Raw genomic sequence first — 115,343 nt, forward strand, 5'->3', positions numbered from 1 at the left:
TCTAATAAAATGTTTACCCCGAAAATAGGCAAATGTGCCTAGATTCGGGGTATTTTATTTGCCTTTTCCTAAGCTAATTTATTGAAAGTTAATCACCTAGAATTTACAGGGATGGCCTATTTATCACAGAACTTTTTACCAAAAAACGAGCCTTAGACCCGCTCAATAATGGTGGCATATCCCTGTCCCACACCCACGCAAAGGGTGCAAAGTGCGTAGCGTTTATCCTGCTCGTGCAATTCCAGTGCAGCCGTTTGTAGTATCCTCGCTCCGGACATTCCGAGCGGATGGCCGATAGCTATAGCCCCACCGTTCGGGTTGATCCGGGGGTCGTCATCGGCTAATCCCCAGGAGCGGATAACGGCCAGACTCTGGGCCGCGAAAGCTTCGTTCAGTTCAATAATATCGATATCATCAAAAGTAAGTCCGGCTTTTTGTAAAGCTTTATTGGAGGCTTCTACCGGTCCGATCCCCATGATGCGGGGTTCTACGCCCACCACCTGGGAAGCTACTATTTGCGCCAACGGTTGCAGATCGTATTTTTTGACGGCATCCTCCGAAGCAATGAGCAGGACTCCGGCTCCGTCGTTGAGCCCGGAGGCGTTTCCGGCAGTAACGGTGCCGTCCGTTCGGAAGGCCGGGCGAAGCTTAGCCAGTACTTCGGGGGTGGTGTCCGGTCTGATGAATTCATCCTGGGCAAAAATGATGGGATCTGCTTTGCGTTGCGGAATGCTTACCGCTACGATCTCTTTCGCCAGGCGCCCCGATTCCCGGGCCTGTGCAGCCTTCTTTTGACTCAGATAAGCAAACTGATCCTGATCTTCCCGGCTGATGGTGTGCATATCCACCAGATTTTCGGCCGTCTCGCCCATGGCATCCGTTCCGTAAGCTGCTTTCATTTTCGGATTGACGAAGCGCCAGCCGAAGCTGCTGTCGTACATCTTAGCGTCGTTCCCAAAAGGTAGGGCCGATTTGGATACCACCCAGGGGCCACGCGTCATATGCTCCACGCCTCCCGCGATGAAAACCTCCCCGTCACCGGCCTTAATAGCGCGGTTGGCGTGGATCACCGCCGACATACCCGAAGAGCAGAGGCGATTGATGGTTTCACCCGGTACGCTTACCGGCAGGCCGGCCAGTAAGGCGGCCATGCGTGCTACATTCCGGTTATCCTCTCCCGCTTGGTTGGCACAGCCGAGGATCACATCATCCACTACCGCCGGTTCGAGATTGGGGTTTCGTTCCATCAGTGCTTTGATTACCAAAGCCGCCAGATCATCCGTGCGGACGGGGGAGAGACTTCCCCTGAATTTAGCGATAGGCGTACGAATGGCATCTACTATATATGCGTCTTTCACTTCAATCTTTCTTTTGTTCTAACTGTAAACATTTGTACGCCGGTATTGTTGGCGGGTAAGCCTTTGCCGACGGAGCCGGATATTTTCATTGGAAACAGTGCTACGACTGCTGATCGAGTATAGCCTCCAGCTTTTTCACCGTCAGGCAGGTGCCGCGAACCGTATGGTAGAATACCTTCCAGCTGGTGCCCATATAATCCCAGATAGGCTCACCCTCTTCGGCCAGCAAGGCGAACCATTCTCCCTGATCCCAATGGATCATCTTATCGAAAACGAAGTCGTGCACATTTTTGAAGGCGTCAAGGTATTTTTCATCACCGGTAAGCAAGTAGGCATCCGAAAAACCAACCAGCGCTTCGGCCTGCTGCCAGAATTCTTTGGTACGCTCGGTAGCTGCGCCTACTTTTCTGCCTTCAACGTAAAGCCCTCCGTGTTGCCAGTCCACTCCATTTTCATAGGTATGCTCGTAAATTGGCAAGACACGATGTAGACTTTCTTCCCGTGGGATACCCAGAATATCCTGAGCGTGCAGATAAAGCCAGGCCAGTTCAATGTTGTGTCCGTAAGAGGTGATATCGGGTGATTTGCCGTCTTCATCAAAACGGTCACGCCCCCAGACCGTATCCAGCTCTACATTGGCGATCGGTCTCCAGTCTGCCGTAAACATCGAGATGCCCGTACCCGTCTCCGGATCGACCATCTTATCGAAGATCAAATCGATCACTTCTTCCAGCGCGCGGCGGTGTGCCGGATCTCCGGTGAGTTCGTAAAGTGTCGTAAACGCTTCCATGAGGTGCATGTGTACGTCCAGCGACTTGTGAATGCTCACATCCCCTCTGGCTTTTTTGATGTTGAGCTTACGATCGAAGTGTTCGAAATACCCCCCGTGTTCGGGATCTTTGATTTCTTTCTGCAAAAAATCAAAGATCCGTATCGCTTCCGCTTTGGCCGCTTCGTCACCGGTAAGTAACGCGTATTCCGACAAACTGTAGATGAGAAAAGAATGTCCGTAAATGATCTTATTATCATCTTTAGGTGTACCGTCCTCCTCTACGATCCAGTAATACCCGCCGTACTCATCGTCCCGGAAGTGTTCGAAAAGAAAATCAATGCCCTGCTGTACGACTTCTTTGCCGCCGGGCCAGTCGAAACCCAAGCGCATAGCCTGGGAAATGGTGAAGATACAGCGGCACTGCGCCAGAAAGGATTTTTCGCTATTGTCCGTTCGGTTCCCGTCCCGGTCGTAATTAGTCTGGAAACCGCCGTAGACCGGATCTACCGCCCGGGCCACCCAAAAGGGGATCAGTTTTTGATTGAGGTAATTGCTCGTTTGCTCCAGATAAGCTTGCATAGGGCGCTCCATACTCTTTTTAGGCATTAGGTGAAGAAATAGAAATGACCAGGTGTGAGTTATTCGGTTTATCCATAAAATCCGAATCGGCCATTTGTAACTACAGACGTGAAGGAAGGAAAAAAGACGGACAGTGCCGAGCGAAATAGTTTAGAATTCGAACGTTCCCCGCGTTACGTATCAGTTTAGCCGGATCAGGCGGCATCTCCATCACGAACAGTTGTTCGTTCGGGATCGTAACCGTCCGGGAACCGAGCCTCTAACTTCCGGATGTTGTGTTCCATAATTTCTTCCAGCGTAAAACCCAAGTCGGAGCAAAGCGTGGTCAGGTACCATAGGACATCTCCCAGTTCTTTTTTCAGGTGGTCGCGATCCAGTCCCCGTTGGTGAAAGATGCCTTTTTTAACCAGATCGGCTACTTCTCCGGCCTCACCGGCCAGTCCCAGCGCATTCCAGGCAATCATAACCTGGGGATCAGTGATCTCGAAATCGGGCTTTTCTATGCGAGTGCGGGAGGCTGCTTTTTGGTATTCGTTGGCTTGCATGTTTTTTGGTGTGTTGTGGTGTTGAAGTGTTGTGGTGTTGAAGTGTTGAAGTGTTGTGGTGTTGTGGTGGCTTCCCGTTCGTAGAAGAAGGTGGTATAAGCGGTTATCCAAATAGAAACGGAAGAAACCTTTATCAGTATCAGATCATTTTTCTAAAATAGTGATACCGGCCCGCACGGCGGCCATCAGTTCTTCTTTTTTACGGTTGACCTTGGTGAGTACCATTACGCCGTTGTACAAAGTAAAGATAAGAGCGGCAATGGCTTTGAGGTCCTTTTCGGGAGTTATTTCTCCCCGGGCGGATCCGGCCTGGAGATAATCGTAGAATAGTTGTTCAAAATCGAGGCGATTTTCCGTGAGCATGGTGTGCATCGTACAATCAGTGGAAACCATCTCTGTGGTCGCATTCACGACAAAGCAACCTTTGGTATCCGGGTCTCTCAGCGCGCCGTCGATCGCTTTTTCGAACAGCCGCAAAATGCCCCGCTGCACGGGTTGCTGACTAAACAAGAAGGCCCGGATCTTTTCCTGGTTTTCCTGCTGATACAATTTGAATGCCTGATCGAATAGCTCCTCTTTACTACCAAAAGTATCGTAAAGGCTCGCCCGGTTGATGCCCATGCCGTCCACCAGTTCCTGCATAGAGGTAGCGTAGAAACCCTTCTTCCAGAAGACTTCCATGGCTTTCTTCAGTACCTCTTTCTCATCAAACTGCTTGACACGTGGCATAATTGAAAATTTAGGATGGCCGCAAGACCTGGAGCATAGGCTTTGCGGCGATCCCAAAATTACACATATCGGAACATTCGTTCCAAATATTGGTAAAAATTTTTGTCTAGGTCAACACGGCAACCCCACCGTCGATGTTGTATTCTCCTCCGGTAATAAAGGAAGCTTCGTCTGAGGCGAGGAAAGAGACCAGTTTGGCTACTTCTTCCGGTTTACCGAATCTTTTGAGTGGTACCCGGTTCTGCATGTTGGCAGCAAAATCATTGAGTGCTTCTTGGGGCAATCCCGTCTTTTCGAAGATCGGCGTGGTGACCGGGCCGGGATTTACCGCATTTACGCGGATCTTGCGGGCGGCCAGTTCGGTAGCAGCAGTACGGGTGTAAGAGTTCATAGCCGCTTTGGAAGCTGCGTAGACGGCTGTGTTGGGCATACCGGTATACGCATTAACGGAAGACAGGTTGATGATGGATGCCCCATCATTCAGGATGGGCAGGAATTTTTCGATGGTAAATACCGCTCCTTTAAAATTAATTCCCATCTGATGGTCAAACATTTCTTCGGTGATCTGACCGACCGGAGCGGGAGCAAAGATCCCGGCATTGACAAAAAGGATGTCTACCTGGCCGTGATCGGCTTTAATCTGTGCGACCAGATTATCGATAGCGCTGAGATCGCTGACGTCCGCTACGATTCCCTGGACGCCCAGATCGGCCGCAGCCTGCTTAACCTTTTCGGCCGACCGGCCGGTAATGATCACGTGGGCACCTTTCGCTTTAAGATCGCGGGCAGATGCGTACCCAATTCCACTGTTTCCGCCGGTAATGACGGCTACTTTTCCCTGTAGGCTCATGATGAATATTTTTAGCAAGTTAATAACGGAATGATTGTTCCAAATAAATTATAACAGAATGAACGTTCCAGAATGTTTTTGGTTGAGGTGCTGTTGATATTTTTTTGAAATTAATTTATAAAAGGAATGGATACGGGACAAATGTTGCCTTGTATTCTGCTTTCTCTACTGACTCAAAAAGCTTACCTTTAGAGATCAAAACAACGAAGAACCATGACGAAATCACTTACCTGGCTAATGCTGGCCGGCATAGGCCTGCTGAGCAGTAATTTTGCCGGTGCCCAATCCGATAGCATAATTTCGGGCATTACCCAATGGAAAAAACTAAAGGTCGAAAAACAGGATACCCGCAAGACCAGACAGGTTCTGGATGGACCTACCGTTTTTATGGAGCGTTTTGAAATTCACGCTACTACCCTGAAAGCCGGCATGGCTCCCCACCCTCCCCATTCCCACAGTGATGAAGAAGAACTGATCATAGTTAAAGAAGGACAGGTGCAGGTGACCATTGGCAATGAAAGCCGGATATTAGGCCCGGGTAGTGTCGCTTTTGCCGAGATCGGCGATGAACACGGATTTTCCAATTCGGGCGATACGGAAGCAACTTATTATGTGATTAAAATGAAAACCCGGGGAGCCATGGACCTGGAACGGGGGCAGAAAGCCGGTGGGTCCTTTATGATCGACTACGATGAGGTAGCATTCAACGCACACGATCGGGGCGGAGTGCGGCCCTATTTCCGACGCTCCACTGCACTTTTCGATTATTTCGAAATGCACGTCACCACGCTTAATCCGGGCATCCAGAGTCATCCTCCGCACACGCACGCAGCGGCCGAGATCATTCTGGTGATCGAAGGAAAGGTGGAAGAACAGATTGAGGACGAATTCTATAAAGGAAAGGACGGCGATCTGATCTTTCTCGCATCGGAGAGCTCGCACGCCATTCGCAACCGGGGAAAGAAGCCGGCCCGTTATTTTGCTTTTCAATGGAGCGAATAAACGGTCAGAAAATTGGGAGCTTTTACAGTATTGGCTTAAAGCGCCACTTTTTGTAAAAGCTCCCAACATTTCTATCTGTGTTTCCCATATTCAGTTGCTCAGGCATCTATCCGACGACAAAGCTCACCCATTACCCAATTGGTGCGGGCGCCACTGAAACCGGTACTTACGCATTCTCCATTTCCGAGTAGTTCGTCCACGACCTGCTGGATCAGTGGTTGCTGAATATGTAGCGGCATATCAAACGTGAAAACTTTTTCATCTTCACCGTCTACCGCCAGACGCACCCGGTTATCGCCAAAGTAGGCAAAGGTAAGCTGACCTTTACTGCCGATGATGGTGGTCTTGTCCAAGCTGGAAGCATCCGAACTATTAAAGCACCAAAGTCCCTGTCCCATGATGCCATTTTCAAAGCGGAAGGTTCCCATCACCAGATCTTCGGCGGGGTACTGTCCGGCCTGATTAGTAGCCATACCCGTAGCGGCGGAAATGGGTCCAAAGAGATAGTCCAGGAAATCCAGCTGGTGGGAAGCCAGGTCGAAAAAGTACCCTCCTCCGGCCACATCTGGCTGGACGCGCCAGTTGTCCGCACCCTGACCGGCACTGACCACATCGGGTTCCAGAGACTTGATCAATCGAATATCCACTGACCGGACCTCTCCGATAAGCCCCTCATCGATAATCTCTTTTACTTTTAAAAAATTTGGCAGTGCCCGCCGGTAATAGGCAACGAACAAGGGCACCTTGGCCGTCGCACAGGCCTTTACCATTTGCAGGCATTCTTCGTGGGTACGCGCCATCGGTTTTTCCACGTATATAGGCTTGCCGGCCTCCGCTACCCGCAAAGTGTAGTGTTGATGGGTATCCGGGGGCGTAGCGATGTAAACAGCATCTACTTCGGGATCACGAATAAGTGGATCCGCATCGTCGTACCATTTGGGCACACCGTGTCTTTCCGCAAAATCTTTGGCTTTCTCGCCATTTCGACGCATCACTGCGACCAATTCGGAACCATCGATCTTTTGCAGGGCGGGGCCACTTTTAACTTCACAAACATCACCGGCCCCGATGATCCCCCAACGTATTTTCTCCTTGTTTGCCATAATCAATTTTTTATCTTTTGCAGCTATTGGAAACGCCTTTTCCAAAAATTATTAAAATGCGAAGCGGTAGCCGTTAATTTGCAAAAGTGCTCAGGCTTATCACGCTTCCAACTGCTGTATTTCACTTATTTTATCCGGCGATAATAGAACTAATATACCAACAGAGGCAAAAATGACGATTTTTTTGTGGGATATTTGTCCCGTTCAATAGTTTTAATTTCGAAAAAACAACGTAAAACAACTTTAACAAGCATGAAAAACCTTTTTCGTTTAACCATCTTGGCACTAGCCATTTTGCTGGTTTCTTCGGCCAGCGCCCAGAGGGGCGGACAATTTCGGGCCCTGCTCTTCACTAAAACTGCCGGCTTCCACCACGAATCGATCAACGAAGGTGTAACGGCCATTCGCAAACTGGGCGAGCGGCATCATTTCTCAGTAAGCTGGCAGGAAAATGCCAGTGTATTCAACGATCGTCAACTGGAAAATTTTGACGTAGTCATTTTTCTCAATACTACCGGAGACGTACTGAACGACGAACAGCAGGCTGCCTTCGAAAAGTTCATTCAGGCCGGCAAGGGATTTGTGGGCATCCACAGCGCTTCCGATACGGAATACGAGTGGGAATGGTACACCAAAATGGTTGGCCATATGTTCAAGATCCATCCGCAGATCCAAACGGCCAAGCTACAGGTGATTGACCGGAATTTCCCCGGCCTGAGTACGCTCCCCGATGAATTTCTCTGGACGGACGAATGGTACCAGTTTAGCGAAGCAACTATCGATGATCTCAATTATATCATCAAGATCGACGAAAGTTCCTACGACCCCAATGTGAAATGGGGAGACAATGTCGGAGAAGGTATGGGTGATATGCACCCCATGGCCTGGTACCACGAATACGACGGCGGCCGGGCTTTCTATACCGGATTGGGACACGTTCCCGCCGTTTTCGAGGACCCGATGTTCCTGGCTCATCTCTACGGCGGCATCTATTGGGCCGCTAAGGGGATGGGGGTGAAAAAGATGTGATATGTTGATCGGGCTGCAGGTGAAAATTTAAATCCCTACTTTGCCTGCAGTCCCTTCGGATAAATAATAGTCTGTTAACCACAACCTATACCATTAGTTGATGTCAGCCCTCTACTTCACACAGGGAAGTTGTTTCGTGATAATTTATGGCGTGTGATCAAAATAATTTCATCCCAAATGTAATTAGACATTCTACACCTTTAAGATTTTAATTCTCTTGCTATATTTCGGATAAGCCGCCTATTCTATACCGATTATATATGATAAAATTAAGTCACGTTTGCCGGTAGTCATTAAGACCGTTATTCCAATCTGAAATAAAAAATAAAAAAAGACCAGGTTTACCGAACCTCTTCATAAGGAATATTGTTTGCCATTTACCTTTCTTACAGCATTTTATATTCTAAATTTTCCGAAAAAGTAAAATTTATTACTACAAATAGACTATAAAACAAATTAGTCTAAACAAACAAAATCCATTAGGTCTCCAACCATCGTAGATAAGAATAACCATATTATACACATAAATTCTCAGCCTAATGAAAATGAAAAAGTTTACTCCTTTAATCCTATGCATTTTACTGACTACATTCTTCGGAATCTCTTCAGTTAATGCAGCTACGATTACCGTAACCACTGCCATTGATGGCGATCCCGGTTCACTACGAGATGCAGTTTCCACAGCGGTTGCCGGTGACGTTATTGTTTTTGATGTCTCTCTGAATGGAAACGTACAAGTGCTCACTATGGGTGAGATCTTGATTGACAAGTCTCTTACGATCATGGGTAGCGGAAGGGCATTGACAATTATCAGCGGAGGTTCCAGTAGTCGAATTTTCAACATTACTGGCACACCAGTTACCATTTCTAAAGTTACCCTGCAGGACGGCGCAGCCATGGACAATGGAGGTGCTATTTTGATAAGCGGTGCAACCGTTGAGATCAACAACTCCACTGTTAGAAATAGTGTTGCTAGTGGAGCTATGGCTACCCAAGGTGGAGGCGGTATTTTCAACGATGGAGGATCGCTTTTTATCGTTGGCTCGATGATCAGCAACAATAATGCCAATGGTGCCAGTGGTAGTGGTGGCGGTATTTTTAATGGTTCAGGTAGTAGCCTTATTATTGTTAGTAGTACAATAAATAAAAATAGTTCGGTTCGCGCCGGTGGTGGTATTGAAGATAATTCAGGCGCCGGTACTACCCTGTATTTACAAAGTGTAAATTTAAATGATAATAAATCTGAATCAAATCCAGGTAACGGTGGTGGGCTACACATTACGGGTGCTGGAGATGCCGCAATTTTTGGAGGAACAGTATCTGGTAATGTTGCCGCTGCGGAAGGAGGCGGCCTGTGGAATGGTACTGGAATTATGCAGATCCAAAACGTAACCATTAATGGAAATACCGCAAGCGGTACCACCGCCGATCAGGGCGGTGGTGGTGTGTTTAATGCGGGAGGCGATATCAAAATCAAAAGTGGCTCGATCATCAATAACAAAGCAGACGGTGCTAGTGGAAGTGGTGGCGGTATTTTTAACGATATAGGTGGAACAATAACAGTAAGGGGCACCGATATATCCGGTAACAGTTCGATGCGTGCCGGTGGAGGTATCGAGGATAATTCTGGGGCTGGCACCACTGTTACCCTCAGGGAAATTACCTTGAATAATAACATAACCTCTATGTCACCGGGTAATGGAGGTGGTTTCCATATCACCGGTTCGGGTAATGCTACGATCGAAGATGGTACGGTATCTGGTAATACAGCAGCTGCTGAGGGTGGCGGCCTTTGGAATGGTACCGGAACGATGAACGTTGCCCGCATGAACATTAACGGTAATACAGCCAGTGGGGTTGCTGCCGACCAAGGAGGTGGGGGAATTTTCAACGCCGGAGGTACTCTGTTGGTCCGGCAGTCAACTTTAGCCAACAATAAAGCGGACGGTGCCAGCGGAAGTGGTGGTGGTATTTTTAATGATGCAGGAGGTTCGCTTACTGTCTTTGAAAGTATGCTTCTGATGAATACTGCAAACCGAGCCGGTGGTGGTATTGAGGATAATTCAGGTGCTGGTACTACAATTGTTGTACGAGATGTAAACTTGGAAAATAATAGTACAGGAAATGCTCCAGGTAATGGAGGTGGTTTACACATTACTGGCGCTGGTAATGCTCTAATTGATGGTGGCTTAATTAGCGCCAATATTGCCGCTGCGGAAGGCGGTGGACTTTGGAATGGTACTGGATTTATGCAGATCCAAAACGTAACCATTGATGGAAATACCGCAAGCGGCGCTAATGCCGATCAGGGTGGTGGTGGCGTGTTTAATGCCGGAGGTGGTATCAAAATCAAAAGTGGCGCGATCATCAATAATAAAGCAGACGGTGCCAGCGGAAGTGGTGGTGGTATTTTTAATGATGTAGGTGGAACGATAACGGTAAGAGGCACCGATATATCGGGTAACAGTTCGATGCGTGCCGGTGGAGGTATCGAGGATAATTCTGGCTCGGGCACTACTGTTACCCTCAGAGAAATTACCTTAAATAATAATACAACCGCTATGTCACCGGGTAATGGAGGTGGTCTGCATATCACTGGTTCGGGTGATGCTATGATAGCTGATGGCACAGTGTCCGGCAATACAGCGGCGGCCGAAGGCGGCGGCCTTTGGAATGGTACCGGTACGATGAACGTTGTCCGTATGAACATTGATGGCAATACAGCCAGTGGGGCTGCTGCCGATCAAGGAGGTGGGGGAATTTTCAACGCCGGAGGTACTCTGTTGGTCCGGCAGTCAACTATAGCCAATAATGAAGCAGACGGTACCAGTGGAAGTGGTGGCGGAATCCTAAATGATACTAGAGGAAGTTTGCAAATTCGCAGTACAGTGATCACATTGAACTCAGCAATGCGAGCCGGTGGTGGTATTGAGGACAACTCCGGAACTGGAACTACTGTTACACTCCTAGATGTTAACCTCGATAATAACGATACCGGCTCCGCACCCGGTAACGGCGGCGGCCTCCACATCACCGGTGCCGGCGATGCCACTATCACCGGAGGTACCGTCAACGGAAACACCGCAGCAGCTGAAGGCGGTGGCCTCTGGAACGGCTCCGGCACCATGACCGTCGATCGAGTAACGATTGACGACAATACAGCCAGTGGAGCTCTAGTCGACGAAGGTGGTGGTGGTATTTTTAACAATGGTGGACTTCTCGAAGTAATGTCCTCAACGGTCTCGAACAATACGGCCGACGGCGCAGCCGGCGCGGGAGGAGGTATCCATAACAATGGTGGTGAGATCACTCTATCCATGAGTACTATTTCCGGGAATACTTCAGCATCTGGTCTTGGTGGTGGTATCTTTAATAATGGTACTGCGAGCGTTGAGACTTCAACTGTTACCGATAACTCTGCAACTTCCGGTGGAGGTATCGCACAGGATATCGCCGGTTCAATGCTTACGCTTGGTAGTTCTATTATCGCTGGAAATTCAGCGGGAGTACCTCCTGTAGCTGATATTTCCATTGATCTCGGAACCGTAGTTTCTAATGATTATAATATAATTGGTATCGAACAATCGCCGCTTATCACTCCGGCAGCTAATGATCAGACCGGTAACATAGGTTCTCCGGTTGATCCTATGCTTGATGCACTGGCCAACAATGGCGGCCCGACACAAACGCATGCCTTGCTTTGCGATAGTCCGGCCATTGATGCCGGCGATCCAGCCATTTTAGTAGCGGATCAACGCGGGCTAGGCGTATTTGGAGGACAGCGGGATATTGGAGCTTTCGAACTCCAGGTAGCTTGCCCGGTAAGTCCGTTGGCCGGTAATACCGATGAGTTTGAGAACAGTTTCAATGGTTTGAACTCTCAGGTAGAAACAACCGGTTCAGTAGCTATCTTCCCGAACCCGGCGCCAAAATCTAACGTCAGAGTCGATATTCCGTTGCAATTTGGTGAAGATGTAAGTATTAGGATCCTGGATCAATCCGGTCAGGTACTGGTAGAAAAGTGGGGGTCAGCTGGAACCAATCAGTTGAATCTCTCTCATTTGTCAGCTGGAACCTACCTGGTACAGGTTACGTCTGAGACCGAAACCAAGACACTCCGGTTAATTCTGGTCAACTAATCTGAAAATGTATTAATCGCATATACCCTCTTCGGATGACTTTCCGAATCAAAGGGATTAGGACAGGATCGGCGCTGAAACCATTAGGGATCAGCGCCGATTCTCTTTTTTTAAGGCCTTCAGTCATTCTTTAAGAATTCTGTCGGCAACCCAGCAATCCCCCGCAACCGGATATCCCGGTAAAAAATCTCCGCACCTTCCGACTGGATCTCGATCTTCCCTTTGGTCAGCGGTCGCTCCGTTTCCCCGTCCAGTTGCCGGGAGTTGTATAAGATCATATTTACCTGGCCGTTGATGACGTGGATAGCCGTATCTCCGCTGCAGTACAGATCAATAACATTCCATTCTCCGGTACTTTTTTCGGCATCCGGCTGCTTGATGCAATGGCGGCCGACCGGAGTCCGGTCCTTAAAAGTGACTAGCGGAGCACCCGGAGCATAAACGTAATTGCTGTCGGCATTCATCCGGGCCGGAATGTCGAAGATAGCGCCGGACACGCCCCAATAGTCGCCACAATCTCCCTGCTGCACCTGCAACTCCTGGGAACGCATCCAGGAACCATTAGCCGCACCATGGGGTCCTACCGCATGGTACAACACGCCACTGTCCATTTTTGCCTGCTCGCGGGGCGGCCATTTCTGCTTTCCCCACTTGAAAGTCAATTGTAGGTGATAATTATCAAATTCAGCCTGAGTGGAAATCCCTCCAAAGGTCTGTCCGGAAATACGAATCGCCGGCGCTCCTTCTTCCCGGACTACCGAGAAAACTTTTTGGGGATCATTATTAAGACCTATAGGTTGATTGGTTTCACCCTGCGGCTGGGTAAGGTCCGGCCGGTTGAGGTAGGTGTCCCAGCCGGAAAGATCCGTTCCGTTAAATAGTACCTGCCAGTCTGCCGAAGTGGTCTGTTCTGTGGATTTACATCCCGCGATTAAAAAAACTACGCCCCAGGCCAGTATAATTTTTCGGATCATTACCCCATGCTTTACAGTAGGCCGGCGCGAACCGACCTACCCGGTCAAAAACAATTTTATTTACCACTGCCGACTTCCCGATCGTTTTTCATCTGCTTCAGGATCTCAGATATCGCCCGGTCCAGTTGTGGATCTTTTTGGTCCAACCGGTCTTTAAATGTATTCTTGACGAAGATATCCGGGCTGACCCCCGTCTTTTCCAGATTTTTTCCGTCCAATGTATAGCAACCCCAGGAAGGCAACCGATAAAAAGAGCCGTCGACCAGTCCCTTACCGGAGGTAAAGATGATCCACCGGTAGGTTTCCGTACCGATCACGGTGCCCAGTCCCAGTTCTTTAAATCCGGCGGTCGTCATTTCCGCATCGCTCAGACTTTGCTCGTTGATCAGCACGACAATCGGCTTACCTGCAGGTGCAAAATTGGGCTGATTGCTCAGTTTTCCTTCCCGGTATTTCCATTTCAGATAAGGTCGCTGGGACAGGAACTGCAGTACTGCATCGTGCACGTTGCCTCCTGTGTTGTACCGCAGGTCCAGAATAAGCGCATCCCGCTGGTGCCATTCGGAGACCATTTGTTCCAGAAAGCTCTCCAGTTCGCCACCGCCCATATTCTTCATGTGGACGTAAGCCACTTGCTTATCCGTAGCCTTATCCACGATAGCCTGCCGTTCATCCATCCATTCGTCGTACAGTAAGTTGCGCTGCGCTCCGGCTGAGATCGGATGCAACATTACCTGATGTTCTTCTCCTCCGCGCTGGAACGTGAGTACCAGTTCCTGGTCCAGGGAAGGTTGCGCGAAGTAAGCTTCCCGATTTTTGGCGGCATCAATCCGCTGTCCGTTCACGGCCACCAGCACATCGCCTTTTTTAATATCCTTTCCCTTACGGTCGGCGGGGCCATCAGTGATGATAGTAGCTACCTGATAAGGTTTATCTTCTTCAAAAAGCAGGCCGGCGGCTAATGTCCGGGTGCCATAGAAAGCCTCCTCCTCTTTACCGCTGGAATAGAAGCCAAAGTGAGAGGTATTCAATTCTCCAAGCATATCATTGAGCAGACGTCGCAGGTCCGCCCGATTATTCACGAAAGGCAGATAGGGTTCGTAGCGATCGCGGGTGGCGGCCCAGTCTATCCCGTGGAAGGTCTCGTTGTAAAAGTTCTCTTCCATATTGGCCCAGGTTTCCGTAAACATCTGATCGAATTCCGCGCGCAATTCCCGGCGGAAAGTATGATTGATGTCAATTTTATCTACCTTATTCTGGCCAAGATTGAGTGTGTAAATATTACCCCCGAATAATACGTAATGCTTGCCCTTCACTTCTCTGACCTCAAATGATCCGGTGCGGGCACCTTTGATCTCTTCGGTTTTCGTATCCTCAAAAGGTTCTACCTCCGTTTTCCAGATACCGTAGCGGCCTTCGTTGTGGTTGGAAGTATACAGGAGCGTGGTTTTCCCATCTTTCTGATACACGTAGATATTTCGCTGGCTTCCAAAACGCGGCCCCATTCGCTCCAGGCGTTCCATTAAACCATCTTCATCGATACTGACGGTAATTTTTTCAGTTTCTTCTTTCTTCTTGTCCTCCGTAGAATCTTTCTTTTCTTCCTTTTTATCAGCGAATAGTTCATCGAACTTTTCCTGCCGGAAGGGCTCATCGTATTTTTCCAACGGCATGCGATAGATCTTCGCATCGCCCATTCCGCGGGGATAGTTCGGTTGAGTGCGATTGGTGAGAAAATACAGGTATTTTCCATCGGGCGACCAATAGGGGTTGACTTCGGAAACTCCCGTCTGGGTGAGATTGGTAACCGCTCCCGACTCAATGTCTACCACATACATATCCCGCTCAAAATCCTGATAGGCAGTAAATACCACATGCCGGTCGTCCGGACCAAAATAGGGACGATCATTCTGAAAACCCCACAGTTCGGCGCGGGCCAGTACTTTGCTCTCTTTACTTTCCAGGTCCAGTAGACGCACCTCGCTGCGCCCGCTGAGATAGGCCGCTTTGGTTCGGTCACTGTTCATCGTCAGTAAGCGGTTGTTCGCCCCATCATCCGTGAGCTGGGTGGCTTTCCCGGAACCGTCCGCGGCAATCGTAAACCAGTTCTGATAACCCGCCACCGTCTGATTGAATAAAAGGCTCTTGTTATCTTTCAGCCAGTAAACTTCCGATACTCTTCCATCTGGAGCCGTTTGGATCTGACGAATGAACTGTCCCTTGATATCCGAAACAAACACTTCGCCGCGCGACACAAAGGCCATCTTTTTTCCATCGGGCGCCACATCAAAATCGGTTACATTACCCTGCACCTTGAAATCCTGCTCCCGGGCCAGGGTCTGGTTCCGCACGATACGGATGGGAATTGCGGCTGATTTCTTGGTTTTGGTATCGTAGCGCCAGATCTGATAGTCGCGGCGAAACACTACACTGCTGCCGTCCGCACTCACAAATGGCGCAAAAGCCGGTGTATCAAAATTAGTAAGCCGTTTTTTATTCTCTCCATCCAGTTCGTACAGGTTATAGACATCGCGGTGTTCGTCGGACAGAAAGTAGGAGTTTCCATTGCGATCGATAGTTACCGACATGTCTTTTCCTTCGTAATCCGTATACTGTTTATAAGCACCGGTCTTTGGATTGTAGGATTTAATATCCGGATTATAGGCTCCCTTGTAACGCTGCCGGTGGACAAAGCTGCTACTCTCCCAGGTTTCGTTGAAAAATATCTCGCCACTGGAAGGATGCTCCATGACGTTGTGAATATTGTTGAAGTAGTGGCCGAACAAACGTTTCGGCGTACCGCCGTCCATAGCCACTTTGTAAGTGCTGATCCGATTGTAGCGGCTGGAATTAAAATAGATAGTCTTACTGTCCCAGCTCCACTGTTCCACCTGATCGCCGGCTTCATGGAAGGTAAGCTGCTGTATTGCACCTCCGTTCAGCGGCATGATAAATACGTCGGCGTTGCCGTATTGTTCCCCGCTGAAAGCAAGCCATTTGCCATCCGGAGAAACCCGGGGATAACGCTCCTGTCCTTCCATAGCAGTGATCCGGCGGGCTACGCCGCCTTCCACCGGGCTTTGCCATAGATCTCCCTCGTAGGAAAAGATCAAAGTTTTACCATCCGGTGTAAGGCAGGGATCATCAGCGAAATAAGTAACCTGCTCCTGGGCAATCAGAAATGACGTACATGCCAGAAGCAAGAAAAGAACCAAGTGATTTTTTTTCATAATAATATCAGGTGTTATTTGGTAAAATAAATGAGGTAAAGTGTAGCAGACCAGAGGCTACACCTGTTGAATTGTATGCAGTAATCGAAACACTTAAAGGTAGGGGTTTACGAAGTATTTAATGAATGGCAGGTCGGCACATTCCGGGGTTTTGTCTATCCGGAAGTCGAAAAAAACTGTCTAAAGCGCTATTTTGTCCCTGAGTAAGCATTCCTGTTTTCAACTTTTGCCATGAGTCCGGAAGAGATCCAGAAGAATTTACGGCGTTATATCAACATCAGCCTGGAAGAAGCTGAGCAATTTCTTTCCCTCTTCGAAACCGTACGCTATAAAAACCGAAAAGTGGTAGTGGAAAGCGGAGACTACTGCCGGTATTTTTTTCTGGTGGAGGAGGGATGTCTGATGACCTATTACACCGATGGCAACGGTTTTGAACATGTCCTGCAGTTCGCAACCCATATGTGGTGGTCCGGCGACCTGCCCAGTTTGATGAATAACGTTCCTTCCGCTTATTCCATCAAAGCGATCGGAGATACCAGCTTGCTCCAGATCTCCAAACCGAACCTAGATCGTCTTTACCGGGAGCTTCCCAAATTCGAAAGGTACTATCGCATCATTTTTCAAAATGCTCTGGTGGCTCACCAGAGGCGGATCATTCAAAATATCGCCTACACAGCCGAAGAAAGGTACCTGCAGTTTCGCGAAGCTTATCCGCAGGTGGAACTTTTAGTCCCCCAAAAATACATTGCTTCCTACCTGGGTATTACGCCCGAGTTTCTCAGCAAGATCCGCCGGCGTTTATCAAATCGGAAATAATTCATTTTCAATTTGGTTTCGGACAACCTGCGGTGATCCGACAAGAAGGCATCGCACATGAAGGTCAAAAGCCTTCCTTTTTCGGCATCAACTAAATTTTTCCGGTTTGGAAAATCCTCTTTTCTCGCATTTTCCATTTTTTCTTAATCTAGTTCAATGTATATACATCTATTTCACTCTTAACTTTGTTGTATACAAAGCGACTGATGATCAGGTGCGCAAACAAATTCAAAAAATTACTGTTGTTGAAGTAATTACATGTATACACATCGGATTTGGTCGCTTACACCAATTTTTGCTCAATAAAAAACCAAAATATTATGTCTAACGCACAAGCTGTTGCCCAAAAATGGGCCATCGATCCCGCCCACACCGAAGTACAATTTAAAGTGAAACACCTGGTGATCTCTACCGTTACCGGATCTTTCACCAGTTTTAGCGGAGAAGTAGTCTCCGAAAACGAAGATTTTGACGGCGCCAAAGTAAACTTCGCTATTGACGTAGATAGCATTGATACCCGCTCTACCGACAGAGACAATCACCTGAAGTCCGATGACTTTTTCGCAGCCGAAAAGCACCCACAGATCAAATTCGACGGCATTTTGTCTAAATCCGGTGGTGATTACAGTCTGATCGGCGATCTGACCATTCGCGAAACGACCAAAAAAGTAGAGTTCGACGTAGACTATAACGGAACCGTAAAAGATCCCTGGGGAAACAGCAAAGCCGGATTTGAGATCAACGGCAAACTGAACCGCAAAGACTACGGTCTGACCTGGAATACCGTTACCGAAGCCGGTGGAATGCTGGTTGGAGAAGAAGTGAAACTGGATATCAGCGTTCAGCTGACACCAGCCTAATACCTCAAGAAATATTGTCCTCAAAAGGGCTGCATCTCTGTGATGCGGCCCTTTTTGTTTTCCTCCTGGCGGTATCAATACCTACCCGATAAAACTACTGTTTAGATACCGGTTTCCACAGGCAGACCAGTGCTCCGGTTGGTGGAGTCAGCAGGGAAAAATCGCAATATGGTGGTGGTTGTAATTAGGTTAACTGGACAGGAACGCTACTTCTGAAATCGACTGTTTTTTTCTTCGGTAAAGTCTATTTTGCGGCCTAGATTGATGAAGAGATAAATGATTCCGAGAAAGAGCGTGTAGGTAAAGGTGGCAGTCATGTAGTTCCATTTAGTGGCTAATCAAAAGGGATTATTTGTTATAAACGCGATTAGAGGATTAGTTCTTACAAATTACGCTAAAAAACCTTCAGTCTAAAAGCAGGAAGAGGATCAAACATAATAGCACATCTATTTTCCAGAACGACTCCACCAGCTGCTTCACTTCCTTATTCTGATAAAAAAAGGCCATAAATTTCATCAGCGATTTAACGTTCCGCTTAAAATAGATGTAGGCCGCAAGGTAGACCAATAGCACGATCCCAAGGCTTTGCAGGCTAAAGACCCGCCAGATAAAAAACACTTTTTGTAAGGCAATGATATTGAGGCTGAGCACCAGAGACGTGATAAAGAGCGCAAGTTGATTTAGAGATATTTTCAGCGGATTGACCAGAAAACCGAGGTATTTACCACTACGGGTCAAACAGATAAAGAACAGGCCTTTGACCGCAATTATCAGTATTTTCTTTACCAGAGGTACATTTTCTTTTTTGCCGGGATTTTCATCAACTTCGGCCATTCTTATTGTTTTTGCTGACGTAATTTAAGTATTTCCCGGTACTTGTCGGCACCGTCTCCCGGCCAGCCCAGGCTACCGATCAACATCCCGGCGAAACTCGCGATCCCCCCTACCAGAATGGGAGGAATCGGTCCACCGGCCATCTCTGCGATGATCCAGGCCACCATACCCAATACGATCGATAAAATAGCTCCCATATCGGAGGCCCGTTTCCAGTAAAGGCCCATGGTGAGCGGTACGAAAAGAGAAACCAAACTCAGGGTGGAAGACTGCGCTACCAGATCGTAAATATTCGTTTTAAGGGTAGCCATAAAAGCGCTGCAAACGGCCACCCCCACTACTGCCAGACGCATAATTTGCAGCAGGCGGGCATCGTCCATATCTTTAAAATTCGGCCGGATGATATTTTCCCCGATCACGGTCGCCGGAGCCAGGATCGCACCGGAAGTGGTACTCAAAATGGCCGACAACAAGGCTCCGAAAAACAGGATCTGCAGGAGCATATTACCGTGTTGGAGGACCATCTGCGGAATGACCATCTGGGCATCACCTTCCTGAAGTTCCGGATACAGCAACTTACTACAAACACCGATAAATAAGGGGATCAGACCAATGCTCAAATACATAAAGCCCCCCAGATAGGAAGCCCGGACTGCGGTCTTTTCGCTTTTGGCGGCCATTACCCGCTGGAAAACATCCTGCTGGGGAATACTGCCCAGGCCGATAGTGATCCAGGCCGCTACATAGGCCAGTATGGATTCGAGATCACCCTCCGGTAAGAAATGAAAAAAATCATCCGGCATTTGGGCCAGTACGGTCTGTACACCGCCGAGCTGACCGCTAAGTTGAAAGGCCAGGAAGAGCAGGCCGGCTAGGATCATGAAAGTCTGCACAAAATCCGTGATGGATACCGCCCACATACCCCCAATGTAAGTGTAGAATAGAACCACCACCGTACAGATGGCGATCCCGGTGAATACGGAAACGCCGGCGATTACATTCAGTACGATAGCCATCGCCACGAGTTGGGCGGCGATCCAGCCGAAGTAAGAAGGTACAATGATGATGGAAGTGATCAGTTCCGTGCGGCGGCTAAACCGCAGGCGGAAAAAGTCATTAAAGGTGATAATGTTCATCCGGTATAAAGGGCGGGCAAAGAACAAGCCAACCAGGATGAGGCACAGCGCCGCTCCGAAAGGGTCTTCTACCACGCCGATCAAGCCGTGTTCTACAAATTCTGAAGGTGCACCCATGATCGTTTCCGAACCGAACCAGGTCGCGAACAGCGCACTACCCGCCAGCAGTAACGGCAGGTTTTGACCGGCGATCACAAAGTCCCGGGTTGTCTTCACCTTTCTGGAGGCCCACCAGCCGATGGCCAGCGTAAAAAGCAGATATACAACGATGAAAGTGAGTAGCATGAAACTTGGTTTAGTCCAGGTTATACATCATCAGAGAACAGCACCGTTCACAGTTAGCTTGAATCATTCTCCCAACTCTGACACACCGATAACGGGCAGATGGATACCCGGTTTCATTCTCCCGACCGGATACAACTTATAGGTCGGCTCGTAGTAAGGTGAATTTTCGTAGATGAAATTGAGTTGGGCTCGCGCCGAATTTGCGAATTCACTATCCTCCTTTCTTTTGGTATCCAACTTGTTTTTCAGATCCGGGTGCTCATCCAGATAATCCGCAGCCAGATCCTCGAATACATAGGAGGAAAAATGTTCTTTCTGCATCAGGATGCCATCGAAGAAATTCCAGGCAAAATAGGAGTCTGCGCCCTGGGGTTCGAGTACTTCCACCAGAAAGCGATCCGCCGGCTGGCCGGTGAACACCACATAATCTCCGGCGTGGAACTGCCGTTCCAAATGTTCCGTACGCACCTGCACCTGAGAGTGCATGTAATGCCCTTCGTAGGGTGAGCGGGACGTCTGATATTCTTCAATGTAGTAAAACTCCGCATCTACCGCCAGGTCTTCCGTAAGCTGATGGATCCTGACCCCGTTCCAATGCAAACGTTCCAGCACTTCCCGGTAAGCCTGGGGAATGATATAGGCGCTGGGTTTCTCTACCGTCTGGGTCGCTTTGTAATAATTGAAATGAGGGATCTGCTTTTCAAAAGGTTTATTTCGGTCGTAGTACAGGCGATCCAGTCCGGATATGGCACTCTTTTTATAACCCGCCTCGTACCCTTTGAAGGTGATGGTATCACTGCGTTCCTGATCGAGTTGCCAGTTGACGGCAAACTGCTTCTGGGTACGGGCCGCCTGAAAAGCGCGGCCCCGCAGATCCCTGATCTTATTTCCATCCCGGTTCAATACCTGGATCATGGCGTCCATAAAGGCGTAGACACTCGCTACGCGATCCGCGAACGGTTTCAGCATATGCGTTTCCGGCATGAAGGAGATCGTATGGTGCAGTGCTGCGTAACCCGATGAATACCGTGCCAGGTCCAGAAAACCGGCGATCCCTTCGTCCGGGATGGAACGGGCGTAGACATAAGGCGTCATATCCCAACCTCTCTGCGCCACTCCTTCGTAAAGCTGGGGCAGCATATCCTCCTGCAGATATTGGGCCAATACGGGCGACAGCTTATTGTGTTGAGTGGGGATCAGCGTGATGGTATACTGGTAGTCCGCTCCGTTGGAGGTATGATTGTCAATAAATATATCCGGCTGCCAATAATTGAAGATCTGATTGAAAGTACGGGCGTTGCGGGTATCGCATTTGATAAAATCCCGGTTGAGGTCCAGGTTTTTGGCATTACCGCGAAAACCGTGTTCTTCCGGTCCAAGTTGATTGGCCCGACTGTAGGCGCCGCGATTGAGACCGCCGCCGATATTATAGTACGGAATGACCACGATCACCACTTCTTTGAGCAAGTCCGCTTTACTTTGATCGTGCAGATAATCCCGCAGCAATTGCATACTGGCTTCCACGCCACAAGGTTCTCCCGGGTGGATCGCATTGTTTACCAGCAAAATACTTTTACCGGCCTGCTTCAATTGTACTGGATCAAAAATGCCATCTATAGAGAGTACCACCGTATGCAGCGGGTGTCCGCTATCCGTGCTTCCGTGGGGGCTCAGCAGGACCTGTTTTGGAAAGGCAGCAGCCAGCTTCCGGTAAAAATCGATGGTCTCTCCGTAGGTAGCCGTAACATTCTTATTCCGGTCAAAAGGAATACTGAGGTCGGGAGACTGGGCCATGATCGCAGAGGTTGAATAAAGGCTGGAAATACATAACAAACAAAGGAAAAGCTTTCGGTAAACAACAGGGAAAACCGAAAAGCTGCGGAAAATATGGATAGCCATGGATCGCTAGGTTTGGTCAATAGAATCAGACCAACCAAATGTAACTCAGCTTATCCGGATTTCAATATTTTTTAAAAACTATATCCCGGCGCATTTCATCGTCTCCCCTAACTGCTTTGACCCCTAAGAGAAGGAAAATGAGACCAAACCGGCCGATTTAAGAACCTTTTAACGAGAAATCTAAAAATTTAACGCACTGATAACCATTGTCATGTGTTAATATAGTGTCTATCAATTTGAAATTTTTAACCAGGAAATAATAACCGAATGAAACTATTGCGATGGGGACTGGCCATGGCCTGCTTACTGATCCTGGGGGTGAGTAACGTTCAGGCCCAATACTTCGGCCGCAATAAACCCAACTACGAAAACTTCGATTTTAAAGTCTATCAGACCCCCAACTTCGAGATCTACCACTACCTGAAAAATCAGGAGGTGTTGGATCGTCTGGCAAATGATGCTGAACAATGGTATCTGTTACACCAAAACGTACTAAAGGATACTATTGTAAAACGCAATCCACTCCTTTTTTATAACAACCACGCAGATTTTCAGCAAACTAACGCTATCAGCGGCTCCATTGGTGTCGGTACGGGTGGTGTTACGGAAGCCTTCAAAAACCGGGTAGTGATGCCTCTGGCGATGAGTAACCAACAAACGCACCACGTATTGGGGCACGAGATGGTTCACGCTTTCCAGTATAATATGATTATCCGTGGAGATTCTACCAGCCTGCAGAACCTGGGCAACCTACCCCTGTGGATGGTGGAAGGCTTAGCTGAATATATGTCAATCGGTCGCGTCGACCCGCATACCGCCATGTGGATGCGTGATGCCGTGATCAATGATGATATTCCCAGCCTGAAAGATCTCAACAATTTCGGGAAATACTTCCCGTACCGTTACGGTCAGGTATTCTGGTCGTTCCTTACCGGCCTCATGGGAGATGAAATTATCGAACCTTTCTTCCTGGGTGTTGCCCGGGACGGATTTGATCGTACCTCTATCCGCCTGCTGGGTATGAAGGAAAAAGACCTCTCCAAACTTTGGGTCGAATCCTTCAAAAAACACTTCAGTACTTACCTGAATGACGAACAGACCGGTGTGATCGGTAAAGCCGTGATTACGGATGAGAATGGTGGCCGACTGAATATTTCTCCGGAGATCAGTCCTAATGGTCGATACGTGATCTTCCTTTCCGAAAAGGACCTATTCTCAACGGACCTCTTCCTGGCCGATGTGCGCTCCGGAAAGATCATCCGGAAAGTAGCCAGTGCCAGCCGGGACGGCCACATTGATGACTTCAGTTATATTGAGTCTTCCGGTACCTGGTCGCCCAACAGCCGAGAATTTGCTTTCGTCGGTATCAGTAAAGGAGACAACATCCTGATCATTAAGGATGTGGAATCCGGCAAAACGGTGAAAGAAGTACGCCTGAAGGAAGTACCTGCATTTTCTAACCCGGCCTGGAGCCCGGACGGAGACAACATCGTGGTCACCGGACTGGTTGACGGTCAGGTTGACCTGTATGCCTACAATGTAAAAACGAACAAGGTAACCCAGATTACCAATGATAATTATTCGGAAATGCATCCGAGCTGGTCAGCCGACGGAAAGAAGCTGATCTTCTCTACCGACGCCTTGAGTCAGCAACGCGGACGGACCGACGGTAAATGGCATTTTAATATTGCCTCGCTCGATGTAGTTTCCGGAATGGCAACGAATTACGACGTGTTTGCCGGTGCGGATAACCTGAACCCGCTGGAAGATCCCGATGGAAACATCGTTTTCCTTTCCAATCGCGATGGTTTCCGGAACCTCTATCGCCTCGAACCGTCTTCCGGGCAGGTGTACCAACTGACCAACCTGAAAACCGGTGTTAGTGGTATTACTCACTTTGCTCCGGCCATCAGTATTGATCGCAACAGGAATCGCTTGTTGTATACCCACTTCAGTGACGGTAGCTATAAAGTATACGTAGCTCGTCCGGAAGATTTCCTCAACAAGTCAGTAGATCCGGCGGACGTAGACATGACGCCGGCCAAACTGATCACGCTGAATAAACAGGCGCCTCTGCTGGTGAACAAGCAGCTCGCTCAGATCGACCGGATCGAAGATATTCCGGAATCTGAATTCAAGCAGATCGATTACAAACCTAAATTCAAACTGGACTATATCGGCGGTGGTGCCGGTGTAGGGGTGGGTACCAGCAATACTTTTGGTACGAATTCCGGTGCAGCCGGTGGCGTTGATGCCCTTTTCAGTGACATTCTCGGTAATAACCAGTTTTTTACCAGCTTATCGCTGAACGGTGAGATCACCGACTTTGGTGGTGCGGCAGCCTATATCAACCGCAATCATCGGATCACTTACGGTGCTTCTTTGTCGCATCTGCCTTACCGTAGTTTCTTCCTCGGCAATTCCGGTCTCGATGTTCTGGAAGCCAACGGTGGAGACTTCCAGGTCATTGCGGATACTTTTTACATCCGGCGTTTGTTCGAACAGAAGGCCAGTGTATTTGCCGCTTACCCGCTTTCGACTACGATGCGATTTGAGGCTAATGCATCCGCTTCCCGCTACAGTTCCAGACTGGACCAGTACGTAAATTACTACCAGCCTTTTGCCGTGGGTGGCCAGCAATTTGTAAGAGGTAACTACATTAACCAGGAAAGAGAAAAAGTGGACAGTGGCGACGGTTTCGGCCTCTATACGGTTGGTGCCGCCATGGTAGGCGACAATGCCTCCTTTGGTCTGACCGCTCCGCTTAACGGTCAGCGCTACCGTTTAGGATTTGATCGTTATCTAGGTGAGTTTAATTTTACCGGTGTAACTGCCGACTACCGTAAATATCAGTTCCTGAAACCAGTGAGTCTGGCTTTCCGGGCGATGCACTATGGTCGCTACGGCGGCAATAGTGAAGATCTTTTCCCACTTTACCTGGGTAGCCCATGGTACATTCGCGGTCTGAACTCTCAGAATGCAGTTGAGATCTTTGCCCGCAACAACCGTAGTTTTGACGAACTGGTAGGTAGTAAGATCCTCGTGGGTAACTTTGAGGTACGGATGCCGTTTACCGGTCCCGAACAGATCGCCTTGATCAAATCCGGACTGTTGCTTTCGGACCTGAACCTCTTTGTCGACGCCGGTGTAGCCTGGTACGATTTCGATCAGTTCAAGGGTTCCGGTGAGTTACCCGGACGGTTTGTCAACGCCAAACCGATCGTAACGACCGGCGTGTCTCTGAGGGTTAACCTCTTCGGTGCAATGATCGTCGAACCGTATTACGCCCGCCCGCTGATGCAGGATTCCAAATGGGTATTCGGTGTAAACTTTGTACCCGGCTGGTAATCAACAGCTAATATCACTCCATTCCGGGAGTGTTCACATAATGAAAACGGAGATGTCAGGGCTTCTGACATCTCCGTTTTTTTATAAAAAATCCACTTAGCAATATGTAGCCTTGGTAAATTGCGCAGATCAGTTTACATTTGGTTCACATATTCTGACGTAGGAACAAAAAAAAAGTTGTCGCATTTCCATGCGACAACAAAATTGGATTAGTATGAAAAAAACTCTCACTAGTTCCTAAGTTATCTTGACTTCGGACTTATTCATGACTGGATAAGTCCGATTTCTTTTCTACTCCATGCCTTTCCTGCTACGCTTTTCAATACTTCATCAGGCATATAATCTCTCATCTGCTTATGGCTGCAAGATAGTAGCTAATTTGCCTCTCTACAACCACACATCTGGGTAGTTTATTGTTAAAATTTGTTAATTTGTAAAAATCTGAATTTCAAATTATTGAATACAAAAACATCCTCAGACTGCACTTTTGCACTGAGGTCCCAGAGCGATTATCACCGGACGCTTCAGAAGAGAATTACCGGCAGATTTACCGATAATTTTTTCGCTTGTACTCTATGAGACCATCCCCATACGAGTAGCTTTTATTACGGCTTCGTGCCTGGAGTTGACCCGAAGCTTTTTATAAATATTCTTCAAATGAAATCTTACCGTGTTTGGACTAACGAAAAGGGCCCGGGCAATATCCTTGTAATTCTGTCCCTCACACAGGAGGTTCAGCACATCCTTTTCCCGGCGGGAAAGCGAGGACATCGGGCTTTGCTGATCACTAAAATAGGAAACCACTTTACGCGCTACCGGTCGGCTCATCGGAGCTCCACCCCGTTCCACCTCGCGTAATGCATCGAGCAGTTCGGAAGGGAAGATGCTTTTGGTCAGATAACCAAAGGCGCCGGCCTTAAATGCTTGAAAGATGTATCGATCATCCGTAAGATGGGTATGGACGATGATATTGATATCGGGAAGGTCCCGTTTCAGAGCACGGATTACATCGACCCCGTTATCTTCCTGCGGGAAGTCGATATCCATTAATACAACATCGGGCGGTTGTTCGTTGATGGCTGCGAGAGCCGTTGGCATGTCGGCAAAAGTGCCCGTACAAGTGAAACCGTCCGTACTGTCGAGCAAATGCTCCAAACCGTCCCTGATGTCCCTGTGGGCATCAACGATTGCTACGGCGATCATTAATTTTCGATTAGTCGGGTGAAAAAATATTGGCTTCTTGGGTCGGTTTAGTTTTTTATAGAAATCACAGTCTCGTAATACTAAAGACTCGTCTCATTTTAAATAGTTGCACCGCAATATCCTTTTATTTTGAAAAAATCGAAACTTTTACGGCTCAACAATAGACGAATCACAAAAAACAGTCTATCAAATGTAACGTAATTAAATCTCAAATGTCCCCTGAGCATTCACTGGTTCTGGTCTAAAGACAGATAGCCGACAAAATTCCGCCCGAAATCCGGCAACACCTCTTAATAAACCTTAACTTCTTCGGCACAAAAGCCTGCTTCCGATCGCCTGGCGTTAAAAAAATAATAATTCACTGTAGCGAATGCAAACATCCAGTAGGTTTTACGTTTTAATGGTAACCTGCGGTATCGGCCGGGTATTATCTATTGTATTTACATTACCTGACCAGCGGTACTGCTCACCAATTACCGTTTTACTAACACTGAACCCCCAAAGTCTTTATTATGATCAGTAAGCATTTATTTCTACTCATTTCCGGCATATTTCTCGGTTTGGTCCCGGTCGCCTTACAGGCACAGACCCCGGAGCACCTTAAGTATATCGATGAATTCAAGGATATCGCTATCCGCGAGATGGAACGCGCCGGCATACCCGCCAGTATCAAACTGGCTCAGGGAATTCTCGAATCCAATGCCGGGCAGAGCTATCTGGCCCGTCGCGCCAACAACCACTTCGGCATCAAATGCGGTGACAACTGGAATGGGCGCACCATCTACCGCAAGGACGATGACTACAACGCTCAGGGTAAGCTGGTAGAATCCTGCTTCCGCGCTTACCGCACGGTAGAAGCTGGTTATGTAGCGCATTCCGAGTTTCTCCGCGATCCCCGCAAAAACTATCGCTACGGCTTTTTATTTCAACTGGATCCTACGGATTATCGCCGCTGGGCCTACGGTCTGAAAAAAGCCGGCTACGCCACCAGCGCCACTTATCCCGAAAAACTGATCGATATCATCGAACGCTATCAGTTGCACCAGTACGATATGATGTCCACCATTGATCTGGAAAACCCGGGCAGCGAACTGATCGCCGGGGTGATCATGCAGACCAATGACGTAAAATACACCCTGGCCACTCCGGAAGAGACCGTAGCGGATATTGCCGCCCGGACGGATGTTGCCCTGCGTAAGCTGATCGATTATAACGAACACCTGACCAACGGGAACCAACTACTGAACGACGGTGAAAAAATATACCTGCAGAAAAAACGCAAATCCTACCGTGGCCGTCAGCAATACCATACCGTTTCGGCCGGCGAAAGCATGATGGACATTTCGAATCTATACGGTATCCGTCTGGATAAACTTTACGAACGCAACCGGATGGATCCCGGCCAGGAACCGGCCGTAAAAGCAGAGATCAAACTGCGGGGCGGTAAAGTGAAGTCCACTCCGAAACTGCGTCGCCCGGGTGAAGTGATCACGCTTCCGGATCCCGTGATCGTGGATGATGATGACGATTTCCTGGAGCCGGATACGGATGATCCCGTAACCGAAACACCACCGGTAGTAAGACTGAATCCCGACCCGGTGGTAACGCCCACTAAACCGCCGGTGGTATCCGTACCGCCCAAAACGGAGGACAAGAATGATCCTTTTGACGAGCCTTTCGGCAACGGTGAGATCACGCCACCCTCCACCGAAGATCCGGACCCGCTGCCACCGCCGGTAGTGATCACCCGGCCTCCGGTAGTAGATAACCCGGTACCGCCGGTAATAACCGATCCGGCACCGACCCGGCCGGCCCCCGAGCCGACCCCTTCGGCCAGCTACCATACGGTGGTGAAAGGGGATACGCTCTGGAACATTTCACAGCGCTACGGCCTGACCGTTGATCAGCTAAAGCAATTTAATAGCCTCAACTCCAACACCATTAGCGTTGGCCAGCAACTCCGGGTAAACTAGGGAGTGATCGTTGATAGCGTGGTTCTGCCGCTTGAGTGGCAGAACCACGCTATCAACGATCAAAATGCTTATCTTGCGGTGAAACACAATTCACTGTATATGAAAAAGTGCTTTTTACTGATCTTCGGCCTGTTTGCGGTAACCCTCGGTATGAGTCAGAGTTCTGCTTTCGGCCTGAAAGGAGGCCTTACGATCGGGCTGCAGGAGTGGGGAGGATTTGAACAGGACCCGCTTTTGAAATACCACGGTATCGCCTTCATCGAATCTTACAACCCGGACGAACCCTTTGCGGTTTTTGCCCAGGCCGGGTTCCACCGAAAGGGCAGTGCTATTCGCAACCGGAACTATCGCGATCCCAATTCTACCGGTTTTGTCCGCCCACCCGCCCGCGAATTTATTTTCAACAATTTGTCTTTAACGCTGGGCGCCAAACAAAAATTCCTGCTCTCCGGTAATACCCAATGGTACTGGTTGCTGGGCGTCCGGGGTGACTACACCCTCGATACCAATCTCGATGAGTACAACGAGATCAATATGTTCTATCCGATCTATCCGCTAGATAGTGACATATTCATCCGCGATTTCAACTACGGCATCACCTTTGGAGCGGGCCTCGACCTGCCGGTGGCCGACCTGATGGGCATCCTGCTCGAATTTTCCGTCAATCCAGATCTTTCCTATCAATACGTGCAACCGGCCATCGGAAACGTTGTTGATCCTTATACCGGCGGTACCCGTACCATCAACGAACGCCGTATCCGTAACCTGACCTTTGAAGTAACCCTGGGCTTCCGCTTCCTGCGATTGGTAGAGTATATCGATTAATCACTGGAAAGCAAGGTGGGTGCCTGCATTTTAGCCGGCGGATGAAAATTCGTCAACGGCATGCCTCTCCTGCACACCTAATAGTATATAAATAAAAAGCGTTGGAAAACTTGCACAATGCTAACAAAAAATTTATATTTGCTAAACATTTTAACAAAAAGTTGAATCACCTCTTAAATTTCTAAATATGGCAGCGGATAAGGACGCCAAAATGAAAGCGCTTCAACTCACCATCGACCGGCTGGATAAGACCTATGGTAAAGGTACCATCATGCGGTTAGGTGATAAGCAAACTGTAGAAGTAGAAACCATCCCCACTGGTTCTTTAGGCCTGGATATCGCCCTCGGTGTACACGGTTACCCCAAAGGCCGGATTGTAGAGATCTACGGTCCGGAATCTTCCGGTAAAACCACTCTGGCGATCCACGCAATTGCCGAATGTCAGAAAAGAGGAGGGATTGCTGCTTTCGTGGATGCGGAGCACGCTTTTGATCGTTTTTACGCCGAGCATCTCGGTGTAGATACCGCTAATCTGCTGATCTCTCAGCCGGATAACGGTGAGCAGGCCCTGGAAATCGCCGAGAACCTGATCCGTTCCGGCGCAGTAGACATCCTGGTAGTTGACTCTGTCGCCGCACTGGTACCCCGTAGTGAGATCGAAGGCGAGATGGGCGATTCCAAGATGGGATTACAGGCCCGACTGATGTCCCAGGCTATGCGGAAGCTGACTGGTACCATCGGCCGTACGGGTTGCTGCTGTATTTTCATCAACCAGCTACGCGAAAAGATCGGCGTGATGTTTGGTAATCCCGAGACTACCACCGGTGGTAACGCGCTGAAGTTTTACGCTTCTATGCGTTTGGACATTCGTCGCTCCGGCTCTGCTCTTAAGGACAAAGAAGGTAATGTAGTCGGTAACCACGTGAAAGTGAAAGTTGTGAAAAACAAACTGGCTCCTCCTTTCCGGATCGCCGAGTTTGATATCATGTTCGGAGAAGGTATTTCCAAAGTAGGCGAGATCATCGACCTGGGTGTGGATCACGATATTATCCAAAAAAGTGGTGCCTGGTATGCCTACGATGATGCCAAGATCGCGCAGGGGCGTGATGCCGCCAAACAATTCCTGCTCGATAATCCGGAAGTAGCGGATGAGATCGAGAAGAAAGTTAAAGCTAAGATCGCCGGACTCATGAATCCGGAAGAAGAAGATACCAAGAAAAAGGATAAGTCGAAAGCCAATGGAGTGGCTACGGCTGAAAAATAAAGAAGCAATCTGCAACTACGACGATAGTTATAAGTTTAAGCTAACGATCCCGGAATCTTCCTGCGAAGATTTCGGGATTTTTTTTGGTCACACTATTCCCGATACTCTCCTAAGGAACCTTCCCACGCTTCCCATTCCTTCTAGGTTCCACCGTATTTTCCTAGGAGTCGGTCGATAAAAGTGGTCATTTTGTGCTTTTGGATGCAATTTGTGAAGGTATTAGCAATTTTCGCGTCAGTTGGTTATTTCCTATTAAAGTGTTTTAAAATGTGGGATTTCCAGTCTGACCATCCATAAAACCGGAATCTTCCGTATAAATCAAAAATTATGTGTCAGCGCAATCAGGATCGTTACAGTAGAAGAAAACAGGCTTCAGAAAAAATAAAGTTCTATCGTCATCTGCGCTCTTTTATCATTTTTAATATCATCATGGCCGGCCTCTGGGTAGCAGGCAGCGGACTTGCCGGACTTTGGGCCATTGCCCGTATCTGGGGGATCTTTGTCGCCGTTCACTACATTAAGGTAAACGGATTACCCGGTACCAAAGGGTGGCTCAGCAAAGACTGGGAAGACTGGATGGAAGCGAGAGAAAAACGCCGTTGGGATAACGAACCCGAAACCATCGTAGACGAACCTTTCGAAATGAAACAACCCCAGTGGCGGGAAAGAGACCTGGTGTAAGAGTCAGTTAATATCTTAAACATACTCTAAGCGTTCTCAGCTACCGCCTCATCGCCGTATATATGCTGGTGAGAATCGATTGACCTTTTAGCCGGGATCTTGGCCATATTCCGCCAGATAATCATTCGCTGCTCGGTGTCAAAATTTCCGGCTGCCCCACCGCCTGAACGGTATTGCTCCAGTATGTAGACCATTTCGCCGAAGATATCGTCGTTGAAAAGCAGGTCGATGGAAAGACCATCGCCCTGTACTTCACCCAATCCTTCGCGGATGATCCCAACGCATTTGCCACTGTCTTTTTTCGCGATCAATAGATCGCCTTCCGGCACTTTACTTTCATAGTATTTTTGGGGATCTTATCGAGCTCTTTTCACTCAGTCTCTGAGTGACGGGCCAATGATCCTCCTGTTCCAGCAGATTCATATCATACAATGAAGTTCCCATCTCAGTTGCTCCATTTACCCGGATGAGGCTTAGGTTACGATTACAAGTGCATTCGGAGTCTGCTTTTCTCAAGTTAGAAAATATTTAAAAGTTTGCTTTCGTTTTAATTTACCTATCCAAAAGCTCTTTACTGCTTACGATTCGCCCGTCACCATAAAATGGAAAAAACCAGCCGCATAGAAAGCACTTAAGTACCGTTTGCTAGGTTCAAAAAACTGCATTTCAGATGTCGCTCATCCAACAGTAAAGCATTTTTTCCGCTATTCATCATAATTCACCTACATTTGGAATTGTTCTTTAAGTTATACCGGCTACTCTAAACCACTGCTTATGATTAGAAAGACATCCACTTTGATCGGCCTGATCGGGCTCCTTATGGTAAGTTGCAAAACTTACACTCCGAATAATCTACCCGATCACCATTTGCATTTCGGAAAAGGCGGTGGCTTTACCGGCATGACCACCGAATACATGCTACTCAGAAACGGTCAGCTCTTCGTCCGTGAGGGGCGGGCCGGCTCGGGAGAATGGCGGGAAATGGAAAAAGTGGAAAAAGCCGCGGCTAAAGACTTGTACAGAACCTGGGAAAATGATGACCTGTTTAAGGTAGATGTGCGGGAACCCGGAAACCTTTACTATTTCATGACTATGAAAAAAGATACTGCAGAGTTCCGACAAAGCTGGGGAGCCAGTGGTTATCAGCCGGACGAATCGCTTAAATCGTTCTACGGCCGCGCCATGGATCTGATCAGGACCGCAGAGTCGAAACCGGATACGCGAAATTGATCTTTCGGAAACCAATAATTGAAAACCCAATACCATAAAATCGCCTTAATTATCTGCTAATGAAAACTTTCACGCTTCGTTATTTCGCACTGTGTGGTCTGCTGTTCAGTACCGTCCTGCTGGCCGCCCAGATAAAACCCCACCTGGACCTCGTTAAAAAAAATACAGGGCCGGCACACCGTCTGGAAGATATGCGTATTCAGCCTTTTCAGCCGGCAATCCCCACTACGGCCAGACCCTTTGACATTACGGATTTCCAGTACAGAACACTTCCCCACCCTGTGCTACAAAAAAACACCAACGCCAGTATTAAGATCCAATATACCGATCGCAGCGGAACTCCGGCGGCCATTTACGGCGAGACTTCCGAAGCCCGTGCAGTAAGAGATACCGAACAAAAGATCTTTGTGCAGCTAAAAGCACTACGAGAATATCTCCGGATCGAAAACCCGGGACAGGAGTTTCGGATCGTTTCCCGCCAGGAAGGAAAAAATGGATATGTACACTATAAGCTGCAGCAATATCTGGAAGATGTACCCGTCTACGGTGGCGAACTTACGATCCACCTCAGAGATAATGAGATCGAGTTATTAAACGGTTCTTCCTACCCAACGCCAAAAATTTCCCGCGTGGCGCCGGCTTACTCAGTCGAAAAAGCCCAACAAAAAGCCATGCTGGAAGCCCGAAAGATCACACCGGAGCAAAAATTGACCAAATTCCAACAGGAAGTTATGGGTCTACAAACCTTCCAATCAGAGCTTTTCATCCACTACCCGGATGGTCCCCAGGGAGCAGCCAGGTTGGTTTGGCGGGTAGAGGTAGTACCCAATGTATACCACCGTGAGGCTTACTTCATCGACGCCCATACCGGCGATGTGCTCCGCCACCAAAGTCTGCTTTGCAAAGCGCATTCGGCTGAATTGCCTTTTAACGGGCCCGCCGTAGGCACCGCCACGGACCTATTAGGTCAGAACCGGACGATCAATTCCTACGAGATCGGCGGCACCTACCTGATGATCGATGCCAGCCGTCCTATGTTTAATTCCAGCCTACAGTTTGACCCGGCCGACCCACGAGGTGTGATCTGGACCCTGGATGCAGAAGACCAGACCCCAATTGAAAACGATAGCTTCTCAGTTGCCCAGATCCTCGGCAACTCGCCCAATGACTGGGACAGCCCCATTGCGGTTTCGGCTCATTATAATGCCGGGCAGGCTTATGAGTATTTTCGGTCTACTTTTGGGCGGAATTCGATCAACGGCCGGGGTGGTACGATCGTTTCCATCATAAATGTAACCGATGAAGACAGCACCAGTCTGGAAAATGCCTTCTGGAGTGGCTCTGCTATGTTCTACGGCAACGGGGGAGATGTTTTCCAGCCGCTGGCCCGCGCTCTGGACGTAGCCGGGCACGAAATGTCCCACGGTGTGGTACAGACTACGGCCAATCTCGAATACCTCTCCCAATCCGGAGCCTTGAACGAATCTTTTGCGGACATTTTCGGAGCCATGATCGACCGGGACAACTGGCAGATCGGAGAGGACATCGTCAGCACGAATTTTTTTCCCAGCGGCGCGCTACGGGATCTTTCGAATCCACACAACGGCACGAACAATCCCAACCAGCATTTCTGGCAACCCGAACACATGGATGAGTATGTCGATCTGCCCGAAACCGAAGAAGGCGATAACGGCGGCGTTCACATCAACAGCGGAATTCCCAATCGGGCCTACTACCTGTTTGCTACCGCAGTGGGCAAAGATGTTGCCGAGCAGGTTTATTACAATGCACTGGACAATTACCTGACCCGCTTTGCGCAGTTTTCCGACCTCCGCATTTCCGTACTGGCCTCCGCTGGAGAGTTGTACAACAATTCGGTCGTTCAGGCGGCTGCCTCCGCCTTCGACCAGGTTGGCATCACGGAAGAGGAGGCATCCGAAGAACCCGAAGACGTACAGATCAACCCCGGTAACCAGGTAGTACTTTTTGCCTCCGGAAATCGCCAGGCCCTTAACCTATACAACTACAACGGAGAACCTATTTCAGAACCCTTTATAGATGAGAATGTGATCAGCAAGCCCAGTGTTTCGGATGATGGGTCCATTATTTTGTTTGTAGATAATGATCAGAATATTCAGTTGATTGAAATTGACTGGCTGGGCGGTACTTACACTCAATTGGCATTGACCGACGACGGTAGATGGCGCACTGCAGCTATCTCTAAAGACGGACGTTTACTCGCGGCACTGACGGATGATTTTGACGACCAACTGTATATATATCGTTTAGATACGGGAGACGGCAGGGCTTACACGCTGGACAATCCAACTACTGCCGAAGGTATTTCTACGGGAACAGTCGCCTATGCGGACATTCTGGAATGGGGTTTAAACGGTAGTTCGGTCATGTACGACGCAAAATCCACCATCTCCAAAGTAGACGGTACCATTGAATTCTGGGATATCGGTTTTATCGATGTCTGGGACCCCAATACTGATAATTTTGGGAGTGGCTATATTACCAAGTTATTCACCGGTCTTCCCGAAGGTGTAAGTGTTGGCAACCCTACTTTTTCTAAAAACTCCCCTTTCATTATTGCATTAGATTACATTGATGAAACCGAAGGAACTTATTCCATGATCGGGGTAAATGTAGTGACTGGTGAAACCGGGCATATCTTTAATAATAGTGATCTGAGTTTTCCGAATTACTCCGTAGATGATAGCGAAATAATCTTTGATGGATTCAATAGTTCCGGCAACCGGGTACTCGGCCGAATCGCCCTGGCTTCCGACAAGATCAATAGAGATGGCGATGCGTTCATTTTTATAAGCGGTGAATCGGGCGCGCGCTGGGGCATCGTATTTGCCACGGGTGATCGGGAACTGAGTACCGACACGGAAGAACTGGAGATCCAAGCCGCCGGTTTAAAAGCATATCCCAATCCGGTACAAGATCAATTACAGATCGAGCTGGAAAGTCCGGCCGCGGAAATGACCAGTATCCGCCTATTCGATCCACTGGGCCGCAATGTATACTCCCAACAGGAGATGCTGAGTACCGGCTTACAAAAGCTGAGTTTGCCCCTCGGGAATCTTTCTCCCGGAAATTATGTTCTGGATATCCGACAGTCCAATCGCCGCTGGGTAGAACGGATCGTCAAACTAAGATAACTACGGCAGGCAGTCCATAGATCATCGAAGCGTTGAAGGAAGATCCTGCCGGTACACCTAAAACTATTCTGATGATTTTTGAAACTGAACGCCTGATCATTCGCGAGCTTGATCCGGCTGATATCGAAGCTTTTCACGATATGCAGGGCAACCCGAGGGTCATGCGCCACGTCGGTGGCAAGGCCATGAGTCTTGAGGAAAACCAGACCGACCTGAAAGAAGTGATCGACGCCTATTCCAAACCCGACAATGATTTTTGGGTTTGGGCCGTCATCCGAAAAACAGATCACGAATTTTTGGGCACCTGCGCACTGATCGTTAACGACGAACAAGAAAACGAGATCGGCTTCCGCTTCCGGGAAAAATATTGGGGCAACGGTTACGGACAGGAAGTAACCGTTGCTCTTCTCCGGTACGGTCTGCAAGCGCTGGCAAAAGTCTCGATCGTAGCCTACGTAGATAAAGAAAATACCGCTTCGGTGAAGATTCTGGAGCGAAATATGGATTTCGTAAAAGAATTTTTCAACGATGCAGAAAATTGTGTGGACCGAAAGTATGTGCTGCATGCTGTATCCATAAACCAGACCGACCAGTAACCGGAAGCGGTTTGATTCCCGGCTCCGGCAGGGAGTAATTGCAAACAGCTTCCAAAATTTGTTTATTATTGGCGGATCATCATTTATTCGTACTATGAAAGACACGTTTCAGCGTTTACTTTTTTTATTCCTTACCGTCAGTCTGGCCGTGGCTGTCACTGCTTGTGGAGGAGAGGTTCCCAATGAAGCCGCTACGGATACCGAAAGCGCCAGTAAGATACCCGTCACGCCGGAAGAAGTAGTCCGGCAGTATCAGGCTTACGTGGACAGCAACCAGTTTGAGCTGGCCCAAAGCCTGAGCACGTCCCGATCTGCTCCACTGCACGAAATGATGGCCACCATTGTAGCGGATACGCCTTCTGATTCCAGTCTGATCCATACTCAGTTTGTTAGCCTGAATTGCGATGTTCGCCAGGATACGGCTATCTGCAACTGCCTGCTACGCGACGAATATGAAGAATACGACTCCGAATACATTCTGATCAAAACGGATGGCCGCTGGCTCGTTGATCTGCCCGATGAGGAAGGAGATTTTGAACTGTTTGAACAGGAAACTGACGAAGAATGGCCGGAGCAGCAATAAAAAAGAAGATCGGGCTATTTTTCGGTTCCTTTAATCCGGTCCACGTCGGTCACATGATCATCGCGAACTATATGGCCACCCAAACCGATCTGGATCAGGTATGGCTGGTAGTATCGCCACAAAATCCATTGAAGCCCAAGAACAGCCTCGCCCGCGATTATGATCGTTTGCACCTCGTTCGACTGGCGATCGGAGAAAATCCCAATCTACGGGCTTCCGATATCGAATTCAGCCTGCCCAAGCCTTCCTACACGATCGACACCCTCACCTATCTGAAGGAAAAATACCCCGATCATCAGTTTGTCCTGATCATGGGAGGAGACAACCTGGCGAGCCTGCATCGCTGGAAAAACTACGAACTCCTGCTCAGGGATCATGAGATCTTTGTCTACCGACGCCCCGGTTACGATATACCGCAACATTTTGAGGAACATCCGCAGGTGCATTTTTTTGAAGCACCGCTCATGCATATTTCCGCCAGTTATATCCGCCAAGCCATCCAGGAGGGACACTCCGTTCAGTACCTGGTTACAGAGCCCGTTTTTCAGTACCTGGAGAGCAGTGCGCTTTATAAAAGCTGAGGGAACCTCCTCAACTTATAGTGATCGGAGTATCGGATCGCAATCCGGATGACCAAGGTGAGATCACTTCCGCATTAAAAAACAATAAAGGGCAAGGATTGTAGTTATGGATGGGGAGGCAATAGGTAAGGGCGGTACGTATACAGTTGACCCGCTCCTGATAATTCAGGAACCCGTCCCATCCCAATGCTTCTACACTGTACCAAATTAACTTTTATGCTGAAATACATACCCCTCGTATTGATCCTTGGGATATTTGCCGGAAACGGATTTGCACAAAATGCCCTTCCCATCGGTACCTGGCGCAGTCACCTTCCGTACCAATCGGGGGAAAGGGTAACCCAAAGCAACAGTGAGATCTTTTACTCCACGCCTTTTTCCATTATGGCGCTGGATAAGGAAGAACTGTCCACACGCTTCATCACCTCGATCCAGGGGCTGAGTAATACCGGCATCCGGACCATCAAGTACAATCGCGGTAGTGAGACCCTGATCATCGTCTACAACAATTCGGTGATCGATCTCTACCGCAACGAAAACGGCGAGGTGATCACCCTCAACCAGATCAAGAACTTTCTGAATATTCCGGGGGATAAAACGATCAATAACATTTTCGTGCTGAACGATTCAACGGTATATCTGGCCGCCAGTTACGGCATTTCCGCACTGAATGTGCGTTCCGCAGAGTTCTCCTTTTCAACTTTCATGAACACCAATGTCAATGATGTTGCCCAGTTCGGAGGTTATCTATACGCCGCTACGGATGTTGGGATCTATCGCATTGCTTCGAGTGACAATCTGCGGGAAAATTTTGAGCGTTGGGAATATCTGGATGAAGACGAAGGTTTTCCGGCCGATTACAGCAGTCATGCCTTCACCGTTTTTGACGATCGATTATTTCTGGACCTCGATAATGAGATCCACTACCTTGATGAGCAAAATCGTCCCGTATCCTTTTTCCAGGAAGAGGATGCCGGGCTGGAGCTGGTCTACCTCAGTTCCGAAGGCACTTACCACATGCTGGCCGGCTACCGTTGCGATTCCGGTAATTGCGGCAGCCCGAAAGCCTACTTTTTACGACCCGATGGAACCGGTGACCGGTTATCCGGAGGCTGCATAGGTTATCCCTACTACGCGATGGAAGACGAGCAGGGCCGGGTATGGTTTGGAGATGGTTTTCGGTTTTTCCGCCGTACTTTCAGTGCCGGTGATCCCAATTGCGTGCAGTGGACCATCAACTCGCCTTATTCCGAGCAGAATTGGGATATGGAGATCCAGGACGGCAAACTCTGGGTAGCCGCCGGAGCCGTTGACCAAACACTCAGTAACCGCTTTCTGGACCACGGATTCTTTTCTTTTTCCGAAGGCCAGTGGGAAACCTACAATCGCTGGACCCGAGCCGAAATGCGGGGTGAGAATCAGGATCCCAATACGCCCGAAGGCCGCGCCGATGACCTCTTCGACATCCTGTCCATAGCGATCAGTCCGACCAACGGTGCGGTGTACGCCGGATCATTTTTTGAAGGGATCATGGAGGTGAGCCCGGAGGATGAACTCACCCTCTACAACGAAAAGAATACGCCGCTGCAAACCACCAACTCCACCAGTGGTACGGTGCGGATCGGCGGACTGACCTTTGACGATAACGGCACTCTTTGGGTAACCAACCACTCCGCCCAAAACGGACGTTCGCTGCTGAGCCTGGACAGTGAAGGCAACTGGGAATCCTACGGGCAGGTCTGCAACCAGACGGTGCTTTTCGATATTGAGGTGGATATCTTTGGAAATAAATGGGCCGTTATCGGCGACAGCCAGGCAGGAGTTTTGGTTTTCAACGAAAACAATCCGGATGATCCCACGGATGATCAGTGTCGGGCTATCTCCGCTAACAACAGTAATCTGCCCACCAATACGGTGAATTGTCTGGCACCTGATCTGGACGGGAATGTCTGGGTCGGCACCAATGACGGCGTGGTGATCTTTGAATGCGGTAGTATTGTTTTCGATCCGGAACTTTGCACGGGCACCCTGAAGGTGGTGGAGCGGGACGGTAATACAGCCTATCTGCTGGAAACCGAAAACGTTAAAGCGATCGCCGTGGACGGCGCCAACCGGAAATGGGTCGGTACCAGCAACGGGCTGTTCCTGTTATCGCCCGATGGAGAGGAAGAACTGGCCTATTTTACCACCAGTAATTCACCGCTCTTCGATAATGAGATCCAGTCGCTGGCCATTGACCAGGAAACGGGAGAAGTATTCATCGGCACGGCTAAAGGTATTATCAGCTATCAAAGCGATGCGGTGGAAGCCAATCAATTCCACCGTCCAAACATCCTGGTTTATCCCAATCCGGTACGTCCCGAATATCAGGGTCCGATCGCGATCAAAGGGCTGGCGCGGGACGCGGTAGTCAAGATCACGGATATCAACGGAAAGATGGTTTACGAAACCAATGCCAGGGGCGGACAGGCCATTTGGGATGGCCGCGATTACAACGGGCGGCGGGCCAATACGGGCGTTTACCTCGTATTCAGTTCGAGTAATCCTTTCAATATCGGATTTGGGAATCCGGATAGTGCAGTCGCCAAGATCCTGTTCGTGAATTAGCCGCAATATCCGCTAAGTCGGGCCAATCCAAGGTTTTTCAGCTTCTGATGTTTCAAAGCTGCTTTGCGGGAAATACCAATTGATGATGAAAATTTCCGGACTTCCAGCCGGCGAATTACCGCTTGCTAAAAGTCCGGAACAGGGAACAGGGATTATCCCCAAAGTGGGGCCGGATACCGCTCCTCTTCGATCAACTTGCCGAAAGCCTGCTGAACGATGGGTTTATCTTCCCGGTAAGTCACTCCGTACCAGCGGTCGTTACTGACCAGCACTTTCACTTTAGCTTCTCCACTATTGATCTGCTGATCGACAAAGAGTGGGATGAAAAATTCGGCACGGGGTTTATCCTTGTTTTCGTGTACGAACTCGGCAAATTGCTTGCGAATCACATCAAAAATGGCCGGGTGAAAACCCCAGAAATTCATGGAGACCAGATCGTCATCCTGGAGTGGATACCGCTGGTCATCGTCACCCAGATAAGAGATTTCTCCCTCTATGCGCTGGATTTTCAGTCTTTCATTTACTTCGGTAAGATAGTGATCATCGTCCATCGCCGCCACCCCGCGATTAACCGTTCCGTGGTCGGAAAGTGTATTGCTGATCACGTAGCCGACCATACAATGATGATCCGGACGACACTCCTCCTTCAGGAATTTTGCGCAAGTTGCAAAAGCCTCTACTCCGTAGTAGTCATCCGCATTAATGACGGCAAAGGGTTCTTTGATGGCATTTTCGGCCACCAGCATGGCGTGCGCCGTTCCCCAAGGTTTTTCCCGTTCCGGAAATTTATCCACACCGGGTACCGGGTAATCCATATCCTGAAAAACGTATTCGATATCTATTTTACCTTCAAATTTTCCTCCGATCTGTTCCCGGAAAGCATCTTCGATATCGCGACGAATCACAAATACCACTTTACCGAATCCGGCCCGGATGGCATCGTAAATGGAATATTCAATGATGGCTTCTCCATCGGGACCGACGGAATCAACTTGTTTTAATCCTCCATAACGGCTACCCATTCCGGCAGCCAAAATTAATAAGCTAGGCTTCACTTTATGATTGGTGTTTTAGTTTGAAATTCATAATTCGGACACTATGACACTGGGCGGTGAATGTACATAAATGCCAGTATAGTGTAATAAAAATTCCGGATAAGTCTGCATTAAGAGCCTATCCAGAACCCGTTTTTGCTGTCGAAAATGACCAGATTTGGGTGCTCACGAAGTCATCTTCGAGTTTCGTAGCAGCGCTACGGAAGGAGGAAATGACGAAATGAGGTTCCAAAGATGGTTATTTTAAGACCAAAGGATGGTTGTTGGCCAGGCTCTAAGTATCAGATCAAGCGGGGGTATTGTTTTTTCTGGCCTTCACCTGCCGGAGAAAATGACCGGCTTTTTTTCGGCTGCGGTACCAGTGCAACCATTCTCCTCCGGCCATAGCCATGCAGGCAAATATAAAGAGCAGGGTACGTCCCAATTCAAAATACCAAACGTGCATTTCGTAAAAGGGGCGGATCAGTAAGATCTCCACACCAATCACAATGGCGGCCAGAAAAAGCATCCCGATACTGATCGCGCGGCTCCAATGCTGAATACGGTCTCCGGCTACCCGGATACTCTTCTCCAGGTATTTAACACTATCTTCCTCTTCAGGTTTGATCCTGATCAGTTGCTTGAAGATGTTCTCCGCCTTAACGTAATCGTAAGTATGAAGATGGGACAGGCCTTTACAGGTGAGCATTTCAAAAAACAGATCCTGCCCGTTGTAGCTGAAAATGTTGCGCTGAATAGTATACTCGATCACGAGATCCACCATCAACAGGTGTTGCCGGTATTTCCCGATCACAAACAGAGCATTTACATAAGCGACCAACAGATCAAAATATTCTTCAAAATCCAATTTTAGGATAGACTGCTCGTTCTCATCGTAAAAGCGAATGATCTCCCGGTGGGATTCCGGATGGATCGATTTAAACTTTCGATAAGTTCTGGATTGATATGTTGGTCTTAGTAATGACACGCGCAGTTGAAATGAATATTTTATCTTTAAAACCGAGAAACCGGTCTTGTGTTTATCCAAATTTAAGTATTTATGACACACGGGGCCAATTTTTAAAAGTATCCATGATGCGAAATGACTTGGGATTTTCCCAAACCGCTTCGGTCAGTATACGCTGTGCTTAAACTGGTTTGGATTTCCCGAACCAATTTTACGTCAGTATTTATCTTTCACTTCGATCTACCGGTGAAGAAAAATGAATTATTTGAGATGATCAGAACGGTAAGCATGCCCGCATGCACCATTTCTTTGCCGTCTGCCGCGTTATAGCTCAACCCGAACCATTAACAGTATCCTGATTTATGACTATATCCTTTCGTCGATCTTTAGCCTTTATCTCTTCAATTTTTGCATGGCTGCTCATTTCCCCGGTGCTGAGTGCTCAGCATCCAACTTCCGCAATATTGGCGCTGCCCGCGGATCAGGTGGAACCCTACGTGCTACCTACACAGGACAATCAGGCGCTGCTCGATGAGGAAATGGAAAGGAGGCAGAGTGGACAGCCGCCGCGCTTCGCCACGCCCATACCGCTTCGCATCACGCCGGCGCAGCATGGGCGCTGGGATGTGCTCGGCGATCTGGCCATCTGGCGCTTCCGTATCCAGTCGCCCGGAGCCCATTCCCTCAACCTTGGCTTTACCCAATACCAGATGCCCGCAGGAGGGAAACTCTATCTATACGATCCGGTGCGAAACGAGCGGAGGGGCCCTTTTACACCGGCAGACAATGAATCGCACAATCAACTCTGGACTCCCGTGCTGCCCGGTGACGATCTCATCATTGAAATACGGGTGCCGGTGGCCCGGAAAAATAAACTGGCCATAGAGCTCGCTGTGGTCAATCACGATTTCCTCGGTTTCGGCAAACTGAGCAGCGGCTCCTGCAATCTGGATATTGTGTGTGGCCAGGCCGATGGCTGGGGAATCGTGGACCCCTACCGCGATGTAGCCCGGTCGGTGGGTTTGTACAGCGTACAGGGAACTTTGCTTTGCACCGGTTTTCTTGTCAACAATACCCAACAGGATTGCACCCCTTATTTCCTGACGGCTAACCACTGTGAAGTTTCCTCCGGTAACGCGGCTTCTATCGTTGTGTATTGGAACTTTGAGAACAGTACCTGTCGCCAGCCAAACAGCTTCGAAAGCGGCCAGAACGGTGACGGCAAACTGAATGATTTCAATACCGGATCGATCTTCCGGTCGAGCTGGTCCAATTCCGACTTTTGCCTGATCGAACTGGATGACCCCGTTAGTGAGACGGCCAATGCCTACTTTGCCGGCTGGTCCGCGGAGGATGTGCTACCGACCGGGAAGGTCATCAGTGTTCACCATCCGTTTACGGATGAAAAGCGGATCAGCTTTTCCGAGGAAACCACACATCTGGGGTTCTGGGGAAGCAGTGATCAGGTCGAAAACGGCAATCACCTCATCGTCAACTCCTGGACCACCGGCACGACCCAGAGTGGTTCTTCCGGCGGCCCCCTGTTTAATGAACGTGGACAGGCCATAGGACAACTCCACGGCGGTGATGCCGCCTGTGGCAATAGTTCCTACGATGCTTTCGGCCGATTGTTTAACTCCTGGGAAGGCGGCGGCACCCCAGATTCGCGTCTGAAGGACTGGCTCGATCCCATTGGGCTGGGCCGGCTGAGCGTGGAAGGCAAAGAACAGGGCCGTTGTAGTTTCAGTGTGATCGGCACTTTTGCAGCCGGTAACATCTGCGTAGGTGACAACGACACCCTTTTACTGCAATACGGCGAGGCCTATACTATGCCTCCGGAATTCCGGATAGGCGATATCACTCCGGATCTGGACATTACACTGGAAAGTATCCCTTCGGATGAAAACGGATCTGCCCGCTTTGTATGGTTCACCGGCGCCGGCACGCCCGCCGGCCAGCAGACCTTCCCGATCTACACGACCTACGAAGAACAAACGGATACCAGCTACGTTTTTCTCAATATCCTGGCGGAGGCGCCGGAAATACCGATCCTGATCCAGCCGACGGACATGGCGGTAGCACCGGGTCTTAAGATCGGCTTAAGCTGGAACGCCATTGCCATCGCCGAACGATATTATCTGCAGGTATCGACCGATCCGGATTTCGGCACGCTGCTGACTGAACAAGTCATAGAGGAAACTTCTCAGATAGTGATCTCGGACCTCCAGCCCAACTCAGCTTATTTCTGGCGGGTAGCCGCCGAAAATACCTGTGGCTTATCGGCCTGGTCCGATACCAATTCCTTCCTGACTGCCGATGTGCGGTGTGGTATGGAAAACGCTACCGACAGCCCGATCGTTATTTCCAGTACATCCGCCAATACGATCAGTTCCGAAATGGAGCTGGATATCTCCGGCACGGTCGCATCCATCGAAGTGACCAATGTCAACATCCAGCACGACTGGGTGGGTGATCTCAGCCTGGTATTGCGTTCACCGAGCGGCACCGAAGTAGCGTTGGTGGATCGCCCGGGTTTTCCCGCCAGTTTGTTCGGATGCGACGGTACCGGTTTGTACCTCTCTTTTAACGAGGATGTCGGTGCCAGTCATCAGAGTCTGGAAACGACCTGCAGCAGTGGCCAGCCGGCTATTTCGGGCACTTATAAACCGCTGGAATCGCTTGCAAGCCTGATCGGAGAAACGGCCCGGGGCACCTGGACCCTGGTGGTTAAGGACCAGGCCGATGAAGATGGCGGCACTCTGGTGGGTTGGCAACTGGATATCTGCACCATCCCGGAACCAGTTCCGCTCATTTCCGGCGTTCCCGAGTCCTATGTCACTTGCTTTGCAGATTCCTTACAACTGGAGTTAGTGGTGAGTGAAGCATTTTCTGGTCAGGAAGTAACCCTCGGATTGAACTCCGATCTGCCCGATCCGGCTATTTCCTTTTCTAAAAACCCGGCCAATCCGGGAGATACGATCAACTTTCTGCTCCGTAATTTTCCGGCATCCGGCAGCTACGATCTCGAATTGACCGCCAGCGACGGAGCAACTACCGGCTCATTTCCTTTCAGCTTAGAGATCCGCAATATTCCATCAGTTGCCGTGCTGGGGTCTCCGCTTGACGGAAGCTCGGTTTCTACCACCAGCACCACCTTTTCCTGGAATGCAAATGACGCGAACTCTTACCGGTTGGATATTGCTTCCGATATGACATTCACCGAATTGGTGCGATCCGTTGAAGTTGCTTCCAATTTCTACACCCTAGAACTGCCGGAGCAGGATGGAATTTTCTTTTGGCGGGTGATCGCGACTAACGACTGTGGAGAAAGTACCTCTACGGTGTCAAGCTTTATGTTCTCCACCTCCGCTACGTCCGATCTGCAGGATGGGCGGCAGGTCCGGATCTACCCCAATCCGTTTGGCAGCACCGTATTTTTGGAGTTTTCCGCAGCGCCGGAGGTCAGGGTTCCGATCCGGATATTGGATACCAGCGGTCGCCTGTTGTATTCGTCCGAGATCCAGGCCGGAAACTTACAAAAACAACTCCACCTGGAACGCCTCAGCCCGGGCGTTTACCTGCTGGAATTGACCTATCGTGGCCAACGTTACCTGCAGCGGTTGATCAAAAGTCGATGAAAGTAATTTTTGAAAGTTGACTCGTTTTGCAATAAGTGGCTGAGCCTGAATCCACTTTCTACAGATTGGATTTCCGGATCAAAAGGATCAAAAATAATCGCGACGTGTTCGCACACGTTATCATAATTTTTATTAGCTTTGGTTATGCATTTCTAAGTTTTCCCCAAACAAGCCAACAAGATCCTCCCCGAACTGTGTACAGAAAAACTACTTCTGAACAAGTAAACGAAATAAAATTTTTTACTTAAACTCACTAATTATGAGACTATTATTTACCATACTGTCCATACTATGCTTTAGTGTGGGGATTATGGCACAACGTACCGTTTCCGGTACTGTAACTTCCACGGAAGGGGAGCCCCTGATCGGGGTTAACGTCCTGGTAAAAGGTACGACAACCGGTACAGTTACGGATTTTGACGGAAAATATTCCGTTAGTGTGCCAAATCAAGCTACGTTAGAATTCTCCTATACGGGCTACACCCCGCAGGAGGTTAATGTGACGGATCAATCCGTTATTGACATTACACTGGAAGAAGGTATTGCCCTGGGAGAAGTTGTTGTAACGGCCCTGGGTATTGAAAGGGAGAAAAGCTCTCTGACCTTTGCCCAGCAAACGGTCGAAGGTACCGAACTGCTGGAAGCCCGGGACATAAACTTCCTGAATAGTTTATCCGGAAAAGCAGCCGGTGTGGAGATCAAGAAGAGTTCTTCCGGCCCCGGCGGTTCTACCCGCGTGGTTCTGCGTGGCGATAAGTCGCTGAACGGCAATAGCGATCCGCTTTTCGTAATCGACGGTATTCCGATGGCCAACAACCGAAGTGGCCAGCCCGGCATGTGGGGTGGTTTTGACGGAGGTGACGGTATGTCTCAGATCAACCCGGATGATATCGAAAGTATCACCGTATTGAGAGGTTCTAATGCCGCTGCCCTGTACGGTAGCCAGGGTGCGAACGGTGTGGTTTTGATCACGACCAAAGAAGGTAAGGAAGGACCAGCTAAAGTTAGCGTTAGCAGCGGTATCACTGTTGAGAACATCATGCTGAAACCCGACCTGCAGTTCAGATACGGTAGTGAGGGCGGCACCAAGGAAAGCTGGTCGACCACTCGCGGAAATTACGACGGCAGCTATGTTGATGATTTTTTCCAGACCGGTACCAACCAGATCAACTCGATCTCCATCAGTGGCGGTACGGCCAGAACAAAAGCATACTTCTCTTTTGGTAATGTGAATGCCCGCGGTATTACGCCGCAGAACACCTACAACCGGTACAATGTTACGTTCAAGCAGTCTACCAAGATGCTGAACGACAAACTGACGGTCGGCTCCAACATCATCCTGACCAACGAAGTTTCCAGAAACCGCCCTGCTGCGGGATACTACCTGAATCCGCTTACCGGTCTTTATTTCTTCCCGAGAGATCGTGATTTCGCTTCATTCCGGGACAATTATTCCGTAATAGATCCGGATAGAAATGTAATTGGACAAAACTGGTTCGTGATCGATCACCACCAGTCCAACCCATACTGGCTACTCAACGAACAGCCGCGGACGGATCAGACCAACCGGATGATCGGTAGCGTGACCCTCGATTATCAGATCACCGAAAAATTGAGCGTATCCGCCCGGGGTAATTACGACTTTGCTTCCAAACTGCAGGAGCAGCAATTCACCAGCGGCGGTAATACGACCAACATCCACCCGAACGGTAGCTGGGACTACTGGAAATTCACGGATGAGCTGCTTTACACGGATGCCCTTTTGAAATTCAACGACAATTTCGGTGATTTCAGCTTGGGCCTTATCGGTGGAGCCAGCTACCAGAAGACGGTTTTCGGCCTGGGAACCCGGGTAGACGGCGATGCTAACAACGGTCTGTTGTACGCCAATGAATTTTTCTTCCAGAACCTGCCACCGAACGTGCAGGTACAATCTACACTGAACAGCCGACTGGTCAAGCAGGCATTGTTTGCCAATGCTACGATCGGTTTCAAAGAAATGTTATTCCTCGATCTTTCCGGTCGTAATGACTGGGCCTCCACTCTGGCCGGTACCGGAAACGAATCTTACTTCTACCCTTCTTTTGGGGCGACAGCAGTATTGAGCAAAATGTTTGAACTGCCGGAGGCAGTATCTTTTGCCAAGATCCGTTACTCTAACTCCAAGGTTGGTAATGAAGTACCCTACAACGTAGTAAATCCGCAAAACACGATCGCCGCTTCCGGCGGTGTGAACCGGAATACGCAGCAGCCTTTTGAGAACCTGAAACCGGAGATCATCACCAGTAGTGAATTTGGAACCAACTGGCGCTTTTTTGACGACCGGTTTGGTTTTGATCTGACTTACTACAATACCGTAAGTACCGACCAGTTCATCAACCTGCCGGCACCATCCGGTTCCGGTTATACCCGTTACTACGTCAATGCCGGAAAGATTATCAACAAGGGGATTGAACTGGTAGTAGACGTTACACCGATCTATACGCCGAAACTTACCTGGACCACCTCTTTCAACTTCTGGACCAACGATAACGAAGTAGTGGAAATGCACCCGGACCTTGCTTCCATCACCACGGGGCAGTCTGAAGGTTATGGCTCCCGTTTCGAAGCCGGCGGATCCATTGGGGACATTTACGTTTACAAATTCCAGAGAGATGCACAGAACCGCATCATTCTGGACGAAAATGACGGCAGACCTTTGAAAACAGCCATGCAGGAACTGGCCGGTAACCTGAATCCGGATTGGAGCCTGGGCTGGAATAACAACTTCAAGTTTGGAAAATTCGGTCTGAATTTCATCGTCAACGGTAAATTCGGCGGAGTAGCCTTCAGCCAAACTGAGTCCATGCTGGATGGTGCGGGTGTATCCGAAAGAACAGCTGCTGACCGGGATGCCGGAGGAACTACCATCGATGCCGTACAGGGTGATCAACCCGTTTCTACGATCGATCCGGAACTGTACTACCGAGCTATTGGGGACAGAAACGGTATTGGTGAACCATACGTTTACGATCGGACCAACGTGAGACTGACCCAGTTCTCACTTTCCTATCGGACCAGTTTGTTCAACAACACTACCCCCGTAACCTTATCATTGGTAGGTCAAAACCTGTTCTTCCTGTATCTGGAAGCGCCGTTTGATCCGGAGCTGGCGATGAGTACCAACCGTAACGCAGCTTCCCTGGATAACTTCAATACGCCTGCAACCAGAACGATCGGGTTTAATATCAATGTTAATTTTTAAGAACGGAAAACATGAAAAAGTTAAGCATATTAAAATATCTTTTTGTTCTGACCTTGTTTGCCGGTTGTACGGACGATTTTGCCGATCTAAACACGAATCCTTATCAGATCTCGGATGAATCTTTAAGGCAGGACAATAATCACGTAGGTGCTTTTTTCCCGACGATGCTAAACAACATTTTCGGTGATCAGATTGAGCACAACCTGGCGAACGAGTCTTTCGTGCGCCACCTGGGCACGCCCACTCCTTTCGTAGGCGGTGTGAACAACACAACTTATTACATTCGCTGGAACTCTTACTGGGGCCGGGTTTACGGTTCCATCTTTGCTCCGGCCAGACAGGTACTGCAAATCGCGGAAGCGGAGAATAACGAAGTATTCGTTGCCTGGGCAAAACTACTTCGCGTTTTGGCTGCTTCCAGATTATCCGCTTACCACGGCCCGATCATCTACTCCAATTACGGATCTACCGATAAGGTGATCCTCTACGATAGTGAACCGGAACTGTACAATACCTGGTTTGCCGAGTTGGATGAGATCGTAGCCGCCTTCAGCCGCAATACCGAATTTGGCGGTATGGCTAAATTTGATGACAGCTTCCAGGGAGATATCGGTGCCTGGATCAAATTGGCGAACAGCATGCGCCTGCAACTGGCCATGCGTATTTCTAAAGTCAATCCGAGCCTGGCTAAAACACAGGGTGAAAAAGCCATTGCGGATCCGGGAGGATTGATCTCTACCACGGAGGATAACTTCTACATCCGTAACTACGATGGTTTCTTCCGTCCGGCCCGTATCTGTTTCGGATGGGGAGACACCCGTATGAGCGCCACGATGGAATCTGTACTTGGCGGATATAAAGACCCACGGGTTTCGAAGTATTTCGACCCCGCTACGGACAACACACTTTACCCGGATCATCCGGATTTCCCTTACAAAGGGATCAGAAACGGTGCCGAACTGGTTGCTAAGGATGACCGGCTCGCGTACTCTACCATTGCTTCAGCGTTCCAGACCTGGCCGGCGCGGAGATGTTTCACTTCCAGTGAAACCCACTTCCTGCTGGCGGAGGCTGCACTGCGCGACTGGGCCGGAGCCGGTACCGCCATGGATCACTACGAAACGGGCGTTAGAGAAAGTTTCGCCGAATGGGGTGCCGGTGGTGTAGATGCCTATCTGCAGGACGACACCAGTCTGCCGCTCGATTACGATGATCCGAAAGCAAGCGGTGACGTGAACGACTTTGTCAGCCGTATCAAAGTACCGGTAAAATGGGACGAAGGGGAAGACAAAGAAGTGAAGCTCGAAAAGATCATGACCCAAAAATGGCTGGCCGCTGTGCACAACACGATCGAAATTTGGGTAGATCACCGCAGAACGGGTTATCCGAAACTGCCGTACAACTACAAGAACGACAGTAATGCCGACTGGGGCGTTATTCCTGATGATGATTTCCTCAGACGGATGCCGTTCGTGAACGGCGAGCGCAACAACAACCCGGAAGGTGTAGCTGATGCTACTCAGAAACTGGGTGGTCCCGATGAGATCGGAACCCGCCTCTGGTGGGATACCGGTGGACCGAATTTCTAAAAAACTGTTTTTATGTTTAAAAAAATGGCTGATTCTGGAATTTGGATCAGCCATTTTTTTTAAACATAAGTATCTTTGTTATGAAGAAAGATAATTCAAAATTTCAGTTATTTGAAGTCATCAAAAAAAGGTGAAAACTATTTCAAACAATAATATGTTTATTTTGTATAAAAGAACAATTATTAATTTTTACTTGCTAAGTATTGCTCTTTTGATTACTTTTATCTCATGAAATTTATTTCTCTTTTTTCCGGTGCAATGGGACTTGATTTAGGTTTGGAACAGTGTGGTTTCGAACCCGTTATTTGCGTTGAAAATAATAGTTCAGCTGTAGAAACGATTAAAGCAAACAGACCTAAGATAAAGGTGTTTAGTGAAAGTGTCATTGATTTTTCAGTAAATACCCTAGATACTTTAGGTATCAAAAAAGAAGATATTGAGTTGGTAGCGGGTGGACCTCCATGCCAAGCGTTTAGTGTTTTTGGAAAAAGACTTGGATTAAATGATGTAAGAGGCCAAATGACTTTCGAATTTCTAAGAGTCGTTAAGGAAGTTCAGCCCAAAATTTTCCTTATGGAAAATGTAAGAGGACTATTATCGATGCCATTAATACCTAGGAAAAATGCTCCTAAAGAAATTGACAATGAATATTTGAAAAAAGGTTCTCTTTTAAAAACCTTGATTTCGGATTTCAATAAAATTGGTTATTCAGTAGACTGCTATGTTGTGAATTCGGTCAATTATGGTGCCCCACAAGTTAGGGAAAGGGTATTATTGATTGGGAATAAATTTGGACTTGAAAGTAAATTCCCCAAGCCTCGATATAGTAATAGGAAGCAGGATAAACTCCCTTGTTTTAAGACATTAGGTGATATTATCGGACCAGATAGTGGATTTGTAGACCCTTGCCCCGAAGTTTTAAATTTTAGTCCGAGAAAATTAAAATACTTATCAATGATTCCAGAGGGGGGAAATTGGCGTAGCTTACCTGTCGATATCCAAAAGGAATCTATGGGAAAAAGTTGGTACCTTAAAGGAGGTAGAAGTGCTTATTGGAGGAAGCTTTCTTTCGATTTTCCTTCTCCTACTGTGGTTACTATGCCCAATCATGCTGGCACCAGTATGTGTCATCCAACTAAATTAAGAGCAATAACGATTGGAGAGGCAGCGGCAATCCAAGAGTTTCCAAGGGATTGGGAATTCAAAGGGACTACGTCAGAAAAATTTAAACAGATTGGGAATGCGGTCCCAGTCAGATTAGGGGTAGTAGCCGGGGAGGTGATAAAGAATTTGATAAATGATATAAAATCTTTATCTAAAAAAAATGTACCTCCAATTAGGGAAGGTTTTGAGATCATCAAAATTAGACCGCATGTTAGAACCCGGACTTTCTGGAAAAATGGGAAAGCGTTTTCAGGAACTACATCATATTATGATAAAAGTACTAATGGTGAAGAAAAAGAGTCAAGGCAAATGCGACTTCCATTATAATTTAGAACGATCAGAGTACTGAATTCACATGCTTTGACCGTTATTAATTTTTTCAAGAAGAAGCTTCCACTTGTTGGGAGAATCTATCCCTAGAGTATCTTTAAATTGGTTACTTATTGTTTTTTTGAATTTATCCATTAGGATTTTATTATCTTTTTTTATCTGTACTTCTTCAATTGCTGAAGTAATTCCTTCCAAAACTAAATACTGAGTATTCTCTTTACCATTACCTAGCCATGACCAAAAATTTTGGCCTGCATAAATTTTCACATTATGGGTTATGTCTTTCACATGGTGCACTGCACCACGGTTGATTCCCCTTAAGATGTCATACTTATCAGTTAGTTCTTCATTTTTACCATAGTAAACTCCTACAACTATCTTGTTGTAATATGAACTATAATATTTTAATATATCGGAAAAAGATCTATTTAATTGGATAGCCATTGAAAGCTGAATAGTCCATTTACCAGCTTTAAGCGATAATAATTCCGTTTCGCCATCTTCCCTTCGAACTATATGATCTATTTCATTAAAAGCGCTATTCTCAAGTGGAGGATTTAATTGACGATAATTTTTATCGAGCTTAATCGTACCAAAAACTTCGGGTAAAATTTTCTCATCAATTAGTTTTCCAAATCCAGTATTATGCCCTATCATAAGATGGCTTGCTAGAAAAAGATCAACAAACTCTTCAATTGAGTTCAAATTATGGTAATCAAAGAGAAAAGGAACTATAAAAGGATTTAAAGACATGGTTCCTGAAAGTTCGTCAATTAACTTTTTCCTTCTTTGTCTTATCCACCAAGTAGCCCAATGATGTACTCCTTCAATAATTTTGTTATCCTTCATTTATTCAATTTTTCAACTACCTTAAATTGAATGTACGAAATGATCTGCAATTTTTCATTTTAATATTCATTTACAGTTATGTAAATATTTTGCCCCGTGGAAAGGCCATTAAAGAAGAAAGATGAATACAAAATTCTTCAAAGCTCCATATATACACGTACTACTTGCTATTGGTGATGTTGGTGAATTGATTTGTTAAAGGATAATGTTAACAATCCGGCCGGTAAGATTTCCCTACCACCCTCGATAATACGAAACACCTTATTTACCTCAACTGAGGTAAAAATAGAAGATGTCCTGGCTTTATTCGGCCAAATTACTTCGAGCGTGGTTATCGACCCCGCTTTACCCAGGCCAATTTCAGCCATCAGGCTATTCCCTCCAAAACTTGCTCCCGATCCTACGGTGTGATAGATCTTCCGGCAAACTCCGTCTTCTTCAATAGTGGCGATGATCCTGGCGCCAATTGCCGAGCGGTTACTGGTGCTGCCTTCCAGTACGATATTGATCCAGTTGTTTTGATTACCGACCGGATTTTCAAATAAGATATTCTGAAAAGTATCCCCTTCGTAGGCGCCCCCCATCACGGCGTAAATATCCTGATCTCCGTCCATATCCAGATCGCCGAAGCCCACGGCGTGGCCTTTCTGAATGTGCCCGAATCCACCACTAAAGGTGACATCTTCAAAGGTTTTGCCGGCTACATTGCGGTACATTTTGTTGGGTACAATGGAAAAGAAACTCGGATCTCCGGTGGCCACGTAGAAATCCAGATAACCATCGTTGTCGAGGTCACCGAAGTTACAGCCCATCGTAGTCACGGGTTCGGTCAATCCAGCTTCTGATGCAGTATTGATGAAAGTACCGTCTCGATTATTTCGGTACAGCCGGGGATAGCGCTCCATCACCCGCGAATCGCCATCCAGACGTAGATTGGCCATAAAAATATTGGCCGGAGACCTCTCCGCATCCGAATACCCGGATACGAAAATATCTTCCCATCCATCATTGTCGTAATCAAAGATCCAGGTGGAAAAACTTTCGGTGGGCCCGGAAACCCCAGCCTCTTCGGGCGCTAACTCAAAGGCAAGCTCCTGCTCATTACCACTATTGAGATACAGTAGATTTTTGCCGCTAAAATTGGAGATATACAGGTCCGGATATCCATCATTGTTGAGGTCTCCGCAATCCACACCTTTGAAAAAACCGACTTCTGTAAGACCCGCTTCCCGGGCCACTTCCGAGAACGTACCGTCCGTCTTGTTGAGGAAAAGTTCGCTACGATTCGCGCCTTTATCCGTCGATTCATTGGCAATGAAAATATCCAGCCAGCCGTCGAGATTGAAATCCGCCCAGATGGCGGTTTGGGTAGGATGCTCGGAATAGACCCCGGCTTCCAGGGTAACGTCCGTGAAAGTACCATCCCCGTTATTGCGGATCAACGAATTGGGGATCTTTCCGTAATTTTCCAACCAAGCTCCCCGCAGGATGATAAAATCCAGAAAGCCGTCATTGTTAAAATCTGCGTGTTTGAGGTTCAGGCCTCCGGTCACACCGACCAATCCGGAAGATGCAGTTTTATCGGTAAAACCGCCCATCTTATCATTTTCGAAATACCGGATCTGATCTTTAAATCCCCAGGAAGAGACCATAATATCCAGGTAGCCGTCGTTGTTAAAATCATCCAGACAGATCCCGCCGGACATCTCTCCCACATCGACGCCCAGGTCCATGGCAACATCGTGGAATTTTGGGAAATTATTTTGTTCAAAATACTCCACGGGGATCAGGAAATCTGCGGGCACTTCTTCGGGGTACCCTCCCAGCGTCATATAAGCAATGTTCAAAAGGTATTGCAGTTCAAAGTCAAAAGGATTGACCTCCAGGCCCGCCAGAATATACTCGATGGCTTTGGTGGATCCCTCCGTGTTGGTATGCCGGGCTTTTTCGGAAATAGGGATGATACAGGATTCGTTATTGTGGTTGACGATACAGTTATCCTGCTCGGCTTTCCTCAGATAACTGATCGCCAGTTGCTTTTTGAATTCCAGCAGCGTTTTGTCTTTATCCAAAAACAGCTTGTCCTGAAAGAAGCTGTGGAAGTTCTCGAAAACCTCGATAGCCTGTTCCGTTTTGCCCGCCCGCAGCAGTTCGATGCCGTAGTCGTAAACCACCAGATTCCGCTCGGCGCCCACTTCCATTTCCTCCAGCTTTTTTTCGAGCAGGTCGGCCCTTCTATTGTTCAGGACGTATCCCGCCTGTAGCGGATCGATCATCTTATATGACTGATCTACCTTTTTTATCATCTCCCGGGTAGCCGGATCCGGCTCCCGGTAGGACGAATATCCTCCATTTTCCAAGCTGCCATTTTCGTCAGTAGCAGAACAGCCGCCCAGTACCAATATTACCGCCAACGATCCAACTATTTTCCAGTTGCTGCCTCTTGTGAATTTATCACTCATTTACCTTCAGATTAATAAGTATTCAAGAAAAAACAGTTGTATTGAAATTTAAAGAAATTAATGTTCCTCCCCCTTTTCAATGGCCCGGAATATACATCTATTCCGCAAAAATTTTCTACTTTTAGACATCCTCCGAAGACCACCGGCATTCAGCTCAACCTCAGCTTTTTGAGTACATGGGTGGAAGGTTTAAAGTGATACCCACCCGGCAGGGGCGACTTTTATTTCGCCGTAGTTTGTAAACCCACCTTATTCAAAAATTAGTCATGTACAGATATTATACCATCCTGTTAATCACCCTTTTTTCCTTTGGATGCAAAGAACAAACTCAAGATGACGCCGCTCAGGATGCAATGAAGATATCCGAGCCGACGGGCGTCGATAATGTCGCCTACAAATGGGGGCAAATTGCCTTGACCGCTACCGCAAATGATACGGAAAAATTCCGGCCGCGGCCGACGATCACTTCCCGTTTTCTGGGGTTGATCTTTGTTTCCGTATTTGACGCCTGGTCTCGCTACGACGAGCAGGCTACTCCAGTCTATCTGACGGGAGTAGAGCGCAGGCCAACGGACGAACATTCACTGAATAACAAAGAAATTGCCATTAGCTATGCCGCCTTCCGGGCCATGAGCGAATACTTTTATTCCGACAAGGAGTTGTTTGCTAATTTCATGGAGGAGTTGGGCCTCGATCCTAACAATGAATCTATGGATCCGGGTACTCCTGAAGGCATCGGCAACCTGGCGGCAAAAGCAGTTATCGAAGCCCGTAGAGGAGACGGGGCCAATCAGTACGGAGAGGAAGAAGGCTCGAACGGAGAACCCTATTTCAACTATATAGGTTACGAGCCCGTCAATTCCGCCGACGAAAATGTCGATCCCAACCGCTGGCAGCCCAAATATTTTTCGGACGGGAAAGGCGGCCAGTACGCCCCCGGATGTTTAACGCCCTTTTGGGATAAGGTCCGGCCGGTGGCCCTAAAATCCGGTGATCAGTTCCGTCCCGGCCCACCGCCGATGATCGGTTCGGAACAACTGGAAAAAGAAGTGCGGGAAGTCATCGAATTGCAGGCCAATCTGACCGATGAGCAGAAAGCGCTGGTGGAATTCATGCGCGACGGTCCGCAATCGGTGCAGCAGGCAGGCCATTGGCTGACCTTTGCTCAGGATGTTTCGCGCCGGGATAATCACACGCTCGACGAAGACGTAAAGATGTATTTTTATAATCAGGTAGTGGCAATGGATGCCTTCATTGCTTCCTGGGATTCAAAGATGTACTACGATTATGCCCGACCCTACGCGCTGGTTCACCGGTACTACGAAGATCAGAAGATCAAAGCCTGGGGAGGCGAAGGCAAGGGGATGATCGAGATGGACGGTAGCCAGTGGCGGCCGTACTCGCCGGAAACTTTTCTATGCCCCCCATTCCCCAGCTACGTCTCGGGGCACAGTACAATTAGCGGCGGCTGTGCCGAAGCCCTGAAATTGTGGACGGGTAGTGACGAATTTGGAGTGGAAGTGGAAATGGTAGCCGGTGCTATGACCGAACCGGATAATCTGGGTGATACGGTGACCCTGGCGTTTCCGACTTTTACGGAAACCGCTGAGATGGCCGGTATTTCCCGGGTACTGGGAGGATATCATATCCAGTCTGATAATATTGAAGGCCTGGAACTCGGCAGAGACGTTGCCCGGGAGGCCTGGAAATTCTACAAATTACATACCGGAGAAAATTAATGCGGCACCGCCTCCAGATAGCATTCACAAAACGAGAAGGTGCAACCATTGAAAAGACTATTATGAAAAAGATAGAAAAGTTAAGCATCGTTTTTCCTTTATTCTTACTGCTGATCTACAGCAGCTGCCAGGAAAAATTCGATATCAACGAGAATAATGACAAGCTGTTTACGCTGATCCCGGAAAGCCATTCCGGCCTTGATTTCCAGAATGATGTGGTACAGACGCGGGCTAACAACCACATCGTAAACGTCGAATTTATTTCCGGTGGAGGCGTAGCCGTTGGAGACATTAACCAGGACGGATTGCAGGACCTCTTCTTTACCGGCAACCAGGTTCGTGATCGACTCTACCTAAATCAAGGGAACTTTCAATTCAAGGACATTTCCGAGAGTGCCGGCATCCTGTCGGATACCCTCTGGTCGAGCGGCGTTACTTTTATCGACATCGATCAGGACGGTGATCAGGACATTTATGTTTGTCGCAATGTATATCTGGAGGATGAGAACAGCGCTAATCAGCTCTACATCAACAACGGCGATCTTACCTTTACCGAAAGTGCCCAGGCTTTTGGGCTAGCCGATCGGGGATTTTCCATACAGTCTATATTTTTTGATTACGATAAGGACGGTCTGGTGGATATGTACCTGGTCAATCAACCGCCCAGTATCCCCGGAGTCGGTGGACAACTCAACCAGTCCATGGCCGCCAATCCTCTGTTCAGCGATAAGCTATACAAAAATACCGGTGGCGGTAAATTTGTGGACGTTACCGATCAGGCAAATCTCCGGAATTTTGCTTTCGGCCTCTCCGTATCCGTTGGTGATCTCAACGGTGATTCCTGGCTGGACCTCTATGTCTGCAATGACTTTGATGTAGCTGATCATCTTTATTTAAACCAACAGGACGGCACTTTTAAGGATGTGGTACACGAGTCGACCAAACACATTTCCAATTTTAGTATGGGCAGTGATGTGGCGGACTACGATAATGACGGCAATCTGGATATCCTGGTGGTAGACATGGTCGCCGAAGACCACAAACGCCTGAAGACGCACATGGGGGCGATGAAACCGGAAGTATTCTGGGAGCAGGTCAGAACTGGCAAGCACTATCAGTACATGTTCAACACCCTGCAACGGAATAACGGCAATGGCACTTTCAGCGACCTGGCTCAGCTGGCCGGCGTTTCCAATACCGATTGGAGTTGGGCGCCTTTGTTCGCTGATTTCGATAATGATGGTTACAAAGATATTTTCGTTTCGAACGGAGTAAAGAACAACAGCCGGTATAGCGACCTGCAGCGCAAATACGATCATATGCTGGACAGCATCAACGCCTTAGCCCAGAGATCGGGAAGAGATCCGAGCGAACTGACCGATGTAATGGACTTCGTCAAACTGGCTCCCAGCGACGAACTCGCTAACTACATCTACAAGAATAACGGCGATTACACCTTCACAAAAATGGTTGAGGAATGGGGACTGGATTTGCCCACGCTTTCCAATGGTGCAGCCTACGCGGACCTGGATCTCGACGGCGACCTGGACCTGGTGCTCAACAATATGGACCAGAAAGCTCTCCTTTACAAAAATAATGCGGTAGAAAAGCAGGCTGGAAATTATCTGCGCTTCCAACTGAACGCAGAAGGGAATGGGAATATTTACGGTACCAAGGTCTCCCTCTACCAGGACGGACAATTGTGGCAACTGATACAGGTAAACAATGCCCGGGGATATATGTCCAAAAGCGAAGACATCGTCCATTTTGGAGTAGGTGCGAAAAATGCCGTGGAAAAAGCTGTAGTCGAATGGCCCGACGGTTCGGTCTATACCCTGGAAAATATCAACGCCAATCAGGTCGTGCAGGTGGATCAGGCCAACGCGCAGCCGGGAGCTGGTCCCGACCGGCCGGCAGCAACCAGGTTTAAACCGGTATCGGACGTAGTGGCCCTGGATCAAACCATGCACCAGGAGAATATTTACGACGACTATGCCAAAGAAGTACTGCTGCCCCACAAGATGTCCCAATTTGGCCCGTGTATCGGAGTCGGTGACGTCAATGGAGACCAGCGGGAAGACTTTTTTGTCGGTGGAGCCGCCGGTTATTCGGGTACCTTGTATCTGCAAAATTCCAGTGGTGCATTTGATGCCGTTGAAAATGGTGCCTGGTCCGCCGATCGGGCCAGTGAAGATATGGGCATTGCCTTTTTTGATGCCGACGGAGACCAGGACCTGGATCTGTTCATCGTGAGCGGCGGCAACGAATTTGCCGAAGATGCTCCGGAGTTGCAGGACCGCCTGTACCTCAATGACGGGAGCGGCCAATTTGTAAAAAGCCCGAATGGTCTGCCCAGCTATTTAAGCAGCGGTTCCTGCGTGGTTCCCCACGATTTTGATAAAGACGGAGATATAGATCTGTTTATCGGTGGAAGATTGGTTCCCGGGAAATACCCGGTCCCGGCCAGTAGCCAGTTGCTTGAGAACCACGGTGGCAAATTTGTGGATGTCACTTCCGAAAAAGCTCCCGGTCTGAACGATCTGGGATTGGTGACCGCCGCAACCTGGACGGATCAGGACCAGGATGGGCTGGACGATCTGGTGGTAGTTGGCGAATGGATGCCCGTCACCCTGTTCGTACAGACCTCCGATCAGCATTTTGAAAAACAGGAAATGGAAGGGCTGGAAGACTCCAACGGCTGGTACTACTCCGTCAGTGCCGATGATATGGACGGTGATGGGGATCAGGACCTGATCGTCGGTAACCTGGGATTGAATTACAAATACAAAGCCAGTTCCGAAGAGCCCTTTGAGGTCTACAGCTATGATTTTGACAATAACGGTAGCCTGGATATCGTCCTGAGTTATTACGAACACGGAGTGGCCTTTCCGGTAAGAGGTAAGGATTGTTCCACCCAGCAGATCCCTTCCCTGAGTGAAAAGTTCGAGACCTACGAGGAATTCGGAGGCTCCAATCTGAACGAGATCTTTGGTTCAAAGCTCAATACTGCCCAAAACTTCCAGGCGAAGACTTTTGCTTCGGCCTACATTGAAAACCTGGGAGACGGTCAGTTTGAATGGAAGCCCCTGCCAAGTTTGGCCCAGGTATCTTCCATCAACAATATCCTTATCAAAGATTACGATTCCGATGGTTTTAAGGACCTGCTCGTTTCCGGAAATTTACATTCATCGGAAATCGAAACCCCTCGGAATGATGCTGGAACCGGCTTACTACTTAGGGGTAACGGCCGGGGAGATTTTGTGCCGGTACCGGTCAGGGAAAGTGGTTTTTTCGCTTTTCACGATGCAAAGGACATGAAAACCATCAAGGTAGGCAATCGGGAGATCATACTCGTGGCCAACAACAGTTATTACCTGCAGACTTTCGAATATTTGGGAGAGCTGTTGAGCATGAAATGATCGGTTTCACGGCAGCAAAACGCTAGGGATATACACTGAATTTTGCCGGAAGACTCTGGTCGCCGGCAGACACCAACAAAATGAAGCATCTTGGATCTAAGTCATTTAAAAGTGCTGGTCACCGGGGGAGGTGGAGTAGGGGTCGGAGCCGGGGTCTGCGAAGCACTGGATCAGTTTGGTGCCACGCTGATCATCAATGAAAAGGAATCGGAGAAAGCGGAGCAGGCCGTCAAAAAATACCGCAATGCCCTTCCTGTCCAGGCCGACATTACCGACGAGGCCCAGGTGAAACGGATGTTCGGGACCATTGCGGAAAAACTGGGCCCGATCAACGGCCTGGTCAATAATGCCGGCGTGGGTCTAACCAAAGCCGTGCAGGATATTGAAGAATGGGAATTCGACCGGCTGTACAGTGTTAATGTGAAGGGCATGTGGCTGGTCAGTAAATATTTTGTGCGGCAGCTTTTAGCCCATCGGATTCCGGGTAATATCGTCAATGTATCGTCCGTACATGGATTCGCTAGTCAACCGAACTATTCCACCTATGCTTCTTCCAAAGCGGCGGTGGAGGGTTTCACCCGGGCGATCGCCTTTGAGCTGGGCCGGTACGGTATTCGCTGTAATGCGATCGGTCCCGGGTATGTGCACGCCGAGCAAAACTTTGATCTGATCCGTAAATGGGCCGATGATCCGGAAGCGTGGGCCCGGGAATTTAAAGATGATCAACAGGCGCTGCACCACTTTATCGAACCGGTTGATTGTGGTAATACGGCGGCATTTTTGCTTTCGGAGCTCAGCCGGTCCATTACCGGACAAACCATCTATGTGGATGGAGGAAAGACGATTATGTTGTTCAACCGAAACTATGTGGAACCGAAGGTTTAGTAGTTTAGACCCAAAAGATCAGCCGATAACCGCTCCCTAATCATCGCCATTAAAAGTCAAAGACGGTATGCACCATCACCCTATTGCTCATATTTTAGTCAGCATATTGATCCTGTCAATAGCTGCCTGCCAATCCGACAACATGAAACGATACGAGGTCAGAAAAGCAGACCGTCCCGTGCAGTTAAGCGGCATGGGTACCGACCAGATCTGGGAATCAGCCGTTGCGCTCAGCGATTTCACTTTCCCCTGGAGAAGCGAGACGGCGCCGGCTACCACTTTCCGGGCGCTCTGGGATGATAACCACTTCTATTTTCTGTACCGGGCCCTCGATCCGGAGATCATCAGCAAACAGGAAGGTTTAGGTGAACGGGATGTGGTCGATTCCGACCGGGTGGAAATATTTTTCAAAGCGGATGACCGCATGGATCCATACCACGCGCTCGAAATGGATGCGCTGGGCCGGGTACTGGATACAAAAGGGATCTACTACCGGAACGTGGATTACGACTGGGACTGGCCCGATGGGCACCTGCAACTCAAAGCCTCCACCGATGCTGACGGCTACTGGGTGGAAGGTTCGATCAGCCTGGAATCGCTGCGGCAGTTGGGTCTCTATCAGGATGACCATCTGCTGAAGGCCGGCCTGTTTCGGGGAGATTACCGGCGAGTTGACAAGGACGAAACGGAAGTACGCTGGATCAGTTGGGTCATGCCCGATTCGGAAAAACCGGACTTTCATATCCCCTCCTCTTTCGGGGAATTACTATTGGTAGAGTGATCCGCTAAACTTTGCAATAATAAATGCGCTTCAGGCGTCTTGCGGGAAGCGACAGCGCCCAAGCTGTACTTCCTGAGTCAGGTTCCTACCCGGTTCTCTCATCAGATGAAAGCGCTCCCCACATTATCCGACATTAGCAGTTAACGCAATTACCGAATACCCCAAACGCTCCTATAAAAAATACTGTGTACGCACACGCACCCTCTGTAAATTGCTTATCTTAATGAATTCCAATCGCCATCTAAAACCACCTGCGATGCAAGCTCTTAGAATGTTCTTCCTGCTGTCCGTATCCTTAATGCTCCATACCTCTCTGTGGAGTCAACGAGCGACGATCAGCAGTGAACAAACCGCCCTGACCACCTACCCTTTCTCCGATCCCGATCCGGTGCCGATCCTGGTATCGAATCCTAAGATCTATCCCTACTTCAAATACGAGGGCTACACGCCGGGTGGCCAAGACCAGGACTGGAACGTCGTCCATCTCGAAAATGACTATCTGGATGTGTGGGTACTTCCGGAGGTAGGTGGTAAAGTGTGGGGCGCCCGGGAGAAATCAACCGGCGAGGAATTTATCTACCGGAACGAAGTGATGAAATTTCGCAATATTGCCATGCGCGGACCGTGGACTTCCGGGGGTATTGAATTCAACTTCGGCATTATCGGTCACCATCCTTCCACGGCGACACCCGTAGATTACAAAATTGTGCAGGAAGAGGACGGAAGCGTGAGCTGCTGGGTGGGCAATATGGACCTCGCCTCCCGCACGCAGTGGCGCGTGAAGATCAATTTGCCCAAAGACAAAGCCTATTTTGAAACCCGCGCCCTCTGGTACAACCCCACGGCTTTGCACCAGTCCTACTACAATTGGATGACCGGAGCCGCTTTCGCAACCGACGATCTGGAATTCTACTGCCCCGGCGACCAGTACCTCGAACACGGCGGCGATCCGCATCCGTGGCCAACTGAATACGGCCGCCACATTGCCGAATACAAAGAGAACGATTTTTTATCCCACAAGTCCTACCACGTCGTAGGAGAATACAATGATTTTTTCGGCGGATATTACCACGATCAGGGCTACGGCTTCGGCCATTGGTCGCCGTACGACGAGATGCCCGGCCAGAAACTCTGGCTTTGGTCGCTGGCCCGCAACGGAGGTATTTGGGAAGATCTGCTCACCGATACGGATGGCCAGTACATCGAGTTTCAGGCCGGACGGCTGTTCAATCAATATTCGCCCGGGAGTGATGGCAATCCCGTTACCCAGGCGGTTTTCCCACCCCATTCCACCGACCAGTGGCAGGAACGCTGGTTTCCGGTCAAGGCTATCGGGGGACTGACGGATGTATCTCCCAGTGCCGTCCTGCATATCGAACCGGTTGACGGGAAAATGCAGATCGGCATCAACGCCCTGGAACAGGCTGCGGGCACGCTCCGCGTTTTTGCGGGTGACCGGAAAGTTCTGGAAAAAGAGATAGCCCTGCCTCCCATGGGTATTTTCCGGGAAAGCATAGACTGGCCGACTTCGGAGCAGGGTTTCCGGGTCACCGTAGATGGTATGGGGCTGGATTACGACAGTGATCCCCAAAAGTTGAAACTCAAGCGCCCTTTTCAAAAGCCTGCATTACCCGATACGCCGCCGTCGGAGCTCCACTATCGCGCCGGTATGGAATGGATGGACTTCCGGGAATACGATAAGGCGAAAAAAAGCCTGAAAGCCTGTCTGGAAGACAATCCGGCCCACCTGGAAGCGCTGGCCGCACTGGCCGAGCTATACTATCGTCAGGGGCTTTACGACCGTGGATTGGAACCGGCACTGCGGGCGCTTTCCATTGACACCTATCATCCCGGAGCAAATTACGTGGCTGGAATACTCTTTCAGGCCCAGGGAGACTTCATAAATGCCAAAGAAGCGCTGGGCTGGGCCGCCCGCTCGATGGAATACCGTTCGGCCGCCTACGGCATCATGGCCGGGATATTGCTCGCTGAACAACAAGCCGGAGAAGCCATTCGCTACGCCCGACAGGCTCTGGACTTCAACCGTTTTAATATGCAGGCCCGGCAAACCCTCGCGGTAGCCCAGCGGACATCCGGACAAGAAAAGGCAGCCCAGGAAACGGTTATGACTTTACTGGAAATGGATCCGCTTTCTCATTTTAGTTACTTTGAACAATACCTGCTGGACGGTCAGGCCAGTAGTAAGCAACGGTTCACCGGGAACATCCGGAATGAATTGCCGGAGCAGACCTATCTCGAACTCGCACTGCAATACCATCAGTTGGGGCAAAAGGAAGCCGCATTATCCGTTTTGGAGCTGGCGCCTTCCAGCGTTCTGGTTAATATTTGGCAAGCTTTCCTGCAAGATGATCCACAGGCATTGGCTGCAGTAGCCAACCAGTCTCCCGAACTGGTATTCCCCTTTCGCCGGGAGAGCCTGGAAGCCCTGGAATGGGCCCGGACCAATCACCAGGACTGGAAATTCGCCTACTACCTGGCACTGAACTACTGGGGGAAAGGAAGAACCGAAAAGGCCGTCGAATTACTGGAAAACCTCGGCAACACCCCGGATTATCCCTTCTTCTACCTCACCCGCGCTAATGTACGGGAAAGTACCAGTGCCGATAAAGCCCGGGAAGACCTGCTGCGAGCGCGGGAGCTGCAATCGGATAGCTGGCGCACCTGGCACGAGCTGATCCAGTTTTATTTCCGGCAGGGAAAATTTGCGGAAGCGCTATCCGTAAGTACGGACGCCTACGATCAGTTTCCCGATAACTATACCCTGGGCATGGATCACGTTCGGGCACTGCTGGAGAACCAACAATACGAACCCGCCCTAACGATCCTGCAAACCCTGGAGGTACTACCCTTCGAAGGCGCATCCGCAAGTCGCCGCTTGTACGAGTGGGCTCATCTGGGACGGGCGCTGGAGCAACTGGCAGCGAAGCAATACCCGTCGGCCATTCGCACGCTGGAATCATACAAAAAGTGGCCCGAACGGCTGGGCGTTGGCAAACCCTACAATCCCGACGAACGACTGGCGGATCACCTCCTTGCCTACGCTTACGATCAGACCGGGAAACCGGCGGCTGCCCGGGAAGCCCGCAATCGCCTCCTGGAGTATACCCGCCAGTTCCCGCTGCGAAACAGCCTGGAGACAGTCCTGGGTTTTCAGCTCATGTCGGAAAAAGAGCTCAGCGATCTGGCCATCAATCAGTACGATAGTCCAAAGACCGGAACGGCCATTCGCTGGGCGCTGGCCAAAGCGATGCATAACGAAACGGAGGCGGATAAAATACAGCAGCAAAACGCCGGATTATTCACTTCACCCTTTTACCAGATGCTCGAAAAAGCCATTGCGTTGGGTGCCGTTGACTGATCTATTTGTATACCCCCCAAAGGTTTTTTACTGCCGGCCCCAGACAATTCAGTTTTTCCAGCTTGGGCAGGAATAAAGGACACTGCTCCACCAGATTGAAAGCAAACGGGCGGGCATTACAGCGATTGGCGTCGATGTAGATCAACTCACCGAAAGTATTCTGGGCCAGACAGGTATATTCAGCAAAAGCATTGGTATTGCTGAGGTCGGCGTTCAAAAAGGTGAGGATATTGATACTGATCTGGCGGTTGGCCAGGTTGTCCGCCCATTCGCAAATATCGGTATTTCCGATCTTACAGATATTGGCTCCGTCGCTAACCAGAAAAATGGATTTGCTCGTTTCCGGATTGTCCGAGAACAGATCCGGGGAGTCCATCAAAATATTGAGCAGGGGCGTCGTACCGTCCGGCACCAGAAAATCCAGGGCGTAACGAAAGTCCTTCCGACTCAGAGCTCCTACCGGATGCCATAATCGGGGAACCGTACCACAATCCCCCCCGATGGTTCCGATGCCGAGCGCTTTTTCTTCCGGAATTTTCTGAAACATATACATAGCCGTTTCCTTCATCACCCGAAAGCGATCTTCATCCACGCAGGTTACTTTCTCCATGACCATCGAGCCCGAAATATCCAGCAGGAAGACCACTTCGTCGTAGGGCGTAAAGTCCAGTAGGGTATAAATGTTGGCCGGTATATTGCCGTAATTGGCCAGATCCCCACTGCCGGCGGCTGCCGTACGCGGATAATCAACCGGTGTGATATCCAAAGAATCACAAAGCATTTCGTAATTGTAGCGCGCCGCTTCGTTGGAGCCGTCCTGCTGCAGAGCGGCGGCAAAATGATCCAGGTTCCGCTCCATATCCCGGCGGTGAATGTGGATGTGCTCGGGACGGTCTTTGGATTTGTGCGCGTTATTTCCCTGATCCAGCAAAGCCGCATAACCGAGGGTATTGTAAACGATACTCAGCAACTTGGGTTCCTTCATGCTTTCCAGGAGACTGATTGCCGATTTCAGGGAGGAGATCGCCTGGTCGTAATTTTCCGAATAACAGTGAGCCATGCCGCTGACGAAATGCCGCAGAGCGATCTTTTTGAGGTGATCCGGATCGTTGGGGCCCAGGTAGATCGCCCCTTCCTGCAGAACGGAAAGCGCCTGGTCTACCTGCCCGTCCCGGCCGAGCGCCAGAGCCAGTGCCAGAGCAAAGTTATATTCATCCGGTACCGCTGCGTATGCCCGGCGAAAACTCCGGACCGCACTACCGAGCTGCCCTTCCTGAAAATAAAAAGTACCGACGTAATAATTGCGGTAGGCCTCCTTTTTTCCACCCACCGTCGGCCGGAAAGAGGTCGTAAGAAGAATTGCGGCCGGTATTATCAAAAGTAGTAGTATATTTCTCATATTAGCATTTTGCCCGATCCTGGAATCAATATTTGAATTTCTTTTAATGAACTGGAACCTCACACCTGCAGAAGCGATACAACTCCAAAAGGAATTAAAGGAAAAAATAGATATACGCCCTTTCCCGGGTCCCATCCAAAAAATTGCCGGGGCAGATATTTCTTATAACAAAAACGACGATACCATTTATGCGGGGATAATTGTACTCGACTACGAGACCATGGAACCAATTTGCCGATCTACAATAATAGACAAAATGAGATTCCCGTACATCCCCGGCCTACTTTCTTTTCGGGAAATCCCTTCGCTTTACGCCGCCTGGGAGGCCTTGGAAGAAAAACCCGATATCCTGGCCATGGATGGTCATGGGATCAATCACTTCCGCCGTTTGGGGGTTGCCACCCACTTTGGGCTGATCAGTGGCCAAGCCTGCATTGGCATCGCCAAAAATCACCTGACCGGAACTTACGAAGAACCGGGTCCGAAAAGAGGTAGTTTCAGTAATATCATAGATCAGGGCGAAAAAATAGGGTATGTTCTGCGCAGCCGGGATCAGGTAAAACCGGTCTGGGTATCCCCGGGGCATAGGGTCAGCATGGAACAAAGCCTGGAAATTGCGCTGCACTGCAGCCGGGGCCTTCGCATTCCGGAACCTACCCGGCAGGCTCATCTCATGGTAAACGAATTAAGAAGGGGAGAAATTGAAGCCGGGGTCAAAAGTTTTTGATAATGCCCACAACCAAGACCGCCCCCACGGCCGTCCCATTCTAATACAGATTAAGTGAAAGTGCTACAAAGCCAGAGGTTTGACAATGATATCTACCCGTCGGTTTTTCAATTTACCCTCCCAGGTACTGTTATCGTATACCGGATTGAGCTCTCCGAAATCTTCAATGGAAATGTGGTCGGGATTGATCCCGTGATTCATCAGTTTTTCGATAGCCGATTCACTGCGCATCTGGGATAACCAGGCGTTGTATTGTTTGGAACCGATATCATCCGTATGACTGTGTACACTGATCTGGTGGTGCTCCACCCCGGGAATTCCGTTGAGCCATTTGTACAACTCCTGTTCCTGTTCGGAGTCTATGTAGTGGCTGCCCCCACCGAAGTAAATACTAAAGATGTAATAGTCCTGCACCGGTTCTTCCTGCGCCGATAAGGAAAAGGGAAGGATAAAGATCGAACAGATAGTCAATAAGCTTCGCATGGGTGTCGGGGATTAAGGTAAACTGTGATCCGGGCTGCCGCTACTGCCACACCGGGCAAAACTTCGGCAAACCTCACCTTAAGATAAGGATTCTGAAAATCATATGTTTACAAAATCACCGACTAATGTTCCAGATCTTACAAAAACAGAAAGCGCAGGGCCAGGAACTGCGAACAGAAACCCACAATGTAGCCACTGTATAATTCGCGCGGAACGTGGGCAGAAAGGATCAGCCGCGCCGTACCGACCAACCCGGCCAGAAAGATGAAAGCCATTAGTAAGGTGACCAGGCTCAGCTCAAAAGTGCCCAGGATGGTGGAATTGACCACAAAGGTATCATAACGAAAGAGCAGCATAGAGATCACGGCCGTGGCCATCAGTCCGCCCATTCCAACGGCATGTGCACTGATCTTGGTAAAGATATTGAAGAAGAAAGCGATGAACAATCCGATCACAGTACCCAGCATCAGACTGGTAAAGACGGTCGGCACATTGCTGTTATCCCAGAAATTGCGCAACATCCAGAGATAAAATACGCCGGTAATAATATACGGCCCGATCCGCTCTTCCTTGGTCTTCATCTCGATCGAATCGATTAGGCCCAGGAAACGCAGCATGGCGACCGAAAAGGCCGGAATGAAAAAAGTGGAAAGAAAGACGCGAAGGATCAATTCCTTGCTGGTTGGATCGCTGATGCTGTTTACGCCGAATAAATAAGGATTGATCAGCAGCAGGGTTACCAGCATATAGGTAACGATCAGCAGCGGGTGGAAAACCAAAGATATTATCTGAGCGATAGAACGTATCATGTAACTGGCATGCTTGGATTATAGTATCGGGTAATGTACTGATGCTTAGCCGGCACAAAGGTAATTCCTTTTACCGGGCTTTCTTCTACTGAAAACAGAATTAAAAATATTACACTTTGCTCGGTGTAAAGTTCGTACTTTAGCTCACTTCAATGAATACGGATCTGACAGTGGAAAAATATCCGTACTTTCATTTTCGTAAGGCAGTACCGGCACGACGGGACTTCGCAGTGACCAATCTGCTCCGGCGAGTCCATAATGATGACGGTCTGCCCCAAAAGCCGCATGAACATCTATTTGCGCCATGGATTTGAACGGGATTTTACGTTTTGAATTATTCTCCATTTCGGATATTAGTGTCACGGTAGGTAACCTGATCCTGATGATCATCCTGCTTGCCGGTATGGCATTTCTGTACCGTTCCCTGCTCGGAAAATGGCTGCCCATCTATTTCCGGAAAGAAGATGTGCAGGACGCTGAAAAGCAGCGCACCCGCCGCCTGGTACAGCTCTGTTTTTTTCTGCTGGGCCTGATCCTGGTCATGATCACCACCGGGCTGGATTACCGGCTCTACCCGCCGGCGGGCCAGCCGATCCCTGCGGAAGTAACGACCCCATCGGTAAATCAGACTGATAATTCTACCGGTTTACAGGAGGAAGACGGTGGTCCGGAGCAGATCATTGAACGCGACGCCCGCCGCCGGGGTATCTGGATCTCGACGATCCTGTTCACCATATTACTGTTTTCTATTGCCAGATTGCTCGACTGGATACTGCTACACATACTCAACCGGAATTTCCAGAAACGACGAGAGGCCATCCAGCGGATCGCCATCAATTTTGATCAGCCCCGCCTAGTGCGGCCGGCCAAGCGCATTGTGCAGCCGGTGGTCTACACGCTCGCGATCCTGTTCATGGCCTACGTTTTCAATCTGGACAGTTTCCTTTCCGAAAGTTTTCAGGTGGGCTCCGGCGAAAATTCGGATACGATCAATATTGGTGTGACCAAGATCATCTCTGCCATTTTGATCCTGCTGATCGCCCGGCTTTTTGTCCTGATATTTACCGAAGTTTTTCTTTTCCCCTACTACCAGCGAAAAGAGATCAACATCGGTTCCCAGTACGCGATCAATCAGCTGTTCAAGTACTTTTTATACGTCATCGCCATTCTGTATGCCCTGGGAGCGATCGGTATCGATCTGACCATTCTGCTCGGTGGTGCCGCAGCCTTACTTGTGGGTATCGGTCTCGGGCTGCAGCAGACCTTTAACGATCTGATCAGCGGTATCATTCTGTTGTCGGAAAGATCAGTTGAGGTCGGTGATGTGCTGGATGTAGGAGGTACGGTTGGTACCGTGCGGCGGATCGGCGTCAGAACGTCCCTGGTAGAAACCCGCGATAACATGACCATTATCGTGCCCAACTCCAAGCTGATCGGCGACTCGGTGGTCAACTGGAGTCACGATGAAGATAAAGCCCGGTTCAGGATCTCGGTCGGGGTGGCCTACGGATCGGATACTGCACTCGTAAAAAAGATACTGCTGCAGGTCGCGCAGGAACATCCCAAAGCGCTGAAGCGGCCGGCACCCTTTGTCCGGTTTATCAATTTCGGGGATTCTTCGCTTGATTTTGAGCTACTGTTCTGGTCCAAGGAATTCATCCGCATCGAGGATGTCAAAAGTGATATGCGGTTCGAAACGGACCGCTTGTTCCGCGAGAATAACATTACTATCCCATTCCCGCAGCGGGATGTCTGGATGCGTTAGGCCAAGTCGACGGATATAAAAAAAGATGGGATAGTCAATGTGTTGGCTATCCCATCTTTTTTTTTGTCAGACCCGCATCTTATAGATATAAGCGGTAGACGGTATAAATTAGTCGGCCTGTCCGCGGCAATCCAGTTGTGAAGCACGCTGTTGGATCTTTTGTACCCGGTTAGCGGGGTTAGGGTGCGTACTCAGGAATTCGGGCGGGGTAGGCTGATCCTGGGTTTTGATAAAAAATCCGGCGGCACCGTCGGCACGATACTCGGTAGGACAGAGGTAATCTACGGAATACATATCCGCTTCGGTTTCTGCACCACGGCTAAACTTCAGAGAGATCAGACTCAAGGCGATCTGTTCCAGCATGCCGGGATCGGAACTACCCGTTACGATCGACACCAGTGCGCTCAGTCCGTAGGCTTTGGTCATTTGCTGGGTGGAGTGACGGAGGGCGGAGTGAGCGATCTCGTGGCCCAGTACTCCCGCCAACTGATCCTCCGAGTCCAGGAAATTGATCAGGCCGGTATAAACAAAAATATATCCACCGGGGGTCGCGAAAGCGTTAAGCACATCATCGTCTTTGATGATATACACTTCCCAGGCAAATTCATTGCGGTAAGCTACCTGTCCGGAATTGAGGATCTTTGCGGTAATGCCGCGTACATAGTTGTACAATTTCTCATTTCCTCTTTCCGCCAGTACGGGATATTGTTGGGGATCACTGAGGATCTGCTCTTTTACCTGTCTGCCCAGTTCGATGTCCTGCTCGGGTGAAAATAAGTTGATTCCCTGCCCTGTTCCACAGCTACTGTAGGTAAAGACCATAAAAAGAAGGGCAAGCCATCCGGTTTTCAATAAAGGGTTCATATCGTATTAATTTTTTTGCAATTTTTTTATCTGTTTAACCAACCTAACTGCCTCTGTGTTCTGTCTTTAGGGCGAGTTTCGTGTGTCGTTAAAAATTAGCCAGTACATGAGCTTTCCGGAGTTTTGTCGTTAAGGATCTTAAGCTTCCCGTTAAACATTAGTTAAACAGAGGGGGCACCAACAGCGCAAAACCACACGTAAATCGTTCATTATTAAAATGTTACAAGCAAGGCAAATTCTAGAGGTTTTTCATCGGCTGTGACACGAAAAGGCTTCATGAGTCCAAAGAAGTGAACAAGGAATGATAAAACCTTAAATTTGAGCTTGGAAAGCTTTTTCCTCATTTAAAAATCAACTAACATCATGAAGGCTAATCTGAAAAAATTGACTTCTACCCTGGTACTTGTACTATTTGTGTCACTGGCCACCTATGCGCAACGTATCGCGATCGTGGATGTCAATAAAATATTGGAGAGTATTGAAGAATACCAAAATGCTCAGACTCAACTCGATAATCTGGCGGCCCAATGGCGGCAGGAAATCGCCCAGGAATACGATGTCATCAAAGGTATGTACAATAAATACCAGGCTGAACAAGTGCTACTGAGCGACGAGGCCCGCCGTCAGCGGGAAGAGCAGATCATGGATAAAGAGAAGGAAGTACGCGAGTTGCAGAAAGATCGTTTCGGACCGGATGGCGAGCTGTTCAAACGTCGCCAGGGCCTGGTACGTCCAATCCAGGACCGGGTTTACGCTGCAATCGAATCTTACGCTCAGGAAAGAGGCTATGATTTCATCTTCGATAAATCCAGCGCCAGTGGGATGATCTTCTCCAACTCGGAGTACGATAAGACCACTGATATCCTCAACAAACTCAAATAATTTTTTAACCGTATTAAATAAAGGCGCAATATTTCGTGTCTTATTTAATTGAACATACTGTAAATCAAAGAAAAGCTGTAGTTTTGCAGCCGTTTTTGAGACAACTTAAAACAAAAAAGCATTGAAAATGAATAAGATCTTTAAAGTTGGTAGCCTGATCGCTGTTATGTGCTTTGCTGTCATCAGCCTGCAAGCCCAGAAATTCGGTTACGTCAACTCTCAGGCGATACTGGCGGAAATGCCAGATGTTAAACAAGCAGAAGCCAACCTGGAAGCGCTCCAGAAACAACTCGAGAAAAAGCTTCAGGACGGCCTGACCAAACTGCAACAGGATTACGTTGCCATCCAGCAAAAAGTTGAACGCGGTGAACTTTCCCCCAAACAACAGGAGGAAGAAGCTAAAAAGCTGCAGGATCGCCAGACTCAACTGCAACAGGATGAGCAGAACATGGTACAACAGATCCAGAAAAAACGGGCTGACGAACTCAATCCGATCCTGGAAAAAGTAAATAAAGCTATTGCCGACGTAGCTAAAGAAAATGGCTTCCAGTTTATTTTCGAGCAGGGCGTATTGCTTTATTTCGAAGAATCTCAAGATGTAAGCAGCATGGTGAAAGCCAAGTTGAATATGTAATATACCGGTGTAGCTCCGCTACATCTTATATCCATCCAAAGTGTCCTCAACGGAAACAACAATGGATCAAGCTATAGGAGTTTTTGACTCCGGCATTGGCGGCCTCACGGTCGCCAATGCTATTTTAGAACGTCTCCCCCAGGAATCCATCCTCTATTTTGCCGATACGGCGCACATTCCCTACGGTCAAAAATCGCTGAGTAGTATCCGTCAGTATAGTCTCGACATCACGGAACAACTGCTCCAGCTGCAGTGCAAGGCTATTGTAGTGGCCTGCAATACCGCTTCCGGAGCAGCCCTTTCCTACCTGCGGGATTGCTTTCCGGACGTTATTATCGTGGGTATGGAACCCGCAGTTAAACCCGCAGCCGAAGCTACCCACAGTGGCGTGGTGGGTATACTGGCCACCGCCGGCACCTTCAAAAGCGAACGTTACGCCCAGCTAATGGAGCGCTATACCGCCGGCATCCGGGTATTGCAGAATCCCTGTGTCGGCCTGGTAGAATTGATCGAAGCGGGTGAAACCGAATCGCCCGCTACGGAAGCGCTGCTCCGCAGTATTTTGGACCCCATGCTCGAAAGCGGCGCGGATACCTTCGTGCTGGGGTGCACCCATTACCCCTTCGTTCGGCCGCTGATCAGCCGGCTGCTGCCGGAAACCGCCGTGATCATTGATCCGGCTCCCGCCGTGGCCCGCCAGCTGGATCGCCGATTGAGTGATGCCGGGTTGAAAAACCAAAGCTTAGATCCGCCCGAATACCGCTTTCACGCCTCCGGCCCGCAGCTTTCGCTGGAGCGGGCGCTGGCACGGTACTGGCCGGCCGATTTTTCTATTTTCTAAAAAGCTCCGAAGCCACCGAGCTACTTCCGGCAATTTTCGTATTTTTCCGCAAAGAAATAATCACATGAGTAGGCTCAACAAAGCCTTGAAAAAGATCTTAGCGACCGGAGAGACATTAACATTTGATCACATCTATAATGCAATTCCGGATGAGCACAAAGCACAACTCGATCGCGCTCTCCTCGGTCAAACCCTGGAACATTACCTCCTCCAATCGGGTAACACCAATCAGGCCGTAAATCGCCATGCAGAGACCGTTGTCAGCCGGGAAAGCCTTTTTGCGGAATGCTCCTTCCGCGTTCGCCTGACACCGTACGAACTGGAGGACCGACAACTGATCATTGGCCACCGTTTCCTGCCCTATATCCATCCCGGCATACCGATTGAAGAACTGCGGTTTTTTGATGAAAATGACCGCCCGCTGGAAGTAGAACGTCAGGAAATGCAGGTCAACCAGTCGACCAGCATATTTTTCAACCTGCTTCCACCCTACGGCATTTCTCAGTACATAGAGGGAGATGGTACCAGCCAGAACCTCCATATGGCGTTTATCGATCTGGATGACTGGCTGAAAGCCCAACAGTTTGCCGAAGACGACCAATTGTTGATCTCTGCCCGTGATTATGCCAACCTGGAATTCTATATCGAAAAGCTGGACAGCCGGGAGATCGCCAGTCAGAAGCTGGCCGACCGCTATTACAATAAACAGCTTACCGAAGCCATCTACCACGTGTTCAGCCTGATCGGAAAAAGTTTCCTGCCGGTCGATATGCATCTGCTGTGGGCATTTGGGCAACTGGAACCCGGCCTGATCGAAAACGGAGGCACTCCTTTCGGACCCTTTATCAGTCAGCATGAAACCCTGACTTTCTTCCAGGACGGCCCCTACGCATTCCTGCAGGATAAGAACTTCATGGATGAGCTGATGGAAACGGCTATCGAGCAGGCCAAAAATTCCAATACGGAAAAAATGGGCACGGCCACGGGCTTAAACGCCATTTTCCAGGAACTGGGTAATTCCTTTTCCAAATTGCTGCTCAAAGCCTGCATTGTTGAGCACCTCCTGGAATGGGATGATATCAACCGGGACGACCTCTACGAACAGGTATTCGGGGGTAATACCAATCCTTTCTACAACGCCCGGCAAAAAGAGAATTTTGAGAAGGCCTTCGACCGCCTGGTAGAATCGGTGCGGGAAAAATGGAAAGACCGTAAACTGGCCCTGCCGCATTTGCAATTGCTGCGAAAGGCCATTCAGTTCAAGATGGAGATCGTTTACCTGTTGCGGGAACTCAACAAGATCAATGATCCCAACCAGCTGAATATGCAGGCGCTACTACAACTTCAGCCTATTGATCAGTCTCTCGACCAGATCCTGGAAAACCTGCTATCGAAAAAACCGATGCCCTATCAGGAAGCCCAAACGCTGGTTAAACAACTCGAAACCGGCCGGGAAAAATTCCTGCTGTTCCGCGATGATCTGTTGGAAGGTTTCTAGAGCCTATCCAGCAACCGTTTCTGATGTCGAAAATGACCAGATTTGGGTGCTCACAAAGTCATTTTCGATTTGCGTTGCAGCGCTACGGAAGGAGGAAATAACGAAATGAGGTTCCATAGATGGTTTTGGGATAGGCTCTTAATCCGCTGCCTTACCCGAATCGGGTCGGAATCTGAATTGAATATATTTGATGGTATCGCTGTCCGAGATATTCAGGTTTTCGTAGTAGGTTTTCAGTCCCAGCTCCGGCAGATACAACTCCTTTCCGTAAATATCATCATCCGCGTACAGGATCTCTATATCGTCCCGTTCCCGGAGCACTTCCATGGTGTAGTCGTGCAGCTGGATCTCATCCGTTTTGAGGTGGATCAATCCTTTCGGTGAAAGAACCCGTTTGTAGATATCCAGAAAATTAGGTGAGGTCAGCCGGCGGTTGATCTTTTTATTGCCGAGGAAGGGGTCCGGAAAAGTGATCCAGATCTCATCAACTTCCGCTTCGGCAAAAAATGCATCCAGGATCTCGATGCGGGTGCGGAGAAAAGCCACGTTATCCAGCGATTCCGCCAGAGCGATCTTTGCGCCTTTCCAGATACGTGCGCCCTTGATATCCACACCAATGAAATTGCGCTCCGGATACATCCGCCCCAACCCAAGTGAGTATTCTCCCCGGCCACAGGCCAGCTCCAAAGTGATGGGTTGCTCATTTTGAAAATGGTCCTCGTTCCAGCGACCTTTCAGATCGACAATAGCACCGTGCTGGCCCGCCAGTTCCGGGCGCTGCGTATCGAAGTTTTCGTAAACATTCGGAAATGTCAGTAGTTCCGCAAACTTGGCCAGTTTATTCCTCCTACTCATAAGCTAATTGACCGCAAAAAACGTTAATTAATGTGAGGATCGGTGAAAACACCGATCAATCGTACCGCCTGAGACCAGTGGTCATTTCTTCCATGATGACAATCTGCGAAATTCCCAGTATATTGAACTACCGCTTCAAAGATGCATCGTCAGACCGCCAATTGTCCTTAGCCTCACTTCTCGTTTGTAAAATAAAGGCAAAATTAGAAAGCACCGGCTGCATTTCCAAACCGTTGAATTGTCAGATCCGTTACTGCACTTATCCCCAAAGCTCCTATTGAACTTTTTAGAGTTCTTCGTATTTTTACTAAAACGTGAAAACTGAATGCCAATGCGGAATGTAATTATATTCTTCATATTTATACTACCTCTTTTTTCTTCGGCCCAGGATATACTCGTTTCGGAAGATCTGCCTCTGCGAAACGACGTTTCCTATGAATTGGTCGGTGAGATCAAGGGAAATATTCTCCTGTATCACAATCGCTCTACGGAACACGAGATCCAGTGTTTTGATCCGCGGATGCAGCTGGACTGGAGTAAGGAACTGGAATTTGACCGGCGTACCGCCAAAACGCTCGGTATCGTTGCCGACGATGAGTTCTTCTACGTTTTTCATCATTTCCGGCGTAAAGGCAACACCCTGCTCAAGGTGAACAAATACGATGCCGGCGCCAATCTGCGGGATTCGACCCTCGTTTTTGACTACGGCTTTCTTTTCTTTACTCCCGACTTTGAACTCATCCGGTCGGAAGATCGCACCAAGGTCCTGGTATTCTTTGTGGAGAAACAATCCATCATGCGGGCCCTGTCGTTCGACGTGCCCAGTATGCAGCTACTCTGGGAAAAGAGCTTTTCCCCCGAAGATTACAGCTATAGTGAAGATGGGTTGCAGGCTCTGGTGGACAACCAGGGAAACATGCAGCTGATCATTGAAAAAGACAATTACCGATCCCGACGTAAGGAACACTTTTATGAAGTCCACTCCTATTACGGGGCTTCGGATGAATACCGGAAGTTCGATACCCGCTTCCGGGGTATGCTCACTTATGATGCCTACTTTACGTACGATGATCTGAACGATCGACTGGTGGCATCCGGGTTCTACTCCGAAAGAGACCTCGGAAAAGCGACCGGTTTCTTTTACCTGAATGTCGATCCGCGCAAACCGGATAATACCACGCTCAAATTTCAAAAATTCGATCAGGAAACCCTCATGGGCATTCTCGGCAAACGCGGCAAACGCGCCAAAGGGCTGCAGGAGATCAGCGTCCAGGAGATCGTACTGCGCAGGGACGGCGGTGCCATTCTGATCGGCGAACGCAATCGCATGTTTGAAAGAGGCGGTACCAGCCGCACCTATATCGACAATGTCAACCGCTTTATGGTAGATTATTACTTCGATGATCTCCTGATCGCCTCCATTCATCCAAGCGGCGAGGTGCACTGGAAGACCATTCTCCATAAAAAGCAATATTCCCAGGACGACAACGGGATCTACTCCTCCTACTTTCTGTTTAAGACCCCGAGTAGCCTGCGTTTCCTGTTCAACGACGAGATCAAATACGAGAATACTGTCAGTGAATATATTCTCAATGGGTTCGGCAACTACGACCGGAACAGTCTGCTGAGCACGGCCAACCTCGACCTGCGCCTGCGCTTTCGCGATGCACTACAGACCGGCTCCAATGCCCTTATCGTTCCAAGTGAACGCCGGAACCGACTTAAGTTGGTAAAAATGGAGTTTTGACGGCCGGATTTGTTAATTTCGCGCCAAATAAAACGATCCATGGATAACTTGAGAACCACTATAGAGGCAGCCTGGGAAGACCGTTCCCTGCTGCAGGAAAAAGCTACGCAGGAAGCAGTACAGGAAGTACTCGAATTGCTCGACAAGGGTAAGATCCGGGTAGCCGAACCCACTGCCGACGGCAACTGGCAGGTCAACGACTGGGTAAAAAAAGGTGTTGTCCTTTACTTCCCGCTCGCCAAAATGGAGACGATCGAAGTCGGCCCTTTTGAATTTCACGATAAGATCCCGCTGAAAAAGAATTACGCTGACCTCGGTGTCCGGGTTGTACCGCACGCCATTGCCCGCTACGGTTCCTTCCTGGAATCCGGAGCCATCATGATGCCCAGCTACGTCAACCTCGGTGCCTGGGTAGGCAGCGGCACGATGGTGGATACCTGGGCCACGGTCGGTTCCTGCGCCCAGATCGGTCGCAATGTACACCTCAGTGGTGGTGTTGGTATCGGCGGTGTACTGGAGCCGCCTCAGGCCGCACCCACGATTATTGAAGATGACTGCTTCATCGGTTCCCGCTGTATCGTCGTGGAAGGGGTCCGGGTGGAGAAAGAAGCCGTACTGGGCGCCAATGTGGTACTCACCCAAAGTACCCGCATCATCGACGTGAGCGGTAACGAACCCGTCACTTATAAAGGCCGCGTACCGGCCCGTTCCGTAGTGATCCCCGGCAGCTATACCAAGAAATTCCCGGCCGGCGAATACCAGGTGCCCTGCGCCCTGATCATCGGTCAGCGGAAAGAAAGCACCAACAAGAAAACTTCCCTCAACGATGCGCTGCGCGATCATAGCGTAGCCGTGTGATCGTAACGGTAAACTTCCAGACGGCAGACCGTGGTCGGTTTTGAACCATTGTCTGCCGTTGCCCGTTGATATTGATTCACATAGTCTATGAATTGGTTTAAAAGGCTTTTTGCAAAAGAAAAAATAGAACCGGATCCGATGAAGTATTTGATCGTTGGCCTGGGCAATATGGGCGCTGATTACGACGGAACCCGCCACAATATCGGGTTTGACGTAGTGGACGAACTGGCCCGGGAAGCAGAAGTGGAGTTCAAAAATGACCAGTTGGGGGACATTGCCCGCTTCCGACACCGGGGTCGCACCTATATCCTGCTGAAGCCTTCTACCTTTATGAACCGCAGCGGCAAGGCCGTACGTTACTGGCTGCAAAAAGAAAAGATCAATAAAGAAAATCTGCTGGTGATCGTCGATGACCTCAACCTACCGTTCGGCAAACAGCGACTCCGTGGGAAAGGCAGCGACGGCGGCCACAATGGGCTAAAGGACATTGATCAGCTCAACGGCGGTAATAACTACGCCCGCTTACGCATCGGTATCGGCAATGAATTTCATCAGGGGCAACAGGTCAACTACGTGCTGGGAGAATGGAGTGATGAAGAACGGCAGTCCCTGCCGGAGCTCCTGAAATACGCCGCAGAAACGGCGAAAAGTTTCGGAGCGATCGGTCTGGCCCGCACGATGAATGAGTTTAACAAGAAATAAGTCTGGAATATTCGGATAAAAGGATTTCAGCTTGTTGATTGCAGGAGATCCTTCACGATGGCCGGTAATATAGCCGGTCCGGTGGTCTGCGCTGTTCCGAATCCGATGCTTTGCTGAAGAATAGCCTGTAAGGCTTCCCTAATATCCAGTTGCGACTGCGTCCGGACCACCGCCCAATTCTTTTCGCGGCATCGCTGCGCCAGATATTCCTGTTCTGGTTGCCCCGGCGTCGGGATCAGGATCGCCGGCTTGTGCATGGTAGCCAGATCCATCAGACTGCTGTAACCGGATCGACAAAGTACTACGGCCGAAGTCCGAATCGCTTCCTCTAATGCCGCTCCCGCCAGATAACTGACTAATTCCATCCGCTCCCCCAATTGATGAGTTGTTTCCTCATCCGTTTTTCCCTGTACGATCAGCACCTTTAATTCCGGCATCGTTTTCAACTGCCGGAGCACGATCGCTTCCAGCCGGCTACGTTGGGGTTCAGGACCGGACAATAATACCAGCAGGTCCCGTTTCGGAGCGGCAGAGCCGGACGAAAAACGCGAAAGCAGCCCGATATAAACCGACGACTGAAACGGAGTGGGATAGGACAGCGCCCCGCTCAGGCCATCGGGCTGATCCGGGATCCAGATCGTCCGGAACCGCTTCAGCCAGTTTTGGTAAAACCAGTTGACCGTACGGGACAAAAATGCAGGGTGTATCTGTAAATTAAGTTGATGCGTAATGAGCACCGAGGGTACAGCGGCGTGGTAACAACCAAAACGACTATCGGAGATCACCACATCTACCTGTTCTTTCGCTACTATTCGCCGGAGCCAGCGGTGTTCCAGATACACCGCCCGAAAGATCTTGGGTAACTGCCCGAGCATGCTCAGATAGAGGTCACGTCCCTGATAATTCACCTTATAGGCCGGGCATTCATAGTACTTTAAATCCGGGAAGCTTTTTTGCAGTAAACGTCCGGCACGGCCGCTTCCGGCCATAATGACCCGGGCATCCTGCCGCAACAGCTCCGCGATCACCGGTACGCTCCGACTGGCGTGGCCAAGCCCCCAGTCCAGTACGCAGACCAAAACTATCTTTTGCCCGGAAGCAGTCACATTGAATGGCTGAAAGGTTTAAGAAATGGATTGACTCAATTACATCCTGCCTAAATCCGTTATATTTACGGATCGCACGATCTACTCAAGCTATCGCAAAATAAGAAGACTATGTTTCTGAGAAAAGTATTCAACGCTAAAGTACGGTGGGATTGGCTGGGGCTGATCGCCCTGATTCTGCTGATTAGCGCCTGCCGGACGGCCAATTGCGGATGTCCGATGTATTGAGAGCTGACCGGATACAGTGCTACCAGAACGAGTTCTCAGTCCTGGTAGCACTGCCACTCCGTATTAATTCAATCTTATTTCATCGTCGTTTTCGTCGAAGAAGCGATATTCCAACATCCCGAAATCATTATCGGAATAAATTTTCACCCACTTCTGATATTGCCAGTACCACCTCATCTGCTTGTTCGGCAGTCCCTTTTTGAAGAACGCTTCCAGGTAAGGATGTACAAACAATTTAATCTTTGCCTTAGGCCGTGACTGGAAGATAAACATCAGATCCCGCTCGATATCATCGGTCACCAGAATGGAGGCATTGATCTTGCCGGTACCGTTGCAGGTCGGGCAAACCTCGGCCGTATTGATCTTCACTTCCGGTCTTACCCGCTGACGGGTGATCTGCATCAGGCCAAACTTACTCAACGGAAGGATGGTATGCTGGGCCCGGTCTTTTTTCATAGACTGGCGCATAGCTTTCACCAAAACGTTCCGGTGATCCTTATTCCGCATATCGATGAAGTCAATAATGATGATCCCACCGATATCCCGCAGTCGTAACTGCCGCGCAATTTCTTCCGCCGCCTCCAGATTGACGTTCAGTACCGCCTGCTCCTGATTGGCATTTTGCATTTTGTGCCCGCTGTTCACGTCAATGACGTGCATCGCTTCCGTGTGTTCGATCACCAGATAGGCGCCGCTGGGCATGGTAGCCGTTTTCCCGAAGGAGGATTTGATCTGTCGGGTCACCCCGAAGGATTCAAATACCGGCTTCTTGCCCTTATACAGGTTCAGGATCTTCACCTTTTCCGGGGCGATCGACCCCAGGTAGTTCTTGATGTTGGCGTGCATCTGCCGGTCATTGACGACGATCTTATTGAAAGAATCCGTCAGGATATCCCGGAGAATACTGGAAGTTTTGTCCAGTTCGCTCAGCAACTTCGTTGGCGGCTTGGCATTCTGCAACTGCTGGAAAATCTCTTCCCACTTGTTGAGCATGAAGTTGAGCTCCTCGTGCAGGTCCGCTACCTTTTTACCTTCGGCTGCCGTCCGGACGATCACCCCGAAATTTTTGGGGCGAATACTCTCCACCAGCACCTGCAGGCGTTTGCGCTCTTCGTTATTACTGATCTTTTTGGATACCGCTACCACATTGACAAAAGGCGTCAATACCAGGTAACGGCCCGGGATGGTGATCTCACAACTCAGGCGGGGCCCTTTGGTTGAGATCGGCTCTTTGAGCACCTGTACCAAAATAAGGTCCCGCCGGTTCAGTACCTGGTCTACCTTGCCGGTCTTAATGATATCCGGTTCAATGGTAAAATTGTCCAGGCGGTAGGTATTGATCCCACCGGTGGCGACACCGTTCGTATATTTCAGTAAGGATTTGAGCTTGGGTCCCAGATCGGTATAGTGAAGGAAGGCATCTTTCTTATGGCCAATATCTACGAATGCAGCATTGAGGCCGGGCATGAGACGTTTGATCCGTCCCAAAAACACATCACCTACAGTAAAATTGCTGTTGGTTTTTTGATTGTGAAGTTCTACTAACTTGGATTGCTCCAATAATGCAATCTCTACTTCCGTAGGCGTTGCATTAATAATGAGTTCTTTTTCCACCGAAAAGTCGTTTTACTTGGCACTGGACGTATCGTGGTATGTATGGAAGTGGTAAGAACTACTTAGCATAGCTGATATTGCACTCTTTGGCTTTGCTTGCGGGTAGGCTAGCTCTTAATGGTTTCTTTATTACGGTTTAGTAGGGCGATCATGACGTCTGAAGGTCATTTGTATATCATCGTTACCCGGATAAGCGGCCATTCATAGGACTCAAACCAGAATTCAGTCGACACGTTAAATAGATAAATGAGCTATTCTATCGTCTAAAATATGCAATATGCCTAAGTAGATACCCGGACCGGTGCAACACCGATCCGGGGATGATACTACTATCAATATATTTTTCAGACATGAATAGTAAGTGGGTCAGATCATATAACCCATCCACGCACCAATGCCAGGCGTGAAATTATCTATTCTTCTTCTTGTGTCTGTTCTTGCGCAGTCTTTTTTTCCGTTTGTGCGTAGCAATCTTGTGCCTTTTACGCTTTTTTCCACAAGGCATATTCTTCGATTTTGTTTAGTTAAAAAATTAAAACCCGACTGGATAGTAACCTTACTGAGCGTCACACTTTGCAGCTAATGCTGCTGCTCGGGAAGCGTAATCGGGACCTGCATTACCGTAGGCGGTTGCCAAAAGGCAGATCGTGTTTTGATTATCGGGCTCCAACTCAAGCGATCTTTCCAATCGTTGTATAGCCCGGTCAATTTGACCGGTTTTGATGGCCAGTCTGGCCAAAGTATTCATTACTAGAACATTATTTGGCTGCGCATCGTTCAATTCGCGCAACATCAGGATACCCCGCATGGGGTTATCCGGCGGCGGATTCTCGGTGTATACCAGGGCCAGATTCACCTGATGGCTCATCTGATCCGGATTGATCGAGATCGCATTTTCAAAAGAACGAACAGCCCGGCCGCTACAGTAGTCCCTTACCCTGGGTTCTGTGGACTGTTGTACACAGATGGTATAGGTGGTACCCGCGATAGCCCAGCTTTCTTCCGTTCCGGCAAGATCGGCGATCTCCTGGGCGTAGTAGCCGGCAATAGCCGGCTGACCGAGTTCGAACCAGGCGCCGGAGATCTTTTTCAGCTGATCTATCCTCGCACTATCTGCTTCCAGTTGTGCCAGCTCCTGTTCCAATAAAAATATCCGGCCGTTCTGTGAGGAGGAAAGCGATTCCTTGGCGTTCTTTAGTAAAACGCTAATATCGGTGCTTTCCGCCTGCAGGGCTCTTGTTTTTTCAAGCTGCTGCTGCTTTTCGGGCTTCGTATTGCACCCAAAATAAAGCAAAAAAAACAAACCAACGGCCGAAAGGATTACTATCCACTGTAATTTAGTCATAAAAGACTTTCATAACAAAACTAATCATCACTTTCATCGCTAGGCAGGGCAGTAACGTTGTCCTTTACCTGCTCTACGAAAACTTTAGCCGGTTTGAAAGCCGGAATAAAGTGTTCCGGGATCTCAATGGCTTTATTTTTCTTAATATGACGTCCAATTTTTTTAGCTCTCTTTTTAACTATAAACGAACCGAAACCGCGAACGTATACATTTTCGCCTTCAGCTAATGAACCTTTCACTTCCTTGAAGAAGGTCTCCAAAGTCACCAAGACATCTACCTTTGGCACTCCGGTCTTTTCGGAAATGGCCGCAACCAAGTCAGCTTTTCTCATCGTTATTCACTGGTTTATAACAAGTTATAGATCATCTCCCTTTTTGAGAAACGGATGCAAATTTCGGAATTTTTTCCTGAATAGAAAATAAATGCTAACTTAATTTTCACTTTTTTTCCCTAATACTCAACTGATTACGTAATGATTTGCCCGTTAGATATCCACTCCGGTGAAAATCGTAGAATAAAATACCACCGGCGCCCCCAATGAGCGTAAAATATTCTATACTTAAAAGATGATACCGAATTATCAGTCAGCCTCCGGGAAACCCGATATTTACATAGTGTTAGCTATTCTCCCGGCAATGGTTATCTTTGCAGCTTGAAATAATCAATAGCCTGGGGCGGGGGGCACGGTACAGAGCGATCTTCCGCGCATCCTCCTCTCCGCCCCAGGCTTTTCCTTCCTCAAATAAACCATAAAAAAGAGGGTATGCTATTATCCATGACGGGCTACGGCCGCGCAACGAAGTCATTCCGAAACAAAACGATCATGGTCGAGATCCGCTCGCTCAACAGCAAGTATTCCGACCTTCGGATCAAGATCCCGCAACACTACCGCGAACACGAAACGGTACTGCGTCGCATCGTCACCGAAAGTACCCAGAGGGGAAAGGTAGACATGAACATCGAACTAAAGTCTCTGCAGGGCGATGAGGAGTTTGGGCTCAACAAACCGCTCTTTCGCCGGTATTACGAAGAGCTGAGCCAAATGGGCAAAGAGCTGGGCATGGATCATGGTGACCTCTACCAGGCGATACTGCGCATTCCCAATGTAGTTTCCTCCGGTCTGGAATCGATCGACGATGAAGAATGGAAAGCCCTACTCGATACGCTGAATGAAGCTTTGGATAATTTCAAGAAGTTCCGGGAAACCGAAGGGGAAGCCACGGCCAAAGACCTCCATTTGCGCATTACTACTATTATGGATCTGCTCAAGCAGGTCAGCCCCTACGAGATCGAACGGGTAGACAAACTGCGCCAGCGCCTGCACCAGAACCTGGCGGACTATCTGGGTAAGGAAAATATCGATGAGAACCGCTTCGAACAGGAGATCCTTTTTTACCTGGAAAAAATGGATATCAATGAGGAGAAGGTCCGCCTCGAACAGCACTGCCGCTTTTTCCTGGAGGAAATGGAGAAAAAAGCCAAGAGTAAAGGGCGAAAACTGAGCTTTATCGGTCAGGAGATCGGCCGGGAGATCAATACCCTGGGTGCCAAAGCCTACTCTTCGGATATACAGCGCCTGGTAGTAGGCATGAAAGACGAGCTCGAAAAGATCAAAGAGCAGGTCGCCAACATCGTATAATATAGGGTGAAGGCACAAACCGGCAGCTGCCGGCGCACCGGGCAACGAATTACAAGCAATCTGAATTATTAAATGAGTAAATTGATCATTATTACAGCTCCCTCCGGAGCTGGAAAAACGACAATCGTACAACATTTACTTTCTTCTTTTGATGAACTGGCCTTCTCAGTTTCGGCCACCACGCGCGCCCGGCGCCCGCACGAAAAAGACGGGGAGGATTATTACTTTCTTTCCCCGGAAGCCTTTAAGGAACGTATCCGCCACCAGGATTTTATAGAATGGGAAGAGGTCTACGAAGATCAGTTCTATGGCACACTGAAGAGTGAAGTAGAGCGCCTCTGGAATCTCGGCAAACACATCATCTTCGATATCGAGGTCAAAGGAGCGCTCAACATCAAGAAGCATTACCCGGACGACTCGCTTTCCATATTCATCCAGCCCCCTTCTCCGGAAATACTTTTCGAAAGACTGCGCAACCGAAATACCGAATCGGCCGAAAGCCTGCGAAAGCGTATCGAACGGGCGGCATTCGAGCTGAGTTGTGCGGACCTGTTTGATACCATACTGGTTAACGATGTGCTTAGCGACGCGCTCGCCGAGTCGGAATCTATTGTTACGGATTTTATCGGGATCTGAGACTGAATCCCAGTCGCCGATCCCGGTACCAAATCATCCAGCCTCCCGATAAAGCCATTAGTCGGAAATTTTAGCCGCATGGACCAGAAACCTTGCGCAATCAACGGAAAGCCCGTACATTCACTGGCAATGAAGTTGAAATTTTCCCACATGAGATTGCCGCTTGTATTGCTCCTCCTTATAATCAGTCAGATAGCATGGTCCCAATCCGGCCTCCGGGTAGAAGAAGTACCGGACCCCAAAGAAATGGCCGGCCGGGGCTACGTCAGCGATCCGGGCAGCTACCTTTCTCCCAATGCCGTCAATCAGCTGAATAATCTGATCGGTTCTTTGGAGCAGAATTCTACCGCCCAGATCGCGGTAGTTTTACTGCCTTCGATCGGAGACCAGATCCCCAAAGATTTTGCGACCGAGTTGTTTCAGCACTGGGGTATCGGACAGGCCGGTACGGATAATGGACTACTTATACTCGTGGTTATGGATCAGCGGCGGGTAGAGTTCGAAACGGGTTACGGGCTGGAGGGTGTACTGCCCGATGTGATCTGCTATCGGATCATCAACGAAAACTTTGTCCCTCATTTCAAGGAAGGAGATTACGATGCCGGATTGATCAGTTCGGTCAACCGGGTCAAAACCCTGCTGGAAGACCCGGTGGCGCTGGAAGAGATCCGGACGGAAATGCGGCCGAAACGCAAATATGTTTTTAATACGCCGGTACCACCGCTGCTGTTCTACTACGCGATCATCACCATTCTCTTTCACGTGGCAATCTCCGCCTGGGTAGCGCTGACCATGGCCAATAAAGAAACGCTGTACGATAAATACCGGCATATCCGGTATATCCGCGCCTTTATTTTCATCATCCTGTTCCCCGTACCTTATATCGCCTTCTGGTTCATTCTCGGCAGCCTGCTGAAACGGCTCCGCAACCAGCCCCGCTTCAGCAAACTGAACGGTGAGCCTATGCGTAAGCTCACTGAAGAAGAAGAGGATGAGTACCTGAAGAAAGGCCAGATCATTGAGGAGCAGCTCGGGTCGGTGGATTACGATGTCTGGATCACCGAGGACCTGGAGGATGTCATGATCCTGCCTTACGCCAAGCGGATGTCCAAGTATTCTAATTGCCCCAAATGTAAATTCAAGACCTACCACCATATTCATACCAATACCCTGCGGCACGCCACGGAATACACCACCGGTCTGAAAGAACAGATCCACGAATGTGAGAATTGCAATTATTTCAATCGGAAGACGATCGTGATCCCCCGGATCACCCGTTCTTCGGGCGGCAGTGGCTCTTCCGGTGGAGGTGGAAGTTGGGGCGGAGGTTCCAGCGGCGGCGGCGGCGCCGGCGGAAGCTGGTAGGATAGCGTTTAAATTATTTGAGGCTGCAATCCTTTCGAATGCAGCCTCAAATAAAAGAGCTATTCGATTAAAAATTTCTATTCTTCAATCTTCACTTCGATAGCCTCATCGACCGGCATGGAGAGGCAACCCCATCCGGAACTTCCCGAAGAAGGCTTGTAGCTCAGAATGATATACTTCCCGGCGTGGTACGGCTGGGCCTTGAAGGTAAACGCCGGTCCCTGCTGCAATTCGCTGGTGCCCGGAGCGATCACCCACTCGTCCGATCCGGCCGGCTGGTGGTACAGCGTATACCGGTAGCGGTCATCGTCGAAATCGTAACGGATCGTAACTTCATCGCCGGTTTTGGCCGGCTGATCACCTACCAGTTGGGTAGCCCGGCGGTATTTGCACACATCAAATTCGCTGATCGGCATATCCGGGATCACCGGATTCAACAGAACGGCGCTCTCGATCTCTCCGGACTTCAGAGTCGTCTGATTATCTTCCGGAGTTCCCACTATACCTTCCACTCTGGCCGGTGCCGGCGGGTACAGCATATCGTGATAGTCCAGAATTTCCTGAATACCGTACATCGGTCCGGTACCCAGCGCGTAGGCCGCTTTGCGCACCCCGTTGCCGGTCTCTACCACCACTTCGTAATATTTGTCATAGGCGCTGCTGCCCTGCAGTACTTCACTGATCACCGCGCCCGATTTTTTACCTTTCATCAACAGACTGAGTTGCTTGGGGTCAGGCCCCGCCCAAACGGTATAGGTACAGCCTTCCAACTGACAGCAACGCGGATTCAGCCAGGACATGAATAAAGGCTTCGTCGGCTGGTTCGACTCGAAAACGACCCGAAGGTCCTGAATGGGTGTACAGTTCGGATCGGTTGCCGTTACCTGTACTTCAGTAATGGTTGTTTCCATCAGTGCGGGATCGATATACAACTCTTCGTTACCGCCATTACCGGCGGGCGGAGTCGGAGTTGCCGAACGGGCACCGATATCTTCATTAAATCCGGGACGGTTAGTGATCGGGGTATCCTGACCGTAGCTGTTGGGCTGCTCGGGAGCCGGGGGTGTATACTGCGGGCGCCGGGGGCTGGATGGAGCCGCACTGCCCATCGGTTCGTTGCCCAGGCTGGCGGATAGTTCATCCGGAGGCGTCGCCCGCATCCAGAAGGATTCCAGAGGTACTCCGTCGGCGTATTCATTTTCTTTCACAAAGGCAACAACCTGGATGGTATGAATACCGCGACTCATATCCCGGATATCGAGCGGAAACTCGAAAGGCACAGCAGCACCCGGAATGAGCGGCACTTTATCCAGGGTAATATTCCGGTGGCCGGGATGTACGTAGACGATCTCGGCGTAAGGACGCAGATCGGCGCAGGGTGAATACGGAGACAGCGTCAGCGTACCGTTAATCGCCTTGCCGTTCAATACCGCCTGCCCTTCTACAAAACAGGTATCCGGCATTTTGTAGATTTCCATCGTATTGGAATTGCTTTTGGCGGCAGGCGCCTGATTGGATCTTTTTGCGGTCGCCGGTTGCTCCAGATCCGGATGCGGAATGACAATGTTAGTTGGCACCGATTTCACTACCGGGCTGGGGCAGTTTGCCCCCCAGGCCAGTACCTGTACTTCGTAGGTACCCGGCGCCAGCGTACAGAAGGGTTCGGTACGCAGGCCCATACCTACGGCCGGTTGGCGTTTGCCGTCGTAACGCAACGGCATCCAACGTCCCATAGCCGGACGCACTTCTACACTAAACTCCCATTCTTTGCCCTGACAGTTTACACATTGCACCATTACGGCGGGCAGGTTCTGGGGGCCACAATAACCGTTGGGATCCACCCGGACTTCAATGATCGGGTCCTGGCAGATCACCGATGGACGGACCGGTTCGCTGGTAACGGGGCTTTTAGCCATGGCATCCACCACGCGGGCCTTGTTGGGCCGGGTCGGTTCTTCGTAGTTATAGCGGTAGCCCTGCTTGAGGTCCTGGCTGGAAAACTTACCGGACAAAGCCTGGGGCCTTCTGAAATCAGCCCCTATCGTATATACATGTTGATCTTTTAATCCACTGATCAGAATAGTATCCTGCTGGCGGTTGCCCAATTTCTGCAGACCGCTGATCAGTCTTTTATCTCCGTCGGCATTCAAAAGTGTACCATTATCTTTGATCCAGAAGGAGATCTCTAATTCATCCAGTTTGGAATGGGTGAAGTAGATAGCCACCTGGACATTGCCCTTTATATTACCGGGCAGGATTGTCGCGTTAAATTCCGGAGCTTCTTTCTCAAAAATACCTTTCAGGAGGTCATTTTGCGCACCGAGCGTAGTGCTCGTCAACAGGCCGACAAACAGTAAGATGAAGAATGTCGATGATTTAGTCATATTAATTAGTTTTTTGGATATAATTACTGGAGACCGAATAAAAAATGCCACAAATATGATGCCATATTCATCATATAGGTCGTTAATAATCATGAGAGTAGATAATATGAATTGCTATTAGCCGAAGCCGAGGGGTTTTGGTGGGGGTAACGGCCGTCGTATTACAAAATCAGCGCCTTTTTAAAAATAATTCTTTTTCTGTGATAGAGCCTGTTTTGTAATAATTCCAAAAAAAGTGAGGTCGTTTGAATGAGTGCCTGTGTGTGCGGAAAAAAACAAATTTGCTTTCTGATATACAAAGATAAGGCATTTATACACTGAGTACAAATATATTATGATTATAATTATACGGCCTTAACAAATTGCCACCGGACGGGTATAAAACCCGGTGTCGGCAACCATCTACCGCAAAATTAGTGTAGTTGGCCAACTTTGAATATCTTGCTGATTATAAACAGTTCATCCTATGAATTTATTTTTACCGCTCCGTTTTTTTCTTATTCTGGGCGGCTTGATCGTGTGTTTCGGTCTCGGTTTTCCGGTTCCCGTGCTGTTCATCGTTGCACAATTGGGATTTACCGTGTTTATCGGCCTCATACTGGTGGATGCCTTTCTGCTTTTCAATCAGCGAACCCGCCTGAAGATCCGGCGTCGCTTGCCCCGCCTGTTTGGCCTGGGAGACGATAATACCGTCCGCATCGAAGTCACCAATCAAAGTAATATCCCACTCAGTTTTACACTAATCGATGAACTCCCCATTCAACTGCAGATCCGTGATTTTAAAAAAGAAGTACAACTGAAACCCGGTGAAAGGAAAGAGATCCAGTACCAGCTACATCCGGTAGAAAGAGGAGAATATGAATTCGGGAACGTACTGGCTTATCTCCGCACCAAACTCGGTATTCTGGAAAAGCGCTACCGGCACGATTATCCGATGAGCGTTCCCGTATACCCATCCATCGCCCAGATGAAACAGTACGAACTGCGGGCTTTCGACCGGATCAGCCATTTTCAGGGTATAAAAAAGCTACGCCGTATCGGCCACAGTTACGAATTCGAGCAGATCAAAAATTACGTTCGGGGCGATGACTACCGGAGCATCAACTGGAAAGCTACCGGCCGGCGGGGCAACCTCATGGTCAATCAATACGAGGACGAACGCGCCCAGCAGATCTACTCCATAATCGATAAAAGCCGGAATATGCGGATGCCTTTTGCCGGTCTCAGTCTGATGGATTATGCCATCAATACCTGCCTGGCGGTATCCAATATTGCGCTAAAGAAACACGATCGGGCCGGCCTGATCACTTTTTCGGATAAGGTCGGAGCGACCATCAAGGCCGATAGTAAGGCCACTCAGCTCAACAAATTGCTCACCGCATTATACCGGGAAGACCAGCGGCCGCTGGAAGCGAATTATGAATTGCTTTACCACGCTGCCCGCAAGCTGATCAACGGGCGCAGTCTGCTCCTCTTTTTCACCAATTTCGAAAGTGCATACGCCCTGGAACGCGTATTGCCCCTGCTGCGCCGCATCAACAACCTTCATCTGCTGGTGGTCATCTTCTTTGAAAATACGGAGATCCGTGATTTTGCCGACAAGGAAGTGGACAGTCTGGAAGGCATTTACCACCAGACGATCGCCCAGAAATTTTTAACGGAAAAATCGCAGATGGTCCAGAAACTGCAGCAGTACGGCATTCAAAGCGTGCTGACCCGTCCGGAAGAGCTATCCATCAACACCATCAATAAATACCTGGAGCTGAAATCCAAAGGACTGATCTGAAACAAACCAATTCAACTATACTATTTTCAAACCTACTGCATGCGACCTTATATTCTAGCCGAATCCAACTGGAAATACATCAAAGACCAACATTTTGACCTGGCGGTACTCCCCTGGGGGGCAACCGAAGCCCACAATTATCACCTCCCTTACGCAACCGACATCTACGAAGCCGACGCCATCGCCGCCGAATCCGCCCGGATCGCCTGGGACAAGGGCGCAAAATTGACCGTGCTTCCCACCATCCCGTTCGGGGTCAACACCGGCCAGGCCGACATCAAGCTGGACATCAATATGAATCCGAGTACCCAGGCCGCCATCCTCGGAGACGTGATCGAAGTACTCAACCGGCAGGGGATCCGAAAACTGCTGGTGCTCAACAGTCACGGCGGCAATAATTTCCGCACCATGCTCCGCGAACTGGGACTTAAATATCCGGAAATGTTCCTGTCTACCTGCGACTGGTTCAAAGCCATGAATAAAGAACTCTATTTCAAAGAAGCGGGTGATCATGCGGATGAAATGGAAACCAGCCTGATCATGTATCTGCATCCCAAACTGGTGCGGCCACTGGAAGAGGCCGGCGACGGCGGTGAAAGGAAGATCAAGATCCCGGGTATGCGTGAAGGCTGGGCCTGGTCCGAAAGGAGATGGTCCCAGATCAGCGCCGATACCGGAGTGGGGAACCCGAAACTATCCAGCGCCGAAAAAGGGGCACGCTTTTTTGCCGATGTCACCCAGAAAGTAGGTCAGCTGATGTACGATATTGCCCAAGCCGATACAAACGATCTGTATGAGTAAAACTAGCATCCAAGCGGACCTGAAAGGTCGAATAGCCAAGGGGCTTAATTTCGGCATCGAAGCGGTGGAGGAAGTACTGTCGTCCGATTCGCCGATCTACAATGATTTTGTCCTGCTGAAGAGTAAGTACAACGATCTCATGTACCTTTCTTCCCTGAATACCCTTCCGTACGAGCAGATCGAGATCGGCATGGATCGCCTGCGCAATACCCTGCTGGCGATCATCGACCGGATGGACGAAAGCAGCATTGGTAAGGAGGAGATCGATCCCGATCTGAAAATCCAGGCATTGCCCGCCCGTCGGTCCAACTTTTTTAAATTGCTGGATATTCACTTTAAGAACCTGGAGGCAATAGAATACGTGGAAGTATACGCAGAACAGGAAAGCAAGGAAGTGGGCCGGGAAGCAATTTTCCGTTTTTACAATATGCACCGCCGAACCCTGCAACACCAAGAAAAACTGAATGGACCGGAAGGGCCGGATGTACTGCGGGATTACTTTTTCAAATATTTTCAGAACGAGACGGGCGAAATGGAGGTGTATTTTAAAAATATTAAGCACCTACTGCGCTACGCCCTTGCCAGTGAAATAGAACGGCAGTTCTTTCTGGATACCATCAAATCACTCTTTTCCAAGTTCGAGCTGGCCACCATTCATTACTACGCGATGAGCCGGATCGATCCGGAATTTAGCCAATTAGTCGAAAAGAGTGAATTACTGAATGAGGACGGCTTTAAAAAGGTGCTGATCGCCAAAGGGCCACCGCCATATTAGCGCCCTATTTCGAGGCTTTGATCTTGAAATTGATGGTGTAAAAATCCTGAGCTACCTGGATCTTTTCCCCTTCAACGATCTCCCGGTCAAACGGACGGTTCAGGTTGTTGCCCGCCAGGTCCTCCAGATTGCTGTCCACCACAATAGTGAAATCTCCTTCCGGCCAGGGATCACGCGGATAAAAATACCAGCGCGATTCTTCCGCTTCGACGCTTATTGCTCCATCAACCGGCTCACCGGAAGCAACTTGCAGGGATAGCGACCGGCTGGCCAGGGCCTGATCCATGGATTCGCCGAAATCGATCATTACCGGTTCGGTGGTGCCGGCTCCCGGCAACTCGTAGGTCCACCGGGCGGGTTCGGGTTTCCGGTAATCCGGGCCGACCACCCGAAAATCTTTCCGGTAATTTTTGCCGAGCGGCTGCCCAGCGGCATCGGTCCAGTGCTTATCAATGGTCAACGTATAATCTCCTCCCTCCTGGAGGACCACTCCGTGGGTTTCGTGGGATAATAATCCCCGTTTTACCCGACCGGGGTCCAGCCAAAGGGTAAGCCGGGTTCGGTCTTCTGACCAAAGCTCCGGTTGCAGCGGTACAAAGGGTTGGTAGATCGTATCCCCGGCGGCACTGACCAGCTGAAGGTTGTCGTACGCCCGGCCTTCTCCCATCGGTGCGGAAAAATGCAGGTAGACTTTCAACAAATTAGCCGGCAGCTCCCCGCCGGAGGGATATATTTTGGTTAATTCAGTAGGAGGTGTCGTCACGGGGATCGTGAAAATGTAGGCGTGTTTTCCGTCCCAGAAAGCGGTATAAGTAAGCGATTCCCGGAACGGGAACGCGGGCTGGAACAATATCGCCTCTTCTTCCATGGTGTAGGTTCCGAGTATATCCGGCATATTTGCACCCGGCCACGCAGATCGTTCGCCTACGAAAACCTGTAGGGTATTGGCCTCCGTGCCGGCAGACTGGTTCATTCCTTCCAGTTTGAGCACTTTGCTGCCTTCGTGATCCACCAATTGCCAACTCAACTCCTGCGCGGCAATACTTAGACTCAGTAGACAAAGGCACCCAACACAAAAAAAGATTTTCATCCAGTTCATAGGACTGCGTTTTTTGGAACGTGCGAAATCGTTACAATACTCGTAAACAGCCAGACAGGGCGTTGCACCTGCGGCCGGTAGAAAAGGAATTCGTGAAAGTTGAAAAGGAATTTTACGAGTTGCCGGCTCGGTACCGGCAACTCGTAATCAATGTGGCATCTTTTATAAAAGCAATGATCAGAGTCGGCCGGCGCTCTGCATGTGCAGGTTCAGGGAACCGTCGGCAGTACGCTGGAGCATTACGATCTGGTCGTCGCTGATCTTATCCATTTGCAGGACATTCACGTAGGGCAGCGCCACGAAATCAACTCCGGCCGTAGTGGAATTACCTTCCACCGGTTCGGTCAGGTAATCATCAAAACTGGCGATCTCGCTGGGATCAATACGCATCAGTGCCCGGCTGCTATTGGCCAGCAGTAAATAGGGCTTACCGTCCTTTTTAAAGGAAACGATATCCAGCGGAGTGTTGCGGTTGCCCAGTTCGGCAACGGTTTTTCCCTTCGTGTGTTTTCCCGGTTTTAGTTCGTCCATCGGGAAGATCACCAGGGGCGTACAGGTATAACTCGCTACCAGATAACTTTTACCCGCCATCTCGTAGGGCATAAATGTCTTGATCGGTGCGTACGTTTCGTAACGACCGTGGGCCGCGTGGTAGATCTCCAGTGTAGAAAGTTCCTGCTTTTCTTTAAAAGGGAAAGGAATGGCGTGGAATGCGGAACTGAATTCTTCGTTCGCAAGGCCGGAAACCATTACCTGACCGCCGTGAAAAGCCAGATCGGAAATAGCCCACTCGCGCAGGGATCTTCCGCGGCGATCTTTGGCATCTTCTCCTACTGCTTTTTTCAGTACGGATTTGGAATAGCTCACTTTGTCCAGTGGAAAGTGTTCGAGTTTGGTGCCGTTGGTGGTTACCAGCATGGGCAGACCATCCTGACGGTGTACGGCCAGATAGATCTTTTTGGAGATCGGATTAACGGCCATGTCCTGAATGACGATGTCATCCGCGGTAGTTCCGACCATAGCGGCGATCAGTTCGTCCACATTTTTCAGGTCGACGGACTCCGGCGCTTGCATGGATTTGTTGTCTTTGGTATCCACGGCGATAATCGCGGCCTGCCGGGAATCACCGATGAACAGGATTCCTTCGGGGCCGAAAGTCAGTGCGTTAACGGATTTGACCTCCGGGTTACCCTCGATAAAATCTTCGGTTAAACTATTGTTAGGTGTGGTAAATGCGAAGCCCATTCCAGTAAACAGGAGTAGGCTAAGGAATGTGAGAAAGGTTTTCATGATGCCTTGATTTAATTTTTTTTGAAAAATAATCAAAATCTATAACATCATTACCCTTTTTTTGTTCTGGAATTCTGCTTCAGCGAAAAATATACCTTACTGATTTCTAAACACTTAACAGAAATAGTGACGATATAATCGGAAAAGGCCGACCGACGGAGCATTTAGATCACGATCTCAAAGATCAGTTCCTTTTCCACATAGTAATCAAGGTTTTCCTGTACGACAATATCCAGAGGCAGATATTGCAGCGGAGCTACTTCTTTTTTCAGGATGAGATGGTTTGCGATATTCATCAGTCCGAGATAGCCCTGTTTGACCGGATTTTGGTTGATGATAAAATCGATCTTGTTTTCCCGCAGATATCTGACATTGGCATCGATCAGGTCATAGCCGACTATCTTGATCTGCCCCAGGGCGGATTCCGGCAGACTTTCCACCACCTTATAGGCCCGGGAATTGCTCACAAAAATGCCCGAAAGACGCGGATATTGCCGGAGCAGATCTTCCAGAAAAAGAGCCAGTTTCCCGGGTTCATTGAAGGCTTCAAAATCGCGTTTAACGATCTGGATATCGCGGTCTTTGGTCTCATCCCAGTATTTGCGAAAGCCCCTTTCCTTATCGATCAGGTGCTTGGCGTTGGTGATACTTTTATCCAGGTTCAACATCAGGACCGTATCCCCGCGGTTGACCCCAAAATTTAACAGACGCGCCGCCAACACCCCACTCTGCAGGGAATCCTGCCCGATATAGCAAAGCGAATCGCTGTTTTCCACATTGGTGTTGATCATAACGTTGGGAACCCCACGGTTCCGGCATTCTTCCAGTAAGGACTGGGCTTCCTTCAGGAACAGGGGAGCGAATAGTACCGCGTTCGGGGTCGGCTCATCTTCCCAGATACTGGCTGCGGCCTCCGTAAAACCGTCTACCTTCATCGGATCAAAATAATAGCGATCAACGACCAGGCCGTAGTGACGGGTGGCCTGCTGGGCCTTTTCAATACCTCTCCGGGGCTGTTCCCAATAAGGATCCAGTCGGTAATCCGGCAACAATACGGCTACGTGAAACTGACGGTTATAGGCCAGTGTGCTGGCCATCAGATTGGGTTCGTACCCCAATTCCTCCATAACTTCCTGTACCTTCTTCCGGGTTTCCGGCGACACATTTCCCCGATTGTGGATCACTCGGTCGACCGTCCCCGTGGAAACTCCCGCCTTAACTGCAATATCTTTAATCCTTATCCGATCTTTCATCTAATAGTTATAATCTACACGCTTTTAACCACGATTGACAGAATTCAAACAGAAAGATAATCTTTTTCTATTTTTTTTAAGATTTAAAGGAAAATATTTGGCCGTGTACGCACACGGTTCTACGATTTTTATTAATTTTGCACTGAAAATAACAAAATGTGGAAGTTGCAATCGGTATAGACATTGGCGGTACGAGCACTAAAATAGCGCTTGTAGACATCTCCGGGAAGATAATGGCAAAAAAATCTTTTTCTTCCCACGCTCCCGGAGGGGCCGATGCGTTTTTTCCCAATCTTTCGGAAGCTATCGCTGATCTCAGCGGTCAATTCTCCGGTGAGTTCCGACTGGCCGGCATCGGCGTAGGAGCTCCGAGTTGCAACGAACTGGCCGGCACCATTGAAGGCGCCGCAAATTTACCTTTCCAGGAACCCTTCCCCCTGGTGCAGTTGCTGAAAGAAGCCTACAATGTTCCGGTCTGGCTCACCAAAGATAGCAATGCTGCGCTATTGGGCGAAAGCCGCTACGGTTCCGGCCGCGGAATTCAGAATTTCATACTAATTACCTTGGGTACCGGGCTGGGGAGTTCCATCATGGCCAACGGCAAACTGGTGAAGGGCGGTTCGGGCCTGGCCGGAGAAGCCGGGCACATCCGCGTAGCCAACAACAACCGCAAATGCGCCTGTGGGAAAACGGGATGCCTGGAAACCTACGTTTCCGCCCTGGGACTGAAACGCACGGCTATGGCCCTGATGGCCGAAGAAATGACCGAAAGCGACCTGCGGGCCTATTCTTTCGAACAACTGAATGCCCAACTGATCTACGAGGCCGCTTCCGAGGGCGATACGCTGGCCCGACAGGTATTTGAGATCACCGGTAAGGTGCTCGGTGACAAGATGGCCGAGCTGGTCGCCATTTTCGAACCACAGGCCATCGTGCTCGCCGGTGGGGTTTCTGCTGCCGGTCAGTTGCTGATCGACCCGATGCGCAAGCAAATGGAGAGAGAATTACTTGAGTTTCATAAAAATAAAGTTCGTATCTTAAATACGTCCCTGGCTACCAACGAAGCGGCACTTCTGGGGGCCGCCTCCTTAGTCTGGGATCAAAAAAAATCCGTACCGGTCAGTTGATAACGGGAGCGGTCGATATTTTTTTAATCAAACCACCCAGCTAAACTAGCTAACCATGACTCGCAAGACAGTATCACCTGCTGAGGAAGTTTTAAAATATCAATTTAAGAACTTTGAGCGCATCCCCGTAAAGATCTGGGATGATTCCAAAGAAGCTTCCATGCACATTGCCCAGTCTATTGCCCTGGCTATCCGGCAAAAGCAGCAGGATGGTGAACATATAGTACTCGGGCTGGCTACCGGTTCCTCACCCATCAAGGTGTATCAGGAGCTGGTGCGCATGCACAAAAAAGAAGGTCTGAGTTTCAAGAACGTTATTACGTTCAATCTGGATGAATACTATCCGATCACGCCCGAAGCGCAGCAGAGCTATGTGCGCTTCATGAATGAGCACTTATTCGACCATGTGGATATCATCAAGGAGAATGTCCACATCCCGGACGGAACGGTTCCCATCGAATCCGTAAAAAAATACTGTGACCAATACGAAAAACTAATTGATGATTACGGTGGGATCGATATTCAGTTGCTGGGCATCGGCCGGACCGGACATATCGGCTTCAACGAACCCGGCTCCTGGGAAAACTCCCAGACCCGCCTGGTGCGACTGGACAATATGACCCGGACGGACGCCACCAAAGATTTCGGTCGCGAAGAAGATGTGCCTTACCGCGCCATTACGATGGGGATCGCTACCATCATGAAAGCGCGCTCGGTCTATCTTATGGCCTGGGGGCACCACAAGGCGCCTATTGTCCAGAAAGCGGTGGAAGGAGATATCAACTCCAGCATTCCGGCTTCTTATCTACAGCAGCATAAAAACGTTCGCTTCATACTGGATAAGGCCGCAGCACAGGAACTGACCCGCATTAAATCCCCGTGGCTGGTCGGCATCTGCAACTGGACGGAAGATCTGGCCTGCAAGGCCGTAGTGTGGCTCTCCCGCCAGACCGGCAAGCCGATCCTGAAGCTGACCGACGAAGATTACGGAGAGAACAGTTTGAGCGATCTGACGCTGGCCTATACTTCCAGCTACGATCTGAACATCAAGATATTTAACCGCCTGCAGCATACCATCACCGGATGGCCCGGCGGTAAACCCAATGCCGACGATACACACCGCCCCGAGCGGGCCAAGCCGGCCAAAAAACGGGTGATCCTGTTCAGCCCCCACCCGGACGATGATGTGATCTCCATGGGTGGTACCTTCCTGCGCCTCGTAGAACAGGGCCACGAAGTACACGTTGCGTACCAGACTTCCGGAAATATCGCCGTACACGATCACGATGCCCTGCGTTACATCGAATTCCTGCAGGATCTGATGCCCGATACGGAAGAAGGCGAAAAGCTTCGCAAGAAGTACCAAAAGATCGCTAAGAACCTAAAGAATAAGCAGCCGAACCAGGTAGATGTGGCGGAAGTACGCGATATCAAGGGATCTATCCGGAGAGGAGAAGCCCGGGCCGGAGCGCGTTTCTGCGGGCTGGATGATGATCATATCCACTTTCTGAACCTACCGTTCTACGAAACCGGACGTCGTCATAAAAATGACCTTTCTGATAAAGATATTCAGATCGTGGCCAAACTCATCGCCGAAGTAAAACCCCACCAGGTTTACGCAGCCGGCGACCTGGCCGATCCGCACGATACCCACCGGGTATGCCTGGATGCCGTGATCGGCGCCTGCCGTCAGCTCAAAGAACAGTCCTGGATGAAAGACTGCTGGTTGTGGCTTTACCGGGGTGCCTGGCACGAATTTGCCATCCACGAGATCGACATGGCCGTACCTATCAGTCCGCAGGAACTGATCAAGAAACGTAAAGCGATTTTCATGCACCAGTCGCAGAAGGACCGTCCGCCTTTCCCCGGAGAGGACGAGCGCGAATTCTGGCAAAGAGCCGAAGACCGCAACCGGGAAACGGCCCAAACGTACCGCAATCTCGGTCTGGCCGAATACGAAGCCATGGAGGCTTTTGCCCGAATGGAATTTTAGGATTCAGTAGAATACGGCTAAGATAAATTTCGAAGACCACAAAATGTGTTGTGAGCTGCCGATGGGTATTATAAAACGATACCCGGCATTTCACAGCACATTTTTTTATGCCCGCAATACCCGGGTGATCGCCAGTACCAGTACGCCGAAGATCAGAATGATCCCGAATAGATTCACCCAGTCATCGGCCAGGCGTTCCAGGTTATCCCAGGAGCGGTAGAGCAGGTAAATTCCACCGGCAGCTACCAACAGGATCTTAATCGCATTTCTCGTTTTCATGGAGTCCGTACATTTGATAATGTCTGTTTATGAGTATGGAAACATTTCAATATGGTATTCGGATGAAAACCGGTGGCTCCATTTTTCCCAGTTGAGGATTTCGTTGTGGTAATGGTTCGGTGACTCCACCATGAAATGCTCTACCCTTATCCTCGGTGCCCTTTGTGCGTTACCGGTGGGTCCCGCATACGACATAAGTCCTATAAATAGGGCCCAATTCCTCGTTTAGGGCAGTCAATTTCGTCCCCCCTTACATTTGATTCGATTTTTACCTAATTTTGCCGCTTGCGCAAACGACCACCTTAAGAAAAGTAACTCGTTTGCCTGATTTTATCCAGTCTGCACTGCAGATCGGCGGAGAATACGGAAGGGAAAAGCAAGCTCGGGCAATGGGTCCGGTTCAGACTGCCCTCCTGGTCGGTTTTGAGAGCTGTTTAATTTTAAACACTTTACCGAAAATCTGTTCTCTTCAATTTCTTTTCAGGTTATACGGCCTGAACGAATAATTTTTTACAACAAAAACAGCCAGGGTTCATTTACAAAATAGATTGAACCGACACTTTATGGCAACATCCAGCAATAACGGTAAGACGGCAACGAAAGATCCCAATGCTTCCGCTAACGGAAGGCACGAAGATACTGAGCTTTTCGAGCAGGAGTACATCGAGGTGATCGGTGCGCGGGAGCACAACCTCAAAGATGTGGACATCCGGATCCCCCGCAACCAACTGGTGGTGATCACCGGTATCAGCGGTAGCGGGAAATCGTCGCTGGCTTTCGATACGATATACGCAGAGGGGCAAAGGCGCTATATGGAGACCTTTACCTCCTACGCCCGCCAGTTCATCGGCGACATGGAACGGCCCGATGTGGAAAACATCAGTGGGCTCAGTCCGGTAATTTCCATCGAGCAAAAAACCACCGGCCGAAATCCCCGGTCTACCGTCGGTACCATTACCGAGGTATATGATTTTATGCGTTTGCTCTTTGCCCGGGTCGGCGAAGCGTACTCCTACGTTACCGGCGAAAAAATGGTCCGGTACAATGAGGAGCAGATGAAGGACCGGATCGGTGAGCAGTTTGCGGGCAAAAAGATCGTATTGCTGGCTCCGCTGGTACGCGGCCGGAAGGGTCATTACCGCGAACTTTTCGATTCGGTGCGCAAGCAGGGCTACACCAAAGTGCGGGTGGACGGCGTCATGCTCGACCTGGAGCCGGGCATGCAGATCGACCGCTATAAGATTCACGATATCGAACTGGTAGTGGATCGCCTTAAGATGAACGAAGAGCGCCGGGAGCGTCTGGCCGAATCCCTGGGAATTGCCCTGAAAATGGGTAACGGCCTGATCATGATCATGGACCACGACAGCGAAGAGGTCCGTTCCTACAGTAAACACCTGATGGATCCCGATTCCGGTGTATCCTACGAAGAACCGTCGCCCAACTCCTTTTCCTTCAACTCTCCCTACGGTGCCTGCCCGACCTGTAAAGGTCTCGGTCAGGTGAATAAGGTGGACATGGAAAAGGTCATTCCCGACAATACCAAAAGTATCAACGACCAGGGAATTGCGCCATTCGGTGAGGTACGCAGCAATATGACCTTCAAGCAACTGCGGGCCATTGCCAAAAAATTCAAGTTCTCCTTTTCCACGCCTATCAGTGAGATCCCGGAAGAGGCCATGCAGGTGATCCTGCACGGCGGTAGTGAAGCATTTGGTGTAAAGGTCAATTACGGTGATAACGACTTCAACTACAACCTGGCCCAGGAAGGCCTGATCAATATGCTGGAACGCTGGTACGATTCTTCTACCTCCGAAAAGATCCGTTCCTGGGTGGAAGAATTCATGTCGATCGACGACTGTCCCGACTGCCACGGTTACCGGCTGAAAAAAGAATCGCTCCACTTTAAGATCAACGAAAAACACATCGGTGAACTGGCCGAAATGGACCTCACGGACCTGCACCAGTGGATGGATGATGTTTTCGGCGAACTCAGCGATCGCCAGCAGGCCATCGCTAAAGATATTCTGAAGGAGATCCAGTTCCGGCTGAGTTTCTTGCTGCACGTAGGCTTGGACTATCTGACTCTCAACCGCCCTTCCCGTACCCTATCCGGCGGGGAAAGCCAGCGGATACGCCTGGCAACCCAGATCGGATCGCAACTGACCGGTATCACCTACATCCTGGATGAACCCAGTATCGGCCTGCACCAGCGCGACAACCAGAAGCTCATCGAAGCCCTGCGCGAACTGACCGACATCGGTAACACTGTAATGGTGGTAGAACACGATAAGGACATCATGCTCGCCAGCGATTACCTGATCGACCTCGGCCCCGGTGCCGGTGCGCTGGGTGGCGAACTGGTCGCCGAAGGCAAACCCGAGGCCTTCCTGAAAATGGATACCATCACCGCCGATTACCTGACCGAAAGAAGGGCGATCGAAGTACCTAAAGAACGACGCAAAGGAAACGGACACGAACTGGTATTAAAAGGAGCCACCGGACACAATCTAAAAAACGTCACGGCCAAATTCCCGCTCGGCACCTTCATTTGTGTAACGGGAGTTTCCGGTAGCGGCAAGTCCAGCCTCATCAACGAGACGCTGTATCCGATACTGCGTCAGCATTTCTATAAAAGTGTAAAAAAACCGCTTGATTACAAGAGTATCGAGGGGCTCGAACATATTGATAAAGTAATCGAGATTGATCAGTCGCCGATCGGTCGGACGCCCCGGTCCAATCCGGCCACTTACACCGGCGTTTTCACCGATATTCGCAAACTGTATTCGGACCTTCCCGAAGCACGCATCCGGGGCTATAAACCGGGGCGTTTCTCTTTTAACGTAAAGGGAGGGCGCTGTGAAGTGTGCCAAGGATCCGGCATGCGGACCATTGAGATGAATTTCCTGCCGGACGTATACGTGGAGTGCGAGAACTGTCTGGGCCGGCGTTATAACCGGGAAACCCTGGAGGTCCTCTACAAGGGTAAATCCATTAGTGATGTCCTGGATATGCCCGTGAGCGAAGCCGTTCACTTCTTTGAGAATTTCCCCAAGATCTTCCGGAAATTAAAGACGCTGAACAGTGTTGGCCTTGGCTACATTACTCTGGGGCAGCAGGCAACCACGCTTTCGGGTGGGGAAGCCCAGCGGGTAAAACTTTCCGAAGAGCTGTCCAAACGGGATACGGGTAATACCTTCTACATCCTGGACGAACCGACCACCGGACTTCATTTTGAGGATATCCGGCATTTGCTGATCGTCCTGAACCGGCTGGTGGAGAAAGGGAATACCGTGGTGGTGATCGAACACAACCTGGACGTGATCAAAGTAGCGGACCACATTATCGATATTGGTCCGGAAGGCGGACAACGCGGAGGAGAGATTGTGGCTTCCGGCACCCCGGAAGTAGTTGCCAAATCCAAAAAAAGCCATACAGGGGTCTTTTTGCGATCGGAGTTAAAAATGAAATAGGCAGGTTTTTTTGCTTATTTTCAAGTATATTATGGGGGATAAGAGCGTTCCCCCTAAAGAATTTGTTTAAGTAATGACCTTAGGTCGATATTTAAACCAATTCTGAAAACCTACTCCATCAACCCTAACCCTTATGAGGAAATGGATTAATCGCAGCTTTCGTTGGTACTACCAACAAAGATACCGTCGGATCGAGCGATTCAGCCGCCATCCACACGAAATTCAGAGGGCCCTCTGGAAACAGCTGATCGAAGCCGGAAGACATACCGAGTGGGGACTGATCTATGATTACCGCAGCCTCCGGGATCCCATGGCATACGGCAAACGCGTCCCTCTACAGAACTACGACGAGCTGAAACCCTACATCGAACGCATGATGATGGGGGAAAAAGATGTACTGTGGAACGGCACGATCAAATGGTTCTCCAAATCCAGCGGTACCACCAGCGATAAAAGCAAATACATTCCCGTATCCCGCCAGAATCTGTTCCAATGCCACATCCGCGGCACCTGGGATACCATGACTTTACTGTACCACAACCGGCCGGACGCCCGGCAATTCGAATGCAAAAGCATGCTGATGGGCGGTAGCCTGTCGCCTTTCGAGCCCTACCCCAAAACGATGGTGGGGGACGTATCGGCGATCATGATCCACAATATGCCCTTTGTGGGCCGGCCTTTTTTCACACCGGATTTTGAGACTGCGCTACTCGATGATTGGGAAGTGAAACTAGAAAAACTGGCTCAGGCCGGTGCGGCCGAACCGAACATCGTCATGATCGGTGGGGTACCGACCTGGACCGTGGTCCTGATGCGCCGCATCCTTGAGATCACCGGTAAGGAGAATATGCTGGAAGTATGGCCCAATTTCCAGGCCTACATCCACGGAGGCGTCAGTTTCCGCCCCTACCGCGAACAGTTCCGGCAGTTCTTTCCGGACGATAAGGTCAATTATCAGGAGATCTACAATGCCACGGAGGGCTATTTCGCCGCTCAGGATGATTTCACCCGGGATGATATGCTACTCCTGCTCGACAACGGCATTTATTACGAATTCCTCCCCATGGATGCCTGGGATCAGAAAGAACCGCAGGCCATTCCGCTCTGGGAAGTGGAGACCGGTAAACACTACGCACTGGTGATCAGTACCAATGCCGGTCTGTGGCGCTATACCCCCGGCGATACGGTCATGTTCACTTCTACGGACCCCTATCGCGTACGGGTGACGGGCCGTACCAAACATTTCGTCAATGCATTTGGGGAAGAAGTGGTCGTAGAAAATACCGATAAGGCCCTCGCAGAGACCTGTCAGCTACTCAACGCAACTGTGACCGACTATACGGTTGCTCCGGTTTATTTCAAAGGCAACGGCAAAGGGAGTCACGAATGGCTGATCGAATTTGAAAAACCGCCCGTTGATGTGGATGCCTTCGGTCAGTTGCTGGACGCCAATCTGCAAAAGATCAATTCGGACTACGAAGCCAAAAGACATAAGGATATCGCACTGGAGTGCCTGCAGATCAAATCCCTGCCAAAAGGCACCTTCCACAGTTGGCTGCGCTCCAAAGGTAAGATCGGCGGGCAGCACAAAGTGCCGCGCCTGGCTAACCACCGGGAACACGTTGAAGAGATATTGGAATTTTTAGAGAAGTAGTAGTAGCGACGATCGGGATATGTCAGCCTCCATGAATTTCGGCCTATTCTTTCAAAGGGAACCGGCCGAGATCGAGTTGCCCTATTTCTTCCATCAGACCGAAATAACGCGTATAGGCGATGATCATTTCCAGTTCCAGCGCATCCAGCCGGGACTGGAGCGACTCTCGGTCGGCCGGTTCGATCGGGATCATTAATGCCCGCGTAGGATGATTCTCCTCCTGATAAAGAATAGCCTGCTGGAAAACGATCATCCGGTCTTCCGACGAATGATTGAGGTGATCTACCCGCTCCCGGATGCTGGCTTGAATAGCCGCCAGCATTTCCTGTTTATAAACATTTATGGTATCGAGGTAGTAAGTTTCGGCGGCGAGTAGCCCCTGCTGATCCGCCATTACAGAATGCTTTAGAGCATCATCTCGCCCGTCGGGCATATAATTGCGTTCCTGGGTCTTTTGGTAAGCGTTGTATTTTTTCTGTAGCCGTTCCAGCCAACGTTCCATCATGCCCATAAAGACCTGCTCCTGTTCCAGAAACATGATATCCATGGCCAGCCCGTCGGACCAGGCGGTAACATTCGCTTCCAGGTCAACAATTTCTACCTGCGCCTGCGCCCTAGCCGGCTGCATGTTCAAAAGGCATCCCAGAAAAAGCGCAAGGCCGGATCTAATCATATGATTGCAGGATCAAAAAATCATGACAGCAATATTACCATTGTTTCGTCTGGTAGGGATAACGAACTTCGTATTCGTGCTTGACCATTTCCAGGACACGCTCCCGCAATTCGTTGATATTTTCACCCGTTTTGGCCGAAACAAAGATATTTTCCGTGTCAAACATATGGCGCAGGGAGCCTTTCAGGCCTTCCTCTACTTCGCGTTTGCCGTCTTCTTCCAGCAGTGGATCGAAGTATTTTTCCCGGTACAGATCGATCTTGTTAAACACCATGAGGGTGGGTTTATCGATAGCACCCAGTTCCTGCAGGGTTTCGTTTACGGTACGGATCTGATCTTCGTGTTGCGGGTGGGCGATGTCTACCACGTGCAGCAGGATATCGCTTTCGCGCACCTCGTCCAACGTGGATTTGAAGCTCTCCACCAGATGGTGCGGCAGTTTCCGGATAAACCCTACCGTATCCGACAGCAGGAATGGAGTGGCATCCAGTACGACCTTACGGACGGTGGTATCCAGCGTAGCGAAGAGTTTGTCCTCTGCGAATACTTCCGATTTACTGAGGGTATTCATCAGCGTTGATTTACCGACGTTGGTATACCCTACCAGTGCCACCCGGATCAGTTGACCCCGGTTCTTGCGGCGGGTCTGGTTTTGCAGGTCGATCTTGTCCAGCTTCTTTTTCAACAGAGCGATCTGATCGCGTACGATACGACGGTCAGTCTCGATCTCCTTCTCACCGGGTCCGCGCATCCCGATACCACCACGCTGCCGTTCCAGGTGAGTCCACAGACCACGCAGCCGGGGCAGCAGGTACTGCATCTGGGCCAGTTCTACCTGAGTTTTAGCCTGGGCCGTCTGGGCCCGCGAAGCAAATATATCCAGGATGAGACTGGAGCGGTCAACGATCTTGACCTTCAGAAATTCTTCCAGGATCCGAACCTGTTTACCGGAAAGGTCATCGTCAAAAATGACCATATTGACATCTTCGTGATTTTCGATATATTCTCCGATCTCTTCCATTTTACCTTTACCGATGAAAGTCTTCGGATGGGGGTGATCCATTTTCTGGATATAACGCTTGACCGTTTCCGCCCCGGCCGTCATGGCCAGGAATTCCAGCTCATCCAGGTATTCCTGCACCTGCTCTTCGGTCTGGTCGCGTTGAACGAGGCCTACGAGAACGGCATATTCGGTACCTTTTCGTAAACCCAGTTTATCCTTTTCACCTAAATTCCAATCGTTTTGCATATAGTAGTTTAGCGTAAATCATGGGCTCATGAGCCTTGGAAATGTGACTCCTATTTACCCATGAGCGAAATATATTTTTGAAACTATAAAATAGGGATTAAAGTTCCTTGCCACAAGGGCAGAGCTTATAAATTTTCAAACCCATCCTGCCGGCTTATCATTTGAAATGGTCTGCATTTTGGGGGATCGTAGCAGATAGAATTGAATTTGGGAGAGCGCTCATCGTCGCTGTATCCAATGGACGGGATTGAGTTTTTGTTTTTCCCGCCACACCTCGAAATGGAGTTCCGGATCGGATTGCCCCATCCGGCCGACCGTCTGCCCGGCGCTCACCACATCGCCGCGCCCGACCGTAGCTTCATCGAGATTGGAATAAACGGTATAATATGGCCCGTGCTGCAAAATGAGGGTATTCTTATACCCGGGTACGTACTGGACGCCGACTACCTCTCCCGAAAAAATGGCCTGTACTTCCATTCCACTATCGGTACTGATATCGATACCATTATTGGTGATCTCTACACTTTTAATGGTCGGATGGGCCTGGGTACCAAAGTGCCGGGTGATCACCCCGGATTTTACCGGCCAGGGCAGGCGGCCTTTATTCTTTACAAAATTCCCCGCATCTACCACCTTCACGGCGTCCGGAGCGGGTGTGGCGGGCTTTTCATCCGCCTGCAGCGCTTCGGGTTGCCGGGCTTCTTTCCGTTTCCGGGCCATTTCGTTGAAGATGATCTTTTCGATCATATCGTTCAGCTTCTGATGGTCTTCCTGCTGGGACTTCAGTGCCGAAGCGACTTTAGATTCATCCTTTTTCAGGTTGGCGATCAGTTCGTCCATCATGCCGAGTTCGCGCGCCAGCAGGATCTGCTGTTCCTCCGCGCTGAGCAATAATTGTTCTTTTTCTTTGCGCTCGTCTTCCAGCTGCGTGGAACGCGCCACCAGTTCTTCCTGCGTTTCCACGATAAGTTGGGCCTGACGCTTGCGGTAGCGATCGTACTGACGCAGATATTGCCAGCGGCGAAAGGCATCATTAAAACTATTGGCGGAAAACAAAAAGGACAGGAAACTACCGTTTAGGCGGTGGCGGTAGGCGATGCGCAGCATCTGGGCGTATTCGGTTTTCAGGCGGTCAATATCTCCCCCCAATGCGGTGATCACTTCGTCTACCCGAATGATGGCAGCATCGGCGTAATTGAGCTCTTCTTTCAGCGTGCTGACCAGTTGCTGTCGTTTCTGGATCTGCGAGCGAAGGGCAAAATAACGGTTAAGTTTGGTGGCCTTATCCTTCTTGATATTGGCCAGAAGATCATTGTTCTCCTTGATCTCGGTGAGCAGCTGCTTTCGGCGCTCTTCCAGTTCATTGCGCGATTCCTGTGCGGAAACGAGGACGGGAAGCAATAACAGCAGCAGGCCCGTTAGAGTCGTATATAGAACGCCGGAAAAGTTGTTATTTCTAACTGATATGTTCATAAAAAAAGCGTCACCCTCAATCTACACGCGTATAACGAGACGGAATTGAAAATCTGATCTCCTGCGGTACATTGATCTTAACATCCGAAAAGTCGATTTCGATGGCAGCCTCTCCCAGTTCGCTGCTATCTACCTTAATTTGACGAAGATACGAAAAATTCTGCTCCGCATCTAAAGGCTGATAATCTTCCAGCAGCAGGTTTACTTCCCGGCGGTTTCGCAGATCTCCGTAGCGGGTCCGCACCAGCGCCAGGCTGGCCATATCCAGCCAAAAGTGGTTTTCGAGTTGCCCCGAACTGCTGATGAGATGATAGTTGGCTTCCTCCTTGTTCAGGGTCATATCCCGGCTGTTCAGAAAGACCGGATTGCCCAGCAGGATCGCCTGGATCGTCTTGAGGTTGGCCGGAAGATTATAGGAACTCGCCAGGTAATCCAGGCCCTGAATAGTATACTCGTTGCTGAGCCGGTTGATCACGTAAACCGAGTCTTTATCGATCTGCACCCGGGCTACTTCGAATCCCAGTTTACGCACACTCATCCACACCAGACTATCCTTGCGCATGACGATGGAAGCGGAGGCGGATACGCTCTGGTCCTCGCCATCGTAGCTGATCCGGGCTTTGGCCTCCAGCCAGTCGGCTTTCACCTGGTTCTTCACCATATGGTCCAACAGCTTGCCAGCCGTCACATCCTTCACTTTGGTCGTTTCGGGTTTTTTAGCCGATTTGCAGGCCGCAAATGCCAGTAAAATGATCAGTAAAGCCGTAGGTCTCAGCTGGATTAGCATAGTATTTATTTGTCGGATGTAAAATGAATTATAATCGTTTACTGGATGATAACGCAAATTGTTTCCTTCCTGTTTTCCGGGGGGATACGAAAGTCGCGGTACCGGTATTTGAAACAGCACGATTTCGTGTTTGAAATTCAGATTTTAATACCATATCAAAAGTAAATCTCAAAAAATTATTTTGTGTTAATATTTGAACAGCAAATAAAAAACCATACATTTGATTAGATGTACCTACATCAATACTTGAGAAACCCTTACTTTTCTAACCAAACCTATCAGCTATGAATTCCATTTTAGGTATCGGCAAGTATCTGTACGCAGTGCCCTTTGCCATTTTCGGTTTTTTCCACATGACCAATGCCGCCACGTTTAATGAGATGATCGGCCCTCCGGGAGGAGTTGCGATGATCTACATTACCGGTATTTGTTTACTGGCCGCTTCGGTAAGTATGCTTATTGGGAAATTCGATAAACTGGCCGCGGTACTTTTGGCTCTGATGCTGATCCTTTTCGCACTGATCATTCATCTGCCCAATGCCATGAATGGGGATGCCGGTCAGCTACTGAAGGATATTGCGCTGGCGGGCGGTGCACTCATGTACGCCAGTGGCTTTGCGCGGGATAATTCCGTGATTGGATAGCGGGATGAGTTATTAGGAAGTTGGGAAAACCTCCCAACTTCCTAAACGACCTCCCGTCACCGATATTTTCGGTAAGGGACTTAGAAGTTCAAATATCTAGTAAGCTTTGGCAAACAGGACTCTTTGCGACGAAGGTTTGCCCGTGAGAATACATTTTCCTTCCTCTTCTTCCGCATCCAGAGGGATGCAGCGAATGGTAGCTTTGGTAAGTTCCTTGATCTTCAGCTCCGTTTCGGTGGTACCGTCCCAGTGCGCCGAAATGAATCCGGGAATATCCTGATCCAGTACTGCTTTGAAATCATCGAAGGAATCCACTTTGACGGTTTTTTCCGCCCGGAAAGCGGCAGCCCGGTCAAAGAGATTTTGCTGGATATCGGTCAGTAACTGCTGAACGTGGGCCGCGATCCCCTCCAACGGTTGAGATGCTTTTTCCTTGGTATCACGTCTGGCCACTTCCACGACACCTTTTTCCAGGTCTCTCTTGCCGATGCCCAGTCGTACGGGGATTCCCCGCATTTCGTGTTCGGCGAATTTGAAGCCCGGACGTTTCCGCATATCGGTATCGTAGCTTACGGAAATACCAAGGTCTTTCAGTTCCCGCATGATCTTTTCGGCTACTTCGTCGATCTCCGGTGCCGGTTTCGGGATCGGCACGATCACTACTTGGGTCGGCGCCAGTTTGGGTGGCAGTACCAGGCCCTGATCATCCGAATGGGTCATGATCAGACCGCCCATCAGACGGGTGGAAACACCCCATGAAGTAGCCCATACATATTCCTCCTGGTTGTTCTCATTCAGGAATTTTACATCAAAAGCCTTGGCGAAATTCTGGCCCAGGAAGTGAGATGTTCCGGCCTGCAGGGCTTTGCCATCCTGCATCAGTGCTTCGATGCAATAAGTCTCTTCCGCTCCCGCAAAGCGCTCATTCGCCGTTTTGATGCCCTTGATCACCGGCATGGCCATGTACTCCTCGGCAAAGGTCGCATAGACGTCCAGTATCTTCAGGGTCTCCTCTTCGGCTTCCTGCCGCGTGGCGTGGGCTGTATGTCCTTCCTGCCACAGAAATTCTGCGGTACGCAGGAACAGGCGGGTCCGCATTTCCCAGCGCACGACATTGGCCCACTGGTTGATGAGCAGCGGCAGATCGCGGTAGGAGTTGATCCAGTCTTTGTAGGTATGCCAGATGATGGTTTCGGAAGTGGGACGCACGATGAGTTCTTCTTCCAGTTTGGCTTCCGGATCCACTACCACTCCGCTCCCGTCGGGAGCATTCATCAGGCGGTGGTGGGTCACTACCGCACATTCCTTCGCGAAGCCTTCCACGTGTTCCGCTTCGCGGCTGAGGAAGCTCTTGGGAATGAACAAAGGAAAGTAAGCGTTGACGTGCCCGGTATCTTTGAACATACGGTCCAGCTGATCCCGCATATTCTCCCAGATCCCAAAGCCGTAGGGCTTGATCACCATACATCCGCGTACGGCGGAGTTATCCGCCAGGTTGGCCTTTTTCACAATGTCGATATACCACTGCGAGTAATCTTCACTTCTATTGGTAATTTCCTTTGCCATGTCCGATTATGGAATTAGTAGTTTTATTAGTATTTTTGAAATCGCTTCTCGTCATTTAGCAAAAAAAACGACAAAAGAACGGTTTAACAATTTATTAACCACCTAAGCTACTGTTATTCACGTACTTTTGTGTGACTTACAGCCTTCAAATTGCGTCTTAACAATTGTTAAGGCCGGTCTTTCAAGGACTTTAACAGCGACCAGCCCAGATTTAAAAGGTCTTTAACTAAAAAATCGGCACAAAAGTAATAAATTACATGTTGTAAGCTGTATGAGAGTCGCAGTAATTACATTTTTAAAAAACTCAGGCTTTATGAAAAATTATAACTTGTCCGCTTTTCTGATTGCCCTGTTCACGTTAGCATCCGTGAGCATGGCACAGGCTCAGTACGATGACCTGTACTACGATCCGGACACTGATGCCAGCTATTCTTCTTACGACGACTATGACGACGATTACTCATCTGATGACTATTACGAAGAAGATGCTGCTTATGATGATTACGATAACAATACGTACGACTATTACTACACGTCGCGTATCCGTCGTTTCCATCGCCCCTACTACGGATTCAACTATTTCGATCCCGTTTATGTGGATATGGCTTATTACGATCCATTCATCCGTCCGAACGGTGTGACCGTGCTGATCTATGATGATTACTACGGCCGCAACAGCTGGAACAACTGGAGACGTTACAATCGCTGGAACAGCTGGAACCGCTATAGCGCGTTCAACAGCTGGGGTTCACCATACTCTAGCTTTAACCGCTGGAATAGCTGGAACTCCTGGGGTTCTCCCTACGGATTCAACAACTTCGGTGGCTATAATAGCTGGGGAGGTGTAGGTTACGGTGGCTTCAACAACGTATACTCTAATTATTATTGCCCACCTTCTTGGGGAAGCGGTAATACTTACAATACCGTATACAACGTAAACAACTCACGTGGTAACAATGGCACCAGTCAGGGAACTTACTCCGGACCGCGCAGAAGTGGTACTGTAGCAACCCCGCGTTCTACTACCCGCACGGTAGATAACACGCTGAACCAAAGCAACCCGAGAAGTGCTACTTCCCGGAACGGCGACATCAACGCCAGACCGAATCGCACCAACTCCGGTTCACTGGAGCGCCACACGATCCGTTCCGGCCGCAACGTAGGTTCTACGGATTCTCGTACTCGTACGACCGTTACGCCGAACCGCAACGTTGACCGCAACCGAATTAACAATAGTCGTACCCGCAGTACTACGACCCGCCCGAGCATGAACAGCAGAACGCGTTCTACCAGCCCGAGCCGGACGTACAATCGGAGTACTTCTCCTTCCCGGAGCTATAATACTTCTCCTTCTCGTTCTTACAGCCCGAGCAGAAGTACCACTCCTTCTCGTTCTTACAGTCCGAGTAGAAGTACTACGCCTTCTCGTTCCTACAGTCCGAGTTCTAGTCCGAGTCGTTCTTCGTCCGGAAGTAGTATGAATCGCAGTACGCCGAGCCGCTCATCCGGTAGCAGCAGTGGACGTACTCGTTCCGGTGGTGGTGAGAAATAATCAACTATCCTGAATATTTGCTGTTCTACTTAGTATGGAACAGATAAAAAGTGGGTGGGGAGTGAAAGCTGTTCCACCCACTTTTTTTATGACCATGATTGGAGTTACACCGATGATTAGTTAATCGAACGTGATCAGAACTCACGGTTAAAAAAAAGAAAAGATGAATCTAAAGCATTCCAGCATACTTTGCTCCATTTTCTTCCTAATGGGATGCCTAATACCGCTCAGCGCACAGAACCTCAACGATGCATTGCGCTACTCTCAATACGATTATTTCGGCACCGCCCGTTCGGCCGCAGTTGCCGGAAGCCTCGGGCCGCTTGGCGCCGATTTTTCGGTGATCAGTACCAACCCGGCGGGGATCGCCTGGATGCGTCGATCTCAATTCGTGATCACTCCGATGTTTAACCTCTATACGGGTAATACCCAGTTGACGAACGGGAATAACAGCGAGATCAGCGAAACGGCTTCCAGCTTAAGCCTGGCTAGTTTGGGACTGGTTTTTTCCGGAACTTCCCGGAACCCCAACTGGGTTAATGTCAATTTCGCGATGGGCTTTAATCGCCTCGCGGATTTTAATCGCGAAACCGTTTACCGCGGTATGTCTCAGGGCTCCATCGTTAACCGTTTTACCGAACTGGCAAACAGTGATTTCGGGCTCGATGAATTTGAATCCGGCCTGGCCAATGATGCCGGCGCTTTCCTGATCGACAACGGTACCGGATTTTACTTTTCGGATTTTGACGATGCGCCCGGTGCGGTAATTGAACGCGAACAGACCATTACTACCAGTGGCGGCGTGAATGAACTCTCTTTTGCCGTTTCTGGCAATTATGATAACCGTTTATTGATCGGTCTCGGTCTTGGACTTCCCTTCGTCAATTACCTGGAGCAAAAGAGCTACTTTGAGAGTGACGTCAATAACGAGGTACCGGCTTTTGAGGATCTCCAGTACGATGAGAATCTGACCACCACCGGTATCGGGTTCAATGCCAAGCTCGGTATTATCTACCGCGTCAACCAGATGGTTCGCGTGGGGGCGGCCATTCATACCCCCACCTGGTTCAACCTGGAAGATAACTTTAGCACATCCATGCTTTACAGTTATTCTGAGGGCGGACAGGGTAATATCGGATCAGCATCTTCACCCGATGGTAATTTCAGTTATAAACTGGCCACCCCCTGGCGCATGAGTGGCGGCGTTGGTTTTATATTCGGTCGCAACGGATTTATTTCCGGTGAACTGGAATGGGTCAATTTCGCTAATAACAAGCTTGGCTTTTCCAGCTTTTCCGAAGATGAAGATATTGCCAACCGGGATATTTCCGAAGAACTGGCTTCCTCCATCAATCTCAAAGTAGGTGGAGAGTATGCCTTTCGCCAGTTTCGCTTCCGGGGTGGGGTTTCCCTGCGCCAGCCGCCTTACTCCAACACCGATGGCCTGCCGGCGTTCAATACGCAGCTCAGTCTGGGCTTAGGCTATAGTATGGAAAGTTTTTTCCTCGATCTGGCAGCCCGCCGCAGTATGACCGAGGAGATCTACCGTCCCTACCTGACGGCCACCTACCCGGAACAGGTATTCAACAACACAACTAACTATACCCGGATCCTGCTGACGCTCGGATTCCGGTTCTAGATCCTGATCCTCCTTTCCGGATCATAACGGGATGCAGATACGATGGCTATCTGCATCCCGTTTTTATTTCCCCCGCACATACGGGCCGTCTTGCTGATTATTAGAGTGTACTCCTGTTTTTATTTGTAATTTGACGACCTAAAAATTATCAACCGATGGATTCT

General features: G+C 49.4%; 84 protein-coding genes (1 of these 84 running past the window's edge). 48 read left to right on the plus strand and 36 right to left on the minus strand.

Annotation, left to right across the window (positions count from 1 at the left end; genetic code table 11):
- Window positions 1–152: 152 nt before the first annotated feature.
- The 5 genes from pcaF to CRP01_RS21770 form a co-directional block, all read right to left on the minus strand.
- Complete coding sequence (pcaF, locus tag CRP01_RS21750) at window positions 153–1,358, minus strand: 3-oxoadipyl-CoA thiolase (protein WP_099152224.1); 1,206 nt, start codon at window positions 1,356–1,358, stop codon at window positions 153–155.
- Window positions 1,359–1,458: 100 nt separating this feature from the next.
- Window positions 1,459–2,721 carry an AGE family epimerase/isomerase gene (locus CRP01_RS21755; protein ID WP_099152225.1) on the minus strand — a complete coding sequence of 421 codons (1,263 nt, stop codon included), beginning with the start codon at window positions 2,719–2,721 and terminating at the stop codon, window positions 1,459–1,461.
- 182 nt (window positions 2,722–2,903) lie between these two features.
- Complete coding sequence (locus CRP01_RS21760) at window positions 2,904–3,254, minus strand: nucleoside triphosphate pyrophosphohydrolase family protein (protein WP_099152226.1); 351 nt, start codon at window positions 3,252–3,254, stop codon at window positions 2,904–2,906.
- 144 nt (window positions 3,255–3,398) lie between these two features.
- Window positions 3,399–3,983 (minus strand): TetR/AcrR family transcriptional regulator, encoded by a 585-nt coding sequence (locus tag CRP01_RS21765; protein ID WP_099152227.1) that lies wholly within the window; start codon window positions 3,981–3,983, stop codon window positions 3,399–3,401.
- 106 nt (window positions 3,984–4,089) lie between these two features.
- Complete coding sequence (locus CRP01_RS21770; RefSeq protein WP_099152413.1) at window positions 4,090–4,836, minus strand: SDR family oxidoreductase; 747 nt, start codon at window positions 4,834–4,836, stop codon at window positions 4,090–4,092.
- Window positions 4,837–5,046: 210 nt separating this feature from the next.
- On the opposite strand from CRP01_RS21770, the gene CRP01_RS21775 reads away from it, so the two are divergent.
- On the plus strand, window positions 5,047–5,835 hold the full coding sequence (locus CRP01_RS21775) for a cupin domain-containing protein (RefSeq protein ID WP_099152228.1): 789 nt from the start codon (window positions 5,047–5,049) through the stop codon (window positions 5,833–5,835).
- 98 nt (window positions 5,836–5,933) lie between these two features.
- On the opposite strand, the gene CRP01_RS21780 is transcribed toward CRP01_RS21775, so the two are convergent.
- Entirely contained in the window at window positions 5,934–6,938 is a 1,005-nt protein-coding gene (locus tag CRP01_RS21780) for a Gfo/Idh/MocA family protein (protein WP_099152229.1), read from the minus strand.
- A gap of 252 nt (window positions 6,939–7,190) precedes the next feature.
- On the opposite strand from CRP01_RS21780, the gene CRP01_RS21785 reads away from it, so the two are divergent.
- Both CRP01_RS21785 and CRP01_RS21790 read left to right on the plus strand, forming a co-directional pair.
- Window positions 7,191–7,967, plus strand: coding sequence for a ThuA domain-containing protein (locus CRP01_RS21785; RefSeq protein WP_099152230.1), 777 nt, complete (start codon window positions 7,191–7,193; stop codon window positions 7,965–7,967).
- Window positions 7,968–8,506: 539 nt separating this feature from the next.
- Window positions 8,507–12,106: a T9SS type A sorting domain-containing protein gene (locus CRP01_RS21790; protein ID WP_099152231.1), complete on the plus strand. Its 3,600-nt coding sequence runs from the start codon at window positions 8,507–8,509 to the stop codon at window positions 12,104–12,106.
- Window positions 12,107–12,225: 119 nt separating this feature from the next.
- Here the strand turns inward: CRP01_RS21790 and CRP01_RS21795 are convergent, their stop codons facing one another.
- Together CRP01_RS21795 and CRP01_RS21800 are read right to left on the minus strand one after the other, a co-directional pair.
- A complete protein-coding gene (locus CRP01_RS21795; RefSeq protein WP_099152232.1) occupies window positions 12,226–13,080 on the minus strand; it encodes a 3-keto-disaccharide hydrolase in 855 nt (284 codons plus the stop codon).
- Window positions 13,081–13,136: 56 nt separating this feature from the next.
- Entirely contained in the window at window positions 13,137–16,310 is a 3,174-nt protein-coding gene (locus CRP01_RS21800; RefSeq protein WP_099152233.1) for a S41 family peptidase, read from the minus strand.
- 231 nt (window positions 16,311–16,541) lie between these two features.
- On the opposite strand from CRP01_RS21800, the gene CRP01_RS21805 reads away from it, so the two are divergent.
- Window positions 16,542–17,126, plus strand: a complete 585-nt coding sequence (locus tag CRP01_RS21805; protein ID WP_099152234.1) for a Crp/Fnr family transcriptional regulator — start codon at window positions 16,542–16,544, stop codon at window positions 17,124–17,126.
- A gap of 320 nt (window positions 17,127–17,446) precedes the next feature.
- Window positions 17,447–17,986 (plus strand): YceI family protein, encoded by a 540-nt coding sequence (locus CRP01_RS21815; protein WP_099152236.1) that lies wholly within the window; start codon window positions 17,447–17,449, stop codon window positions 17,984–17,986.
- A 405-nt stretch (window positions 17,987–18,391) separates the two neighbouring features.
- On the opposite strand, the gene CRP01_RS21820 is transcribed toward CRP01_RS21815, so the two are convergent.
- The 3 genes from CRP01_RS21820 to CRP01_RS21830 form a co-directional block, all read right to left on the minus strand.
- Window positions 18,392–18,820 carry a hypothetical protein gene (locus CRP01_RS21820; RefSeq protein WP_099152237.1) on the minus strand — a complete coding sequence of 143 codons (429 nt, stop codon included), beginning with the start codon at window positions 18,818–18,820 and terminating at the stop codon, window positions 18,392–18,394.
- Between the two features lie 2 nt (window positions 18,821–18,822).
- Window positions 18,823–20,241, minus strand: coding sequence for a sodium:solute symporter family protein (locus CRP01_RS21825; protein WP_099152238.1), 1,419 nt, complete (start codon window positions 20,239–20,241; stop codon window positions 18,823–18,825).
- A 63-nt stretch (window positions 20,242–20,304) separates the two neighbouring features.
- Window positions 20,305–22,035 (minus strand): M14 family zinc carboxypeptidase, encoded by a 1,731-nt coding sequence (locus CRP01_RS21830; RefSeq protein ID WP_143473482.1) that lies wholly within the window; start codon window positions 22,033–22,035, stop codon window positions 20,305–20,307.
- 372 nt (window positions 22,036–22,407) lie between these two features.
- Here CRP01_RS21830 and CRP01_RS21835 point away from each other — a divergent pair, with 372 nt between their 5' ends.
- Complete coding sequence (locus CRP01_RS21835; protein ID WP_233752731.1) at window positions 22,408–25,488, plus strand: hypothetical protein; 3,081 nt, start codon at window positions 22,408–22,410, stop codon at window positions 25,486–25,488.
- A gap of 573 nt (window positions 25,489–26,061) precedes the next feature.
- Here CRP01_RS21835 and CRP01_RS21840 read toward each other — a convergent pair.
- Window positions 26,062–26,691, minus strand: coding sequence for a response regulator transcription factor (locus tag CRP01_RS21840; protein WP_099152239.1), 630 nt, complete (start codon window positions 26,689–26,691; stop codon window positions 26,062–26,064).
- 512 nt (window positions 26,692–27,203) lie between these two features.
- Between CRP01_RS21840 and CRP01_RS42390 the strand changes: the two genes are divergently transcribed.
- The 4 genes from CRP01_RS42390 (at window position 27,204) to CRP01_RS21860 (ending at window position 31,434) form a co-directional block, all read left to right on the plus strand.
- Window positions 27,204–28,664: a glucosaminidase domain-containing protein gene (locus tag CRP01_RS42390; RefSeq protein ID WP_170110485.1), complete on the plus strand. Its 1,461-nt coding sequence runs from the start codon at window positions 27,204–27,206 to the stop codon at window positions 28,662–28,664.
- 99 nt (window positions 28,665–28,763) lie between these two features.
- Complete coding sequence (locus tag CRP01_RS21850; RefSeq protein WP_143473483.1) at window positions 28,764–29,489, plus strand: outer membrane beta-barrel protein; 726 nt, start codon at window positions 28,764–28,766, stop codon at window positions 29,487–29,489.
- A 187-nt stretch (window positions 29,490–29,676) separates the two neighbouring features.
- Window positions 29,677–30,753: a recombinase RecA gene (gene recA, locus CRP01_RS21855; RefSeq protein WP_099152241.1), complete on the plus strand. Its 1,077-nt coding sequence runs from the start codon at window positions 29,677–29,679 to the stop codon at window positions 30,751–30,753.
- A 327-nt stretch (window positions 30,754–31,080) separates the two neighbouring features.
- Window positions 31,081–31,434, plus strand: coding sequence for a 2TM domain-containing protein (locus CRP01_RS21860; RefSeq protein ID WP_099152242.1), 354 nt, complete (start codon window positions 31,081–31,083; stop codon window positions 31,432–31,434).
- 26 nt (window positions 31,435–31,460) lie between these two features.
- Here CRP01_RS21860 and CRP01_RS21865 read toward each other — a convergent pair whose 3' ends face one another.
- Window positions 31,461–31,763, minus strand: a complete 303-nt coding sequence (locus CRP01_RS21865; RefSeq protein WP_099152243.1) for a cyclic nucleotide-binding domain-containing protein — start codon at window positions 31,761–31,763, stop codon at window positions 31,461–31,463.
- A gap of 445 nt (window positions 31,764–32,208) precedes the next feature.
- Here CRP01_RS21865 and CRP01_RS21870 point away from each other — a divergent pair, with 445 nt between their 5' ends.
- From CRP01_RS21870 to porZ, 6 genes are all read left to right on the plus strand, one after another.
- The gene (locus CRP01_RS21870; protein WP_143473484.1) at window positions 32,209–32,664 is read left to right on the plus strand and encodes a hypothetical protein; all 456 of its coding nucleotides are present in this window, start codon (window positions 32,209–32,211) and stop codon (window positions 32,662–32,664) included.
- Window positions 32,665–32,723: 59 nt separating this feature from the next.
- Entirely contained in the window at window positions 32,724–35,837 is a 3,114-nt protein-coding gene (locus tag CRP01_RS21875; RefSeq protein ID WP_099152245.1) for a M4 family metallopeptidase, read from the plus strand.
- Window positions 35,838–35,908: 71 nt separating this feature from the next.
- Complete coding sequence (locus CRP01_RS21880) at window positions 35,909–36,433, plus strand: GNAT family N-acetyltransferase (protein WP_099152246.1); 525 nt, start codon at window positions 35,909–35,911, stop codon at window positions 36,431–36,433.
- Between the two features lie 94 nt (window positions 36,434–36,527).
- Window positions 36,528–37,016 (plus strand): hypothetical protein, encoded by a 489-nt coding sequence (locus CRP01_RS21885; RefSeq protein WP_143473485.1) that lies wholly within the window; start codon window positions 36,528–36,530, stop codon window positions 37,014–37,016.
- Window positions 36,998–37,597 carry a nicotinate (nicotinamide) nucleotide adenylyltransferase gene (nadD, locus tag CRP01_RS21890; protein ID WP_099152248.1) on the plus strand — a complete coding sequence of 200 codons (600 nt, stop codon included), beginning with the start codon at window positions 36,998–37,000 and terminating at the stop codon, window positions 37,595–37,597. Before CRP01_RS21885 ends, nadD begins: the two co-directional genes overlap by 19 nt.
- A 216-nt stretch (window positions 37,598–37,813) precedes the next feature.
- Entirely contained in the window at window positions 37,814–40,204 is a 2,391-nt protein-coding gene (gene porZ / locus CRP01_RS21895; protein WP_099152249.1) for a type IX secretion system anionic LPS delivery protein PorZ, read from the plus strand.
- A 152-nt stretch (window positions 40,205–40,356) separates the two neighbouring features.
- On the opposite strand, the gene CRP01_RS21900 is transcribed toward porZ, so the two are convergent.
- Both CRP01_RS21900 and CRP01_RS21905 read right to left on the minus strand, forming a co-directional pair.
- Entirely contained in the window at window positions 40,357–41,259 is a 903-nt protein-coding gene (locus CRP01_RS21900; RefSeq protein ID WP_099152250.1) for a nucleotidyltransferase family protein, read from the minus strand.
- Window positions 41,260–41,545: 286 nt separating this feature from the next.
- Entirely contained in the window at window positions 41,546–42,226 is a 681-nt protein-coding gene (locus CRP01_RS21905) for a hypothetical protein (protein ID WP_143473487.1), read from the minus strand.
- A 341-nt stretch (window positions 42,227–42,567) separates the two neighbouring features.
- Here CRP01_RS21905 and CRP01_RS21910 point away from each other — a divergent pair, with 341 nt between their 5' ends.
- From CRP01_RS21910 to CRP01_RS21925, 4 genes are all read left to right on the plus strand, one after another.
- Complete coding sequence (locus CRP01_RS21910; protein ID WP_099152252.1) at window positions 42,568–45,843, plus strand: proprotein convertase P-domain-containing protein; 3,276 nt, start codon at window positions 42,568–42,570, stop codon at window positions 45,841–45,843.
- Window positions 45,844–46,102: 259 nt separating this feature from the next.
- On the plus strand, window positions 46,103–49,087 hold the full coding sequence (locus tag CRP01_RS21915; protein WP_099152253.1) for a SusC/RagA family TonB-linked outer membrane protein: 2,985 nt from the start codon (window positions 46,103–46,105) through the stop codon (window positions 49,085–49,087).
- Between the two features lie 11 nt (window positions 49,088–49,098).
- Window positions 49,099–50,676 carry a SusD/RagB family nutrient-binding outer membrane lipoprotein gene (locus CRP01_RS21920; RefSeq protein ID WP_099152254.1) on the plus strand — a complete coding sequence of 526 codons (1,578 nt, stop codon included), beginning with the start codon at window positions 49,099–49,101 and terminating at the stop codon, window positions 50,674–50,676.
- Window positions 50,677–50,904: 228 nt separating this feature from the next.
- Window positions 50,905–52,167, plus strand: coding sequence for a DNA cytosine methyltransferase (locus CRP01_RS21925; protein ID WP_099152255.1), 1,263 nt, complete (start codon window positions 50,905–50,907; stop codon window positions 52,165–52,167).
- A 24-nt stretch (window positions 52,168–52,191) separates the two neighbouring features.
- Here CRP01_RS21925 and CRP01_RS21930 read toward each other — a convergent pair whose 3' ends face one another.
- Both CRP01_RS21930 and CRP01_RS21935 read right to left on the minus strand, forming a co-directional pair.
- Entirely contained in the window at window positions 52,192–53,019 is an 828-nt protein-coding gene (locus CRP01_RS21930; RefSeq protein WP_099152256.1) for a PmeII family type II restriction endonuclease, read from the minus strand.
- A 167-nt stretch (window positions 53,020–53,186) separates the two neighbouring features.
- A complete protein-coding gene (locus tag CRP01_RS21935; RefSeq protein ID WP_099152257.1) occupies window positions 53,187–55,481 on the minus strand; it encodes a CRTAC1 family protein in 2,295 nt (764 codons plus the stop codon).
- 266 nt (window positions 55,482–55,747) lie between these two features.
- Here CRP01_RS21935 and CRP01_RS21940 point away from each other — a divergent pair, with 266 nt between their 5' ends.
- The 5 genes from CRP01_RS21940 to CRP01_RS21960 all read left to right on the plus strand — a co-directional run bounded on the left by CRP01_RS21940 (window position 55,748) and on the right by CRP01_RS21960 (window position 65,684).
- The gene (locus tag CRP01_RS21940; protein WP_099152258.1) at window positions 55,748–57,220 is read left to right on the plus strand and encodes a vanadium-dependent haloperoxidase; all 1,473 of its coding nucleotides are present in this window, start codon (window positions 55,748–55,750) and stop codon (window positions 57,218–57,220) included.
- Between the two features lie 62 nt (window positions 57,221–57,282).
- The gene (locus CRP01_RS21945) at window positions 57,283–60,639 is read left to right on the plus strand and encodes a VCBS repeat-containing protein (RefSeq protein ID WP_170110486.1); all 3,357 of its coding nucleotides are present in this window, start codon (window positions 57,283–57,285) and stop codon (window positions 60,637–60,639) included.
- A 90-nt stretch (window positions 60,640–60,729) separates the two neighbouring features.
- Entirely contained in the window at window positions 60,730–61,524 is a 795-nt protein-coding gene (locus CRP01_RS21950) for an SDR family NAD(P)-dependent oxidoreductase (RefSeq protein ID WP_170110487.1), read from the plus strand.
- Window positions 61,525–61,666: 142 nt separating this feature from the next.
- Window positions 61,667–62,305 carry a carbohydrate-binding family 9-like protein gene (locus CRP01_RS21955; protein WP_170110488.1) on the plus strand — a complete coding sequence of 213 codons (639 nt, stop codon included), beginning with the start codon at window positions 61,667–61,669 and terminating at the stop codon, window positions 62,303–62,305.
- A 256-nt stretch (window positions 62,306–62,561) separates the two neighbouring features.
- On the plus strand, window positions 62,562–65,684 hold the full coding sequence (locus CRP01_RS21960; protein WP_170110489.1) for a DUF5107 domain-containing protein: 3,123 nt from the start codon (window positions 62,562–62,564) through the stop codon (window positions 65,682–65,684).
- Window position 65,685: 1 nt separating this feature from the next.
- Here the strand turns inward: CRP01_RS21960 and CRP01_RS21965 are convergent, their stop codons facing one another.
- On the minus strand, window positions 65,686–67,083 hold the full coding sequence (locus CRP01_RS21965) for a vWA domain-containing protein (protein ID WP_099152263.1): 1,398 nt from the start codon (window positions 67,081–67,083) through the stop codon (window positions 65,686–65,688).
- Window positions 67,084–67,129: 46 nt separating this feature from the next.
- Between CRP01_RS21965 and nfi the strand changes: the two genes are divergently transcribed.
- Window positions 67,130–67,810, plus strand: coding sequence for a deoxyribonuclease V (gene nfi, locus CRP01_RS21970; RefSeq protein ID WP_099152264.1), 681 nt, complete (start codon window positions 67,130–67,132; stop codon window positions 67,808–67,810).
- A gap of 63 nt (window positions 67,811–67,873) precedes the next feature.
- Here the strand turns inward: nfi and CRP01_RS21975 are convergent, their stop codons facing one another.
- Both CRP01_RS21975 and CRP01_RS21980 read right to left on the minus strand, forming a co-directional pair.
- Entirely contained in the window at window positions 67,874–68,293 is a 420-nt protein-coding gene (locus CRP01_RS21975; protein WP_099152265.1) for an OmpA family protein, read from the minus strand.
- 137 nt (window positions 68,294–68,430) lie between these two features.
- Window positions 68,431–69,102, minus strand: a complete 672-nt coding sequence (locus CRP01_RS21980) for a hypothetical protein (protein WP_099152266.1) — start codon at window positions 69,100–69,102, stop codon at window positions 68,431–68,433.
- Window positions 69,103–69,406: 304 nt separating this feature from the next.
- On the opposite strand from CRP01_RS21980, the gene CRP01_RS21985 reads away from it, so the two are divergent.
- On the plus strand, window positions 69,407–70,867 hold the full coding sequence (locus CRP01_RS21985; RefSeq protein ID WP_099152267.1) for a mechanosensitive ion channel family protein: 1,461 nt from the start codon (window positions 69,407–69,409) through the stop codon (window positions 70,865–70,867).
- A 108-nt stretch (window positions 70,868–70,975) separates the two neighbouring features.
- Here the strand turns inward: CRP01_RS21985 and CRP01_RS21990 are convergent, their stop codons facing one another.
- Entirely contained in the window at window positions 70,976–71,731 is a 756-nt protein-coding gene (locus tag CRP01_RS21990; protein ID WP_099152268.1) for a M48 family metallopeptidase, read from the minus strand.
- Between the two features lie 363 nt (window positions 71,732–72,094).
- Here CRP01_RS21990 and CRP01_RS21995 point away from each other — a divergent pair, with 363 nt between their 5' ends.
- The 4 genes from CRP01_RS21995 to CRP01_RS22010 all read left to right on the plus strand — a co-directional run bounded on the left by CRP01_RS21995 (window position 72,095) and on the right by CRP01_RS22010 (window position 75,586).
- The gene (locus CRP01_RS21995; RefSeq protein WP_099152269.1) at window positions 72,095–72,613 is read left to right on the plus strand and encodes an OmpH family outer membrane protein; all 519 of its coding nucleotides are present in this window, start codon (window positions 72,095–72,097) and stop codon (window positions 72,611–72,613) included.
- Window positions 72,614–72,740: 127 nt separating this feature from the next.
- Complete coding sequence (locus tag CRP01_RS22000; RefSeq protein WP_099152270.1) at window positions 72,741–73,247, plus strand: OmpH family outer membrane protein; 507 nt, start codon at window positions 72,741–72,743, stop codon at window positions 73,245–73,247.
- A 61-nt stretch (window positions 73,248–73,308) separates the two neighbouring features.
- Window positions 73,309–74,088 (plus strand): glutamate racemase, encoded by a 780-nt coding sequence (murI, locus tag CRP01_RS22005; RefSeq protein WP_099152271.1) that lies wholly within the window; start codon window positions 73,309–73,311, stop codon window positions 74,086–74,088.
- 64 nt (window positions 74,089–74,152) lie between these two features.
- Window positions 74,153–75,586 carry a hypothetical protein gene (locus CRP01_RS22010; protein ID WP_099152272.1) on the plus strand — a complete coding sequence of 478 codons (1,434 nt, stop codon included), beginning with the start codon at window positions 74,153–74,155 and terminating at the stop codon, window positions 75,584–75,586.
- 138 nt (window positions 75,587–75,724) lie between these two features.
- Here the strand turns inward: CRP01_RS22010 and trmB are convergent, their stop codons facing one another.
- Window positions 75,725–76,441, minus strand: coding sequence for a tRNA (guanosine(46)-N7)-methyltransferase TrmB (gene trmB / locus CRP01_RS22015; RefSeq protein ID WP_099152273.1), 717 nt, complete (start codon window positions 76,439–76,441; stop codon window positions 75,725–75,727).
- Between the two features lie 331 nt (window positions 76,442–76,772).
- Here trmB and CRP01_RS22020 point away from each other — a divergent pair, with 331 nt between their 5' ends.
- The 3 genes from CRP01_RS22020 (at window position 76,773) to pth (ending at window position 79,748) form a co-directional block, all read left to right on the plus strand.
- Window positions 76,773–78,188, plus strand: coding sequence for a hypothetical protein (locus tag CRP01_RS22020; RefSeq protein ID WP_099152274.1), 1,416 nt, complete (start codon window positions 76,773–76,775; stop codon window positions 78,186–78,188).
- 39 nt (window positions 78,189–78,227) lie between these two features.
- Window positions 78,228–79,046, plus strand: a complete 819-nt coding sequence (locus CRP01_RS22025) for a 2,3,4,5-tetrahydropyridine-2,6-dicarboxylate N-succinyltransferase (protein ID WP_099152275.1) — start codon at window positions 78,228–78,230, stop codon at window positions 79,044–79,046.
- 138 nt (window positions 79,047–79,184) lie between these two features.
- Window positions 79,185–79,748 (plus strand): aminoacyl-tRNA hydrolase, encoded by a 564-nt coding sequence (gene pth / locus CRP01_RS22030; protein WP_099152276.1) that lies wholly within the window; start codon window positions 79,185–79,187, stop codon window positions 79,746–79,748.
- A gap of 26 nt (window positions 79,749–79,774) precedes the next feature.
- Here pth and CRP01_RS22035 read toward each other — a convergent pair whose 3' ends face one another.
- From CRP01_RS22035 to CRP01_RS22050, 4 genes are all read right to left on the minus strand, one after another.
- A complete protein-coding gene (locus CRP01_RS22035) occupies window positions 79,775–80,827 on the minus strand; it encodes a glycosyltransferase (protein ID WP_099152277.1) in 1,053 nt (350 codons plus the stop codon).
- 318 nt (window positions 80,828–81,145) lie between these two features.
- Window positions 81,146–82,696 carry an Rne/Rng family ribonuclease gene (locus tag CRP01_RS22040; RefSeq protein ID WP_099152278.1) on the minus strand — a complete coding sequence of 517 codons (1,551 nt, stop codon included), beginning with the start codon at window positions 82,694–82,696 and terminating at the stop codon, window positions 81,146–81,148.
- Between the two features lie 556 nt (window positions 82,697–83,252).
- Window positions 83,253–84,041: a tetratricopeptide repeat protein gene (locus CRP01_RS22045; RefSeq protein WP_099152279.1), complete on the minus strand. Its 789-nt coding sequence runs from the start codon at window positions 84,039–84,041 to the stop codon at window positions 83,253–83,255.
- A 20-nt stretch (window positions 84,042–84,061) separates the two neighbouring features.
- A complete protein-coding gene (locus CRP01_RS22050) occupies window positions 84,062–84,373 on the minus strand; it encodes an HU family DNA-binding protein (protein WP_099152280.1) in 312 nt (103 codons plus the stop codon).
- A gap of 432 nt (window positions 84,374–84,805) precedes the next feature.
- On the opposite strand from CRP01_RS22050, the gene CRP01_RS22055 reads away from it, so the two are divergent.
- The 3 genes from CRP01_RS22055 to CRP01_RS22065 all read left to right on the plus strand — a co-directional run bounded on the left by CRP01_RS22055 (window position 84,806) and on the right by CRP01_RS22065 (window position 87,682).
- Window positions 84,806–85,681, plus strand: a complete 876-nt coding sequence (locus tag CRP01_RS22055) for a YicC/YloC family endoribonuclease (RefSeq protein WP_233752733.1) — start codon at window positions 84,806–84,808, stop codon at window positions 85,679–85,681.
- A gap of 72 nt (window positions 85,682–85,753) precedes the next feature.
- Window positions 85,754–86,317 (plus strand): guanylate kinase, encoded by a 564-nt coding sequence (gene gmk, locus CRP01_RS22060; protein ID WP_099152282.1) that lies wholly within the window; start codon window positions 85,754–85,756, stop codon window positions 86,315–86,317.
- A 150-nt stretch (window positions 86,318–86,467) separates the two neighbouring features.
- Window positions 86,468–87,682, plus strand: a complete 1,215-nt coding sequence (locus CRP01_RS22065; RefSeq protein ID WP_170110490.1) for a TPM domain-containing protein — start codon at window positions 86,468–86,470, stop codon at window positions 87,680–87,682.
- 77 nt (window positions 87,683–87,759) lie between these two features.
- Here the strand turns inward: CRP01_RS22065 and CRP01_RS22070 are convergent, their stop codons facing one another.
- Window positions 87,760–90,066, minus strand: coding sequence for a hypothetical protein (locus CRP01_RS22070; RefSeq protein WP_099152284.1), 2,307 nt, complete (start codon window positions 90,064–90,066; stop codon window positions 87,760–87,762).
- A gap of 466 nt (window positions 90,067–90,532) precedes the next feature.
- Here CRP01_RS22070 and CRP01_RS22075 point away from each other — a divergent pair, with 466 nt between their 5' ends.
- From CRP01_RS22075 to CRP01_RS22085, 3 genes are read left to right on the plus strand one after another with little or no spacing between them, the layout of a single operon-like run.
- Complete coding sequence (locus CRP01_RS22075) at window positions 90,533–91,852, plus strand: DUF58 domain-containing protein (RefSeq protein WP_099152285.1); 1,320 nt, start codon at window positions 90,533–90,535, stop codon at window positions 91,850–91,852.
- Between the two features lie 39 nt (window positions 91,853–91,891).
- Window positions 91,892–92,653 carry a creatininase family protein gene (locus tag CRP01_RS22080; RefSeq protein ID WP_099152286.1) on the plus strand — a complete coding sequence of 254 codons (762 nt, stop codon included), beginning with the start codon at window positions 91,892–91,894 and terminating at the stop codon, window positions 92,651–92,653.
- Window positions 92,646–93,428, plus strand: coding sequence for a putative phage abortive infection protein (locus CRP01_RS22085; RefSeq protein ID WP_099152287.1), 783 nt, complete (start codon window positions 92,646–92,648; stop codon window positions 93,426–93,428). The genes CRP01_RS22080 and CRP01_RS22085 overlap by 8 nt, the downstream gene beginning before the upstream one ends.
- A gap of 4 nt (window positions 93,429–93,432) precedes the next feature.
- On the opposite strand, the gene CRP01_RS22090 is transcribed toward CRP01_RS22085, so the two are convergent.
- The 3 genes from CRP01_RS22090 to CRP01_RS22100 form a co-directional block, all read right to left on the minus strand.
- Window positions 93,433–94,527 carry an Ig-like domain-containing protein gene (locus CRP01_RS22090; protein WP_099152288.1) on the minus strand — a complete coding sequence of 365 codons (1,095 nt, stop codon included), beginning with the start codon at window positions 94,525–94,527 and terminating at the stop codon, window positions 93,433–93,435.
- A 177-nt stretch (window positions 94,528–94,704) separates the two neighbouring features.
- On the minus strand, window positions 94,705–95,817 hold the full coding sequence (locus CRP01_RS22095; protein ID WP_143473489.1) for a hypothetical protein: 1,113 nt from the start codon (window positions 95,815–95,817) through the stop codon (window positions 94,705–94,707).
- Window positions 95,818–95,981: 164 nt separating this feature from the next.
- Window positions 95,982–97,070, minus strand: a complete 1,089-nt coding sequence (locus CRP01_RS22100; RefSeq protein ID WP_099152290.1) for a LacI family DNA-binding transcriptional regulator — start codon at window positions 97,068–97,070, stop codon at window positions 95,982–95,984.
- Between the two features lie 158 nt (window positions 97,071–97,228).
- On the opposite strand from CRP01_RS22100, the gene CRP01_RS22105 reads away from it, so the two are divergent.
- On the plus strand, window positions 97,229–98,197 hold the full coding sequence (locus CRP01_RS22105) for an ROK family protein (RefSeq protein ID WP_099152291.1): 969 nt from the start codon (window positions 97,229–97,231) through the stop codon (window positions 98,195–98,197).
- Between the two features lie 55 nt (window positions 98,198–98,252).
- Window positions 98,253–100,190, plus strand: coding sequence for a glucosamine-6-phosphate deaminase (gene nagB / locus CRP01_RS22110; RefSeq protein WP_099152292.1), 1,938 nt, complete (start codon window positions 98,253–98,255; stop codon window positions 100,188–100,190).
- 105 nt (window positions 100,191–100,295) lie between these two features.
- Here nagB and CRP01_RS42395 read toward each other — a convergent pair whose 3' ends face one another.
- A complete protein-coding gene (locus CRP01_RS42395; RefSeq protein ID WP_170110491.1) occupies window positions 100,296–100,469 on the minus strand; it encodes a hypothetical protein in 174 nt (57 codons plus the stop codon).
- Between the two features lie 563 nt (window positions 100,470–101,032).
- On the opposite strand from CRP01_RS42395, the gene uvrA reads away from it, so the two are divergent.
- Both uvrA and CRP01_RS22125 read left to right on the plus strand, forming a co-directional pair.
- Window positions 101,033–103,942: an excinuclease ABC subunit UvrA gene (gene uvrA / locus CRP01_RS22120; RefSeq protein WP_099152294.1), complete on the plus strand. Its 2,910-nt coding sequence runs from the start codon at window positions 101,033–101,035 to the stop codon at window positions 103,940–103,942.
- Window positions 103,943–104,075: 133 nt separating this feature from the next.
- Complete coding sequence (locus CRP01_RS22125) at window positions 104,076–105,596, plus strand: GH3 auxin-responsive promoter family protein (protein WP_099152295.1); 1,521 nt, start codon at window positions 104,076–104,078, stop codon at window positions 105,594–105,596.
- Between the two features lie 43 nt (window positions 105,597–105,639).
- On the opposite strand, the gene CRP01_RS22130 is transcribed toward CRP01_RS22125, so the two are convergent.
- The 4 genes from CRP01_RS22130 to CRP01_RS22145 all read right to left on the minus strand — a co-directional run bounded on the left by CRP01_RS22130 (window position 105,640) and on the right by CRP01_RS22145 (window position 109,778).
- Window positions 105,640–106,224, minus strand: coding sequence for a hypothetical protein (locus CRP01_RS22130; protein ID WP_099152296.1), 585 nt, complete (start codon window positions 106,222–106,224; stop codon window positions 105,640–105,642).
- Window positions 106,225–106,303: 79 nt separating this feature from the next.
- Window positions 106,304–107,518: a GTPase HflX gene (hflX, locus tag CRP01_RS22135; protein ID WP_099152297.1), complete on the minus strand. Its 1,215-nt coding sequence runs from the start codon at window positions 107,516–107,518 to the stop codon at window positions 106,304–106,306.
- A gap of 219 nt (window positions 107,519–107,737) precedes the next feature.
- Window positions 107,738–108,991, minus strand: a complete 1,254-nt coding sequence (locus tag CRP01_RS22140; protein ID WP_099152298.1) for a murein hydrolase activator EnvC family protein — start codon at window positions 108,989–108,991, stop codon at window positions 107,738–107,740.
- A 16-nt stretch (window positions 108,992–109,007) separates the two neighbouring features.
- Window positions 109,008–109,778, minus strand: a complete 771-nt coding sequence (locus tag CRP01_RS22145) for a DUF4292 domain-containing protein (RefSeq protein ID WP_099152299.1) — start codon at window positions 109,776–109,778, stop codon at window positions 109,008–109,010.
- Window positions 109,779–110,062: 284 nt separating this feature from the next.
- Between CRP01_RS22145 and CRP01_RS22150 the strand changes: the two genes are divergently transcribed.
- Entirely contained in the window at window positions 110,063–110,422 is a 360-nt protein-coding gene (locus CRP01_RS22150; protein WP_099152300.1) for a DoxX family protein, read from the plus strand.
- A gap of 96 nt (window positions 110,423–110,518) precedes the next feature.
- Here CRP01_RS22150 and proS read toward each other — a convergent pair whose 3' ends face one another.
- Window positions 110,519–111,988 carry a proline--tRNA ligase gene (gene proS, locus CRP01_RS22155; RefSeq protein WP_099152301.1) on the minus strand — a complete coding sequence of 490 codons (1,470 nt, stop codon included), beginning with the start codon at window positions 111,986–111,988 and terminating at the stop codon, window positions 110,519–110,521.
- 313 nt (window positions 111,989–112,301) lie between these two features.
- Here proS and CRP01_RS22160 point away from each other — a divergent pair, with 313 nt between their 5' ends.
- The 3 genes from CRP01_RS22160 to CRP01_RS22170 form a co-directional block, all read left to right on the plus strand.
- Window positions 112,302–113,540: a hypothetical protein gene (locus tag CRP01_RS22160; protein WP_099152302.1), complete on the plus strand. Its 1,239-nt coding sequence runs from the start codon at window positions 112,302–112,304 to the stop codon at window positions 113,538–113,540.
- Window positions 113,541–113,703: 163 nt separating this feature from the next.
- Entirely contained in the window at window positions 113,704–115,179 is a 1,476-nt protein-coding gene (locus tag CRP01_RS22165; RefSeq protein WP_143473490.1) for a hypothetical protein, read from the plus strand.
- 155 nt (window positions 115,180–115,334) lie between these two features.
- Window positions 115,335–115,343: the start of a metal-dependent hydrolase gene (locus tag CRP01_RS22170; RefSeq protein WP_099152304.1), read on the plus strand. Its footprint extends 1,215 nt past the window's final position; the window shows 9 of its 1,224 coding nt (coding positions 1–9); the start codon lies at window positions 115,335–115,337; its stop codon lies off the right edge, out of view.

The sequence above is a fragment of the Flavilitoribacter nigricans DSM 23189 = NBRC 102662 genome, assembly GCF_002646595.1.
GTDB classification, from domain to species: domain Bacteria; phylum Bacteroidota; class Bacteroidia; order Chitinophagales; family Saprospiraceae; genus Flavilitoribacter; species Flavilitoribacter nigricans.

What these genes read in the sequence shown, in the direction of transcription:
- recA (WP_099152241.1), top strand. Translation starts at nt 29,677, where the DNA reads ATGGCAGCGGATAAGGACGCCAAAATGAAAGCGCTTCAACTCACCATC.
- CRP01_RS22055 (WP_233752733.1), top strand. Translation starts at nt 84,806, where the DNA reads ATGCTATTATCCATGACGGGCTACGGCCGCGCAACGAAGTCATTCCGA.
- pth (WP_099152276.1), top strand. Translation starts at nt 79,185, where the DNA reads ATGAAGTATTTGATCGTTGGCCTGGGCAATATGGGCGCTGATTACGAC.
- CRP01_RS22085 (WP_099152287.1), top strand. Translation starts at nt 92,646, where the DNA reads ATGAGTAAAACTAGCATCCAAGCGGACCTGAAAGGTCGAATAGCCAAG.
- proS (WP_099152301.1), bottom strand. Translation starts at nt 111,988, where the DNA reads ATGGCAAAGGAAATTACCAATAGAAGTGAAGATTACTCGCAGTGGTAT.
- CRP01_RS22020 (WP_099152274.1), top strand. Translation starts at nt 76,773, where the DNA reads ATGCGGAATGTAATTATATTCTTCATATTTATACTACCTCTTTTTTCT.
- CRP01_RS21825 (WP_099152238.1), bottom strand. Translation starts at nt 20,241, where the DNA reads ATGCTACTCACTTTCATCGTTGTATATCTGCTTTTTACGCTGGCCATC.
- CRP01_RS21925 (WP_099152255.1), top strand. Translation starts at nt 50,905, where the DNA reads ATGAAATTTATTTCTCTTTTTTCCGGTGCAATGGGACTTGATTTAGGT.
- CRP01_RS21830 (WP_143473482.1), bottom strand. Translation starts at nt 22,035, where the DNA reads ATGGCCCAGTCTCCCGACCTCAGTATTCCTTTTGACCGGAATAAGAAT.
- CRP01_RS22095 (WP_143473489.1), bottom strand. Translation starts at nt 95,817, where the DNA reads ATGAAAACCTTTCTCACATTCCTTAGCCTACTCCTGTTTACTGGAATG.
- CRP01_RS21920 (WP_099152254.1), top strand. Translation starts at nt 49,099, where the DNA reads ATGAAAAAGTTAAGCATATTAAAATATCTTTTTGTTCTGACCTTGTTT.
- CRP01_RS21805 (WP_099152234.1), top strand. Translation starts at nt 16,542, where the DNA reads ATGAGTCCGGAAGAGATCCAGAAGAATTTACGGCGTTATATCAACATC.
- gmk (WP_099152282.1), top strand. Translation starts at nt 85,754, where the DNA reads ATGAGTAAATTGATCATTATTACAGCTCCCTCCGGAGCTGGAAAAACG.
- CRP01_RS22160 (WP_099152302.1), top strand. Translation starts at nt 112,302, where the DNA reads ATGAAAAATTATAACTTGTCCGCTTTTCTGATTGCCCTGTTCACGTTA.
- CRP01_RS22100 (WP_099152290.1), bottom strand. Translation starts at nt 97,070, where the DNA reads ATGAAAGATCGGATAAGGATTAAAGATATTGCAGTTAAGGCGGGAGTT.
- CRP01_RS21835 (WP_233752731.1), top strand. Translation starts at nt 22,408, where the DNA reads ATGAAACTATTGCGATGGGGACTGGCCATGGCCTGCTTACTGATCCTG.
- CRP01_RS22075 (WP_099152285.1), top strand. Translation starts at nt 90,533, where the DNA reads ATGAATTTATTTTTACCGCTCCGTTTTTTTCTTATTCTGGGCGGCTTG.
- CRP01_RS21815 (WP_099152236.1), top strand. Translation starts at nt 17,447, where the DNA reads ATGTCTAACGCACAAGCTGTTGCCCAAAAATGGGCCATCGATCCCGCC.
- uvrA (WP_099152294.1), top strand. Translation starts at nt 101,033, where the DNA reads ATGGCAACATCCAGCAATAACGGTAAGACGGCAACGAAAGATCCCAAT.
- CRP01_RS21820 (WP_099152237.1), bottom strand. Translation starts at nt 18,820, where the DNA reads ATGGCCGAAGTTGATGAAAATCCCGGCAAAAAAGAAAATGTACCTCTG.
- CRP01_RS22165 (WP_143473490.1), top strand. Translation starts at nt 113,704, where the DNA reads ATGAATCTAAAGCATTCCAGCATACTTTGCTCCATTTTCTTCCTAATG.
- CRP01_RS21940 (WP_099152258.1), top strand. Translation starts at nt 55,748, where the DNA reads ATGTACAGATATTATACCATCCTGTTAATCACCCTTTTTTCCTTTGGA.
- nadD (WP_099152248.1), top strand. Translation starts at nt 36,998, where the DNA reads ATGGCCGGAGCAGCAATAAAAAAGAAGATCGGGCTATTTTTCGGTTCC.
- CRP01_RS22000 (WP_099152270.1), top strand. Translation starts at nt 72,741, where the DNA reads ATGAATAAGATCTTTAAAGTTGGTAGCCTGATCGCTGTTATGTGCTTT.
- CRP01_RS22080 (WP_099152286.1), top strand. Translation starts at nt 91,892, where the DNA reads ATGCGACCTTATATTCTAGCCGAATCCAACTGGAAATACATCAAAGAC.
- CRP01_RS21775 (WP_099152228.1), top strand. Translation starts at nt 5,047, where the DNA reads ATGACGAAATCACTTACCTGGCTAATGCTGGCCGGCATAGGCCTGCTG.
- trmB (WP_099152273.1), bottom strand. Translation starts at nt 76,441, where the DNA reads ATGAGTAGGAGGAATAAACTGGCCAAGTTTGCGGAACTACTGACATTT.
- CRP01_RS21785 (WP_099152230.1), top strand. Translation starts at nt 7,191, where the DNA reads ATGAAAAACCTTTTTCGTTTAACCATCTTGGCACTAGCCATTTTGCTG.
- CRP01_RS21790 (WP_099152231.1), top strand. Translation starts at nt 8,507, where the DNA reads ATGAAAATGAAAAAGTTTACTCCTTTAATCCTATGCATTTTACTGACT.
- CRP01_RS21875 (WP_099152245.1), top strand. Translation starts at nt 32,724, where the DNA reads ATGAAAACTTTCACGCTTCGTTATTTCGCACTGTGTGGTCTGCTGTTC.
- CRP01_RS21930 (WP_099152256.1), bottom strand. Translation starts at nt 53,019, where the DNA reads ATGAAGGATAACAAAATTATTGAAGGAGTACATCATTGGGCTACTTGG.
- CRP01_RS21870 (WP_143473484.1), top strand. Translation starts at nt 32,209, where the DNA reads ATGATTAGAAAGACATCCACTTTGATCGGCCTGATCGGGCTCCTTATG.
- CRP01_RS22150 (WP_099152300.1), top strand. Translation starts at nt 110,063, where the DNA reads ATGAATTCCATTTTAGGTATCGGCAAGTATCTGTACGCAGTGCCCTTT.
- CRP01_RS22125 (WP_099152295.1), top strand. Translation starts at nt 104,076, where the DNA reads ATGAGGAAATGGATTAATCGCAGCTTTCGTTGGTACTACCAACAAAGA.
- nagB (WP_099152292.1), top strand. Translation starts at nt 98,253, where the DNA reads ATGACTCGCAAGACAGTATCACCTGCTGAGGAAGTTTTAAAATATCAA.
- CRP01_RS42390 (WP_170110485.1), top strand. Translation starts at nt 27,204, where the DNA reads ATGATCAGTAAGCATTTATTTCTACTCATTTCCGGCATATTTCTCGGT.
- CRP01_RS21860 (WP_099152242.1), top strand. Translation starts at nt 31,081, where the DNA reads ATGTGTCAGCGCAATCAGGATCGTTACAGTAGAAGAAAACAGGCTTCA.
- CRP01_RS21960 (WP_170110489.1), top strand. Translation starts at nt 62,562, where the DNA reads ATGCAAGCTCTTAGAATGTTCTTCCTGCTGTCCGTATCCTTAATGCTC.
- CRP01_RS21995 (WP_099152269.1), top strand. Translation starts at nt 72,095, where the DNA reads ATGAAGGCTAATCTGAAAAAATTGACTTCTACCCTGGTACTTGTACTA.
- CRP01_RS21915 (WP_099152253.1), top strand. Translation starts at nt 46,103, where the DNA reads ATGAGACTATTATTTACCATACTGTCCATACTATGCTTTAGTGTGGGG.
- CRP01_RS21765 (WP_099152227.1), bottom strand. Translation starts at nt 3,983, where the DNA reads ATGCCACGTGTCAAGCAGTTTGATGAGAAAGAGGTACTGAAGAAAGCC.
- CRP01_RS21935 (WP_099152257.1), bottom strand. Translation starts at nt 55,481, where the DNA reads ATGAGTGATAAATTCACAAGAGGCAGCAACTGGAAAATAGTTGGATCG.
- porZ (WP_099152249.1), top strand. Translation starts at nt 37,814, where the DNA reads ATGCTGAAATACATACCCCTCGTATTGATCCTTGGGATATTTGCCGGA.
- murI (WP_099152271.1), top strand. Translation starts at nt 73,309, where the DNA reads ATGGATCAAGCTATAGGAGTTTTTGACTCCGGCATTGGCGGCCTCACG.
- CRP01_RS22145 (WP_099152299.1), bottom strand. Translation starts at nt 109,778, where the DNA reads ATGCTAATCCAGCTGAGACCTACGGCTTTACTGATCATTTTACTGGCA.
- CRP01_RS21945 (WP_170110486.1), top strand. Translation starts at nt 57,283, where the DNA reads ATGAAAAAGATAGAAAAGTTAAGCATCGTTTTTCCTTTATTCTTACTG.
- CRP01_RS21985 (WP_099152267.1), top strand. Translation starts at nt 69,407, where the DNA reads ATGGATTTGAACGGGATTTTACGTTTTGAATTATTCTCCATTTCGGAT.
- CRP01_RS22025 (WP_099152275.1), top strand. Translation starts at nt 78,228, where the DNA reads ATGGATAACTTGAGAACCACTATAGAGGCAGCCTGGGAAGACCGTTCC.
- CRP01_RS42395 (WP_170110491.1), bottom strand. Translation starts at nt 100,469, where the DNA reads ATGAAAACGAGAAATGCGATTAAGATCCTGTTGGTAGCTGCCGGTGGA.
- CRP01_RS22140 (WP_099152298.1), bottom strand. Translation starts at nt 108,991, where the DNA reads ATGAACATATCAGTTAGAAATAACAACTTTTCCGGCGTTCTATATACG.
- CRP01_RS21780 (WP_099152229.1), bottom strand. Translation starts at nt 6,938, where the DNA reads ATGGCAAACAAGGAGAAAATACGTTGGGGGATCATCGGGGCCGGTGAT.
- CRP01_RS22045 (WP_099152279.1), bottom strand. Translation starts at nt 84,041, where the DNA reads ATGACTAAATTACAGTGGATAGTAATCCTTTCGGCCGTTGGTTTGTTT.
- CRP01_RS21800 (WP_099152233.1), bottom strand. Translation starts at nt 16,310, where the DNA reads ATGAAAAAAAATCACTTGGTTCTTTTCTTGCTTCTGGCATGTACGTCA.
- CRP01_RS21975 (WP_099152265.1), bottom strand. Translation starts at nt 68,293, where the DNA reads ATGCGAAGCTTATTGACTATCTGTTCGATCTTTATCCTTCCCTTTTCC.
- nfi (WP_099152264.1), top strand. Translation starts at nt 67,130, where the DNA reads ATGAACTGGAACCTCACACCTGCAGAAGCGATACAACTCCAAAAGGAA.
- CRP01_RS21980 (WP_099152266.1), bottom strand. Translation starts at nt 69,102, where the DNA reads ATGATACGTTCTATCGCTCAGATAATATCTTTGGTTTTCCACCCGCTG.
- CRP01_RS21880 (WP_099152246.1), top strand. Translation starts at nt 35,909, where the DNA reads ATGATTTTTGAAACTGAACGCCTGATCATTCGCGAGCTTGATCCGGCT.
- CRP01_RS21755 (WP_099152225.1), bottom strand. Translation starts at nt 2,721, where the DNA reads ATGGAGCGCCCTATGCAAGCTTATCTGGAGCAAACGAGCAATTACCTC.
- CRP01_RS21965 (WP_099152263.1), bottom strand. Translation starts at nt 67,083, where the DNA reads ATGAGAAATATACTACTACTTTTGATAATACCGGCCGCAATTCTTCTT.
- CRP01_RS22065 (WP_170110490.1), top strand. Translation starts at nt 86,468, where the DNA reads ATGAGATTGCCGCTTGTATTGCTCCTCCTTATAATCAGTCAGATAGCA.
- CRP01_RS22130 (WP_099152296.1), bottom strand. Translation starts at nt 106,224, where the DNA reads ATGCAGCCGGCTAGGGCGCAGGCGCAGGTAGAAATTGTTGACCTGGAA.
- CRP01_RS21910 (WP_099152252.1), top strand. Translation starts at nt 42,568, where the DNA reads ATGACTATATCCTTTCGTCGATCTTTAGCCTTTATCTCTTCAATTTTT.
- CRP01_RS21850 (WP_143473483.1), top strand. Translation starts at nt 28,764, where the DNA reads ATGAAAAAGTGCTTTTTACTGATCTTCGGCCTGTTTGCGGTAACCCTC.
- CRP01_RS22050 (WP_099152280.1), bottom strand. Translation starts at nt 84,373, where the DNA reads ATGAGAAAAGCTGACTTGGTTGCGGCCATTTCCGAAAAGACCGGAGTG.
- hflX (WP_099152297.1), bottom strand. Translation starts at nt 107,518, where the DNA reads ATGCAAAACGATTGGAATTTAGGTGAAAAGGATAAACTGGGTTTACGA.
- CRP01_RS21955 (WP_170110488.1), top strand. Translation starts at nt 61,667, where the DNA reads ATGAAACGATACGAGGTCAGAAAAGCAGACCGTCCCGTGCAGTTAAGC.
- CRP01_RS21990 (WP_099152268.1), bottom strand. Translation starts at nt 71,731, where the DNA reads ATGAACCCTTTATTGAAAACCGGATGGCTTGCCCTTCTTTTTATGGTC.
- CRP01_RS21885 (WP_143473485.1), top strand. Translation starts at nt 36,528, where the DNA reads ATGAAAGACACGTTTCAGCGTTTACTTTTTTTATTCCTTACCGTCAGT.
- CRP01_RS22070 (WP_099152284.1), bottom strand. Translation starts at nt 90,066, where the DNA reads ATGACTAAATCATCGACATTCTTCATCTTACTGTTTGTCGGCCTGTTG.
- CRP01_RS22010 (WP_099152272.1), top strand. Translation starts at nt 74,153, where the DNA reads ATGAGTAGGCTCAACAAAGCCTTGAAAAAGATCTTAGCGACCGGAGAG.
- CRP01_RS21840 (WP_099152239.1), bottom strand. Translation starts at nt 26,691, where the DNA reads ATGATCGCCGTAGCAATCGTTGATGCCCACAGGGACATCAGGGACGGT.
- CRP01_RS21760 (WP_099152226.1), bottom strand. Translation starts at nt 3,254, where the DNA reads ATGCAAGCCAACGAATACCAAAAAGCAGCCTCCCGCACTCGCATAGAA.
- CRP01_RS21795 (WP_099152232.1), bottom strand. Translation starts at nt 13,080, where the DNA reads ATGATCCGAAAAATTATACTGGCCTGGGGCGTAGTTTTTTTAATCGCG.
- CRP01_RS22090 (WP_099152288.1), bottom strand. Translation starts at nt 94,527, where the DNA reads ATGAACTGGATGAAAATCTTTTTTTGTGTTGGGTGCCTTTGTCTACTG.